This is a genomic window from Cryptosporangium japonicum, from assembly GCF_039524755.1.
GTDB lineage: Bacteria > Actinomycetota > Actinomycetes > Mycobacteriales > Cryptosporangiaceae > Cryptosporangium > Cryptosporangium japonicum.
Genome location: NZ_BAAAGX010000007.1, coordinates 50,566 through 149,146 on the forward strand (window position 1 = coordinate 50,566; position 98,581 = coordinate 149,146).

The following is a 98,581-nucleotide window of genomic DNA, read 5'->3' on the forward strand; positions in this document are numbered from 1 at the left end:
GTCGGCCGCCAGGCCCGCCGGGGCTTCAGCCGCGGTGATGGGTCGGCCGCCGTCCGCCGGGCCGCCGGGGACGTCAGCGGCCTCGGGGTCGGCGGGCCGAGGCGGTGTCACCGACGCGCGGTCGCGCGCGGCCCGGAGCAGGAGGGCGGCCAGTCCGCCGGTCCAGAGCGTGACGGCCAGGGTCTCGAGCGCGGACGAGGCGATCGCGGTGCGGTGGTCGGCGGTGGAGACCGCGGACTCGACGAACGACGGGGGCAGCACACCCAGCACCGCGACGAGCAACGCACCCGCCGGGGCACGGCGGCACAGCGCGGTGGCGACGAGCGCGGCCACGACCGTGCACAGGCCGGCCTGACCGGCGGCGGTGCGGAACCCCAGGTTGCCGAGCGCCTCGGCGCCGAGGACACCGCTGACCGGCACGCCCCGGATGTCGGAGAGCGTGAACAACCAGATCGCGACCGCGGCGACCGTCCACACCCCGGCGGCGACACCGGCGATGCGCCGGTGGAACCCGACCACGGCCGGGCCGCCGGCCGGCGACGGGCTCCACAGCACCGCCGCGAGCAGGTTGCCGACGACGAGCGCGGCGGCGAACTGGGCCACCACCTCGGTGAGCGGAAGGCCCCAGCCGGTGAGGGCACCGGGGTCGGGCAGGCCGGGGCTCACCGAGCGCCCGGCACCGCCCCCGTACGCGAGCCCGGCCAGCGCGACCAGCAACGCGACCGCACCCGCCTGCGCGACGAGCTGACCCGCCTGCCGGGGCGTCGGCACCACCTCGACCGGCCCGGCCCGCCGCACCCGCCGGACCGGACGCGGTCCCCCGCCGCGCCGCTCCCCGTCGTCGAGGGCGTCGTCCGACTCACCCTCCTCGACGATGTCGTCGGCCGGTTCCCCGCCACCGGAGCCCGAGCCCGCGCGGAGCCCGGCGGACTCGGCGGCGGCCGACGAACCGGCGCCGTCGCCGGGCACACCGTCCGCAGACGGAGCGTCGTCGGCCGGAGCGTCGTGGGCCGGGGCGTCGCCCAGCGAGCCGTCGCCGGACGGGCCGTGCTCCGCGCGGACGTCGCCGCGAAGGGCGCCGTCAGGCCGGGTGTCGTCGGGCGGGGTGTCGGTGGTCGGCTCCTCGGGGAGAACGGACGAGCGGCGAGGTGTGGCGTGCCCCATGCTTCCTCTACGGTCCCGGATCGTTCGGCGTTCAATGTCGGGACGGAGCTTAGGTGAGCAGCCCGGCCCGGCGGGCCAGGGCGGCGGCTTCGGTGCGGCCGGCGGCGCCGAGCTTCGCCATCAGGTTCGAGACGTGCACGCTGACCGTCTTGTCGCTGATGTACAGGGAGCGCCCGATCTGCCGGTTCGTCCGGCCCAGCGCGAGGAGTTCGAGCACCTGCTGTTCGCGCGGGGTCAGTTCGGTGTCGCGACGCTCGGCCGCGGGACGGTCCCCGGCCGGGCCGGCGAGCGCCGCCAGCTCCCGGAGCAGCGGCTCGGCTCCCAGCTCGCGGGCCGTGGCCCGGGCCGCCTCGGCCTCGGTGCGCGCGCCCGCCGGGTCGCCGGTGGCCAGCAGCGCGGCCGCCAGCCGCGCCCGGGACCGCGCGCTCTCGTACCGGTGCCCGTAGCCGAACGCCTCCACCGACCGCCGCCACGCCCCCACCAGCTCCTCGGCCGACGGCGCCTCCACCGAGAGAGCCTCCACCGACACCGCCTCCCCACCCGCCGAGGGCCCGCCGTCGACCGAGGATCCACCGTCGGCGGACGATGCACCACCAGCCGGAGCACCGCCGGCCGGAGACACACCGCCGGCCGAAGACGCGTCGGCCGTAGATGCACCGCCGGCCGAAGACGCGTCGGCCGGAGCACCGCCGACCGGAGCACCGTCGTCGGCCGGGTCGGACGCGGCGGCCCAGCGCAGGCGGGCCCATTCGGCGGTGACGCGCGCGACCCACGCCGCGCTCTCCGGCCCGAGCGGCCCACCCCCGGGCGGCGGGGCCCAGCGCAGGTGCGGCCCGTCGCCGTCGCGGACGGTCAACGCGGTGGGTACGAGGCCACCGCGGGCCTGGACGTGCTCCGCGACCCGGCCGACCATGCCCACCAGCTCCGCGCCCCGCCGCACGGCCGCGGCCCGCTCGGCCGCACCGGACCGGGCCACCGAGCTCGCGAGCGCGCCGAGCGCCAGCGCGTGCAGCCGGAACCGGGCGTCGAACCAGCGGCCGCCCCACTGCCGGGAGATCGTGTCGATGATCTCGTCGTGCGTCGCCAGCGCGGCCCGGACGTCACCGCGGTCGGCGTGCGCGTCCAGCAGGGCGGCGCCGCCGATGATGCCGAGCATCCCGTCGCGCCGCCACCAGGGCCGGTTGGACTCGGCCAGGCGCACCCCGTCGGCCGAGCCGCGCCCGGCGTGCACGGTGAGGCTCGCCGCGACCAGCCCGGCCCGGGCCAGCGCCGGGGCCTCCGGGTACGCCGCGGCGGTCGAGAGCGCGTCGTCCCAGCGGCCCAGGACGTAGTCGGCCTGGATCATCATCGGCAGCGCGTCGGCACCGTAGGTGGCCCACGGGCGGCCGATCTCGCGGGCCACCGCGGCGGTCTCCCGGAAGCTCTCCCGCGCGTCCTGCAGGCGGCCCTGTTCGTAGCGGAAGATCGCCAGGCTGTAGAGCGAGCGCAGCGTCGCGTTCGGGTCACCGGAGGCGCGGGCCTGCACGATGCTGTCGCGCAGCAGCCGCTCGGCGGCGGCCGGGTCGGCACGCCAGCGTTCGATGCGCGCCCGGGTGGTGGCGGCGTCGGCCTCGACGTTGGTGATGCCGACGCGGACGGCGAGCGCGCGGGCCTCGTCGCTGTAGGCGATGGCCTCGTCGATGGTGTTCACGTTGCCGGCGAGCGCGCGGGCCAGCGCGGCCAGCGCACGGGCCCGGAGCGCGGTGGGTGGGTCCTCGGGGAGCAGCTCGAGGGCCTGACGGGCCAGGCCCTCGACGTCGTGCGAGGTGTCGAACGCGACGGTGTGCTCGCTGAGCTCGATCAGCAGCGCGGCCCGGACATCGGGCGCGGCACCGGCGGGCAGGCGGCCGAGCGCCTCCTCGATCATGTGCACGGCCCGGAACGGGTACCCGGCGTGCGACGCGGCGCTGGCGGCCTTGCGGGGCAGCTCGACGACGGTGCGCGGATCCTCGACCAGGGGCGCCAGCTCCTGCACCGACTCGTAGAGGCGCATCGCCTCACCGGGCGCGGCGACCCGCATCGCCTCGTCGCCGGCGCGGATGCCGGCGTCGAACGCGGTGGCCAGGTCACCGGCCTCACGGGCGTGCCGGGCCAGGTCGGCGTCGGTGCCCGGTACCTCCAGGCTGGCGATGACCTCGGCGAACTGCGCGTGGTGGCGGCGCCGCTCGCCGGGGAGCAGGTCGTCGTAGACGGCCTCGGCCAGCAACGCGTGCCGGAACGCGTACTTGTCGCCGGGGCGCAGGTCGAGCACGTGCGCGTCGGCGGCCTCGCGCAGCGCGGCGTTGAGCGCGGCGCTGCTCAGCCCGGCGACGCGGACCAGCCGGTCGTGGTGGATCTTCAGGCCGGCGACCGCGATCAGCTGCAGCACGTGCCGGGTGTCGGCGGAGAGCCGCTCGAGCCGGATGAGCAGCAGATCGGCCAGGTCACGCGGGATCATGACCGACGGCGAGGGGCTGACGACGAGCTCGGCGATCAGCTGTTCGGCGAAGAACGCGTTGCCCTGGGCGCGGTCGAGGACGTCGTCGAGCGCCGCGTCGTCCAGCTCGGCGGCGGACCCCTCGGCGAGGCCACGGACCAGCGCGGCGGCGTCGGCCCGCTCCAACGGCCGCAGCGCGACCCGCAGGAGGCCGGGCAGCCGCCCCCACTCGAGCACGACCGTGCGCAGCGGGTGCCTGCGGTGCAGGTCGTCGGAGCGGTAGGAGGCGACCGGCACCACCGGGGAGCCGGGTTCGCCGGAGAGCCGGGTGAGCAGGAACCCGAACAGCTCGCGGGTGGCGCCGTCGGCCCAGTGGAGGTCTTCCAGGACGAGTAACACCCGCCGGTCGGCGGCCAGCTCGAACAGCGCGCCGAGCACGGCCTCGTAGAGCACCGCCGGGTCGAGCCGGCCCTCGTCGCCGTCGGAGCCGACCATGCGGTGTTGCGGCAGCAGGCGGGCCAGCGGCGGGTACCGGACACGGAGCCGTTCGACGGTGTCGGGTTCGTCCCGCGCGAGCCGCCCGAAGGCTTCGCTGATCGGCAGGAAGGGAACCGCGTCACCCCCGAAGCTGACGCAGTGCCCCACCAGGACCAGCGCGCCCTCGGCGTCGGCCGCGCGGACGAACTCCCGCAGCAGGCGGGTCTTTCCGATACCGGCCTCGCCCGACACGACCGCGGCGCCGGCCCCGCCGGCCGCCGAGCCGTCGAGCAGCCCCCGTAGCGTCGCCAGTTCGGCGTCGCGGCCGACCAGTGGCGCCGGCTCCGCACTCGTCATGAACGCATTGTCGCTAACGGGTCCGACAGAATTTCCGGGAACCGCCAGCAACGCGCTGTCCATCAGTCGGGAGCCGACGCCGTCCATCAGTCGGGAGCCGTCGGTTGCAGCCGGTGCCGGGCGAACAGGAGGGTGAACACACCGGCCCGGTGGCGCCGCGGACGCTCCTCGACGTCGATGCGGGGGGCGCCGGTGCCGAGGCGCTCACGGGTGTAGTCGTACTGGGCCTTCATGAAGTCTTCGGTGAGGGAGAACATGCACCTTACGGTGCTCGGCTAAGGGGGGTCCGGGCATCGCTACTTTGCCTTAGTGCGGCGCCGGACGGGGCCTTAGAGGGCCTCGAAGTACCCCTCACCGATGAACGACGTGATCGCGGCGATCCGGTCGCCGTCGAAGTCGAAGACGTTCACCGACCAGGGCCGATACGGGCCGGAGGGGGTGTCGGCGAGGTAGGAGGCGACCGCCGGGCCGCCGTTGGCCCACGTCGGTGCGTGCCGCCAGGAGCCGCAGCGGGCCATCGGCACCGCGGCCGCGAACGCGCCGACCGCCGCGCGCCCGGCGTACCAGTGCGGCAGCGGCGGCATCGACCAGGTGACGTCGGCGGTGAGCAGGGCCACGAACGCGTCGGCGTCGCCCCGCTCGAGCGCGCCGGCGAAGCCGTCGACGGTGCGGCGCAGCCGGGCGTCGTCGGCCGGGCGGGCCGCCGGCAGCGGGGTGCGGGCCCGGGCCCGCTGCAGCGCGCTGTTCACCGACGCCACCGTGGTGTCCATCATGGTGGCGATCTCGGCCACCGTGAACCCGAGCACGTCGAAGAGCAGCAGCGCGGCCCGCTGGTTGCCCGGCAGGTGCTGGCAGGCCGCGACGAACGCCAGCCGCACGGCCTCGCGCTGCTCGGCGGCGCCGTCCGGCCCGGGGAACGGGGTCAGCCACGCCACGTCGGTCGCCGGGGTGTCGGTGGTGATCGGGTGGTCGGCCGCCGGGCCCAGGTCGACCGGCAGCACCCGGCGGGCGCGGTGCGCCAGCGCGTCCAGGCACACCCGGGTGGCCACGGTGTAGAGCCAGGTCCGCAGCGAGCTGCGCCGCTCGAACCGGGCCAGGCCACGCCAGGCCCGCACGAGCACGTCCTGCAGGGCGTCGTCGGCGTCGTGCACCGAGCCGAGCATGCGGTAGCAGTGCGCGCGCAGCTCCGGTTGCAGCGGGCGCACCAGGCGCCCGAAGGCCGCCTCGTCGCCCGCCAGGGCCGGGGCCAGGTCGTCGTCGGGAAAAACTTCCGCCACGAGCGATGAGTCTGCCCGACGAACCCGGTCTCCCTCTCGGAACACCTACGAGGAGGACCCATGCTGGACGTACCCGGAGCCCGCCTGCACTACGAGCTGCGCGGGAGCGGGCCGCTGATCGTGCTGGCCGGCGCCCCGATGGACGCCACCGCGTTCGAGCCGGTCGCCGAGCTGCTCGCCGCCGACCACACCGTGCTCACCACCGACCCGCGGGGCATCAACCGCAGCACGGTCGACGACCCCACCCGCGACTCGACGCCCGAGGACCGCGCCGACGACCTGGCCCGGCTGATCGCGCACGCCGACGCCGGGCCGGCGGTCGCGTTCGGGTCCAGCGGCGGCGCGGTGAGCGTGCTCGCGCTCGCGCAGCGTCACCCCGACGCCGTGCGCACGGTGATCGCGCACGAGCCGCCGCTGATCGAGCTGCTCGACGACCGGGCGACGCTGCGCGCGAACACCGAGGACATGATCACCACCTACCTGGGCGGCGATCCCCGCGGCGCCTGGGTGAAGTTCCTGGCCAACGCGAACATCGCGATGCCCGGCGAGGTGTTCGAGATGATCTTCGGCGGCCCGCGCGAAGGCCAGGAGGCCGCCGACGAGCACTACGGGTTCGCCCGCATGCTGCGCGGAACGACGTACTGGACGCCCGACCTGACCGCGCTGCGGGCGGCGCGGGTCCGGATCGGCGTCGGCGAGGAGTCCGCCGGGCAGCTCTGCGACCGCACGTCGCGCGCGCTGGCCGCCGGACTCGGCACGACCCCGGTGCTGTTCCCCGGTGACCACACCGGGTTCATCGACCACCCGAAGGAGTTCGCCGCGCTGATCAGCGCTCGGGGCTGAGTTCACCCGGGAAGTCGCCGGCGCGGCCGAGGAGTGCGGGGACCTGGGCTCCCAACTCGTGCTCGATCAGGGCGGCCGCGTCGACGACTCCCGACAGCGTGAGGCCGGACGCGATGCCGGAGCGGCGCAGCGCGTAGGTGAGGTCCTCGGTGGCGATGTTGCCGGTCGCGTTCGGGGCGAACGGGCAGCCGCCGATGCCGCCGGCGCTGGCGTCCAGGGCCGCCGCGCCGTGCTCGACCGCGGTCAGCGCGTTCGCGTAGCCGGTGTTGCGTGTGTTGTGGAAGTGGAACCGCAGCGGCAGGTCGGTGACGCCGCGGGTGGCCTCGACGAGGCGCACCACGTCGGCGGGCACGCCGACGCCGATCGTGTCGGCCAGCGCGATCTCGTCGGCGCCGGCGTCGGCGCAGTCGCGCACCAGGCCCGCGACCGTCGCCGGGGCCACCTCGCCCTCGAACGGGCACCCGAAGCTCGCGCCGATCGTGGCGGTGACGCCGAGCCCGGCGGCGCGGGCCCGGCCGCTGACCGCGGCGAACGAGCGCACCGCCTCGGCGACGCTCATGCCCTGGTTGCGCCGGCTGAACGTCTCGCTGGCCACCAGCACGACGTTGACCTCGTCGACCCCGGCGGCCAGGGCCCGGTCCAGGCCGCGCTCGTTGAGGACGAGCCCGATGTAGCGGACGCCGGGCGCGCGCGGCACGCCGGCCATCACGGCCTCCGCGTCCGCCATCTGGGGCACCCGCTTCGGGTGCACGAAGCTGGTGGCCTCGATCCGCCGCGCGCCGGCGGCGATCAGCGCCTCGATGTAGGCGATCTTGGCGGCCGTCGGCACCAGCGCGCTCTCGTTCTGCAGGCCGTCACGCGGTCCGACCTCAACGATCTCCACCATGCGTCAGTGTTTAGCATCGACGTCGAATGTATGCAATGCGCGAGAAACAGCCGCTCAACCCCTTGAAAGACCGGGATCCAATCCACTACATGTATGCAATCGGCGAACGGAAGGCCTTCCGATGACGGCAGCCAGCGATCGCGCGGCCGACGAGCTGCGCACCCGCATCCTGGGCGGGGAGTACCGGCCCGGCGAGCGCCTGGGCGAGACCGAACTCGCCGCGACGCTCGGCGTGAGCCGCACCCCGGTCCGCGAGGCGCTGCGCCGGCTGGCGGCCGACGGGCTGGTCGAGATCACCACGAACAAGGGCGCCCGCGTCGTCGAGCACCCGCACGCCGACCTGGACGCGATCTTCGCGATCCGCGCCCACGTCGAGGGCATCGCCGCACGCACCGCCGCCGAGCGGGTCTCCGACGCCGACCTCGACCGTCTCGACGAGATCGCGACCGAGCTGACCCGCTGCTCGGACGCCGGTCTCATCGAGGAGGTGTACCGGCTCAACTCGCAGTTCCACGGCCTGATCAACGGCCTCTCCGAGAGCACGGTGCTGACCAGCACGGTCAACCAGCTCATCCACGCGTCGGTGCTGTTCCGCACCCTGCACGCGTTCGACGAGGACGCCCGCCGCCGCAGCTGTGCCCACCACCACGAGATCGTCGCCGCGCTGCGTGCCCGCGACGGCGCCTGGGCCGAAGCCGTCATGCACGCGCACCTGTTCTCCGCGCGCGCGTCCCTGCTCGGCCCTCGTCCGCGCGGCGCGGACGAGGGATCGCGATGACCCGCGACCAGGCGCCGATCCGCGCGTCCCTACTGGGTTCGCACCCCCGCACCAAGGAGGACCCACGATGACCCGTCCGCTGCCGTTGCGTGACGTCCGCGTCGTCGAGCTGGGCCAGTTACTGGCCGGCCCGTTCTGCGGGCAACTGCTCGGTGACTTCGGCGCCGAGGTGATCAAGGTGGAGGACCCGGCCAAGGGTGACCCGATGCGTCAGTGGGGCCGGGAGAAGCCGCACGGGCGGTCGCTGTGGTGGCCGGTGGTGGCCCGCAACAAGAAGTCGGTCACCGCGAACCTGCGCTCCGGAGAGGGCCAGGACCTGCTGCGCCGCCTGATCGAGCGGTCCGACGTGCTGCTGGAGAACTTCCGGCCCGGCACCCTCGAACGCTGGGGCCTGGCCCCGGAGAAGCTCTGGGAGATCAACCCGAGGCTCGTCGTCACCCGGGTCACCGGCTACGGCCAGACCGGCCCGTACGCCGCCCGCGCCGGGTTCGGCTCGATCGGGGAGGCGATGGGTGGCATCCGGTACGTCACCGGCTCGCCCGACCAGCCGCCGTCGCGTGCGGGCATCTCGCTGGGCGACTCGCTCGCCGCGATGCACGCGGCGCTCGGCACGCTCGTCGCGCTGCACGAACGGGACAACTCCGGGCAAGGCCAGGTCGTCGACGCCGCGATCTACGAGTCGGTGCTGGGGTTGATGGAGTCGCTGCTCCCCGAGTGGCAGCAGGCCGGCTACCAGCGCGAACGAACCGGCCCGGTGCTGCCGAACGTGGCGCCGAGCAACGTCTACCCGACGCGCGACGGCGACAGCGTGCTGATCGCGGCGAACCAGGACTCGGTCTTCGGGCGGCTGGCCGCGGTGATGGGGCAGCCGGAGCTGCGCGAGAACCCCCGCTACGCCACCCACGGCGCCCGCGGCGAGCACATGGACGAGCTCGACGGGCTGATCGCCGGGTGGACCGCCGGCCACGACACCGAGGAGCTCCTCGAGGCGCTCCACGAAGGCGGTGTCCCGGCCGGGCGCATCTACAAGGCCAAGGACATGTTCGACGATCCGCACTTCGCCGCCCGCGACGCGATCGTCACCGTGCCCGACCCGAACCTCGGGCCGGTCGCGATGCAGAACGTGTTCCCGAAACTGTCGGCCTCCCCGGGCACCGTGCGTGCCACCGGACCGGAGCTCGGCCAGCACAACCAGGAGATCTACGGGGGCCTTCTCGGCCTGTCGGACGAAGAAATCTCGCGGCTCACGAGAGCCGGCACCATCTAATAGGAAGGCGCGCGGCATGCGTTACCGGTTAGGTGTGGACGTCGGGGGCACGTTCACCGACGTCCTGCTCATCGACGAAGACAGTGGCGAGTCGTTCCGCGCCAAAACCCCCTCCACCCCCTCCGACCAGTCCGTCGGTGTGCTCACCGGCATCGAGAAGGTGTGCGCCGCCGCCGGCACCACCGTCGAGGAGGTCGGCCAGGTGCTGCACGGCACCACCGTGGCCACCAACGCGATTCTCGAAGGCAAGGGCGCGACCGTCGGCCTGGTCACCACGGCCGGGTTCCGGCAGGTGCTGCAGATCGCCCGGTCGTTCGTACCGGGCGGGCTGGCCGGCTGGATCATCTGGCCCAAACCCGAGCCGCTGGCCGCGCTGGAGAACACCGTCGAGGCGATCGAGCGGATCGGCGCCGACGGGTCGATCGTCACGCCGCTGGACGAGGACGACCTGCGCGGCAAGCTGCGCACGCTGGGCGATCAGGGCATCGAGGCCCTCGCGGTGGCGCTGATCAACTCCTACGTCTGGTCCGGGCACGAGGACCGCATCGCCGCGATCGCCGCCGAGGAACTGCCGGGCATCCCGGTGTCGATCTCCTCGCAGGTGCTGCCGGAGCTGCGTGAATACGAGCGCACGATCACCACCGTCGCCAACGCCTACGTGCAGCCGCAGGTGGCGCGCTACCTGGAGAACATGAGCGGGCGGCTGAGCCGCAAGCTCTACATCCTGCGTTCCGACGGCGGCCTGGCCAGCGCGCCGGCCGCGGCCGACAACCCGGTGTCGATGCTGCTGTCCGGCCCGGCCGGCGGTGTCTCCGGCGCGGTCTGGGCGGCCACCCGGGCCGGCTACCCCGACCTGCTCACGTTCGACATGGGCGGCACGTCCACCGACGTCGCCCTGGTCGAGGCGGGCCTGCCGCGGATCGGCCGGGAGACGCAGGTCGGCGACCTGAAGGTGCGCTCGGCGTCGGTCGACGTCCGCACGGTCGGCGCCGGCGGCGGGTCGATCGCGCACGTCCCCGAGCTCACCAAGGCGCTGCGTGTCGGCCCGCAGTCGGCGGGCGCCGACCCCGGGCCCGCCGCGTACGGCAAGGGCGGCACCGAACCCACCGTCACCGACGCGAACGTCGTGCTGGGGTACCTGCCGTCCGAGCTGGCCGGTGGCGAGATCGCGCTCGACCGCGAGGCCGCGCGGGCCGCGGTGGCCCGGGTGCAGGAGGGCGTGGGCCTCGCGTCGGTCGAGGCGGCGGCCGCGGGCATCATCGACATCGTCAACGAGAACATGCTCGGCGCGCTGCGGCTGGTGTCGGTGCAGCAGGGCTACGACCCGCGTGACTTCGCGCTGGTCGCGTTCGGCGGCGCCGGGCCGCTGCACGCCAACGCGCTCGGCAAGCTCACCGGCGCGTGGCCGGTGATCATCCCGCCGTCGCCGGGGGTGCTGTGCGCCTACGGCGACGCCACCACCGGCCTGCGTGACGAGGCGGCACGCACCTACATCCGGCGCTTCTCCGAGCTCACCGACGACGAGGTGCGCGGGCTCTACGCCGAGCTGGCCGAGCAGGCGATCGCCACGCTCGAAGCCGAGGGGGTGCCCCGCGCCGACCAGACCCTGACGTACCAGGCCGACCTGCGCTACCACGGCCAGGGCTTCGAGATCACGGTCAGCGTCGACCTGGAGAACTTCAGCCTGTCGACGCTCGGCGAGGCCTTCGACGTCGAACACCAGCGGTTGTTCTCGTTCCTGCTCACCCGGAACGAGCACGAGCTGGTCAGCGCCCGCGCGGCGGCGACCGGTCCGCGTCCGCACGTGACACCGACCGACCTGGCCGACGGCGGCGAGGACCCGGCCGACGCGGTGCGCACCACCACCACGATCTACGTCGAGGGCGCCACCACCGAGGCGACCGTCTACGACCGGGCGAAGCTGCGGGCGGGCAACGTCGTTCCCGGACCGGCGATCGTCACCGAGATGGACTCGACGACGCTCGTGCTGCCCGGCCACGCCGCGACCGTGCACCCCACCGGCAGCCTGCTCATTCGTCCCGTCGCCGAGGAGGCGTGATGGCCGAGATCCTGGAAACGACCACCGAGCCGCTGGCCGCCGTCGAGGTCGACCCGGTCACGCTCGACATCATCGAGAACGCGCTGCGCAACGCCCGGTACGAGATGGACGAGGTGCTGTTCCGCACCGCGCTCTCGCCGGGCATCCGCGAGCAGCACGACGAGTTCCCGCTGATCGGCGACCCGTCCGGCCGGATGGTCGTGGGTCAGTTCGGGCTCTCGATCCCGTCGCTGCTCGAACGCTACGAGGGCACGATCGGCGAGGGCGACGTGCTGCTCACGTCCGACCCGTACTCGTGCGACGGCGCGATCAGCCACGCCAACGACTGGCTCGTCGTGATGCCGATCTACGTCCAGGGCCGGGTCGTGGGCTGGGCGTCGATGTTCGGGCACATGTCCGACGTCGGCGGCAAGACCGTCAGCTCGATGCCCACCGACGCGCACACGATCTACGAGGAGGGCGTCGTCATTCCGCCCTTCAAGCTGTACGCGGGCGGGGTGCTCAACGAGGACGCGCTGCGCATCATCCTCAACCAGGTCCGCCAGCCCGAGTGGAACCGCGCCGACCTCAACGGCATCGTCGCGGCCTGCCGGACGGCGTCCCGGCGCATCCAGGAGCTGTGCGAGCGCTTCGGCGTCGAGACCTACGTGTCGGCGCTGGACGCGCTCCTCGACCGCAACTACCAGGCGATGAAGACGCTGCTGACGACGATCTTCGCCGACGGCGAGACGATCAGCTTCGCCGACTACATCTGCGACGACGGCGTCGGCTACGGGCCGTACAAGCTGGTGCTGTCGCTGACCCGCACCGGCGACAAGGTGCTGCTCGACTTCACCGGCTCGGCGCCGCAGTCGCCGGGGCCGATCAACTACTTCATCAACGACAACCTGGCCCGGATGTTCTTCGGGATCTACATGATCACGGTGGCCGACCCGCAGATCCTCTGGAACGACGGGTTCTATCCGCTCGTCGACGTGAAGATCCCCGAAGACACGTTCTGGAAGCCGAAGCACCCGGCCGCGCTCAACGCACGCAACCACGGCATCGGGCGGATCTTCGACCTGTTCGGCGGGCTGCTCGGGCAGAAGAACCCCGACCTGCTCAACGCGGCCGGGTTCTCCTCGTCGCCGCACTTCATGTACTCCGGGCACTACGCCGACGGCGAGCGCGCCGGCGAATGGTTCCAGCTGTACTCGATCGGGTTCGGCGGCATCCCCGGGCGGCCGATCGGCGACGGGCCCGACGGTCACTCGCTCTGGCCGTCGTTCGTCAACATCCCGTGCGAGTACCTGGAGTCGTACTACCCGCTGCGCATCGAGCGCTGGGAGACCGTCGCCGACACCGGCGGCGCGGGCCTGCACCGCGGCGGCAACGGCGTCGACGTCGCGTACCGGTTCCTGCAGCCGGGCACGATCGCGATCCACGACGACCGGTGGCTCACCTACCCGTGGGGCGTGAACGGCGGCGACCCCGGGGCCCGCGGGCGCAAGTGGATCGACCGCGCCGACGGGACCCGGGAGATCCTGGCGTCGAAGGTCCACGACGTGGCGGTGAACGTCGGGGACGTGCTGCACTTCGTCACCTGGGGCGGCGGCGGCTGGGGCGACCCGCTCGCACGCTCGCCCGAACTCGTCGAGCTGGAGGTGCGTCGCGGGCTGGTGTCGGCGTCCGGCGCCGAGCGGTACGGGGTGGTGCTCGACCCGGACGGAGGGCTGGACACCGCGGCCACCGCGGAGCTGCGGGACCGGCTGCGTGCCTCCCGCCCGGAACCGGCCGTGTTCAACATGGGGCCGCCGCTCGAGGAGATCCTGGCCCGCAGCCTCGAGGAGACCGGCCTGCCCGCGCCGCGCGACCCGGCGACCGCGGTCCGTCCCTGACCCGTTCCGTGCGGCCCGGGTGCGCCCGGGCCGCACGGCCGCCCTGGAGGTGACAGTGGATCTCTCCGACGACTACGCCGGCGCCGGGTTCGGGCAGCCGCTCGACTGGGGATCGTCCCCGGCGGTGCTGGTCATCGACATGGTGCGGGCCTACTTCGAGCCCGGCGCCGAGCTGTACCTGGGGTCGCGTTCGTGCCTCGACTCCGCCGCCCGGGTCGTGGGTGCCGCCCGGGCCGCCGGGGTGCCGGTCATCCTCACCCGGGTCGCGTACGCGGCGGACGGCGTCGACGGAGGGCTGTTCTACCGCAAGGTCGGCGCGCTGCGTCACTTCGCCACCGGTGCTCCGGGCTCCCTCGGCGAGATCATGCCCGAGGTGGCGCCGGCGGACGGCGACCTGGTCGTCACCAAGCAGTACGCCAGCGCGTTCTTCGGTACCTCGCTGGCCGCCACCCTCGCCGCGCGGCGCATCGACACGCTGGTCCTGTGCGGGGTGAGCACCTCCGGGTGCGTGCGCGCCACCGCGGTCGACGCGATCTCGTCGGGCTACGTACCGATCGTGGTGGCCGACGCGGTGGGCGACCGGGATCCGCGGCCGCACGAGGCGAGCCTGTTCGACCTGGCCGCGAAGTACGCGGAGGTCTGGTCGGAGGAGAAGGTCCTGAAGCGACTGAATCAGCGTTAACATCGGGGCGCTCGCTACCAACGACGGCGGCAGGAGCGACCGTGACTTCGACGCGCACGTACGACCCGATCGACGTCAGTTCGATCGAGTTCTGGACCAGCACCGCGCCCCAGCGCGAACGCACGTTCGCCGCGCTGCGCGCGCAGCGCCCCGTCTCCTGGCATCCGATGCCCGAGAGCGGGCTGATGGACGACCCGAACGACCCCGGGTTCTGGGCGGTCGTGCGCCACGCCGACATCGTCGAGGTCAGCCGGCGCAACGACGTGTTCGTCTCCGGGCGCGGGGTGATGTTCGGCAACGTCCCCGAGGAGCTGCTGGAGGCCTCGCAGTCGTTCCTGGCGATGGACCCGCCCCGGCACACGCTGATCCGCAAGCTGGTCAGCGCGGCGTTCACCACCCGGCAGATCTCGCGGATCTCGGCCGAGATCGAACAGGACGCGCGCACGATCGTCGAGGAGCTGGTGCGCGGCGGGCCGGACGTCGACTTCGTCGAGCACTGCTCGGCCAAGCTGCCGATCCGGACGCTGGCCCGGATGATGGGCATCCCGCAGTCCGAGTGGGACTCGGTGGTGCACCACGCGAACGCGCTGGTCTCGGCGGCCGACCCGGAGTTCACCGCCGGCCGCGACCCGATCCAGGTGCTGCTCGACTCGTTGTTCGTGCTGCACCAGACCGCCTCGGAACTGGCGACGCGACGCCGCGAGCACCCGGCCGACGACCTGATGACGAACCTGACCCAGGCCGAGGTCGACGGCCAGCGCCTCACCGACGCCGAGATCGCCGCGTTCTTCGTGCTGCTGTCGGTGGCCGGCAACGACACCACCCGGCAGACGACGTCCCACGCGATGCGTGCGTTCTCGGTGTTCCCGGAGCAGCGGGCGTGGCTGCTCGAGGACTTCGAGGGACGCATCGGCGGCGCGGTCGAGGAGTTCGTGCGCTGGGCGACGCCCGTCATGACGTTCCGGCGCACCGCCGCGGTGCCGTTCGAGCTGCACGGGCAGCAGATCGACGAGGGCGACAAGGTCGTCATGTTCTACGCGTCGGGAAACAGGGACGAGTCGGTGTTCGCTCACCCCGAGCGGTTCGACCTGTCCCGCAAACCGAATCCGCACGTGGCGTTCGGCGGCGGGGGCGTGCACTACTGCCTGGGCAGCAACGTGGCCAAGGTGCAGCTGAAAGCGATCTTCCGCGAACTGTTCCGCCAGGTACCGGGTTTGGAGGCCGGCGAGCCCCAGTACGTGCCGGGCGCCTTCATCCACGCCATCCGCTCCATGCCCTGCACGTTCTGAGCCCCGACACCGCAGGTGTCAGCGGCGCGACGGTCATCGTCGGCGACGCCCCCGATTCTGGATCGGACACAGCGGACCAGGGAACGGCGGGGCGATCATGACGGTGTTGGCGTTCGGCGGGGCCGTGGTCCTGCTGGCTCTCGGGCTGCTCAGCGCGTTCACGGCGACCGCGGTGCGGTGGCCGCCCGACGCGCCGGGCCGGAAGGGGGCGATCGCGCGGCGGCTGACCGGCGCCGACGGGTCGAGCCCGGCGACGCTGTGGTGGGCCGCGGGCGAGCTCCTGCTGATGAGCGTCGGCTGCGTGTTCGTCGGGCTGGGGGCGATGCCGCGGTACGCGGACGCGATCTGGCCGAGCGTGGTCGCGCTCGTGTTCCTCGCGGTCGGGAGCGCCGCCGGTGTCGCGCTGGTGCTCCGCCGCCGGGCCCGCGCCCGATGACGACCTGGATCGCGTTCGGGGCGGCCGCGCTCTTCCTGCTGTGCGGCCTGGTGACCGCAGGGGCGGCGCTCACCCGCGGGGGTGGTGCCGCGCGCCGGTGGGTCGCGGCGCAGTGGATCCTGCTGTCGCTCGCCGCGCAGTGCTTCACGCTGGCGACCGCGCGGGACTCCTCGTACGACGCGTGGATGGCCGGCGCGTACGCGTTCCTGACCGCCACGTTCGGGGCGGCCGCGGCGGGCTTCCACGCCCACTGGGTCCAGGCGCGGAAGGCCGACGCGCGACGAAGCGGGAACTAACTCCCGGTTCGGGTGCGCACGTTCTGCGCCACAAAAGCATTCCTGTGACGAAGGCAGCGAACAGCCGATGACCGGTGGCGAGGCGCGTCGGACACCGCACGCGGTCGTGCAGGGGCGGTTTCTCCGGGAGGTTTCCGCCGTGCAGCGGGATGCCCGGGGCGGGCTGATCACGCGGGTGAAGTTCGGGGCGGACGCGACGGTGCGGGTCGTCGCCGACACCGGGTCCGCGACGCTGCCGATCACCGCGGACCGGGCGGAGATCGCCGCCGCGGTGTTCCCGGGCGGTCCCCCGCCGGGACGGGGTGAGGCGGAGGGGTTCCCGGTCACCTCGCCGCCGCGGGCCGTGCACGCGGAGATCCTGCACGATCTCGGGCTGCACGCGGACGCGCTCAGCGGCTACCTGGGCGGTGGCGTCGTCTACGACGAGGTGCGCACCGACGGACGCACCGCGACCGTCGTGACCGCTCGGGACGGGCACGGCCGCACCGTCGACCTGGAACTCCCGCTCGTGTCCGGCGACCCCGTGGTCGGGACGCCGTACACGCTCATGGAACGCCTGCACGAACGCGGGCGCTGAGCCGCGGCCGGCCGGACGCCGGGGTGGCTCGCGCGTCCGCGGACGCGCGAGCCGCATGCGTCACCCGGCGACCGCCGCCAACTCCCGGTTCGGGTGGCGGAACAGCCAGAAGCCGAGCGCGCGGGGCAGGCGGCGGGGCCTGGACTGCCCGACGTAGGGCTCCCAGACCGCTTTGAGCGGCTCGGGAACCTCACTCGCCGCCAGGTGGCGGTGGCAGGAATCGCAGGGAACGCGTTCCAGCGCTGCGTAGAGAGCCTTGGACGTGCGAGCCGCCTCGACCCGCTCGTACCATCCGCAGCAGCGCTCGGCGCGCGCTAATTCGTCGTTCTGGGCCATGGGGGGAGCTGTCCCTTCGACACCGTCGTCGATCAAATCCTGGGACGATTCTGCCCTCTCATGTGATTTCTGTCTCGGAGTTCGAGATGTAGGGGTTAGAAGCCCGGGAACGTGGCGCGCAGGGCGTCGAGATCGACGTCGGTGGCGGTCACCGACGGGCTGTGGGCCGGGTCCAGCCGGCCGTAGAGCAGCCGGAGGAACGCCTCGGCGGGCAGGGCCAGTTCGCCGGTGCGCTCGCCGCCGTCCCACGGCTCGAGGGCGACCTTCTCCCCCAGGACGAGGGCGTACTCTGCGTCGGGGTCGGTGACCGTGACGTGGATCCGGCCGGCCGGGCCCGGCTTGCCGGCGAACCCGACCAGGCCCTTGGCGTACTCGAGGACGGTGCCGACGGCCTCGGGCAGGACGGTCGCCGACGGATCGAGCATGACCTCGACGTCCCAGGTGTGCACGGCGTGCTCGGACAGCCGCATCGCGACGAAGGTGGCGAGGTCGGCCGGGCCGAACCAGAGCGGGAAGACCGCGTTCTCGCGCTGCTCGGCGGTGAGGGCCTCGACGTTCTCGACCAGGCGCGCGTCGGAGTCGAGGGCGTCGGCGGCCTGTGCGTCGGGGTCCTTGGCGTCCCAGACCGCCCAGATGGCCCGGAAGGCCTCCGGCTCGGGCGCCGGGGTCTGCTCGACGCCGGAGTCGAGGATGAGCCCGTTGATCTCGGCCCCGGAACCGAGGTGCGACAGGACCTGCGCGATCGACCACTCGGACGGGTACCCGGGGCCCCGCACCTGCTCGGGGGTGAGCGGCGCGGCCACCGTCCGGAGCCGGTCGTGGGAGGCGCGGAGGGCCGCGATGCGAGAAAGAACGTCCGTCATGCGCTCACTGTAGAACCGGGTGTGCGGTGCTCGGGGCCGACGGTGACCGGGGCGGCGCAGACAGCCCGGTCACCCGCGTCGCCACGAACGCGGCGGCCGCCGCGGCCAGCACGATCAGGCCTTCGATCACCGTGACGGTCAGCGGCCAACCGCCGGCGTGCCAGCTGATGCCGACGCACGAGCCGAACACGCTGGAACCGGCGTAGTAGCCGAACACGTAGAGGGCTCCCGCGGTCGCGGGGCGGGCGGAACCGACGACCGGGGCCCAGCCGCTCGCGGTCGAGTGCGCACCGAAGAACCCGGCGGTGAAGATCAGCAGGCCGAGGGCGACGGCCGGCAGCCACGGCGGAAGCGTGAGCAGCAGTCCCGCGCCCATCAGCGCGATCGACGCGAGCAGCACCGGGGGGCGCCCGACCCGGTCGGCGGTGCGCCCGGCCAGCGCGGACGCGGCGGTACCGGCGAGGTAGGTGAGGAACACCGCGCCGATCACGGCCTCGGAGACGTCGAACGGGGCCGCGGTGAGGCGGTAGGTGAGGAAGTTGTAGGTGGCGACGAAGCCGCCCATCAGCAGGAACGGCACGGCGAGCAGCGCGAGCAGCGCCGGGTCGCGGACCGTCGCCGGCCGGGGGCGCCCGGCGGCCGGCGTCACGGTGGCCGGTGCGGCCGGCGGCGGCAGGAGACGCCAGCCGAGCCCGGTGGCGACCAGGCCGAGCAGGCCGACGGCCGCCAGCGCCCAGCGCCAGCCCGCCGCGTCGACGACGAGCGAGGACACGAGCCGGCCGGTCACTCCCCCGACCGAGTTCCCGGCGACGTAGAGCCCCATCGCCGAGCCGAGCCCGCTCGGGTGCACCTCGGCGGCGACGTGCCCCATCGCCACGCCGACCACGGCCGCGAGCGCCGCCCCGCTCGCGGCACGCAGCCCGAGCAGCACCGGGAACGTCGGCGCGGCCGCGCACGCGAACGTCAGCGCCACCGCGGCGACGAGCCCGGCACGCATCACCCGGCGCCGGCCCAGCCGCTGTCCGAGCCAGGTCGCGGGCACGACGAGCAGCGCCAGCGTGCCGGTGGTCACCGACAGCGACAGGCTGGCCGCGGTGGCGTCGACCGCGAACCGGTCGGACAGCCGGGGCAGCAGCGGCTGGGTCGCGTACAGCAGACCGAACGCGGCGAGGCCGATCAGGGCCATGCCGAGGTTCAGCGCGCGGAACCCCGGGGTGCCGGGGAGGTGACGGGTCACGTCCTCCACCGTCCCCGGCCGCGTTCGATACGTCCAATGCATCTCTGCTGGTTGAATGATGCGGATGGAGCATGAGTTGGTGCGGCCGCTGCGTGAGTTGCTGGCGGTCGCGCGCACCGGTCACCTCACCGAGGCCGCCCGCGACCTGGGTGTCCCCCAGCCGACGCTGAGCCGCTCGCTGGCGCGGCTGTCGGCGCAGGTCGGGGCGCCGCTGCTGCGCAAGCGGGGCCGCGGGATCACGCTGAGCCGGCACGGGCGGCTGCTCGCGGCGGCCGCGGACCGGGCGGTGCGTGAGGTCGACGAGGCCGTGCGGCGCATCCGCGCGGACGTCGACCCGGAGTCGGGCCTGGTGCGGCTCGGGTTCCAGCACGTGCTCGGCGCCGACCTGGTCACCCGGACGCTGCGCGGCTTCTCCGCGGACCGCCCCCGGGTGCGGCTGCAACTGGCCGAGGGCGGCGCCGACCACCTGGTCGCCGACGTGGTGAACGGGCGGCTCGACCTGGCCCTGGTGGCGATGCTCGAGGAGGTGGAGGGGGCGTCGGTGCTGGGCACCGAGCCGCTGCGGGTGCTGCTGCCGGCCGGGCACCCGAGGGCCGGCGACGCCTCGATCGCGCTGGCGGCCCTGGCCGGTGAGCCGTTCGTCGCGATGGCGGCGGGCTACGGGATGCGGACGATCACCGACCGGCTGCTGCGCGACGAAGGGCTGGTGCCCGAGCCCGCGTGCACGTGCGAGGACCTCGCGACGGCGGCCGGGCTGGTCGCGGCCGGCCTGGGCGTGACCGTGGTACCGGCCGGGATCGCGCCACCGGGCACGGTGGAGGTGCCGCTGGCGCGGGCGGCCGAGCGGGTGGTGCAGCTGCTGTGGAGCGCGGAGAGCATCACGTCGGCACCGGTACTGGCCCTGCGCGACGCCCTCGCGCGCACCGTCCCCGCCCAGCTCGCCGAACGCGGCCCGCGCTGACCGCGCGGACCGCCGGGTGCTCCCGCGGTCAGGTCGCGATCACGACCTCGGTGCCCGCGCGGCGGATCGCGTCGACCCCGGCCGGGTCCGCGCTCGAATCGGTGACCAGCACCGACACGTCGGTGATCGGGCAGATGCCGGCGAGGTACGCGCGCCCGATCTTCGAACCGTCGGCGACCACGATCACCCGGTCCGCGCGCCGGATCATGCACGCGTTCGTGTGCGCCTCGATCTCGTCGTGCGTGGTGAGGCCGCCGCGGGCGCTGATGCCGTCCACGCCGACGACCGCGACCTGCATGTTCAGGCCCTCCAGGGCCCGGTCGGCGATCGGCCCCACCAGCTCGTAGGACTGGGTGCGCGACACCCCGCCGGTCATGATCAGCTTCAGCCGCGGCCGCAGCGCCAGCTCGGACGCGATGTTCAGCGCGTTCGTCACCACGGTGAGGTCGACGCGCTCGGCGAGCATGCGGGCCAGGATGTGCGTCGTGGTGCCGCCGGTGAGGCCCAGCGTCAGCGGGCCCCGGGGCAGCAGGTCCGCGGCCCGCCGCGCCACGACGCCCTTCGCGTCGCGGTTCTGGCCGGCCCGGTAACGCACCGGCAGCTCGTAGGCCACGTCCACCGCCACCGCCCCGCCGTGCGTGCGCGAGAGCAGCTTCTGGTCCTCGAGCACCTGCAGGTCACGGCGGATCGTCGCGGCCGACACGACGAACTCGTCGGCCAGCCGGCCGGCGTCGACCGAACCGTCGGCGGCGAGCCGTTCGAGGATGGCCGAGACCCGCTCGGCCCGGCGAAGTGACGAACGCGGCATCGGCGCTCCCGATCGAAGAAAGATCCAAACGAGCACTGAGAATAGTCCGTTTGGCGCGTAGCACTGTTCGTTCATGAGCGATCCGCGCAAAATCGCGCCATGACCGTGATCACGTTCCTCGGGGCCGGCAGCGTGGTGTTCACCCGCGAACTGCTGGCCGACCTGCTTTCCTTCGACGAGCTCCGTGGCGTCACCCTGAGCCTGCACGACATCGACCAGGAGCGCCTGGAGACCGCCGAGGCGATCGCCCGCCGCACCGCCGAGCAGCTCGGCGCGGCGCCGGAGATCCGCACCAGCCTCGACCGGCGTCGCGCGCTGGAGGGCTCGACCTACGTCATCAACGCGATCCAGGTCGGCATGCACGCCGCCACCGTGCGCGACTTCGAGATCCCCGCCAAGTACGGGCTGCGCCAGACGATCGGCGACACGCTGGGCGTCGGCGGGATCTTCCGGGCGCTGCGGACGTTCCCCGTGCTCGAGGGCATCGCCAAGGACATGCTCGAGATCTGTCCGGACGCCTGGCTGCTCAACTACACCAACCCGATGGCGATGAACATCGGCTACCTCGCGGCGGTAGCACCCGAGCTGAAGGCCGTCGGCCTCTGCCACTCGGTGTTCTGGACCGTCCACGACCTGTGCGAACTGATCGGCGTCCCGCTCGACGAGGTCGACTACACCGGTGCCGGCGTCAACCACCAGGCGTGGCTGCTGCGCTGGGAGCACCGCGGCGAGAGCCTCTACCCCCGCCTGGACGAGAAGCTGGCGTCGGACCCGGAGCTCTCGCGGCGCGTGCGGATGGACATGTACTCCCGCCTCGGCTATTTCCCCACCGAGACCAGCGAGCACTCGTCCGAGTACGTGCCCTGGTACCTGCACACCGACGCCGAGGTCGAGCGGCTGCGCATCCCGGTCGGCGACTACCTGCGGATCAGTCAGGACAACCTGGACGAGTACGCGCGCGTCCGCGACGACCTGCGCGAGGGCAAGCCCCTCGACCTGCACCGCGAGGCCACCGAGTACGCCCCGCAGGTCATCCACAGCATGGAGACCGGCGTCATCCGGCGCATCCACGGCAACGTCGCCAACCGGGGCCTGATCAGCAACCTGCCGGAGAACTACGCGGTCGAGGTGCCGTGCGTCGTCGACCGGCTCGGCGTGCGCCCGGAACGCGTCGGCGCCCTGCCCGCGCAGTGCGCCGCGGTGAACCGGCCGTTCGTCAGCGTCGGCGAGCTCACCGTGCGCGCTGCGGTGGAGGGCGACCCGCTCAAGGTGCGGCAGGCGGCGATGGTCGACCCGAACACCGCCGCTACGCTGACGCTCGACCAGATCTGGGAGTTGTGCGACGAGCTGACCGCCGCCCACGGCGACCTGATCCCCGAGCCGTTGCGCGCACTCTAGATTGCACGTTTGCGCGCGAATGCTTGTCGATGATGCTCGAATGAGCATAATCGCCGTCATGGACGCCACCGCACGTGAGATCGCCAGCCAGCCCGACGTCTGGGTACGCGGGCTGGCGCTGGCCGACGAGGCCGCGGCCGTACTCGCCCACCCCGGCGAACGGACGCTCTTCCTCGGCTGCGGCACGTCCTGGTTCGTCGCGCAGAGCCTCGCCGAGCTCCGTGAATCCGCGGGGCTCGGCGAGTCCGACGCCGTCTGCGCGTCGGAGTACGTCCCGCGCCGCCGCTACGACCGCGTCGTCGCGATCACCCGCTCCGGCACCTCCACCGAGGTGCTCGAGGCACTCCGCGCCGTCCCTACCGGCACGGAGCGGGTCGCGGTGACCGCGGTCAGCGGTGAGGCCGTCGACGACCTCGTCGACGCCCGTCTGCTGCTCGACTTCGCCGACGAGACGAGCGTCGTCCAGACGCGGTTCCCCACCACCGTGCTGGCCGCGGCCAGGGCGGCCTACGGCGAGGACCTCACCGCCGCGGTCGCGGAGGGGCGGGAGGCGCTCGCCTCGGCCCTGCCGGTCGACCCGGCGTCCGTGGACCACCTGGTGTTCCTCGGCACCGGCTGGACCGTCGGCCTGGCCCACGAGGCCGCGCTGAAGGCCCGGGAGGCCGCGCAGGCCTGGTCGGAGTCCTATCCGGCCCGCGACTACCGGCACGGGCCGGTGGCCGTCGCCGGCCCGAGGTCGCTGGTCTGGTCGTTCGGCGCGGTGCCCGGGAGCCTCGACGACGTCGCCCGCTCGGCCGGTGCGGTGGCGTACCGGGACACCCGGGACCCGCTGGCCCAGCTGCTGCTCGCGCAGCGGTTCGCGGTCGCGCTGGCCGCGCACCGCGGGCTCGATCCCGATCAACCCCGCCTGTTGACCCGTTCCGTCGTACTCGCCTGATACGTCTCACCCCGAACCCCCCTCGAGAGGTGCAGCAGATGAGGTACTCCCCCCGGTTACTCGCCGGTCTCGCCACCACGGTCGCGGCGGCGCTGGCCCTCTCGGCCTGCAGCGGCTCGTCGCCGTCGAGCAGCGGCAAGGACGCCGCCAAGGGCTACGACCCGAAGGCCACCGTCGAGATCACCTGGTGGACCGGGCAGACCACCGAGGCCGAGCAGAAGGCCGAGCAGCTCGCGGCCGAGTACCACCAGCTGCACCCCAACGTCACGGTCAAGACGTCGGCCGGCGCCACCGTCACCGACGACCTGCTGACGAAGCTCTCCGCCGGCTTCACCAGCGGCAACTACCCCGACATCTCGTACGCGTTCGGCAGCTGGGCCGGTGAGCTCGCCGAGAGCGGCCGCACGCAGGACCTGCGCGATTTCGTCAAGGAGTCGTCGTTCGGCTGGGACGAGTTCCCGGCCGCGGCGCGCGAGACCGCGACCGCCACCGACGGCACCGTCATCGGCGTCCCGGCCCTCGTCGACAACCTCGCACTGCTCTACAACAAGACCCTGTTCGACGCGGCCAAGCTGCCCTACCCCACCGACGACTGGACGTGGGAGCAGTACCGCGCGGCCGCCAAGAAGCTCAACGACCCGGCGAAGAGCATCTACGGCACCGCGTACTCGGTCTCCGGCAGCGAGGACACCACCTGGCACCTGTGGCCGCTGCTGTGGCAGAACGGCGGCAAGATCCTCGACGGCAAGAAGCCCGCGTTCAACAGCGACGCCGGCGTCAAGGCCCTGGAGACGCTGCGCGCGATGGCCGTCGACGACAAGTCGATGTACCTCGACCAGACCGACGAGAAGTACTCGCCGCTGTTCCGCAGCGGCCGGATCGGCATGATCATGTCCGGCCCGTGGGAGCTGCTCGAACTGGCCAGCAGCAAGACGAAGTACGGCGTCACGCAGCTGCCCGGCACCGACGGCGACCACCAGACCGTCTCCGGCCCCGACCTGTGGGTGCTCTACAACCACGACGACGCCAACCGCGCCGGCGCGTCACGCGACTTCGTCAAGTGGCTCACCAGCAAGGAGACCGACGCGAAGTGGAACCTGGCGATCGGTAACCTGCCGCTGCGCACCACCGAGAAGGACACCCCGGAGTACGCGAACTACGCCAAGCAGTACCCGGCCGGCCCGACGTTCGTCGACAACCTGGCGAACGCCAAGCAGGCCCGCCCGACGGTCTCCGGCTACGAGGAGATGTCACGCAACGTCGGCGACGCGATCGCGAAGGTGCTCCAGGGCAAGGCGAAACCCAAGGAAGCCCTGGACGAGGCCGCCGAGAAGTCCGCCGGCGTCCTGGAAGACAACTAGTGAGCGTCGCGACCCCACCGCGGTTCGCCGTCGGGGCGCGGAAGCCGGCTTCCGCGCCCCGCGCGCCACGCGGACGGGGTGCCCGCCGCGCGCTCACCGGCTGGGCGTTCGCCGGGCCCGCGACCGTCGTCGTGATCGGCCTGTCGATCTTCCCGGCCGTGTGGGCGTTCTTCATCAGCCGGACGAAGTGGAACGGCGTCGCACCGCCCACCGACGTCGGGTGGCGCAACTACCAGCGGCTGGCCGAGGATTCGAACGCCCTCGACGCCGCCAAGCAGTCGCTGCTGCTGACGGCGACGTTCGTTCCGCTGTCGATCCTCATCGGGCTGTTCGTGGCGGTGGCGCTCAACCGCAAGATCCGGTTCATCGGCTTCTACCGCACCTGCATCTTCGTGCCCTACGTGGCGTCGGCGGCGGCCACCGGCATCCTCGCCGGCTACGTGTTCAGCCCGCAGTTCGGCATGGTCAACGAGGCGCTGCGCTCGCTGGGGCTGCCCGCGCAGGGCTTCCTGGAGAGCCCGAGCCAGGCCCTGCTGACGATCGTCGTCATCGCGCTCTGGGGCGAGATCGGGTTCGTCGCGGTGATCTACCTGGCCGCCCTGCAGGACGTGCCGAAGGAACTCGTCGAGGCCGCGATCGTCGACGGTGCCGGCCCGTGGCGGGTGTTCCGGCACGTGACGTTGCCGCAGCTGCGCCCGGTCACGGTGTTCGCCACCGTGTGGCAGACGATCACCGCGCTGCAGCTGTTCGACCTGATCTACACCTCCACCCGCGGCGGGCCGCTGAACAGCACGCAGACCGTCGTCTACTACATCTACGAGCTCGCGTTCCAGACCCGGCGGCTCGGCTACGGCGCTGCGCTGGCCTACCTGTTGTTCGCGGTGACGCTCCTGCTCACCGTGCTCGTCGTCTGGTACGGGCGGCGCCGCGGATCGGAGGTGTTCTGATGACGTCCCCGTCGGCGAAGCGTCGCCGGTTGCCGTTCTCGCCGTGGCATCTGGTGCTGATGCCGATCGCGCTGATCTTCGTGCTGCCGCTCGTGCAGATGGTGCTGACGTCGCTCATGCCCGAAGCGCAGATCACGCAGTTCCCGCCGGACTTCCTCCCGCACGGGATCCATTTCGACGGGTACCGCACGTTGTTCGCCGAGTCGAAGATCGTGCGGTGGCTGGTCAACACCGTGGTGGTGTCGGCGATCTCGGTCCTCGCGCACCTGGTGCTGTGTTCGCTGGCCGGGTACGGGTTCGCGCGGCTGAAGTTCCCGGGGCGGGGGTTGGCGTTCCTGGGCATCATCGCCACCGTCATGATCCCGATCCAGGTGCTGATGATCCCGACGTACCTGCTGTTCGCGCGGGTCGGCATCGTGGACACGCTGGCCGCCGCGATCGTGCCGTGGCTGGCGTCGGCGTTCGGCATCTTCCTCATGCGCCAGTTCTTCCTGACGCTGCCGGTGGAGCTGGAGGAGGCGGCGCTGCTGGACGGAGCCGGTGCGCTGCGCACGTTCCTCTCGATCGTGCTGCCGCTGGCTCGCCCGGCGCTGGCCACGCTGGCCGTGTTCACGTTGCTGTCCAGCTGGAACGATCTGCTGTGGCCGCTGATCGCGATCACCGACGACACCAAGTACACGCTGCAGGTGGGGCTGGCGTCGTTCCAGGGCATGCGGCGCACCGAGTGGTCGCAGCTGATGGCCGGCAACGTCATCGCGACCCTGCCGCTGGTGCTGGCGTTCGTGTTCGCCCAGAAGCGCTTCATTGCCACGATGTCGTTCAGCGGCCTCAAAGGCTGACACCCGTGCCCGGCCCCACCGATGCGTGGGGCCGGGCGCGGATCGCGTGGGTGCGCGGGACCGAGCGTTGGTCGCGTGGGTGCGCAGGACTGCGCGCTGGTCGCGCGGGTGCGCGGGACCGAGCGCTGATCGCGTGGGTGCGCAGGACTGCCCGTTGGTCGCCCGGGTGCGCAGGACTGCGCGCTGGTCGCGGGTGCGCAGGACTGCGCGCTGATCGCCCGGATGCGCAGGACTGCGCGTGGGTCGCCCGGGTGCGTGAGGCCCGCCGCGGACCTCACGGTTACGCAGGAACGGGCTCGGAACGGCGGGTCCGGACACGGTTTCGCTAGTGCGCGGGCCAGGCGGGCAGGGCCGGACAGGCGCGCGGTCATCGCAGATGAGAGCAAGTGCGTGGGGGCGAGCAGGTGCGTGCGGCCGTCCAGCGGAGCCGCGGATGGACGGGGCCGGGCGCGGGACCCCACGGGTGCGCGGGGCCCCGCGCCGTGGTCAGGCGGGGGTGAGGGCGGCGCGGATCTCCGGGAGGGTGGCCTGGGCGGCGGTGCCGCCCGGGGCGCGGGTGCTCAGGGAGCCGGCCGCCGCGGCCCACGCCACCGCCTCGGGAAGGTCGGAGCCACCGAGGCGCGCGGCCAGGAACCCGGCGTTGAAGCTGTCCCCCGCCCCGGTCGTGTCGACGACATCCACGGCGAGGCTCGGCGCGGAGTACTCGGCGATCCCATCCGCCGCCGAGCGCCCAGCGGCTTCATCCAGCGCGGAGTCCCCAGCGGGCTCGTCCAGCGCGGACCGGCCGGGGAGCTCAAACGGCGCCGCCCGGCCGGCCGGCGCGGACTGGCCGCCGGACGCGGACGGCCCAGCCGGCGCGGACTGCCCGCCAGGCGCGGACTGCCCAGCCGGCGCGGACTGCCCGCCAGGCGCGGACTGCCCCGCCGGGGTGGCCTCGGCGTCGCCCGGGAGCTGTGAGGACGAGCGGGCCGGGGTCCAGGCGCGGCCGCCGCGGGCGCCGTCCTTGAGCACCACGGTGGTGCCCGACGCCACCAGCAGCGCCGCCGCCGAGGCCACGTCACCGGCCCCGGTGACCGCGAGCAGCTCCGCGGTGTTGGGCAGGAACACGTCGACCCCGGCGAGCAGCTCCCGCACCCCGGTCCAGCGCTCGCTCGGATCCCAGTTCGTGTCGAGCGACGTCGTCACCCCCAGCGCCCGGGCCCGCGCGAACACGCCGGCCAGCCCTTCGGCCAGCGCCGGCTGCAGGAACACCGACGCCACGTGCAGGTGCCGGGTGCGGGCGAGCACCTCGTCGGAGATGTCGGACGGCACCAGCGTCGGGATCGTGCCCGGCAGCGTGAGGATCGACCGGTCGTCGGGCCCGGACAGGATGACCGAGAGCCCGGTGGGTTCGCCGTCGGCGGGCCGGGGGTTCTCCAGCGTGACGCCCCGCTCCTCCAGCCAGGCCCGCGTGACCCGGCCGAACACGTCGTCGCCGACCCGGGCGAGCAGTGCCGTACGCAGCCCGAGCCGCGCGCACCCGGAGGCGGTGATCGCCGCGGAGCCGCCGAGCACCAGGTCGGCCGCGGTGAGCATCTGTTCGACCTGCCCGAACCGCGGCACGACGTCCCCGCGGAGCACGAGGTCGGGGTTGGCGTCGCCGACGACCAGGACATCGAGCTCAGTGTTCATTCCGCAGTCCCTAGGTGATCGTTTATGGTCGTAACAGCAGTGAGACGAGCATAGTCGCGCAGAAGCTGGAGCAGGAGTGATCCTGACCGTCACCCTCAACGCCGCCCTGGACGTCACTTACCGTGTCGAGGCGCTGGTTCCGCACACGACACACCGGGTCGCCGAGGTGAGCGAGCGCGCCGGCGGCAAGGGGCTCAACGTCGCCCGGGTGCTGCACGGGCTGGGCGAACCGGTGCTGGCCACCGGGCTGCTCGGCGGCGACACCGGTGCGCGCGTGCGCCGGCTGCTCGGCGAGGCCGGGCTCGGCGAGGCGTTCGTGCCGATCGGCGACGAGACCCGCCGCACCGTCGCGGTGGTCGACGGCGACGCGACCGGGTTCTGGGAGCCCGGTCCGGTGGTCACGCCCGGTGAGTGGGACGCGTTCCGGGCCCGGTACGCGTCGCTGCTCGGGGACGCCACGGTCGTCGTGCTCTCCGGTTCGCTCCCGCGCGGCCTGCCCGCCGACGCCTACGCGACGCTGATCGCCGCCGCCCGCGAGGCCGGCGCCCGCACCGTCCTGGACACCAGCGGTGCCCCGCTGAGCGCCGCGCTGCCGGCCCGCCCCGACGTCGTGAAACCCAACCTCCACGAGCTGCGTGAGCTCCTCGCCGACGCGCCGGCCGACGGCCGCGGCGCGGCGGGTGAGCTGGTGCGGCTGGCCGGGGCGGTGCGGGCGCTCGGCGCGGGCGCGGTGGTGGCGTCGGCCGGTGCGGACGGGCTGGTGGGCGTCACCGCGGACGGGGTCTGGCGGGTGCGCCCGCCGGAGCGGGTCGCCGGCAACCCGACCGGAGCCGGGGACGCGTCCGTCGCCGCCCTGGCCCGCGGGCTGCGTGACCGCTCCCCCTGGCCCCGGATCCTCACCGACGCGGTGGCGCTCTCCGCCGCCGCGGTCGCCGCCCCGGTCGCCGGCACCGTCGAGGCCGCCACCGCCGACCGTTTCCGCACGTCCGTCACCGTCACCGAGATCACCCAGGAGTTTCCGGCATGCTGACCCCCACCGGCGAACTGGTCGCCGCCGCCCGCGCGGCCGGTTCCGCGGTCCCGGCGTTCAACGTAATCACGATCGAGCACGCCGAGGCGATCGTCGCCGGCGCCGAGGCGGCGAACGCCCCGGTGATCCTGCAGATCAGTGAGAACGCGGTGCGTTTCCACGGCGGCCGGCTCGCTCCGATCGCCGCCGCGACCCGTGCGGTCGCCGAGGCCGCGCGGGTCGGGGTCGCGCTGCACCTCGACCACGTCGAGGACGCCGGCCTGATCGCGCAGGCCGCGGCGAACGGCTTCGGCTCGGTGATGGTCGACGCGTCCACGCTGCCCTACGAGGAGAACGTCGCCGCCACCGCGGCCGCCGTGGCCCGGCTGCACGCCGAGGGCCTGTGGGTGGAGAGCGAGCTCGGCGAGGTCGGCGGCAAGGACGGGGCGCACGCGCCGGGCGTCCGCACCGACCCGGGCGAGGCCAGGGCCTTCGTCGACGCGACCGGCGTGGACGCGCTGGCGGTCGCGGTGGGCTCGTCGCACGCGATGACCGACCGCACCGCCCGCCTCGACCACGCGCTGATCACGTCCCTGCGCGACGCCGTCGGAGTGCCCCTGGTGCTGCACGGCTCCTCCGGCGTCCCCGACGACGAGCTCACCGCCGCGGTCGCCGCCGGCATGGTGAAGGTCAACATCGGCACGGCCCTGAACACCGCCTTCACCGCCGCGGTGCGCCGCGCCCTGACCGACGAGTCGCTCGTCGACCCCCGCAGGTACATCGCCCCGGCCCGCGACGCGATGACCGCCACCGTCACCCACTTCACCACCCTCCTGTCCGGCCGCTAGGGGCCCGGCAGGGTCACGGTCACGTCCAGGCCGCCGGACCCGCGGGGGTGCAGGGTGAGGTCGGCCCGGTGGGCGTCGGCGATGGCTCGGGTGAGGGTGAGGCCCAGGCCGTGGCCGCCGTGGTGGCGGAGGCGGGGGCCGGCCAGTTGCTGGAACGGTTCGAGCAGGCGCGCCAGCTCCGACGGGGGCACGGCCGGGCCGGTGTTGCGCACGGCGAGGAACGGGCGGCCCTCGTGGACACCGGTGGTGACCTCGATCCAGCCGCGGGCGTCGTTGTGGCGCACCGCGTTGTCGACGAGGTTTCCGGCCAGGCTGCGCAGCAGCGACACGTCCCCGGTGGCGGGCGCGGGCTCCAGGCGCCGCGACACCGCCCGGTCGCCCACCGCGTCGGCCGCCACCGCGGCCAGGTCGACCGGGTCGCGGGAGAACGCGCCCGACTCGCTGCCGGCCAGCGTCAGCAGGGCGTCGATGAGGCGTTCCTGCGCTTCGCCGAGGGTCAGTACCTCGCGGCAGGCCCGGCGCAGGTCCCCGGCGGTGGCGTCCGGGTCGGCCAGCGCGACCTGGAGCAGGGTGCGCTCCGCGGTCAGCGGCGTCCGCAGCTCGTGCGAGGCGTTCGCGACGAACCGGCGCTGGGCGTCGAACGAGGCCTCGAGCCGCGCGAACAGGTCGTCGAGCACCGCGGCGAGCTCGCCGAACTCGTTGTCGCGGCCCTCCACGCCCAACCGGCGGTGCAGGTTGGACGCCGAGATGTCGCGGGCCGTGCCGGTGATCGTGCGCAGCGGGCGCAGCAGCCGCCCGGAGATGAGCCAGCCCAGCACGACGGCCACGACCACCGTGGCCGCGAGCACGACGAGCGAGGTCACCAGCGCGTCGTGGCGCACGGCCACCTCGGCGTCCGACGGCCCCACCCGCGGCGCCGCGGGCGTACCGGTCCCGGGTACGGGCACGGTGTGCGACGTGCGCAGGAACGGAATCGCCACCAGCGCCGCACCGCACCCGACGAACGCCCCGCCGTAGAGCAGCGTCAGCTGCCCGCGCAGGGTCACGGCCCGCCCACCCGGTAGCCGCCCCCGCGGACCGTGTGCACCGCCGGCGGCTCGCCCAGTTTCGTCCGCAGCCGCCTGATCGTGGTCTTGACCGCGGTGGTGAACGGGTCGGCGGCCTCGTCCCAGACGTGTTCGAGCAGTTCCTCGGCCGGCACGACCCGCCCGGCCGCGGCGAGCAGGTACTCCAGGACCGCGAACTCCTTCGGGGAGAGGTCCAGGCGCCGCCCGGCGCGGGTCACCACCCGCCGGCTCGGGTCCAGGGTCACCTCGCCGGCCGAGAGCAGCGGCGGCAGCCCGGCACCCGGCCGCCGGCCCAGCGCACGCACCCGGGCCACGAGCTCGGCGAAGTCGAACGGTTTGGGCAGGTAGTCGTCGGCGCCGAGCTCGAGGCCGTGCACCCGGTCGCGGACCGTGCCGGCGGCGGTGAGCATCAGCACCCGGCAGGCCGGGTGGGACGCGACGATCCGGCGGCACACCTCGTCGCCGTGCACCGTCGGCACGTCGCGGTCGAGCACCGCGACGTCGTAGGCGGTGACGGCCAGCCGCTCGAGCGCCTCACCCCCGTCCAGGACGACGTCGACCGCCAGCCCTTCGCGGCGCAGCCCGGTGCCCAGCGCACGGGCCAGGATCTCGAAGTCCTCCACGACCAGCACTCTCACGCCGACCACAGTGCCAGCCGCCCGGTGTCAGCCGGGTGTCAACGGCCGACACCGCCGTGACACCGCCGGCCGCGTACACCCAACGGCCATGAACATCGACGTCACCGACCTCTCCAAACGGTTCGGCCCCACCCGGGCGCTGGACGGCATGACCTTCGGCGTGCGGCCGGGACTGGTCACCGGGTTCGTCGGGCCCAACGGCGCGGGCAAGTCCACCACGATGCGCGTGATCCTGGGCCTGGACGCCCCGGACGCGGGCACCGCGCTGATCGGCGGGCGGCGTTACCGGGACCTGCGGCGGCCGCTGCGCACGCTCGGCTCGCTGCTGGACGCGGCCGCGTTCCACCCCGGCCGCAGCGCTCGTAACCACCTGCTCTGGCTCGCGCACTCGCAGGGGCTCGGCGCGGCCCGCGTCGACGAGGTGCTGGCGCTCACCGGCCTCACCGCGGTCGCCCGGAAGAAGGCCGGCGGCTACTCGCTCGGCATGCGCCAGCGTCTCGGGGTGGCCGCCGCGCTGCTCGGCGATCCGCCCACCCTTCTGCTCGACGAGCCGTTCAACGGCATGGACCCGGACGGCATCATCTGGATGCGCGGGTTCCTCCGGTCGCTGGCCGCCGAGGGGCGCGCGGTGCTGGTGTCCAGCCACCTCATGGGTGAGCTGCAGGACACCGCGGACCACCTGGTGGTGGTCGGCCGGGGGCGGGTGCTGGCGGACACCACGATGCCCGCGCTGGTGGCCGAGCACTCCTCGCTCGAACGGGCCTACCTGTCCCTCACCCGGGGCGCGGTGGAGTTCCGGTGATCCGCGCCGAGTGGACGAAGCTGCGTACCGTGCGCGGCTGGGTCGCGGCGCTGGCCGGGGGGCTGCTGCTGATCGTCGCGTTCTCCGTCGCGCCCGGGGCCGGTGGCACCTGCGACGAGACGTGCCGGCTCCCGACCGGCCCGGAGGGTCAGGAGGTCACCGACGCGTTCCGGTTCGTGCACCGCACGCTCACCGGCGACGGCTCGATCACGGCCCGGGTCACGTCGTTCACCGGGGAGCGGGACGCCGGTCCCGGCCGGAGCGAGCCGGGGCTGGTGCCGTGGGCCAAGGCCGGGCTGATCGTGAAGGACGGCGTGCGGCCCGGGTCGTCGTACGCCGCGGTGATGCTGACCGGCGCGCACGGCGTCCGGATGCAGCACGACTACGTGCACGACGTGGCCGGCCCCACCGGGCCGCGGACCCCGCGGTGGCTGCGCCTGAGCCGGGACGGGGACACGATCACCGCGGCGGTCTCGGACGACGGGAACCGCTGGCGCACGGTGGGCACCGCGACGCCGGACCTGCCGTCCACCGTGGAGGTGGGGTTGTTCGTCACGTCCCCGCAGCACGCGGAGGTCTCCACCAAGGTCTTCGGGTTGAGCGGCGCGAGCGGTGGCCCGTCCACCGCGACCGCGACGTTCGACCACGTCGGGTTCGAGGGGACGACGGCGGCGGGGTGGCGCACCCAGCAGATCGGCGGCCCGAGCGCTACCTCCGCGGTGGCGGGCACGGACGGGGCCGAGGAGCCGCGCCCGGGCCCGCCGCAGCCCGCGAGCCGGTCCTCGGCCCGCGACGGCGTGTTCACGCTGACCGGCAACGGTGACGTCGCCCCGGCGGTGTCCGGCGCGAACGGGCTGGGTTTCAGCGTCACCCGGACGCTGGCCGGCACGTTCGTGGGGCTGGTACCGCTGGTCGTCGTCGGGGCGATGCTCGTCACGGCGGAGTACCGGCGGGGGCTGCTCGCGGTGACGCTGGCCGCGACCCCGCGACGCGGCCGGGTGCTGGCGGCCAAAGCGGTGGTGATCGGTGGCGTCGCCGCCGTGCTCGGGGTGGCAGGGGCGGCGCTCGCGGTGCCGCTGGGCACCGCCGTGATGCGCGGCAACGGGCTGTACGTCAACGCCGCGCCGACGTCGACAGTGGTGCGGATGGTACTGGGCACCGGGCTGCTGCTGGCGCTGTGCGCGGTGTTCGCGCTCGCGGTCGGGACGGTCGTGCGCCGGGGCGCGGTGGCGCTCACCGCGGTGCTCGGCCTCACCGTGCTGCCGTACCTGCTGGCGATGTCGGTACTCCCGGCCCGGGTCGGCGACTGGGTGCTGGCGGTGACACCCGCGGCCGCGTTCGCCGCGCAGCAGAGCGCGGTGGAGTACTCGTTCGTCGACAACCTGTACGTGCCGTCGGCCGGGTACTTCCCGCTCCCGCCGATCGGCGGGCTGGCCGTGCTGCTGGCCTGGACCGTGGTCGCGTTCACCGCCGCGCTGGTGCTGCTCGGGCGCCGGGACGTGCGGTGACCGACGTCGTGCGGGCCGAGTGGACCAAGCTGCGGACGTCACCGGCCACGGTCTGGGCGGTGCTCGCGGTGGCGGTGGGCACCGCGGCGCTGAGCGCGCTGGCGGTGACGACGGTGCGCTGTCCCTGCGCGGGCGACCCGATGACGCTGACGCTCGTCGGCGTCCAGCTGGGTCAGGCGGTCGCGGCGGTGTTCGCGGCCGGGGTGATCGGCGGTGAGTACGCGACCGGGATGATCGGGGTGACGTTCGCCGCGACGCCCCGGCGGCCGGCCGTGCTCGCGGCGAAGGCGCTGCTGGTCAGCGGCCTGGTCGGAGGGGCGGGCGCGGTCGGCGTGGTGGCCGCGTGGGCGGCCGGGCACGCCGCGCTGGACACGGGCTTCGCGGCCCGGCCGGTGTTCGGGTCGGTGCTCTACCTGGTGCTCGTCGCGCTGCTGGGGCTCGGCGCCGCCACCCTGACGCGGAGCTCGGCGGCGGCGATCGGGCTCGTGCTGGCGCTGCTCTACGTCGCGCCGATCGTCATCGGGACGGTGGGCGATCCGGACTGGAAGCGGCACCTGCGCCAGTGGGGGCCGGCCGACGCGGGGCTGGCGATCCAGGCGAGCACCGGCCTGGACTCGCTCCCGATCCAGCCGTGGGCCGGGCTGGGCGTGCTCGGGCTGTGGGCCGGTGCGGCGCTGCTGGCCGGCGCGGTGTCGGTGTCCCGCCGGGACACCTGACACGGCGCTGCCCGTTCCGTGCCCCCGGAGGGGACGGAACGGGCAGCGTTCAGCGGGGCGGGCTCAGTGCGCGAGCACCGGCTCGGCGACGACGGCCGGTTCGGCGGCCGCGGCCGGCTCCGCGACCCGCCGCTGGAACAGCAGCGCCGCGATCACCGCGCCGGTCGCGAAGAACCCGGCGCCCCACCAGTACGCGGTGGCGTAGCTGTGCACCGCGGCCTCGGCGGCCGAGGACGCGCCGTGCGCGGCGAGGTAGTTGGCCGCGGTCGTGGCCGCGAGCGTGTTCAGCAGCGCGGTGCCGATCGAGCCGCCCACCTGCTGGGAGGTGTTGACCAGCGCGGAGGCCACGCCGGCGAAGTGCCGGTCGACGCCGAGCGTCGCGGTCTGCATCGCGGCCGGCATCGTCGAGCCCATGCCCAGGCCGAGCACGACCAGCGGCGCGAGGATGTCGGCGGCGTAGGAGGAGTCGACGTCCAGGCGGGTCAGCGCCACCATGGCGGCCGCACCGAGCCCCAGGCCGATCGGCACCAGGATCTTCGGGCCGAAGCGGGGCAGGAAGATGTTCGTGGACAGCTGCGCGGCGGTGGCCATGCCGAACACCATCGGCAGGAAGGCCAGGCCGGTGCGGATCGGCGAGTACCCGAGCGTGCCCTGCAGGTAGTACGTGACGAACAGGAACACCCCGAACATGCCGGTCGCGGCGATGAGCACGGCCAGGTAGGCGGCGCCGCGGTTGCGGTGCAGGACGATGTTCAGCGGGAGCAGCGGGTGCGCGGCCCGGCGCTGCCAGGCGACGAACGTGGCCAGCAGGGCGACGCCGAGCGCCAGCGGGCCCCAGGTCCAGAACGAGCTCCAGCCGTCGGTCTCGGCGTTGGAGAAGCCGTAGACGACCGAGAACAGCGCGCCGGAGACCAGCAGGGTGCCGGGGACGTCCAGGCGCGGGCGGGGCCCGGTGCGGACGGCCGACTCGATGAACAGGAGCGTGCCGACGAACGCGACCGCGGCGATGAACGCGTTGATGTAGAGCGTCCAGCGCCAGCTCAGCGTCTCGGTGAGCACCCCACCGGCGAGCAGGCCGATCGCGCCACCGGCGGCGGCCACCGCACCGAACACACCGAACGCGCGGGCACGCTCGCGCGGGATGGTGAACGTCGTGGTCAGCACCGCGAGCGCGGTGGGCGCGAGCAGCGCGCCGAACACACCCTGCAGGGCGCGGGCGCCCACCAGCATCTCGAAGCTCTGGGCCGCGCCACCGAGGGCGGACGCGGCGGCGAAGCCGACCAGCGCGACCAGGAACGTGCGCTTGCGGCCGATCAGGTCGGAGAGACGCCCGCCGAGCAGCAGCAGGCTGCCGAACGCGAGCGAGTAGGCCGTGATGACCCACTGACGGTTGCCGTCGGAGAAGCCCAGGTCGTTCTGCGCCGCGGGAAGCCCGATGTTCACCACGGTCATGTCCAGCACGATCATCAGCTGGGCCAGCCCGACGGTGACGAGTGCCCACCACCGCCGGGAAGAGGCCGCCCCCGTGGACGGCTCGATAGTTGTCGAGGTCATGCAACCACCATATACGGAACTGGCCAGTTTCGAAACTGGTTAGTTTCGGAACCGTCGAGTACCATGGGCGGACTACGCAGAAGGGAGCCCGGCACCAATGACGACCGCCGCGCCCGCCGTGAAGCCGGGCCGCAAGCGCGACCACACGCGCGACCCCGAGATCCTCGACGCCACGCTCGACGTGCTCGCCGAGACCGGCTACGACGGGATGACCCTCGACCAGGTCGCCACCCGCGCCAAGGCCGGCAAGGCCACGCTCTACCGTCGCTGGTCCTCCAAGTCCGACCTGGTCATCGACGCGGTGGCCTGCATGAAGAAGGAGAACCTCGCGCCCGAGGCGCTGCCCGACACCGGCACGCTGCGCGGTGACCTGCTGGCGATGATCAAGCCGCCGTCGATCCAGGACGCCGAGCGCAAGCTCAAGATCATGTCCGGCGTCGTCTCGATGATCTCCAAGCAGCCGGAGCTGCGCGAAGCGATCCAGGCCGTGATGGTCGAGCCGCGTGCCGCCGCGAACCGCTTCCTGCTCCGCCGGGCCGTCGACCGCGGCGAGATCCGCCCCGACTGCGACGTCGAGACGCTCGCGCTGGTCAGCGCGTCGATGGTGTTCTACCGGACGATGATCCAGCAGATCCCGGTCGACCGGGACTTCCTGGTGTCGGTGATCGACGAGATCCTTCTCCCCGCGGTCCGCCGCTAGCGACGCGCGGACGGGGACGCCGATGGACTATCCGCTCCCCCGCCGCCGGTTTCTCGCGCTCGTCGGCACGGCCACGTTTCTCGGGCCCGCGCTGGTCGGTGCCGACGGCGCGCTCGCCCGGGTGACCCGCCGCCGGGCCGTGCTCCCGAAGGACGTGTTCACGCTCGGCGTCGCGTCCGGTGACCCGTTACCCGACGGCGTCGTGCTCTGGACCCGGCTCGCGCCGCGCCCGCTCGAGGGCGGGGGCATGCCTCCGGTTCCGATCCCGGTGCGCTGGGAGGTCGCCGCCGACGAGCGCTTCCGCACGCTGGTGCGCACGGGCACCGCCGTGGCCCACCCCGCCACCGCCCACACGCTCCACGTCGACGCCCGGGGCCTGCGTCCGGGAGCCCAGTACTTCTACCGGTTCCGGGTCGGGGGCCAGGCCTCGCCGGTGGGCCGCACCCGCACCGCCCCCACCGGGAGGACCCGGCGCCTGCGCTTCGCGACCGCGTCGTGCCAGAACTATCAGGACGGCTACTACACCGCCCACCGCGCGCTGGCCGCCGAGGACCTGGACTTCGTCGCGTTCCTCGGCGACTACGTCTACGAGGCCGCGCCCTGGCCCGGCCGGCTGCGCGAGCACATCGGACCGGGGCAGCCCTACACCCTGGACGAGTACCGCAACCGGCACGCGCAGTACCGCACCGATCCGGATCTGGCCCGCGCGCACGCGTCCGCGCCCTGGATCGTCTCGCTTGACGACCACGACGTCGACGACAACTGGACCGGCGACGGGGCCGCGAACCCGTCGGAGCCCTCGCCGGTGCCGTTCGCCGCGCGCCGGGACGCCGCGCTCCGGGCGTACGTGGAGCACCTGCCGGTGCGGGTGGGGCCGGGGATGCGCCTGTACCGGCGGTTCCGGTTCGGCGACCTGGCCACGTTCCACGTGCTCGACACCCGGCAGTACCGCTCCGCGCACCCGACCACGGTGGCCGAGGCCGAGGAGCCGTGGCGCTCGATGACCGGCCCCGCGCAGGAACGCTGGCTGCTCGACGGGCTGGTGGACTCCGGCGCGCGGTGGAGCCTGCTGGGCAACCAGGTGCTGCTGGCCGGGAACGACAGCCGCGGCGGCCCGGCCGAGAAGTACAGCTTCGACAGCTGGGACGGCTACCGGGTGCAGCGCCGGCGGCTGCTGAACTTCCTCGGCACCGGGCTGGCCGCGAACCCGGTCGTGCTCAGCGGCGACCAGCACTGCACGTGGGTGAGCCAGCTCAACCCGGACCCGCTCGACGAGGGCTCGCCGGTGGTGGGCGCGGAGTTCTCCGGCACGTCGATCTCGTCCGGCGGCGAACCGGACGTCGAGCGGCTGCGCCGGGAGGACGACGCGACCCGCGCGGACAACCCGCAGCGCCTCTACGTCGACGCCCGGCGCGGGTACCTGGTGGGCGAGCTGACCCCGGACGCGCTGCGGGTGCGTCTGCGTGTCGTGGACAGCGTGACCGACCCGCGGGCCGAGGGCGCCCGGACGGCGGCGCGGTTCGTGGTGGAGAACGGGCGGCCCGGGGTCGCGCTCGACGGCCCACCCGACGTCCACCCCGCCGCCGGCGGCGCCCCGGCCACCTGAGCGGCCGTGCCGGCGCGCCTCTTCGCCCGGGAGCCTTGTCCGGACCCCGGGCGGCCTCGTAACGTCCCACTCGATAGCTGAACAGGATGTTCGATTATCGAGCAGGAGGCCAGGCCCATGGCGACGAAGCCGTTCGCGTCCTCTGCCGACCTCGACACGAAGGAGCAGACCCTCGAGATCCTCGCCGACGGGGTGTACGCGCTCACCGCCGACGGCGATCCGAACGTGGGGGCGATCGAGGGCGAGGACTTCCTGGTCTGCTTCGAGGCGCTCGCCACCCCGGTGGCCGCGCGCCGGTGGCTCGCCCGGCTGCGCGAACACACCGGCAAACCGGTGCGCTACCTGGTGTTGTCGCACTACCACGCGGTGCGGGTGCTCGGCGCGAGCGCGTTCGACGCCGCGGTCGTGGTCAGCTCCGAGCAGACGAACGCGTTGATCGCCGAGCGGGGGCGGCAGGACTGGGAGAGCGAGCTCGGCCGGATGCCGCGGCTGTTCGAGGAGCCGGCGTCGATCCCCGGCCTGACCCGGCCGACGCTGACGTTCCGCGACCGGCTCACGATCTCGCTCGGCGGCGACCGCGGTGAGCTGGTCCTGCAGTTCCACGGGCGCGGGCACACCGAGGGCGACATCGTCGCCTGGCTGCCCAAGCAGGAGATCGTGTTCGCCGGTGACCTCGTCGAGTCGCAGGCCGCGCTCTACACCGGCGACGCGTTCCACTTCGACTGGGCCGCGGGCACGCTCGACAACGTCAAGGCGCTGCGGGCCCGGCAGCTGGTCGGCGGGCGCGGAGCGATCGCCCGGGGCCGCGAGGCCGTCGACGCGGCGATCGAGCAGACCCGGGACTTCCTGCTCACGATGCAGCGCACGGTCGGCGACGCCCACCGCGCGGGCCGCGGGCTCCGAGCCGCGTTCGAGGCCACGCACGCCGCGCTGGCGCCGACGTACGGCCGGTGGCCGATCTTCGAGCACTGCCTCCCGTTCGACGTCCAGCGCCTCTGGGACGAGCTCGACGGCGTGGAGCGCCCGGTGATCTGGACCGCCGAGCGGGACCGGCAGGTCTGGGACGAGCTCCAGTCGTGACCGGCCGCGTGCTCGTGCTCGGCGCCGGGCCGGTCGGGCAGACCACCGCGCTGCTGCTGGCCCGGTGGGGTGTCCCGGTCACCGTGCTGGACGCGCGGCCGCGGCGGGACGCGGTGGGCAGCAAGGCGATCTGCCAGCAGCGCGACGTGCTCGACGTCTGGGACTCGGTGGGGGTCGGCCGGGCGATCGCCGAGCGTGGCGTCACCTGGACCACGGCACGCACGTTCCACCGCGACCGCGAGCTGTTCAGCACCCGGTTCGCCGACCGCGGCCGGTCGGTGTTCCCGCCGTTCGTGAACGTGTCGCAGAGCGAGACCGAGGCGGTCCTCGACGCCGCGATCGCGGCCGAGCCGCTCGTCGACGTGCGGTGGGGCCATCGGGTGACCGACATCGCGCAGAGCGCCACCGGTGTCGAGGTCAGCACGGCGCACGGCGTCCTCACGAGCAGTTTCGCGGTGGCCTGTCCGGGCGCGCGCGGGGACGACGTCCGGGCGATGCTGGGGTTGCGTTTCGACGGCGAGTCGTTCGACGACTGCTTCCTGATCTGCGACCTGCGCACCGACCTGCCGGGCGGGCGGACCGAGCGCCGCTTCTACTTCGACCCGGCGTGGAACCCCGGACGGCAGGTGCTCATCCACCCGTGCCCGGACTCGACGTACCGCGTCGACTGGCAGGTGCCGCCGGACTTCGACCTGGCCGCCGAGGAGGCGTCGGGCGGGCTGGACCGGCGGATCCGGCGGGTGATCGGCGAGCGGCCGTACGAGCTGCGGTGGCGGTCGGTGTACCGGTTCCAGTCGCGGGTCGTGGACCGGATGCGGGTCGGCCGGGTGCTGGTGGCCGGGGACGGTGCGCACCTGGTGTCGCCGTTCGGGGCGCGCGGGCTGAACTCCGGGGTGCTCGACGCGGAGAACGCGGCCTGGAAGCTCGCGTTCGTGCTGCGCGGCTGGGCGCCGGCGCACCTGCTGGAGTCCTACCACGACGAGCGGCACGCGGCGGCCCGGGAGAACCTCGAGGTCACCGCGGCGACGATGCGGTTCCTGGTGCCGGGGACGCCGGAGGAGGCGCGGTACCGGGAAGACGTGCTGGAGCGGGCGGCCGCCGACCCCGACGCCAGGGCCGCGGTGGACTCCGGGCGGCTGGCGGAGCCGTTCTGGTACGTGGACTCGCCGCTGACGACGCCCGACCCGCGCCGCCCGTTCCCGGGCCGCCCCGCGCGTGGTGACGTGCCGGTGCCGGCTCCGGGGGTGCTCGTGCCGGACTGTCCGGTGACCGGTGCGCGGCGCCTGCGCGAGCTGGCCCGGACCGGGGTGACGGTGCTGGTGGCCCCGGCGGCCGCGACGCCGGCGGTGGAGGGCCCGGTCACCGTCCACCGGATCGACGAGCTCGACCCCGGCGGGCTGCTCACCGAGGTGCTCGGCGCCCGCCCGGACGAGTACTGGGTGCTGCGCCCCGACGCGCACGTCGCCGCCGTCGTCACCACCGTCGCCGACCTGACCACCGCCCTGGGGCGGCTCTTCGCCCGTGAGGAGGCGTACGCATGAGCTTCTACCGCCAGGTGGGCAGCATCCCGCCGAAGCGTCACACCCAGCACCGCCGTCCCGACGGCGGTCTGTACTCCGAGGAACTCGTCGGCGAGGAGGGGTTCTCGTCGGACTCGTCGCTGCTCTACCACCGCGGGATCCCCTCGGCGATCGTCGACGCGCGGCCGTGGGACCTGCCCGACCAGTCGCTGACGCCGAACGCGCCGCTGGTGCCGCGTCACCTGCGGCTGCACGAGCTGAAGTTCGACGGCGCCGACGCGGTGACCGGGCGGCGGCTGGTGCTCGGCAACGCCGACGTGCGGATCTCGTACGCGGTGTCGGAGGTCGCGTCGCCGTACTACCGGAACGCGACCGGCGACGAGTGCGTGTACGTGGAGAGCGGCCGCGCCACGGTGGAGACCGTGTTCGGGGCGCTGGAGGTGGCCGCCGGCGACTACGTGATCCTGCCCCGCACCACCACCCACCGCTGGGTGCCGCACGAGCTCCTGCGCACGTACGCGATCGAGGCGTCCTCGCACATCGCGCCGCCGAAGCGGTACCGGTCGAAGTACGGGCAGTTCCTCGAGCACGCGCCGTACTGCGAGCGGGACCTGCGCGGGCCGGTGGAGCCGCTGCTGGCCGACGGCTCGGACGTCGAGATCTACGTGAAGCACCGCGGCGGCGGGACGATCCACGTCGTGCCGGACCACCCGTTCGACGTCGTCGGGTGGGACGGGTGCCTGTACCCGTACGCGTTCAACATCGCCGACTTCGAGCCGATCACCGGGCGCGTGCACCAGCCGCCGCCGGTGCACCAGGTGTTCGAGGGCGCGAACTTCGTGATCTGCAACTTCGTGCCCCGCAAGGTCGACTACCACCCGCTGGCCGTTCCGGTGCCGTACTACCACTCCAACGTCGACTCGGACGAGGTCATGTTCTACGTCGCCGGCGACTACGAGGCCCGGAAAGGCTCCGGCATCGGGGTGGGCTCGATCTCGCTGCACCCCGGCGGGCACTCGCACGGCCCGCAGCCGGGCGCGGTCGAGCGTTCGCTCGGCGTCGAGTTCTTCGACGAGACCGCGGTCATGGTCGACACGTTCCGGCCCCTGGACCTGGGCGAGGCGGGGCTGGCCGCCGACGACGGCCGGTACGCGTGGTCGTGGTCGGGCCGGGGGCCGGGCGCATGAACACGCCGCTCTTCGACGCGTTCTTCGACGACGCGGCGCTGTTCCCGCCCGGGGACGCGCCGATGGCCTCGGCCGTGCCGGCGCACACCGCGCTGCGGGCCCGGTACGGCGACCTGGTCGGGCCGTTCGTGGTGCCGGGCGCGCGCCTCGAGGAGCTGGCCGCGCTGGCGTCCGGCCCGACGTCGTTCGGCGTCTCGGTGATCGCCGCTCCGCTCGATTTGCCGGACGCGCTGGCGCGGGTGCGGGCCCACCCGGTCCTCGCGCTCGCGTCGGTCGAGGTCCCCGTGGTCGACGACGCCCGGCGGGCCGTGAGCGAGCTGGCCGGCATCGTGCCGGATGGCGTGCCGGTGGCCGTGGAGGTCCCGCGCGGCCCGGCCCGCGACGAGGTGCTGGACGCGCTGGCGTCCGCGTCGTACCGGGCCAAGGTGCGCACGGGTGGCCTGGTGGCGCCGGCGTTCCCGTCGCCCGGGGAGCTGGCCGCCACGCTGGGCGCGTGCGTGGCGCGCGGGGTCGCGTTCAAGTGCACGGCCGGCCTGCACCACGCGGTGCGCCACACCGACCCGGCGACCGGGTTCACCCACCACGGTTTCCTCAACGTGCTGGTGGCCGTGGACGCGCTGCGCGCCGGCGGGACGGCGGACGGCTGGTTGGCCGAGACCGACGCCTCGCGGCTGGTGGCGGCGGTCACGGGGTGGTCGCCGGAGCGGTCCGCGGCGGCGCGGGCGGCGTTCACCTCGTTCGGCACGTGCAGCGTGACCGAACCGATCGACGATCTGACGGCCCTCGGGCTCGTGGAAGGAACTCGTTCGTGACCTGGCTCGATCTTCCGGCCGACACTGGCTTCGGCGTGACGAACCTGCCGTACGGCGTCTTCTCCGTCGGCGGCGACCGGCCGCGCACCGGCGTCGCCATCGGGGACTTCGTCCTCGACCTGGCCGCGGCGACCGGTGACCCGGTGCACGCGACCGGGTCGCTGAACGCGTTCCTGGCCCGGGGCCCGGCCGCGTGGTCCGCGCTGCGCGACCGCCTCACCGGGTGGTTCACCGGCACCGACGACACCGTCGCCGCCCACCTGGTGCCGCGCGCGGACGTCCGGCTGCACCTGCCGTTCGCGGTGGCCGACTACGTCGACTTCTACAGCTCGCAGCACCACGCGTCGAACCTGGGGGCGCTGTTCCGGCCGGGCTCCCCGCCGCTGACGCCGAACTGGAAACACCTGCCGATCGGCTACCACGGGCGCGCGGGCACCGTGCAGGTGTCGGGCGTTCCGGTGGTGCGTCCGTCGGGGCAGCGCAAGGCGCCCGCCGACCCGGTGCCGACGTTCGGGCCGTCCGGTCGGCTGGACATCGAGGCCGAGGTGGGGTTCGTGGTCGGCGCCCCGGCGTCGGGACCGGTGGCGGTGGGCGACTTCGCCGCGCACGTGTTCGGCGTGTGCGTGGTCAACGACTGGTCGGCCCGCGATCTGCAGGCCTGGGAGTACGTCCCGCTCGGCCCGTTCCTGGGCAAGTCGTTCGCGACGTCGGTCTCCCCGTGGGTGGTGCCGCTGGCCGCGCTGGAGGCCGCGCGGGTCGACCCGCCGGCCCGCGACGTCGAGGTGCTGCCCTATCTCGACGACACCAAGGCCCGCTGGGGTCTCGATCTGCGGTTGACGGTGAGCCTGAACGGCGTGGAGGTGAGCAACCCTCCGTTCCGGCACCTGTACTGGACGGCCCCCCAGCAGCTCGCCCACCTGACCGTGAACGGCGCCACCCTGCGCACCGGGGACCTGTTTGCGTCCGGCACGGTCAGCGGCGCCGAACCGGACGAGCGCGGTTCGCTCCTCGAGCTGGCCTGGAACGGCGAGACTCCGCTCCGGCTGCCGGACGGCTCGACCCGCACGTTCCTCGAGGACGGCGACACGGTCACGATCAGCGCGACCGCACCCGCGATCGACGGCACCCGGCTGAGCCTCGGCGAGGTCACCGCGACGATCGAACCGGCCCGATGAGCGACGCCCCGGCGCACTCGCAGACCCTCGACCGGGGCGTGCGGATCCTCGAGCACCTCTCGGCGGCCGGGGCGGCGGTGCCGATCACCGAGATCGGGCAGGTGCTCGGCGTCCACCGCTCGATCAGCTACCGGCTGCTGCGCACGCTGGAGGACCACCAGCTGGTCGAGCGGGACCAGCACGGGCACTACCGGCTCGGGCTGGGCGTGGCCGTGCTCGCCCGCGGGGTGCGCTCGGACCTGCAGACCGCCGCGCTGCCCCGGCTCGACGCGCTGGTGGCGGAGTGGGGCATGACCGCGTTCCTGGTGGTCCGGGCGGGGGCGGAGGCGGTGACCGTGGTGAGCGTCGAACCGCAGGACACCGCGGCGCACGTCACCTACCGGCCCGGCACCCGCCACCCGGTCGACCGGGGCGCGCCCGGCCTGGCGCTGCTGATCGGGGAGCCGCCGTCGCCGGACGACCGCGAGGAGCTGCGTACCGCGCGCCGGGTGGGGTGGGCGGTCTCGCACGGCGAGGTCATCCGGGGCTTCCGCTCGATCGCCGCGCCCGTGCCGGGTCCCGACGGTGGGGCGGTCGGCGCCCTGGCCGTCGTCTACGTCGACGACGGGGCCGACGTCGAGCGCATCGGGGCGAGCCTCGTGCGCGCCGCGCGCCAGGTGGCCGCCGCACTCCGGTGACTCAGCACTCCGGTGGGTCAGCGCTCCGGTGGGTCAGCGCTTCCAGCCGACCGCGCCGTAGTTGCCGCACCAGGCCGAGTTCCCGTCGGCGTCGTCGGGCCAGTCCGGGCGCCACTCGACGACCCAGGTCAGCCCCGGCTCGACCAGGTCCCAGCCGGTCAGCAGCGCGGCGATCTCGTCGCGGGTGCGGATCGTCGTGGGGTTCGCGCTGTTCTGGTAGATCGCGGTGAGGCGGGCCATCTCGTCCGGCCGCTCGTCCACGGTCGCGTGGGCCAGCGCGATCGCGCTCCCGGTCGGCAGCACGTCGCGGAACGTGGCCAGAATGCCGGCCGGGTCGTCCGCGGCCGCGACGAAGTGCAGCACGGCGACGGTCAGCAGCCCGATCGGCTGGTCGAAGTCGAGCAGCTCCCGGGTGACCGGGGATTCGAGCACCTTCTCCGGCCGGCGGACGTCCGCGTGCACGATGCCGGCGCGGTCGACGTCGCTCAGGATGGATTCGCTGTACGCGACCGCGACCGGGTCCATGTCGACGTAGACGACCGTCGACTCCGGCGCCACCTCGTGGACGTTGCCCGCGGTGGGGATGCCCGAGCCCAGGTCGATGAACTGGCGCACGCCCGCGTCGACGAGGAAGCGCACGCTGCGGTGCAGGAACGCCCGGTTGGCCTGGGCCATCAGCGGCGCGTCGGGGAGCAGCTCGAGTACCTTCGCGGCGGCCTGGCGGTCGGACGCGAAGTTGTGCGACCCCCCGAGGTAGTAGTCGTACATGCGGGCCGCGGACGGCTGGTTGGGGTCGATGTGCTGCGCAGCCCAGTCCGGATCGTTCACGGGCCCTACCCCCTGAGAATCGGCGTCCCGCGATCGTAGGTCCACAAGGGTCGGTGGACGCAAGGGGGTGGTCAGGCGTGCGGGCCGCTCGTCACCGTCCCGACGGTGAGCGCCGGTTCGCCTTCGAGGACCACGCCGACGCGTGCCACCTCGTGTTCGAGCCCGGCGCGCGCGACCGGCGTCAGCTCCTCGACCGTGATCGCCAGCCGGCGCCCGGAGCGGCGCACGTGCCACACCCCGGCCACCACCCCGCCGACCAGCACCACCGGATAGTTCCCGGCCTGCGTGCGGGCCAGGGCACGCTGCCCGGCGCGGCCCGGGAACACCTGTTCACGGGGATGGCAGCCGACTTGATAGGCGTCGAAATACGGCAGTAGCCGGACGTGGTCCCCGCACGCGGGCGCGGGCGCGGTGTCGCCCGCGAGCACCCACCCCACGGTCCCCTCGACGTCGACCGGCTCCAGGTCGGCGGCCTCGAACAGCGCGGCGGCCCACGGTTTCGGCGCGGCCAGCCACTGCGCGAAATGGTCCGGGCGCGCCGGTCCGTAGGCGGCCAGGTACCAGCGCAGCACCTGCGCCAGCGCGCGGCCCTGGTCGGCCGGGACGATCCGCGGGTTGACGTAGGTGACCTTCCGCCCCCGGTTCGGCCCGAACGCGAGCACACCCCGGTGCCCGGCGACGTGCAGCACCTGGCGCCACCGCGGCCACATCCCGCCGAACGCCGGCATCGTGAGCTCGCCCGCCCACGGCCCGGTGCGCGCCACGACCGCGTCGCTCAACTCGTCGATGGTCAGTGCGTCACCGTCGAGCGCGTCGCCGATCGCGGTGACGACCTCCTGGGTCCGGGCGTCGTCGAGGCGGACGCCGTCCGGGAACCGGTTCGGGGCCGGCACCGCGGCGAGCGCGCTCGTCCAGATCGGCGCGTCGTCGGCGGCGAGCAGGTGCACGGTGCCGCGCGGACCGAACGTCTTGACGATCGTCCGGTCGCGCCACAGCGCCTCCCGGACGTCGGTGCGGGTGGCGCCGCCGACGCGCAGCCCGAGCGAGAGCTCGGCCGCCGACATCACCTGCGCGTGCACCCCGCCCATCGCCCGCGCGACCGCGGCGAACCCGGTGCCGGGCGTCGTCAGGTGGTGGCGGGACAGGCGGCGGGCATGGACCTCGGACCAGGTCAATCGCTGCATGCCTCGACGGTAGGCGTGATTCCGGTCAGGTTCCGGCCGCAATCAGCGACGGGTTCCGCATCCGTTCAGGCGTACGGACAAGGGGCGCCTCACCCACCCGGAGGACCACCTGCAACCGGGACAGCCGCCGGTCCACCGGCCTTGTTACCGTGCGGCGAATTGCCGGCGGTGACGGGGGTTTGCGCGTGATGCGCGTTTTCTGGGTAGTGCTGTTAGCCGTGGCCGTGCTCGGTGGCGCGGTGTTCACCGGCGTGCGCATCGTGGACCGCTCGGCCGCACCGGCTCCGGCGCCGTCGCCCGCGGCCCGGGCGGCGTCGGCCGCCCCGGTTCGCGGCCTCGACGTCTCCAACTGGCAGGGGAACGTCGACTGGACCGGCGTCGCCGGGCAGAGGCCGTCGTTCGCGTACATCAAGGCGACGCTCGGCACCGACTTCCGCAGCCCGAACTTCTCCCAGCAGTACAAGGGCGCGACCGGGATCGGCCTCATCCGCGGGGCATACCACTTCGGACTGCCGCTGCGCAGCGGGGGCGCCCGCCAGGCCGACTTCTTCGTCGACCACGGCGGCGGCTGGTCCCGGGACGGGCGGACGCTGCCCGGTGCGCTCGACATCGAGCACAACCCGTACGGCGACCGGGCCGGCCGCCCCGAGTACCGCAAGAACGAGTGCTACGGGCTGACGCCGGCCGCGATGCGCGGCTGGATCCGCGCGTTCCTCACCCGCTACCACCAGCGCACCGGCCGGCACGCGGTCATCTACACCACCACCAGCTGGTGGAAGGCCTGCACCGGGAACGACAGCGAGTTCGGGGCCACCAACCCGCTCTGGATCGCCCGGTACAAACCCACGGTCGGGCCGCTCCCGGCCGGCTGGGCGAAGCACACGTTCTGGCAGCACTCGTCCACCGGCCCGTTCCCGGGCGACTCGAACGTCTTCAACGGCACCGCCGCCCAGCTCAAACAACTCGCCCTGGGCTAGGCCGCGCGGTAGATCGTGAAGTTGTCGAAGCAGACCTCGATGACGTCGTCCCCGGTGTCGGGGAGGCGGACGAGGACGCCGGCCTGGACCCGCGGGCTCTCCGGGAGCGGGTTCGGGTCGCGGACGTCGACGGCCTGGGTGCCGTTGACCCAGAGCGTGAGGCGGTCGGCGCGGCAGGCCGCTTCGAGGCGGACCGGGTCGTCGCCGAGCGCGGTGGCCCGCCCGGGGGTCGTGAGCAGCTCGGTCGGGGTGCCGTCCTGCTGGCGGACGACCCGGACCGCGCCCTCGCGGGAGAGCGAGAAGAAGTAGCCGGTGCCGGTGTCCTCGTCGCCGCGGCAGCTCAGCCCGACCTCACCGGCACCGGTGGACCGGTCCGCGAGCTGGGCGGTGACGCCGACGGCGATGTCGCGCAGGGCGGTGTCGGCGCCGTCCTTCGCCGGGAACGGGGACGCGACCTGGTTCGACCGTTCCTCGCCGCGGGCGATCATCGTGTAGACGCCGCGCTCGGGGTCGTAGCCGCGGGTGGTGACCTCGGCGGGGTCGGCGGCGTCGGGGTGGTAGCGGTAGCCGTCCCAGTCGTTCTGGGCGTCGAAGGTCTGCCGGTAGAGCAGGTCGCCGGTGGCGGCGGGTGGCCGGGGCGGTGCGGCGGTGCCGCGCCCCACCCGGTCGGAGTCGTCGTCGCGCAGCAGCACCACCGCGCTGATGCCCGCGACCACGGCGATCACCACCCCGAGCGCGATCCCCGGCCACAGCACCCGTCTCCGCCGCCCGGCACCCGAGCCGCCCGACGACGGCTCCACCGATGGAGAGCCCGCCGACGAAGGCCCCGCACCGGACGCGACCGGCATCGGCGCCGTCGGAGCGTGTCCGGCGGACACGGGCGTCGGCGGGACGTACCCGCCGGACACCGGGATCGGGCCCGCCGCCGACGGCTCCGGCGTCCGCCGGGTCACCCCCGGCGGCGAACCGGACGGCACCTGCGGCCGGGGACTCAGCGCGGTCTCCGCGATCACCCGCGCGTCGAGCGCGTGGGCGTCCGTCGACGGCCCGTCGTGGCCGAGCAGCCGCAGCAGCACGTCGCTGGCGGCCGGCCGCCGCCCCGGGTCCTTGTCGAGGCACGCCGACAGCACCGGCACCAGCGACGGCGGCACCCCGCCCAGGTCCGGCGGGTCGGACAGGATGCGCCGCAGCACGGCCGGCACCGAGTCGTTCCCGAACAGGTGCCCGCCGGTCGCGGCGTACACGACCGTCGACGCCCAGCTGAACACGTCGCTCGCCGGGCCGACCGTCTCGCCGCCGATCTGCTCCGGCGACATGTACGAGATGCTCCCGAGCACGCCACTGGCCGCGGTGACCGTCGCGTCCTGCGACCGGGCGATGCCGAAGTCGATCACCCGCGGCCCGTCCGGTCCGAGCAGGACGTTGTGCGGCTTGAAGTCCCGGTGTACCACCCCGGCGCGGTGGATCGCGACCAGCGCGGTGACCGTGCCGACCGCGAGCCGGTGCAGCGCTCCCCCGGTGCGGGGCCCCTCGGCGGCGACCGCCGAGGCCAGCGACGGCCCCGGGACGAACTCGCTGACGATGTACGGCGGGTCGCCGCCCAGGTCGGCGTCGAGCACCTCGGCGATGCAGAACGACGAGACCTGCCGGGCGAGGTCGACCTCCCCGCCGAACCGCCGCCGCGCCGACGTGTCGGCGACCAGCTCGGCCTTGAGGACCTTCACCGCCACCCGGGCGTCGTCGCCGGTCACCCCGAGGTACACCGCGCCCTGCCCGCCCTCCCCCAGCCGGCCGACGAGGCGGTAGGGCCCGAGTCTCTCCGGGTCGCCGGCGCGTAACGGTGAAGCCACGGATCCCCCCGGAGCAGCTGGAAGCCCCCGTTGTCTAGCACGCGGCGACAACACCGCGCATCAGGCGGCGGGTCTAGGCGCGCGGCGCGTACCGGCCGTTCTCGCCGGAACGGTGGGAGTCCATCCGCACCGCGAGCACCGCGAGGTAGAGCTCGACCAGCGCCCGGGTGCTGGTGAGCCGCCGTCCGGTCAGCGCCTCGATGCGGTGGGCGCGCTTGAGGACGGTGTTGCGGTGGCAGTACAGCTTGCGCGCGGCCCCGGCGAACGACCCGTCGGCCTCGACGAGGGCCTCCAGCGTGGACAGGTACATCTCGCGCTCGCCGGCACGCACGGTGAGCAACCCGCCGAGCGTGTGGCGCACCAGCACGTCCGCGACGTCGGGGACGCCGGCGACCAGGGTGTGCGGCAGCCGGTCGGTGACGCGGGCGATGCCCTGGAAGGCCGTGGGCAGCGTGCGCAGCGTCAGCAGGGCGAGCCGGTGGGCGGTGGCCACCTCGTCGAAGCCGTCGATCAGCGGGGACACCGTGACGGCGCCGGGCAGGCACGTCGTCAGCGTTTCGGTGGCGCGGGGCAGGTCGTCGGCCGCGGACAGGGACAGCAGCCCGACGTCACGCGCGCCCTGGGTGACCCACGCGGACGTGAAACCGGCGGCGCGCAGGGCCGTCTCCGGGCTGCCCGACCCGACCGTGGAGACCACGACGACACGCGGGCCGCGCACCGGGACGCCGAGCACCTCACCGGCCTCCTCCCCGGCCGACGCCGACGCCGGCGGGCGGTCGAGCAGCGCGGACAGCACGAGTTCGCGGCGCCGCCTGGTGGTGCGCTGCAGACGGCTCTGTTCCTCGCGGTAGGCCTTGGTCACCAGCGTCGAGACGCGGTCGAGCGCGTCCCAGACGACGACCGCCTCGTCGAGCAGCCGCCGGACGCAGTCGTCGCCGGCGCGGGCGGCCTCGCCGACCAGGCCCTGCCAGATCACCCGGGCGCAGAGCCGGAAGCTGTGCAGCAGCCACTCCACCGGCAGGCCCTCCTGCGCGCACCGCCGCCCGGTCTCCTGGAGCGAGGTCCGCTCGCCCTCGCCGGCGAGTTGGCGCAGCATCTGCTCGACGCTGACCGCGCAGTCGGGAACCACGCCGGGATAGTCGGGCAGGGCCGCGTGGACGTGCTGGGACACCTCCGCGGTGAGGGTACGCAGGCGCCGGGTGCGCAGCCGGACCGCGAGCGCGGACACGCTCGGACCGACCGGCTCCGCTGCCATACCGGCGGAGGCTACGCGTGCCGACCGGCGCGGCCCAGGCCGGTGAATCACTGAGCGAAACGACGAGTGTGCACTCCGCACACCAAGTGCGTGACAAATCAGTGCTGTTGCCACCGATTGGGGCTCATTCGACCTGGTAGGGGGCCGTTCGCACACACACTCACGACCGTGACGCTGACCGTCGACAACCTCCAGGTCGCCTACGGCGGCGCGGTCCGGGCCCTGCGGGGCGTGAGCCTCACCGTGCCCGACGGCGGCATCGTCGCCGTGCTCGGCAGCAACGGGGCCGGGAAGAGCACGCTGCTGCGCGCGGTCTCGGGCACGCTGCGCCGCCTCGGCGGCCGGATCGAGTCCGGCACGATCCGCTTCGACGGGGACGACCTGACCCGGCGCGACCCCGCGAGCATCGTCCGGCGCGGCATCGCCCACGTACCCGAGGGGCGCCGGATCTTCGGGCGCCTCACCGTCGACGAGAACCTCCGCGCCGGTGGCCTCGGCAACCGCGACCGGGCGGCGAAGGCCGCCGCCCGCGACCGCATCCACGACCTGTTCCCGGTGCTCGCCGAGCGGCGCGCGCAGCGCGGCGCGCTGCTCTCCGGCGGCGAGCAGCAGATGCTCGCGATCGGACGCGCGCTGATGGCGGCCCCGAGACTGCTGCTGCTCGACGAGCCGTCGCTCGGCCTGGCGCCCCGCATCATCGGTCAGATCGGCGAGATCGTCACCGAGATCAACCGGCAGGGCACCGCGGTGCTGCTGATCGAGCAGAACGCGACGATGGCGCTGCGGGTGGCGTCCGAGGCGCACGTGCTGGACGTGGGGAAGGTGTCGCTCTCCGGGGCGGCCGACGACCTGGCCGACAACGACGACGTGCGCCGCCTGTACCTCGGGCACTCCGCGCAACGGCCGGAGGTCACCGCACCGAGAACCCTGTCGCGGTGGTCGGAATGAACGACCCGGTGGAGATCGACGGCATCAGCGTCCGGTTCGGGGCGGTCTCGGCGCTCGCGGACGTGTCGTTCACGGTGGAGCCGGGCACCATCCACGCGGTCATCGGCCCGAACGGCGCCGGCAAGTCGACGCTGTTCAACGTACTCACCGGCGTGTACCGGGCCGCCGCCGGCGAGGTGCGCTTCGGGGCCGCCCGCCTGGACACGATGCGTCCGTTCCAGATCGCCGGGGTCGGCGTCGCCCGCACGTTCCAGAACATCGCGCTCTCGGCGCGGCAGTCGGTCGCGGACAACCTCATGCTCGGCCGGCACCACCTGACCCGCACCGGTGTCGTCGCCGGGGGGCTCGGCCTCCCGCGGGCCCGACGCGAACACGCGAGGCACGCCGCGCGCGTCGCCGAGATCGCCGAGTTCCTCGACCTCGGCGACCAGCTGCACACCCCGGTCGGGATCCTGCCCTACGGCGACCAGAAACGCGTCGAGGCGGCCCGGGCCCTGTGCGCCGAGCCGCGCCTGCTGCTGCTCGACGAACCGGTCGCGGGCATGAACGCCGACGAGACCCGGCGGATGGCCGAGGCGATCGCCCAGATCCGCTCCGCGCTCGACATCACGATCATCCTGGTCGAGCACGACATGGGGATGGTGATGTCGCTGGCCGACCGGGTCACCGTGCTCGACTTCGGCCGCCGCATCGCCGACGGCACACCCGCGGAGGTCCAACGAGACCCCGACGTGATCAAGGCGTACCTGGGGGCGGCATGACCCAATTCCTGTCCCTGCTGCTCAACGGCGTCTCGCTCGGCGCGATGTACGCGTTGATCGCGCTGGGCTTCGTGATCATCTTCAAGGCCAGCGGCGTGGTGAACTTCGCGCACGGCTCGTTCCTGCTGCTCGGCGCGTACACGATCGTGCGGCTCTCGGACCCGCTCGGGTTCTGGCTCGGCGCGCTGGCCGGGGTGGCGCTCACCGCGGCCGTCGCGGTCCTGATCGAGCGGTTGCTGATCAACCGGCTGCGCGGCACCACCGACATCGCGCTCGCGGTCGTCACGATCGGCGTCGACATCATCCTGCTCACCGACCTGACCCGCCGGATCGGCTCGGACATCCTCAACGTGCCGCACCCCTGGGGCGGCGACGTGGTGCGGCTCGGCGACGTCGGCATCAGCACGAACCGCGCGCTGGCGATCGGCGTGGCCGCGATCCTGATCGGCGGGTTCTTCGCCGCGTTCAAGTACTCCGACTGGGGGGTGGCGATGCGTGCGGTCGCCGAGGACGGGGACGCGGCCGCGCTGATGGGCATCCGGCAGGGCCGGGTCTCGGCGATCGCCTGGCTGGTCGCCGGCGCGCTCGCCGCCGTCGCCGCGCTGTTCCTGGTCGGCGCACCGACGCCGGGGGTGAGCCCGGCGGTGTACACGGTGGCGCTGGGCGCGTTCCCGGCCGCGATCCTCGGCGGTCTGGACTCCACCGGTGGCGCGCTGGCCGGTGGGCTGCTGATCGGGATCGCCGAGGCGCTGGCCGCCGGCTACCAGGACCAGCTGCTGTTCCTGGGCCGCGGGTTCGGCCCGGTGGTGCCGTACCTGGTGATGATCGTCGTGCTCCTGGTCCGCCCGTCGGGCCTGTTCGGCACCCGGGAGCTGACCCGTGTCTAGGGCCCTGCGGTGGGTGCTGCCGGCGATCGTGCTGGTGATCGCGCCGTTCTACGTCGAGGAGTTCTGGCTGCGGACCGGGTTCGCGATCTGCGGTGCGGTCGTCGGCGCGATCGGGTTGAACCTGCTGCTGGGCACGGCCGGGCAGCTCTCGCTCGCGCACTCGTTCTTCCTGGCCGTGGGCGCGATCAGCTACACGTTCCTCGCCGGCACCGGCGGCGACGAGGTGTCCGGCCTCGGCTGGCCGCCGCTGCTCGCCGCGGTGACCGGCGTCGTGCTGGCCGGGGTGGCGGGCCTGGCGTTCAGCCCGATCGCGGCCCGGCTGCGCGGGATCTACCTCGGCGTGGCGTCGCTGGCGCTGGTCTTCGTCGGCCAGCACGTCCTGAACAGCTGGACGTCGGTGACCGGCGGGTTCAACGGCCGCGCGGTGCCGGACTTCGCGCTGTTCGGGTTCTCGTTCGCCGACACCCCGCGGCTGGTGCTGCTGGGCGTGCCGTTCCGCGAGTCCGAGCGGCTCTGGTACCTGGGGTTGCTCCTCGCCACGCTCGCGTTCCTGTTCGCCCGCAACCTCGTGCGCTCCCGGCCCGGCCTCGCGCTGCAGGCCGTCCGCGACAGCGAGCTCGCCGCGTCGGTGATGGGCGTGAACGTGCAGCGCTACAAAGCCGGCGCGTTCCTGGTCAGCTCGGCCTACGGCGGGCTGGCCGGAGTGATGTACGCGCTGTCGATCGGCAGCATCGCGCCGGAGTCGTTCGGGTTGTTCGTCTCCATCCAGTACCTGGCGATGGTCGTCCTCGGCGGCCTCGGGTCGCTGGGCGGTGCGGTCGCCGGAGCGGTGTTCGTCACCGCGCTCCCGCTCGTCCTGCAACGCTATTCCGACGCGTTGCCGCTGGTCAGCGGGGCCGGCGGCGGTGGTCTGGCGGCGGGCGAGGCGGCCCGCTACCTCTACGGCCTCGCGATCGTGCTCGTCGTCCTGTTCCAGCCCGCGGGCCTCGCGGGTTTTGCCGGGTTACTCCGCCGGACCACGCCGCAAAGGGGAACCATCGATGAAGATGCTGACCAGAGTGGCCGCCGCCACCGTCGCCCTCGCGTTGCTGGCCGCGGGGTGCAGCAGTAAAGCCGAATCGGGGTCCGACGGCGGCTCCGGCGACGTCGCCACCGACGTCGGGGTCGAGGGCACCACGATCACGCTCGGCGTGCTCACCGACCTGACCGGGGTGTTCGCCGCGCTGGGCAAGGACATCACCAACGGCAACACGCTGTACTGGAAGTCCGCGAAGGTGTGCGACAAGTACAGCGTCAAGCTCGACGTCCAGGACACCGGATACGTGCCGCAGCAGGGTGTGCAGCTCTACAGCTCGATCAAGTCCGACGTGCTGGCGATGCAGCAGACGATCGGGTCCCCGATCAACGCGGCGCTGGCCCAGGACTACGAGGCCGACAAGATCGTCAACTTCCCGTCGGCCTGGGGCGAGAAGCTCACCGACATCCCCGGCACCGGCGTGCTCGGCCCGACCTACGACGTCGAGATGTCCAACGCCTACGACTACGCGTTCGAGAAGGGCCTGCTCAAGGACGGCGACACCGTCGGGCACATCTACTTCGAGGGTGAGTACGGCGAGACCGGCCTGGAGGGCACGACCTACGTCGCGAAGCAGAAGAAGCTGACGGTCGTCGAGGCGCAGATCAAGGCCACCGACCAGGACATGAGCGCCCAGGTGACGCAGCTCAAGGCCCGGGGCGTCGACGCGATCGTGCTGACCGTCGCGCCGGCCCAGACCACGTCGGTGGCCGCGGCCGCGCAGGCGCAGGGCCTGGACGTCCCGATCCTGGGCAGCAACCCGGTGTTCGCGCCCGGCCTGCTGCAGGGCCCGACCGCGGCCTGGCTGAAGTCGCACCTGTACGTCTCCGCGCCGGTCTCCACGTTCGAGAAGCACGAGGACCTGTACGACAAGTACACCGCGGCGTTCCCGGACGCGAAGAACCCCAGCGGCGGCGTGATCCTCGGTTACGGCATGTCGGAGATCATGAAGCAGGTGCTCGACACCGCCTGCGCGGACGGTGACCTGACCCGCGCCGGGGTCCTGAAGGCGTTCCAGGGTCTGAAGAACATCGACACCGGCGGCCTGATCGTGCCGATCGAGTCGTTCACGCTGCACCGCTCGCCGAGCCTGCAGAGCTACATCTACCAGCCGGCCGACGTGCCCGGCGGCGCGAAGGTGGTCCAGGACGCGTTCGAGGGCCAGTTCGCGCCCGGGCTCGCGGAAAGCTAGTCCGCGACGACGCGGAACGTCTCCAGGTCGGGGTCGGACGCGTCCGGGACGGTCATGCCCGCGGCCTTGCCCGCCCGCAGGTACTCCACGACGGCGGCGTTGAACCGCTCGCCCGGCAGTACCGCGGGCACGCCGGGCGGGTACGGGCTGACCATCTCGGCCGCGATCCGGCCCACCGGGTCCTTCACCTGCTCGGTGCGGGCGAAGAACGCGTCGCGCGGGCTCATCGCCTGCTTGAGGTTCAGGTCCTCGAGCGGCGGGACGACCGGGGCGGGCCGGTCGGGCTCCGGCGGGTCGTTCGCGAGCGTCGCGAAGCCGCGGTACAGGCGCTCGAACGCGGCGTCGTCGTCGGCGTAGCTCAGCGAGCACACCACCCGGCGGGAGTCGCCGAGCTGCAGCGTCAACTTCTGCTCCTCCTCGAACCACTGCCGGACCTGGTACCCGGTGAGACCGAGCTCCCCAACGTCGACCGAGAGCTTGAGGGGGTCCCACTCGGCGACGCTGTCGTGCCCGATGATGCTCTCCCCGAGCACCGACAGGCGCGGCAGCGCGGCCACCCGCTCCCGCAGCGCCGCGACCCGGTCGAGCGCCCGCCCGATCAGCTCCTCGCCCTCGGCCACCAGGTGCCTGCGGAAACCGTCGATCGATCCGTAGAGCAGCGCCGACGGGCTGGTGGTGGTGATCAGGTCCAGACGCAGCCGCAGGTCGACCGGGTCGACGAGGTCACCGCCGAGCAGCAGGATCGACGCCTGGCACAGCCCGCCGCCGGCCTTGTGCAGGCTCTGCACGACGATGTCGGCGCCGGCGCGCACGGCGGCGGTCGGCGGCTCGGGGTGGAACGGGAAGTGCGCGCCCCAGGCCTCGTCGACCAGCAGCGGGATGCCCCGGGCGTGGCAGGCGGCGGCGATGTTGCGCACGTCGGCGCCGGTGCCGTACTCGGTCGGGGTGATCGCGAGCACCGCGCCGATGTCGGGCTCACGCTCGAGCGCCTCGATGACGTCGGCGGCCGACGCCGGTCACGGTGAGCATCGCGACGTGGATCGAGATGCTGGATCCGCAGGTCGTGAACACCGCGTCGCGGGCGCCGACGGCCGCGGCGTACAGCTGTTCGGCGTCCGACGCGTGTTTCTTGGCGGTGATGACGTCGGCGGCGAAGACGTCCCGCGACAGCACCGCGGCGGTGCGGTCGTCGACCCCGGCGCCGAGGCGGTCGCCGGGCAGCGCGAACGAGTACATTCCCGCCTCGCGGAACTCCTCGATCGCGTCCAGCACGGGTGCGCGTTCCTGTCCCATGTCGGGCGGCTACCCCGGTCGGGGGGCCGGAAACACTTACCCTGGTTGCCGACGAATGCTCCCGCCTGGAGGCCGTCGTGACCGAACGCCAGCTCACCGTCATCGCGCAACTGGTGGACCGAACCGCCCGTTTCGAGCTCGACGGCGAGCTCGATCACCGCACCGCGCCGGTGCTGCTCGACGCGCTCGCCTGGCTGCGTCCCGGGCTCGCCGACACCCTCGTGCTGGACTGCCGGGAGCTGACGTTCGTCGACGCGCGCGGGTTGAGCACGATGATCCGGGCGCGGACCGCCGCCGCCCGGTCGGGCACGGTGCTCGTGCTGACCAACCCGTCGGTGCTGCTCTCCCGCATGCTGCTGGTCACCGGCCTGGTCGACGTGCTGCCGGTCGTCGACCCGGTGCGCCTGCGGCGCCGCTGAGACGTTTCCTCCGGCCGATCCCGGGAAGCCCGCCCCGACCGGCGATCCGATCCGAGGAGGGCCCCATGACCCAGCCCGCGTTACGGCGCCCCACCTGGCGGCGGGTCGGGCTCACCGGGCTCGCGCTCTGGGTGGCCACGGTGGCGGTCACGGTGGGCACCGCCAACACCAACCTGATCCCCACCGTGGTGCTGCTGGGCAGCTTCCTGGTGCCGGTGACGTTCGTGGTCTGGGCCGGGCAGCACACCGACACCGGCGAGCTCACCCCGGCGCTGCTGTTCTCGACGTTCGTCGTCGGCGGCGTGATCGGCGTCCTCGGCGCGTCCGTGCTCGAGTCGTTCCTGCTGCGCCCCTCGTGGTGGCTGTTCCTGGGCGTCGGCGTGATCGAGGAGACCGTCAAGCTGCTCGCGCTGGCGTTCGTGACCCGCCGGCTGGCGCACAAGTCGGTGCGAGACGGGATGATCCTCGGCGCCTCGGTCGGGTTCGGTTTCGCGGCGTTCGAGTCCGCCGGGTACGCGCTGACCGCGCTGTTCACCACCGAAGGGCTGTCGCTGGCCGCGCTGGTCAAGACCGAGCTGCTCCGCGGGCTGCTCGCGCCGGTCGGGCACGGCCTGTGGACGGCGATCCTCGGCGGCGTGCTGTTCCGCGCCAGCTCCCGCCACCGGTTCACGGTGACCGGCCGGCTGCTGGCCGCGCTCGTCGGTGTCTCGCTGCTGCACGGCCTGTGGGACGCGATGCACAGCATCGCGGTGCGCGGCACGCTCGTCCTCACCGGCGGTGAGCGCTACACGCCGACGGCCGAGGGCTGGCTGGTGCGGCCCAGCGCCGAGCAGGCCGCGCTGATGCCGGTGCTGGAGTGGGCGGGGCTGGCGCTGATCGCGCTGGTCGGCGTCGGCTGGCTGATCATCGAGTGGCGATCGGCCCGCCGGGACGCGCCGCCCCGCCTGAGCTGGCACGTCCCGCTCCGCGGCGCCGCCGGCTGACTGTCCTGGTTGGGGGGAATTGCCGCGTCGCCCTTGCGGAGACGCGCGTTCCGAGGTCCGATGGTGTGGTGGACGAAATGTCCGGCCACATCGACCGGCGGGATCCGGTCACGGTCCTCGCCCTGTCGGGCCCCCTACGGCTCCTCGACGTCCCGGTCGTGCGCGGCCTGCTGCTCAAGTGCCTCGCCGAGTGCCCGGCCGGGGTGGTCGTCGATCTCTCGGCGCTCACCGTCGTGCAGCCGGTCGTGCTGATGGTGTTCCCCGCGGTGCTCAACCGGGCCGCCACCTGGCCGGCGGTGCCGGTGGTGCTGGCCGCCCCGAGCGAGGCGACCCTCGCCGCGCTGCACCGCTCGTCGGTGACGCGGACCGTGCCGGTGCGGGCCACGCTGGACGAGGCCGTCGAGGCCGCCCGCACCGGCTCCGCGCCCCTCGGCCGGCTCCGCATCCACCTGCGGCCGACCGACGCGGCCGCCGCCGAGGCCCGGCGCTTCATGCGTGACGCCTGCGCCGCCTGGAGCCTGGAGGGTGTCGTCGACGAGGCCACCGTGATCGTCACCGAGCTGGTCGACAACGCCGCCAGGCACGCGCGCACCGAGCTCGTCGTCACGCTCGCCTACCGGGGCATCTACCTGAACATCGCGGTGTCCGACGGCGCCCCGGAGCCCGCACGCAAACGCACCGACGCGAGCGCACCCGGCTACTCGCTGCCGGGCAAGGGGCTGCGCCTGGTCGACGCGTTCGCGACCGCCTGGGGCACGCTGCCCACCGAGGACGGCAAAACGACCTGGGCCACGGTCCGCGTCGGCTGACCCGGCCCACCCACCGTCCGGAGAGGAGCGCCCGTGCGCCCACCCGGCCCGTTGCTCGCGTCGGGGCGCTGGAGTGACGTCTACGCGCTCGACGCCCACCGGGTGCTGCGCCGCCGCCGCGAGCGGGCCGGGCACCCGGACCGGGAGGCCGACGTCATGCGGCTGGCCCGCGACGGCGGGGTGCCGGTGCCCGCGGTACTGGACGTCGACGGCGCCGACATGGTGCTCGAACGCATCCACGGGCCGACGATGCTGGCGGACCTCCGGCGCCGCCCCTGGCACGCGGCCCGGCACGTGCGCACGCTCGTCGACCTGCACGAGCGTGTGCACGCGGTGACCGCGCCGGGCTCCCTGCGGGCGATCGGCGCGCCCGGTGACCGCCTGCTGCACCTGGACCTGCACCCGGCGAACGTCCTCCTGGCCGGCACCGGGCCGGTGCTCGTCGACTGGGAGGGCGCCGCCCGGGGCGCCGCCGCGACCGACCTCGCCCAGACCTACGTGCTGCTGCTGACCGCCGCGTTCCCCGCCGGGGCGTGGGCGTGGCCGCGGCCGGTGGAGCGCGCCGGGCAGGGACGCCTCGCCCGGCGGTTCCGGGCCGCCGCCGGCGCGGACGCGCTGGACGCCGAGCTCCCGGCCGTCGCCGCCCGTCGCCTCGACGACCCGGCGGTGGGGCCCGGGGAGGCCCGGCGCCTCCGCCGGGCCGGGGCGGTGAGGCGGTGAGGGGCGGTCAGGCGGTGAGGGGCGGTCAGGCGGTGAGGGCCTTGGCCAGGTCGTCGCGGAACGCGCGCTCGGACGGGGTGACGGTCTCGCCGCCGATGCCGAGGACACCCCCGCTGGAGGCGGCGCCGACGACCGACTCGGCCACCTCCACCAGCCAGTGCCGGTAGGTCTCCGCGTCGGCCGGCGCGGCCTTCGCGGCCAGCAGCGCGTTCGCCTCGGCGGCCCGGCCGACCACGTCACGCGCGTACGCGGCCGGGTCGCCCGGCTCGATCACCGGGGCCTCCTCGCCCAGCTCCGGGTCCCCCACCTCGGCGACGATCTCGTTCGCGATCGCCGACACCAGCGTGCTCGCCGACGCCCTGGCGTCCGCGATGACGTCCAGGCCGGCGGCCGACTCGGCGCGGGTCTTGCGCGTGCTGTCCGGACTGGCGGCGCTCGCGGCGACGAGCACCGACTGGGGAAGACCGACGAGCAGCCCCCACTCGGGGTCGGTGAAGCCCAGCGTCGCGTACAGCGGCAGTTCGGTCACGGAGCACTCCTCGTCACTCGGGTTACAGCTGACCCGTACCCACCCGGATTCTGTCGCACCCCCCTGCGAGGCTGTCGACCGTGATCGTGACCTTCGACGCCGAGCTCTGGATCTGGGAAGCCCGGCGCGACGAGAGCTGGACGTTCGTCAGCCTCCCGGACGACGCCGCCGACGACATCCGGGAACTCACCGCCGGCCTGGCGCGGGGGTTCGGCTCGGTCCGGGTGCGTGCCCGCATCGGCCCGAGCACGTGGACGACGTCGATCTTCCCCGACCGCAAACGCGGCACCTACGTCCTGCCGGTCAAGCGGGCGATCCGCGCCGCCCGGTCGCTGGAGGCCGGCGACACCACCACCGTGGAGGTGGAGCTCATCGATCGGTGACGATCGGGGTGTTCTGCGCCGCGGCCAGCCACCAGTCCCCATCGCGCTCGATCAGCACGTACAGCGCCATCTCGGAGAATCCGCCCTCCGCGACGGCCCGGCGGCGGATCTGGGCGACGATCACGCCGGGCGCGGGCGCCCGCACGGCCACCACCTCGAACCGGGACGCCGGTGCCCCGACGGGCGGCGCGTCCGGATCCACCGCGTCGCGGGCACCGGCCATCAGCCGGCGGTGGATCGTGTTGAGCGGCGCGAACCCCGCGAGCGTCGCCCCGTACGGGCTGCCCCAGAGCACGTCGTCGGCGAACGCGCGGTCGTAGGCGTCGGCGTCGAACGTGTCCCCGGCTTCCTGCAGCTCGGCGGCGAAACGACGCACGACGTCCTCGGCGGAGTCCTGGGCGGCGGGGTGGTGCAGTGTCGGTCGCATAGGGAGCGACGGTAGGAGGTAAACCTCGGTTGAGGTCAAGGCGGCGGATTCCCGCTACCGTGCTTCAGCGACGAAGGGACACACCGTGGCGCGCTTAACGGATCCAGGTGCCCCACCGGGCCACCGCCGGCCGATGGACCGCAACCGCGTGATCGTCATCGCGGTCGTCCTCGTCGTCGGCCTGTTCGCGATCTGGGCCATCACTACCGGCGCGATCCGGTTCTTCGGCTCGGACGACGAGAACCCCACGACCACACCGTCGCGCGGCTCGGCGCAGCCGACGGTCGGCTCCACCGCGCCGGCCGTCGACGGTGATCTGCAGTTCCGCCTCGTCGGCGTGCGATCGGCCGGCCCGCGCGAACTCACCGTCACGGTCGCGGTCACCAACCGCACGTCCGCGTTCGTCTCGTTCTACGGGGAGTCACAGCAGGTGGTCAGCACGGAATCACGGACGGCCCACGGCGCGGTGTCGCTGACGTCGCTGGAACCGAAGGAGTCGACGAACGTCACGCTGCGGTTCGCGCTCCCGGAGAAGTTCACCGCGGCCGAACTCGACCTGCACGCCGCCCCGGCCTCCGCCGGCACCCGCATCCGGCTGGGCTGACCGGCATGCGGCTGGAGAAGCTCACGCCCGCCAACTACGAGGCCGCGTTCGACCTGCGGGTCCGCCCCGACCAGGAGGACCTGGTCGCGCCGGTGGTGAAGTCGGTCGCGGAGGCGTACCTCTACCCGGACAACGCCTGGCCGCGGCTGATCTACGACGGCGACCGGCTCGTCGGTTTCCTGATGGCGTTCCTCGACATCCCGTGGAACCCCGAGGCCGACCCGGACGACCGCCGCTCCGGGCTGTGGCGGCTGAACATCGCCGCCGACGCCCAGGGCCGCGGCTACGGCCGGTTCGCGGTCGACGCGGTCTGCGCCGAGATCCGCGCGCGCGGCGGGTCGCTGGTCTACGTCACCTGGGAGCCCCGCGCCGGCGGGCCGGAACCCTTCTATCTCAAGCTCGGGTTCCGGCCCACCGGCGAACAGGCCGACGGCGAGACCGTCGCGGTGAAGGACCTCAGCGCCCCGTCGTGAGCACCATCCGGTACCGCGCCCGGCCGGCCATCATCCGGTCGTACGCGGCGCCGGCCTGCTCCAGCGGCACCGTCTCGGTCACCGGGCGCACACCGGCCAGGCGCGCGAACCGCAGGGTCTCCTCGACGTCCCGCGCGGTGCCCGACGGGTGCCCGTGCACGGTCCGGCTCGCCGGCACCAGCTGGAACGGGCTCACCCGCACCGGCTCCGGGTCCACCCCGACGACGACCAGCTCGCCGCGGGGCCGCAGTCCGTCGACCGTGGCGCTCATCGCGTCGGAGCTGTTCACGGTGGAGAGCACGACCGCGGCCCCGCCCAGCCGGGTGAGCGCGGCGGCCACGTCGGTGGTCGTGCTGTCGACGTAGTGGTGCGCGCCGAACCGGGCGGCCGGCTCGGCGTGAGCGGCACCCCGGGCGATCGCCACGGTCTCGAACCCCATCCGCGCGGCGAACTGCACCCCGAGATGCCCCAGCCCTCCCAGGCCGAGCACCGCGACCAGGTCACCGGGCCGGGCGGCGCTGTGCCGCAGCCCGTTGAACGTCGCGACGCCGGCGCATCCCATCGGCGCCGCCTCGACCGCGCTGATCCCGTCGGGGATCCGGGCGAGCGCCGAGGACGGCACCACCAGCGCGTCCGCGAACCCGCCCGGGTAGGCCCAGCCCGGAACCTGGATCCGGGCGCAATGGATGAAATCGCCGCCGCGGCACGCGGTGCAGCGTCCGCAGTGACCGCCGAACCAGCCGACCGCGACCCGGTCGCCGGGCGCCCAGTCCTCGACGTCGTCCCCGACGACGTCGATGCGCCCGGCGACCTCGTGGCCGGGGACCAGCGGGAACGACACCGGATAGCCGCCGCCGACGAACGCCGAGTCGGTGCGGCAGACCCCGCACGCCTCGACCGTGACCCGGACCTGGCCGCGGCCCGGCTCCGGTAGTTCCCGCTCGACGACGCGGAACGCGCCGCCGACCTCGGCGACCTGGGCAGTACGCATTTCTGACGACCTCTCCTCGGTGGTGGACACCTCGATTCCAGCCGGGAACAGCCGCCTCCGGAGGGCCCGGACCGGCCCGCCGCTGCCTAGGAACGCCGGACCCAGGTTCGCCCCACCGCCCGCCCCGCCACCCGGGAATACTGGGCACGTGGTGCACAACGCCGAACTGCGCGAGTTCCTCCGCTCCCGCCGGGCCCGTCTCACCCCCGAGACCGGCGGGTTCTCCGCGACCGGCGCCGGGCGCCGGGTGCCGGGGCTGCGGCGCGAGGAACTCGCCGCGCTCGCCGGCGTCAGCGTCGACTACTACGTCCGCCTCGAACAGGGCCGCAACCTCAACCCGTCCGACGCCGTGCTCGACGCGATCGCCCGCGCGCTCCGCCTCGACGACGCCGAACGCGCCCACCTCTTCGACCTGGCCCGGCCCCCGGCGGCACGCCGGCGCCGGCCGGCGCGCCGCGCCCAGCACGTCTCGGTGGCCACCCTCCAGCTCCTCGAGACGCTCGACGTGACCGCGAGCCCCGCGCTCGTGCTGGGGCGCCGGATGGACGTCCTCGCGGTCAACCGCACCGGCCGCGCGCTGGTCACCGACTTCCCGGCGCTGCCGGCCCGGGAACGCAACTACGCCCGGTTCGTCTTCCTCGACGGCACCGCCCGCGACCTGCACCCCGACTGGGAGTCCGTCGCCGCCGACACCGTCGCCGCGCTGCGCGTCGACGCCGGCAAGTACCCCGACGACCCCGACCTGTCCGCGCTCGTCGGTGAGCTGTCGGTCAAGGACGAGCAGTTCCGGCGCTGGTGGGCCGACCACGACGTGCTGGTCCGCACCACCGGCACCAAGCGCTACCACCACCCGGTCGTCGGTGAGCTCACGCTCACCTACCAGGCCCTCGGCCTGCCCGAGGACGACCAGACGCTGTTCGTCTACACCGCGCCGGCCGGCAGCCCGGCCCAGACCGCGTTGCGCCTGCTCGCGCAGTGGAGCGCTACGACGGGAACACCCGCGGCACGTCCCGCTCGGTGAACTCCGGGCGACGCTTCTCGCGGAACGCGCGCACGCCCTCCTTGCCGTCGCCGACGCTGGTCCAGAACATCGCCAGCGAGTCGGTGAGGTGCGCCTCCAGCGGGTGCGGCTGCGCCACGTTGCGGTAGATGAGCTTGCGGGTCAGCGCGGTGCCCACCCGCGACCGGTCGGTGGTGAACTTCGCCGCCAGCGCGTACGCGGTCGGCAGCAGCTCCTCCGGCGGCACCACGCTGCGCACCAGGCCACCCTCGTGAGCCTCGGCCGCGGTGAGGATGTCGGCCGAGTACGTCCACTCCAGCGCCCGGCTGATGCCGACCAGCCGCGGCAGGAACCAGGAGCTCGCCGCCTCCGGCACGATGCCGAGCCGGCCGAACACGAACCCGATCCGGGCCTTCTCCGACGCGATGCGGACGTCCATCGGCAGCGTCATCGTCGCGCCGATCCCCACCGCGGGCCCGTTGATCGCCGCGATCACCGGTTTCGGGCAGTCGAAGATCGCCAGCGTGACCCGCCCACCGGTGTCGCGCACCCCCCGCACGATCTCCGGGTCGTCGAGGCGCTCGCGCAGCTCCTCGGGGGTCGGGCGCAGCGTCTCGTCGAGGCCGAACACGTTGCCCTCGGCCGAGAGGTCCATCCCCGCGCAGAACGCCCGCCCGCTGCCGGTGACCACGATCGCCGCCACGTCGTCGTCGGTGCCGGCCCGGCCGAACGCGTCGACGAGTTCCTCGGCCATCGTGACGGTGAACGCGTTGAGACTGTCGGGGCGGTGCAGCGTCAGCGTGAGGATGCCGTCGGACACGTCGTAGCGCAGCGTTTCGTAGACCATGTCCGGATCCCAACACGGTGGGGAAATCGATGGACCAGCGGGTCCACACTGATCCCATGGACCATCGGCGGCGCGTCACGCTCAGCAAACGGATGTCGCTCGCGCTGCGGCACGAGCCGGGCCGCTTCGGCCTGACGCTCGACCCGGCCGGCTGGGTCGCCGTCGACGAATTTCTGGCCGCGCTGCGCATCGACCGCGCCGACTTCGACACGGTCGTGGCCCTCGACGACAAACACCGTTTCGCGGTCGCCGACGGCCGGGTGCGGGCGAACCAGGGACACTCGGTGACGGTCGAGCTCGGTTACGCCCCGGCGCGCCCCCCGGCCGTGCTCTACCACGGCACCAGCGCCACCGCGCTGGAGTCGATCCGCGCCACCGGGCTGCACCGCGGGACGCGTCACCACGTCCACCTCTCGCCGGACGAGGCCACCGCGCACCGGGTCGGCTCGCGGCGTCGGGGCGCGGTCACGATCCTGACCGTGGACGCTGCCGCGATGGCGCGCGACGGGCACGTGTTCTACCGCTCGGAGAACGGGGTGTGGCTCGTCGACGCGGTGCCGCAGCGATATCTCGGCGAACCGTCCGGTTTCGGGGCGTCCGAGCCTTCCTCGACCTCGGTGCGCTGAATGTCCGGGCTGGTCAGATGCTTGTATGGGCTTGTTATTGCGTACTAGGGCGCAGTATGCAACTTGCAAATGAGACGGATCCCGTCTCACAAGTCCCTCGCTACGGACGAACAGTTGGTTCCTGTTAGCCGTCCGGTCATCCTCCGGAAGCAGGACGTCCAGGTCCGCCGAAAACACCAGACGTCGCGCTACGCACTCCCATAACTTCGCCCTGTGGCCAGCCCTCTGCCGCCGTACCCGCTACCGAGCCCGCACCAGCCGCTGTGCGTCGAAGGTCACTCCGAACAAATCACCTTCGACGGCACCTGGATCACGATCCAGCGCCGCGGTGAACCGGTGCGCCCGAGCGATCGCCGCGCCCACGTGCAGGACATCACGGCGATCGACGTCCGCCCCTCGCGGTTCACCAGCGGGCAGTTCCGGGTCGAGATCACCAGCTCCGACGGGCGGCGCGCCCGGGCCGAACTCGCGGTCGCGTTCCGTAACGGCCGGGCGGACGACTTCTACCGGCTGGGCGCCACGCTGGAGGCCGCACGCACCGGGATGCTCGCTCCCCCGCCGCCCCCACCCCCGGCCGCCGCGCCCGACCCCGGCGACGAGCTGCGCCGGCTCTGGCAGCTGGTGCAGGTGGGCCAGATGAGCAAGGAAGAGTTCGAGGAAGCCAAGCGGCGCCTGTTCACCTGAGGCGTCTGGGTCTAACGTCCCTTTTGTGGACGTCAGGGTCACCGATCGCCGCGTGGTCGCCACGCTCGCGGACGCCGTCTTCCTGGCGCTCGTCCACCGGGCGTTCGGCGCGGCCGACGCGCACCCCCGGACGGGGTTGGAGTTCGTGCAGCTCTCGCCCCGGTTCGGCGTGGCCTGGCTGGTGGTGGCCGTCCTCTATTACGTGCTGATGGAGGCCTACCTGGGTCGCACGCTCGGCAAGATGCTGATGCGCATCCAGGTCGTCGACGAGGTCACCGGGCGGCCGCCGGGGCTGCTGAAAGCGGTGGTGCGCACCGCGGCGCGCGTCGTCGACGGCGGATGCGGGTATCTCGTCGCACTGGTGGTGGTAGTGAACTCGCAGCGGCGGCGGCGGATCGGCGACATGCTGGCCCACACGCTCGTCGTCGGCCGACCCTGAGGAGTCCGGTGTCCAAGGTTCTTCGCGTGGCCGGGCAGGCCGCGCTCGGCGCGGTGCTGCTCACCGCGGGTACGGCCCACCTGACCGCGCTGCGCGAGGAGTTCCAGGCGCAGGTGCCGAGCTGGTTCCCGGCCGATCCCGACACGGTCGTGCTGGCGTCGGGGGTCGTGGAGCTCGCGCTGGGCACGGCGCTGGTGACGACGTGGACGCAGCCGGCCCGGCGCCGGTTGGGCTGGCTCGTCGCCGGGTTCTTCGTCGCGGTGTTTCCCGGCAACATCGCGCAGCTGGTGGAGCACAAGGACGCGTTCGGCCTGGACACCGACACCAAGCGCGCCGTGCGCCTGCTCGGCCAGCCGGCGTTGATCGCCTGGGCCCTGGCGTCCACGAGGAAACTCCGGGACCCGCGGACGCCTTAATCCGCGAGCCGGCGGCCGGCCAGGTGTTCCAGGTACGCCGCGCCGAGCAGCTCGCCGTCCACCGGGCCGAAGTGCGCGAGCGCGTCGCGGTAGAGGTCGGTGACCGCACCGGCGACGACGTACGGCGATCCGGCGGCCGCGGCGGCCGACCGCACTGCGTCCAGCTCCTCGACGACGCGGTCGAGGCCGAACGAGCGCAGCCCGTCCCCGGCGAGGAGAGCCGGGAGGTAGTCCCGGAGGAAGTCGCTCGACGCGGGACCGTCGCCCAGCAGCTCGCCGAGCACCCCCGGCGCCAGCCCGGCCCGCTGCCCGAGCAGCAACACCTCGGTCACCGCGGCGGCCTGGGTGAACCAGAGCACGTTCACCAGCAGCTTGGTGAGGTAGCCGGTGCCGGGCTCGCCGCAGTGGTGGATCCGGTCGGCGAACGCGCCGAGCAGCGCGCGGTGCCGGTCCAGCACCTCGGCCCGGCCGCCCACGTAGAGCGTGAGGGCGGCGTCGGACGCGGCGGCCGGGCCGCCACCCAGGGGGGCGTCGAGGACCTCGACGCCGCGGGCCCGCGCCGCACCGGCCAGCTCCCGGCCCAGGTCGGGTGCGGTGCTGGTGAGGTCGATCCAGGTGACACCGGGCCCGATCGCGTCGAGCAGGCCGGGCATCGACGCCCGCAGCTCCGGGTTGCCGGGCAGGGCGGTGAACACGACGTCGACGCCCCGCGTCACGTCGTCGGGCGCCCAGCGCGCGCCGGCGTCCCGGACGGCCGGCGCCACCTCGGGCCGCCGGTCGGACACCCGGACATCGTGCCCGGCCCGGACCAGCGCCCGGACGATCGGCAGCCCCATCCGCCCGGCGCCGACCAGCGCGAGGCGACCTATTGCGCGACCTCGCGCTCGACCGCGCTGACCAGCCGGGTGTCGTCGGGGGTGAGGCTGGGCGCGAACCGCCCCACGACCGCGCCGCTGCGCGAGAGCAGGAACTTCTCGAAGTTCCAGAGCACCTCGGGGTCCTCGGTGGTGGGCAGGCCGTACCCCGCGAGCTTGGCCCGGTGCGTCGCCTTGTCGCCCTCGGCCTCGGCGATCGCGGCCGTGAGCTGCCGGTACAGCGGGTGCTTGGCCTCGCCGGTGACCGCGATCTTGGAGAACATCGGGAACTGGACGCCGAACGTGCTGGTGCAGAACTCGGCGATCTCGGAGTCGGTGCCCGGTTCCTGACCGGCGAAGTCGTTCGCCGGGAACCCGAGCACCGCGAAGCCCTGGTCGCGGTACTGCTCGTGCAGCTTCTCCAGGCCCTCGTACTGCGGGGTGAGGCCGCACTTCGAGGCGACGTTGACGATGAGCAGCACCTGGCCGTCGAACGCGGCGAGGCTGGTCTCCTCGCCGGTGATCGTGCGCAGCGGAATGTCCGAGATCGCGGTCATACCGGCTTCCCCTCCCGTACCGATTGGTACCGAAACCCTAACCGTAACGAGGATCGCCGACACCGGTGGTGTGGGTCACACGCTAGGGTGAGCGTCCTATCGCGAGAGACCGGGAGGGCCGCGATGACCGGCGACCGCATCGACACCACCGTCGTCCACGCCGCGCGCCGGTACGACTACTGGCTCGGCGGGCGGGACAACTTCGCCGTCGACCGCGAGTCGGGCGACCAGATCGCCGCGCTCTACCCGTGGACGCCGATGTGGGCGCGGGAGAACCGCGCGTTCCTCGGGCGGGCGGTGGAGTACCTGGCCGGTGAGGCCGGCATCCGCCAGTTCCTCGACGTCGGCACCGGGTTACCCACCGCGAACAACGTGCACGAGGTCGCGCAGCGGGTCGCCCCGGAGTCGCGCGTGCTCTACGTCGACAACGACCCGCTGGTGATGGCTCACGCGCGGGCCCTGCTCGGCGGCTCGGCGCCGGGCCGCACCCAGTTCCTCGAATCCGACTTCCTCCGCCCCGACGACATCCTGTCGGCGGCGTCGCGGGGAAGCGTGCTGGACCTCGGCGAGCCGGTCGCGCTGATGCTCGTCGCGCTCGTGCACCTGATCCCCGACGCGCAGGACCCGCTCGCCGCCGCCCGGACGCTGCTCGACGCGCTGCCGAGCGGCAGTTACCTGGTGATGAGCCACGGCACCGCCGATTTCATGACCGCGGACGCGCTCGCCGACGTGCCGGAGTTCCAGCGGCTGGCCACGTTCCAGATGCGGACCGACGCCGAGATCCGGCCGTTCTTCGAGGGCACCGAGCTGGTGGACCCGGGCCTGGTGTGCATCACCGACTGGCGCTCGCCGTTGCCGGAGGCCGACCGACCGGACCCCTCGCACGTCGGGTGTTACGGCGCGGTGGGCCGGAAGGAATAATTCGCGGCGGCGCGTCCATCTAGCTTCTATGACTGACAAGCCGGTACTTCAGCCAGGACCCGACCACCCGATCACGGTCACGCCGAACCACAACCGGGTCGTCGTGACGGTGGCCGGAAAGGTCGTCGCCGACACCCGCAACGCGCTCACGCTGCAGGAATCGAACTATCCGCCGGTGCAGTACGTGCCGCTGGCCGACGTCGACCAGTCGCTGCTCGAGCGCAGCTCGTACGAGTCGTACTGCCCGTACAAGGGCGACGCGAGCTACTACTCGATCCCGCTCGGCGGGGAGAAGGCCACCGACGCGGTCTGGGAGTACGCCGAGCCCTACGGCCCGGTCGCCGCGATCAAGGGCCACGTGGCGTTCTGGGACGGCCGCGTCGACTCGATCGACGTCGAGGCCGAGGGCCAGCGCGCCTGAGCCGTTCACCGGCCGCGCCCAGTTCTCCCCCGGGCGCGGCTAGAACAACGTCATCGACTCGACCGGCTCGGGCTCGACCGGTGGGGGTTCGGGGAGCGCGTCGAGCGCCGGCACCTCGGCCCGCACGGCGGTGTGAAAACGGCGGGCCAGCGCGAGCGACTCGACGTTGTCGGGCGTGTGCACGAACACGGTCGGTGACCGGCCCTCACGCAGCCACGCCGCGACCCGGGCCACCCACGGCCGCCACCCCTCGGCCGTGCGGGCCGGGTCGTCCCGGCCGAGGTAGCGCACGATCGGCCGGTCGGTGAGCGCGGCCTCGCGTTTCGCGACCCGCGGCTTCTTCGTCCAGGCGTCGCGTTCGGCGTCGCTGGTGGGCGGGGTGGCGAAGAACGCGGTGGTGTCGAACGGCACCCACTCGGTGCCGGACGCCCGCAACACGGCCTCGAGTTCGCGCGCGGCGTGCGCGTCGTCGAAGAACGCCGGGTGGCGCACCTCGACCGCGTAGCGGAACGACGGCGGCAGGCGGCGCAGGAACCGGGCGAGCGCGGGCACGTCGGCCGGGGCGAATGCGCCCGGCAACTGCACCCAGAGCGCGTGGGCGCGAGCGCCGAGCGGCTCCATCGCGTCGAGGAACGCCCGGACGTCCTTCTCGACGCCCTGGAAACGGCCCTCGTGCGTGACGGTGCGCGGGAACTTCGGGAGGACCCGGAAATCCTCGTCGGTCTGGGCCGCCCAGCCGGCCACGGTGGCCGCGGAGGGCGTCGCGTAGAAGGTGGTGTTGCCCTCCACCGCGTCGCACCACCGCGCGTAGGCGCGCAGCCGCTCCGCGGACGGCAGCGCGTGGTTCGGCCAGGCCTTGTGCGTCCACTGCGCGCACCCCACCGCCAGCCGCACCCCGACTCCCTCCGCCGCCGACCGTGCGGCCACCCTACGCGCCCCCACCGACATCCACCGCCCGCGCCCGCTCACGCCCGCCCGGAGGCGCTCACCCCGCACGGAGGCTCACCCCGGCCCGGAGACGCTCACCCGGCCCGGAGACGCTCACCCCGGCCCGGAGACGATCACTCCGACGCCCTCGGCCAGACCAGGGCCAGCTGGCTGACGTCGGCGGACGGGTGGCCGGCGCGGTCGGAGACCGTGGCCGTGACCACGGCGCGCCCGCCCCGCGCGCTCGGTGAGAACTGGCTGAACAGCTGCCAGTCGTCGGCCCGCCCGTCGCCGGTGAACGTCAGCGCGTGGTCGAGCGAGACCGCGTTCCACTCCGCGGCGAGCGAGCGTTCGTGCCCCACCGGGACACCGTGGCGGGCCACGACCGTCGCCATCAGCATCAGGTCGCTGGCGTAGGCGGTCGCGGCGCGGTGCAGCAGCGGATCGGGCGGTAGCGCGTCGCACCGCATCCAGACGTGCACCCGGCCGTCCTCGCCGGTGCCGGCGACGCGGACGTCGACCGCGGTGAACCCGTCCCAGAGTGCGCCGAGGCCACCGTCGTCGACGGCGAGCCCGGCCAGCGGCGTGCTCGTGTCCGGCCCGGCGACGACCGCCGGCGCGGCCGCGTGCCGCACGCCGTCCGGTACGTCGGCCGCCGCCGTCACCCAGGAGCGGCACAACTCGCGTCCGTCCTGGTGGACGCCGACCTCGAGCACCGAGACCCGGCGCCCGGTACGCAGCGGCTCCACCTGGAGCGTCACCGGGTGGCCGATGCGACCGGCACGCAGGAACGTGGTGCGGACCGTGTGCACGGCCCGGTCGGCGGGCAGCGTCCGCCCGGCCGCGACGACCGACTGGCCGACGAGCCGGCCGCCGAACGGCTGCGGCAACGGCATCCCGTCGCTCTCGCCCCGGTACCGGCCCTCCCCGATCGCCTCGACGTCGAGCAGCGCCGCCAGCGACGTCATCCGGCCCCCGGCTCCACGCTCCGCGCCGGCGCACCGGGCCCGGCGGCGGCCGGTCGCTTCTTCGGCGGGAGCGGGAAGAAGCCGCTGGTACGCGCCACGTAATCCTCGAAGGCCGCGCCGCGGTGGCGGCGCATGCGCCGCTCCAGCAGCGCCTTGCCGCTGAACCGGAGCAGCAGCACCGTCATGACGATCGGTGAGACCACGGTGAGCAGACCGGCCGGGTGCCCGAGCGCCAGCAGCCAGAGCCCGAACCAGACGACGGTGTCCCCGAAGTAGTTCGGGTGCCGGGTCCAGGCCCAGAGACCGCGGTCCATGATCCGGCCCGCGTTGGCCGGGTCCTTCTTGAACCGGGCCAGCTGCGCGTCCCCGACCGCCTCGAACAGGAATCCGACCGTCCAGACCGCGATGCCCAGCCCGCCGAGCACGCCCAGCGACGCGGACTGGTACATCGCCAGCTGCACCGGGATCGACACGACGAGCAGCAGCACGCCCTGCAACCCGTAGATCTTGCGGATCAGGAACCCGACCAGCGATCCGGTGCGGTGACGCATCAGCGCGGTGTAGCGCTTGTCCTCGCCGTGGCCCCGGTTGCGGTTGCCGATGTAGACGCCCAGCCGCAGCCCCCAGATCGCGGTCAGCGCGAGCACGACGCCACGGCGCAGGTCGTCGCCGGAGCCGGTCGAGGCGAGGTAGCTGACCACGGCCATCAGCACGAACCCGGGGCCCCAGAAGATGTCGATGATCGACTGGTTGCGGATGCGGATCGCCACCGCCATCAGCACACCGAAATACACCAGCGCGGCGACGACGCAGAGCGCGACGTTCAGCGCGAACCCGGACCAGTTCACGGCCGAAGCTCCTTCGCGAAGTCCTGGAACGCGGCCTGCGCCTCGGGATAGGTGTGCCGGTCACCGGCGCGGCTCGCGGCCAGCGCGGCGGCGAGGCCGACCCCGTCGGCGGGGAAGCGCACGGTGCCGCCCTCGACGGCGTCGGCGACCCGGATGCCACCCGCGGCGGCCACGATCACCTCGCCGTTGACCTCCGACGCCGGATCCAGCAGGGCGCTGACCAGGGGCGCGACCGCCTCGGCGCGCATCAGGCCGGCGTAGCGCGGGTCCATGCCCGACGCGGTCATCTGCGTGGTGGCGTACGGCAGCACCACGTTCGTGTGGACGCCCCGCCGCGCGCCCTCGACGGCGGCGGTGCGACCGAGCGCGATGACCGCGCCCTTGCTGGCCGCGTAGGCCGAGACCGTCGGCTCGCCGTGGAGGCCCGCGGTGGACGCGACCAGCACGATCCGGCCGCCGCCGTGCTTGCGCATCACCGCGGAGGCCGCGGCGGTGACCAGCACGGTGCCGACCACGTTGACGTCCAGCACGGTGCGGAGGTTCTCCGGCGTGGTGCTGTGCAGCATCTGCGGGCCGCTGACCGCGGCGCTGGTGACCAGGCCGTCGAGGCGGCCCCACCGCTCGAGCGCGGTCGCGACCAGGCGGTCCGCGGTGGCCGGGTCCTCGACCGCGCCGTGGTCGGCGACGGCGTCTCCCCCGGCGGCGCGGATCTCGGCGACGACGTGGTCGGCCGGCCCGCGCCCGGCGTCGTCGACGACGCGGTTGCGGTTGTTGACCACGACCTTCGCCCCGCGCGCCGCGGCGTCGAGCGCGAACGCCCGGCCCAGCCCCTTCCCGGCGCCGGTGACGATCACGACGCGGCCGTCGAGCGCGCTCACGCGGCGAGCCGCTCGATCAGCACGGCGACGCCGAGCCCGGCGGCGCCGGAGACCGCGGCGACGCCGTAGCGGCCGCCGCGGTCCTCGAGCGCCTCCACGCAGCTGCCGACGAGGATCGCGCCGGTGGCGCCGAACGCGTGGCCCATGGCCATCGTGCCTCCATTGGGGTTGAGCCGGTCCGGCCCGGCGTCCAGGTCGCGCCGGAAACGCAGGCAGAGCGCGGAGAACGCCTCGGCGAACTCGAACACGTCGACGTCGGCCGGGGTCAGGCCGGCCCGGGCGAGCACGGCCTCGACCGCGCTCTGCCCGGCGGTGAGCATGACGACCGGGTTCACCGCGGTGGTGGCGGCGCCGACGATCCGGGCGCGGGGCCGCAGGCCGGTGCGCCGGGCCGCGTCGGCGTCGCCGAGCAGCAGCAGCGCGGCCGCGTCGGCCATCGCCGGTGAGGTGCCCACCGTGTGCAGGTGGTCGATGTGGTCGACCCCGTCGTAGGCGCCGAGCGCGATCGCGTCCTGGCCGTCCTTCCCGAGCCCGGCGAACGCCGGCGGCAACGCGGCCAGCCCGTCGAGCGTCGTGCCCGGCCGGACCAGTTCGTCGTGGTCGAGGCCGGCCACCGGCACCAGGGACCGGGCGAACGCGCCACCGGCCCGGGCCGCGGCGGCCTTCTGCTGGGTCTCGACGCCGTACGCGTCGAGTTCCGCGCGGGTGAACTTCTCGATCGTGGCGTTCAGGTCGGCGGCGATGCCCATGTGCACCGAACCGATCCGGCGGACGGTCTCGGCGTCGGTCCAGAGCGGGCCCCGGTCGGCGAACATCGGCACCCGGGAGACGCTCTCGACGCCGCCGGCCACGGCCAGCCGCAGGTCACCGGCGCGGATCCGGGCCGCGGTCTGGCCCACCGCGTCGATGCCCGACGCACAGAACCGGTTGAGCGTTCCGCCCGGCACCCGGTCGCCCCAGCCGGCCAGCAGCGTCGCGGTGCGGGCCAGGTCGGCGCCCTGCTCGTCGACCTGGGACGCGCAGCCGAGGACGACGTCCTCGACCTGCCCGGTGTCCAGGCCGGTGCGCCGGGCCAGCTCCCGCTGCAGCCCGACGACGAGGTCCACCGCCGGGACGTCGTGCAACGACCCCTTGGCCGACGCTCTGCCCCGCGGGGTCCGGACGTAGTCGAGAACGAACGTCATCGATGTCTCCTCATCGCCGAGGAAAATTCACGCTTCAACAGCGGGAGATACTCTGCTAGTTGTAGCTTAGACGCAAGAGCGGCAGCAGCGGACGCGAAGGAGCGGACCAATGAGCATCTGGGTTCTCGGCGGCTACCAGAGCGACTTCGCCCGAAACCTCACCCGCGAGGGCGCGGACCTCGCCGACCTGACCCGCGAGGTCGTCGACGGCACCCTCGAGGCCGCGAACCTCCCCGGCGGCGAGATCGGCGTCGTGCACGTCGGCAATGCTTTCGGTGAGCTCTTCGCGATGCAGGGCCACCTCGGCGCGATGCCGGCCACGGTCCGCGACGACCTCTGGGAGACCCCGGCCTCCCGGCACGAAGCGGCCTGCGCGTCGGGCTCGATCGCGGCGCTGGCGGCCATGGCCGACCTGAACGCCGGCCACTACGACACCGCGCTGGTCGTCGGCGTCGAGCTGGAGAAGACGGTCCCGGGTGACACCGCGGCCCAGTACCTCGGCACCGCGGCCTGGACCGGCCACGAGGGCGAGGGCGTGAAGTTCATGTGGCCGCACATGTTCAGCCTGGTCGCCGACGAGTACGCGAACCGGTACGGGCTGGACGAGCAGCACCTGCGCGCGATCGCCGAGCTCAACTTCGCCAACGCGCGCCGCAACCCGAACGCGCAGACCCGCGGCTGGGACGTCCCGCCGCTCACCGCGGACGACCGGGCCAACCCGACGGTCGAGGGCCGGGTGCGCCGGTTCGACTGCAGCCAGATCACCGACGGCGGCGCGGGCGTCGTGCTGGTCACCGACGACTACCTGCGGCGCCACCCCCACCTGCGGCCGTGGGCGCGGATCCTGGGCTGGGGCCACCGCACGGTCGGCCTGTCGATGCGGCCGAAGTTCGACCGGTCCGCCGACGATCCGTACGTGCTGCCCCACCTGCGCCGGGCCGTCGGCGACGCGTTCGGGCGGGCCCGGATCACGCTCGAGCACCTCGACGGCCTGGAGACCCACGACTGCTTCACCCCCAGCGAGTACCTCGCGATCGACCACATCGGGCTCACCGGTCCCGGCGAGTCGTGGAAGGCCGTCGAGAACGGCGACATCGCGATCGGCGGCCGGCTGCCGATCAACCCCAGCGGCGGGCTGATCGGCGGCGGTCACCCGGTGGGCGCCTCGGGCGTGCGGATGCTGCTCGACGCGACCAAACAGGTCTCCGGCCGGGCCGGCGACTACCAGGTCGAAGGCGCCAAGACCTTCGGCACGCTCAACTTCGGCGGGAGCACGGCCACCACGGTCAGCCTCGTCGTGGGATCAGGAGAGATGGCATGAGCGTCGAGATCGTGGGCCGGATGCTGTCCACGCTCCCCGGGGACGACGACCACCCGTACCGCACCGGTCCGTGGCGTCCGCAGACCACCGAGTGGAGCGCGGACGACCTCGAGGTCGTCGAGGGCGAGGTGCCCGCCGACCTGGACGGCGTCTACCTGCGCAACACCGAGAACCCGCTGCACCCGTCGGTGAAGAACTACCACCCGTTCGACGGCGACGGCATGGTGCACGTCGTCGGCTTCCGGGACGGCAGGACGTTCTACCGCAACCGGTTCGTGCGCACCGACGGGCTGCTCGCCGAGAACGAGGCCGGCGAGGCGCTCTGGGCCGGCGTGTCGGAGAACCCGGCGCTCTCCCGCCGCGACGACGGCTGGGGCGCACGCGGACGCATGAAGGACGCGTCGAGCACCGACGTCATCGTGCACCGCGGCACCGCGCTGACCAGCTTCTACCAGTGCGGCGACCTGTACCGCGTCGACCCGTACAGCGGCCAGACGCGCGGCAAGGAGGACTGGGGCGGCCGGTTCCCGTATCAGTGGGGCGTGTCGGCCCACCCCAAGGTCGACGACCGCACCGGCGAGCTGCTGTTCTTCAACTACAGCAAGGAGGCGCCGTACATGCACTACGGCGTCGTCGACGCGGACAACGCGCTGGTGCACTACGTCGACGTGCCGCTGCCCGGCCCGCGGCTGCCGCACGACATGGCGTTCACCGAGAACTACGCGATCCTCAACGACCTCCCGCTGTTCTGGGACCCGGCCGCGCTGGAGCGGGGCGTGCACGCGCCGCGCTGGCACCGGGACGTGCCGGCCCGGTTCGCGGTGATCCCGCGTCGCGGCGGGACCGATCAGATCCGGTGGTTCGAGGCCGAGTCCACGTACGTCCTGCACTTCACGAACGCCTACGAGGACGGCGACGAGATCGTGCTCGACGGCTTCTTCCAAGGCGACCCGGAGCCGGCCGACAACGGCATGGGCGACAAGTGGCAGCGCGCGTTCCGGTTCCTGGCGCTGGACCGGATGCAGTCCCGCCTGCACCGCTGGCGGCTGAACCTGGTCACCGGCGCCGTCCGCGAGGAACAGCGCTCGGACCGGGTGACCGAGTTCGGCATGATCAACGGCGAGCACGCCGGCCGCGACTACCGGTACGTCTGGGCCGCCACCGGCAAACCGGCCTGGTTCCTCTTCGACGGCCTGGTCCGCCACGACCTGAAGACCGGCGCCGAGGAGCACCTGTCGTTCGGCGACGGCGTCTACGGCAGCGAGACCGCGATGGCGCCCCGCGTCGGCGGCTCCGGCGAGGACGACGGGTACCTGGTCACGCTCACCACCGACATGAACGCCGACGCGTCGTACTGCGTGGTGCTCGACGCCGCACGCATCGCCGACGGGCCGGTCTGCAAGCTCAAGCTGCCGGAGCGGATCTCCAGCGGCACCCACTCGACGTGGGCCGCCGGTTCCGAGCTGCGTCGCTGGCAGGATGCAGACACCGCCGCGGCGGCGGTCGGCCTGTAACCCCACCGAAGGACACCCTGATGAGCGACGAGCAGCCCACCGAACTCGAGCCCGGCGGCCCCAACGCCGTCGGCAAGATGCTCGGCCTGCTCGGCGACGAGTGGACGCTGCTGCTGATCCAGCAGGCGCTGCTGGGCGTCACCCGCTACGGGCAGTTCAAGGCCGCGATGCCGATCAGCAACGCGGTGCTCACCGCCCGGCTCAACCTCCTCACCCGGGAGGGGCTGCTCGAGCGCAACGTCTACCAGTCCAACCCGCTGCGCGCGGAGTACCTCACCACACCGCGCAGCCGGTCGCTCTGGCCGTTCATGCTCGCGATCTGGGACTGGGAGCGGAAGTGGGTACCGGGGCACGACCTGCCGCGGATGGTGCACACCGTCTGCGAACGGGAGTTCGCCCCGGTCCTGTCCTGCGCGTCGTGCGGCAAACCCGCGGCCGCGCGCGAGATCGCCGCGGAGTGGGGGCCGTCGGGCAACTGGGCCCGCTCGGTGCCGGAGGCCTCCACCCGCCGGCGCTGGGACTCCGAACAGGTCAGCGGCGCCGCCGGGCTGTTCCCCGACACGATGACGATCCTCGGCAACCGGTGGGCGTCCGCGCTGATCGGGGCCGCGTTCCGGGGCATCACCCGGTTCACCGACTTCGAGAAGGCCCTGTCCGCGCCGCCGACGCTCGTCGCCGACCGGCTCCGGGCGTTCGTCGCGATCGACGTGCTGGCCGCGACCCAGAACGACAAGCGGCCCGACTGGGCCGAATACCACCTCACCGAGAAAGGTCGGGCGTTCTTCCCGGTCGTGGCCACCGCCCTGCAGTGGAGCCAGCGCTGGTTCCGCTCCCCCGAGGGCCCGGCGCTGCTGGAGACCCACACCACCTGCGGTGCCGAGTTCGACCCGCAGTTCCGCTGCGACCAGTGCAGCACCGTCGTGCACCGACGTGACGTCCGGATCGTTTGACTCAACGCTTCAAAGGAGAGGCATGAGCAGTCCCTCCAACCCCGTCGCCGATGCCGTCGCGAACGCCGAGAGCCTCGCCGACCTTCTCCGCACCACCGCCCGGTCGACCCCCGACGCGCCCGCCGTCGTCGGCGACGGCCGCAACGTCACCCACGGCGAGCTGGACCGGCGCTCCAACGCGCTGGCCTCCGGCCTGATCGACGCCGGTCTGGCGCCCGGCGACCGGGTCGCGTACCTGGCCCGCAACGCCACCGAGTACTGGGAACTGTTCTTCGCCGCCGCGAAGGCCGGGCTGGTCGTCGTGCCGATGAACTTCCGGCTGGCCGCGCCGGAGGTGGAGTGGATCCTCGACGACGTGACCCCGGCCGCGCTGCTGGTCGAGGAACACCTGGTGCCCCTGGTGCCGGCGTCGTTCGCCGGGCTCCGGCTGGTGCTTGGCTCCACCTACGAGGAGTTCGTGGCCGCCGCACCGGCCGACGACCCGCACCGCGACTCCACCGGCGACGACCTGTTCAGCATCATGTACTCCTCCGGCACCACCGGCCGCCCGAAAGGCGTCATGACGACGGTCGCCGGGTTCCTCTGGGCGGTCGGCGCGTTCGGCACCCAGTTCGACGTGTCGTCGGCCTCGGTCAGCCTCGTCCCGACGCCCTACTACCACATCGCGGCCGGCGGCTGGTCGCTCATCGCGCTCGCCGCGGGCGGCCGGATCGTCCAGTTCACCGAGGTCACCCCGGCCGGGCTGATCACCTCGATCGTCGGGCACCGGGCCACCCACGTGATCATGGTGCCCACCGTGATGCAGCTGTTCATCTCCTCGCCGGAGGCGTCGGCGGCGGACTACTCGAGCGTCGAGTGGGTCGTCTACGGCGGCTCGCCGATCTCCGAGTCGGTGATGGTGGGCGCGCAGACGGTGTTCGGGGCGAAGCTCGCGCAGAGCTACGGGCTCACCGAGACGATCGGCGTGACGACGATCCTGGGCGCCGACGACCACGTGGTCGGGGCCGGGTCGACGTTGCGCTCGGCGGGGCGGGCCGTGCCCGGCGTCGACGTGGCGGTGGTCGACCCGGTGACGGGTGAGCCGGTGCCGGCCGGCACCACCGGTGAGGTCGTGACCCGCGGCCCGGCCGTCACCCCGGGCTACTGGAAGCGCGGCGAGGCCGGAGCGTACTTTCCCGGCGGCTGGTTCCGCACCGGGGACGCCGGCTACCTGGACGAGGACGGCTACCTGTTCCTCGCCGACCGGATCAAGGACATGATCAGCTCGGGCGGCGAGAACGTGTACCCGGCCGAGGTCGAGAACGCGATCATGGCGCACCCCGACGTGCTCGAGGTGGCGGTGATCGGGGTGCCGTCCGAGCGGTGGGGCGAGACGCCGCTCGCGGTGGTGGTGCCGCGGGCCGGGGCCGCGGTCGACGGCGCGGCGATCATCGCGCACTGCCGGGAACGGCTGGCGCACTACAAGTGCCCGACGTCGGTGGAGGTCGTGGCCGACCTCCCGCGCAACCCGTCCGGGAAGCTGCTCAAACGGCAGCTGCGCGAACCGTACTGGGCCGGACGCGAGAGGGCGATCTCATGACTTTCCCCATTCTCCGGCAGGTCGTGCTGGGCGCGTCCGACGCCGAGGTGACCGGCAAACAGCTCCGGGAGACGTTCGGGCTGGCGCCCGGGTTCGCCGACCCGCTGCTCGACGACATCGGCCTGGCCGACGAGACGATCCGGGTCGGGAGCGAAGCCCACCTGGAGGTCGTCGCCCCGCTGCGCGACGACGTGTCGCTCGCGAACTGGCTGCGCAAGGGCGGCGGTGGCGGCGGATACGCGGTGTCGATCCAGGTGCCGCTGGTGCAGCCGTTCGTGGACCGCGCCCTCGCCGACGGCGTCCGCCTCGCCGCCGACCTGGAGGCCTACGGCCGCCGGATCGTGCAGCTGCACCCGCGGGACATGGGGCTGCTCGTGGAGCTGGACGAGATCGGAGACCCGTCGGCCTGGTTCTGGGACGACATCCCGGTCGTCGAGCCGCCGGCCCCGGTGATCGACGACGTCCGCGGGGTGACGCTGCACTCGCCCGACCCGGCTGCCCAGGCCCGCCGCTGGGGCGCGGTGTTCGACGCCGACGTCACCGGCGGGCAGCTGCGGCTCGGCACCCGGACCGTGCGGTTCGCCGAGGGGCCGCGCACGATGCTGGCCGCCGTCGAGCTGCGCGCGCCCGGCCCGGCACCGGAGCCGGTGGAGATCAACGGGGTCCGCTTCACGGTCAGCTGAGCAGGCGGGCGCGCAGCGCCGCGAGCTCGGCGTCGGGAAGCCCGTTGTCGCGCAGGAAATCCGGCATCCGGAGCCCGGCGACGGTGGACGCGAGCGACGCCTCGACCGTGGTGCCGTGCTCGGCGAGCAGCCGGCGGACCCGGCCCAGCACGTCGGGATGGCCGAGCGCGGCGTACCGCTCGGCCATCCGCTCGAACGTCATCAGGTAGTCGTCCGCGATCTCGTCCGGGGTGGCGCCGGCCAGCGCGAGCAGCACCAGCGTCACCAGCCCGGTGCGGTCCTTGCCCCCGCGCAGTGGATCACCACCCCACCGGGCGCCGCGGTCGCGACCGCCCGGACGGCCGCGACCACCGGCTCCGGGTGCTCGGCCAGCATCGCCGGGTAGTACAGCGGCGAGGCCAGGTTGTCGATCGCCACCCAGTGGTCGTGGAACGGCGTCCCGATCGGCTCCAGCGGCACCCGCACGGTGGTGATGCCCGCCGGCCGGGGCGCGACGTCCGGGTCGCACTCCTCGGCGGAACGCAGGTCGACGACCGTCCGGACGCCGTGGTCCCAGGCCGCCGCCCAGCCCGCGGCGCTCAGCGTGGTCGGCGCCTCCATGCGGACGACCGCCCGGGGCCGCACCCGCCCCAGCCCACCGAGGTCACGAACGTTGACACACCCGTCCCACGACAGCTCCCGGCTCATGGGTCCAGGTTAGGGCGGCACCGCACGCCGGGAACGCGCCACTGAGGACACGGTGCCCTGATCCTCCGGGTGGACGGGGGGATCCCTCGACGGCGCCCGCTATCGTTCCCGCGGGAGGGACGATGGACGGAATCACCGCTCTGGTCAGCGATTACGGCTACCTGGGCCTGGCCGTGCTGGTGCTGGTCGAGGGCTTCGCGATCCCGGCTCCCGGGCAGACCGCGGTCGTGCTGGCCGCGGGCCTGGCGGGAACCGGGAAGCTGAACGTCGTCGGCGTGGGCCTGGTCGCGTTCGCCGCGGCCGTGATCGGCGACAACATCGGCTACTGGATCGGCCGGAAGGGCGGCCGGCCGCTGATCCTGCGGTTCGGCCGGTACGTGCGCCTCACCGAGACGCGCCTCGAACGCGTGGAGGCGTTCCTGTCGCGGCGCGGGTCGGTGGTCGTGACGATCGCGCGGTTCGTCGACGGAATGCGCCAGCTCGGCGGCCTGGTGGCCGGGGCCACCGGCATGCCGTGGCGGCGCTACGCCACGTTCGAGGCGCTCGGCGCCGCGCTCTGGGCCGGCACCTGGACGACCGCCGGCTACCTGGTCGGCGGCCATCTCTCCGAGGTCGAGGCCACGCTGCGCCGCTACCAGTGGTACGTCGGAGCGCTCGTGGTCGTGCTCGTCGCGGGCTGGTTCGTGCTACGCCGACGCCGCCGCCATGCGCTCGCCGGCCCAGGTGTCGAACGAGGTGACGGGGATTCCTAGCGCGCGGGCGAACTCGGGGCGCGCGGGCTGCCCGGCCTCGTTCAGGAGCTCGTGCGACAACCCGGCGTACGGCGGCATCCCGGCGTCCAGCGCCTCGGCCTCGGTCAGGTCCGGCGCGGTGAACGGCACACCCACCGCGCGGGAGAGCACCGCGGCGATCTCGGTCATCGACCGGTAGTCGCCGGCCAGTTCCAGCTCGACGCCGTGGAAGCGCGGCGGGTCGGCGACCGCGGCGGCGACCGTCGCCCCGATGTCGTCGACGGCCACCAGCGACAGGTGGGTGGTCGGCCGCAGCACGGTCGCGATGCCGCCCTCGACGCCGCGCGGCAGCAGGTAGCGCGCCGAGGGCAGGAAGTTCTCCATGAAGAACGCCGGCTTGACCAGCGTCCAGTACCGGAACCCGGCGTCGCGCACCCGGTTCTCGATGCCGGTCTTGGCGGCGTAGTACGGCTCCATCGGGGCCCACCGGCCGGTCTCGTAGCCGGGTGCGCTCGCCAGCCGGTCCGATCCGGACACCGAGGTGTGCACGAACTGCGCGACGTCGGCGGCCCTGGCGGCCCCGATCAGGTTCGTGGCCTGCCGCAGTTCGCCGTCGAAGTCGTAGGCGCCGTCCTTGACCTCGGCCATCTGGATCGAGAACACCGCGCGGACGCCGTCCACCGCGGCGGTCAGCGAGGCTCGGTCGCGCAGGTCGCCGATCACCGGTTCGGCGCCGAGCGCGGCGACGGCGTCGGCCTTCGCCGGGTCGCGCACCAGCGCACGCACACCGACGCCGGCCGCGAGCAGCGCACGGGCGGTCGCGCCGCCCTGCTGTCCGGTCGCGCCGACGACAAGAACGGGAGCGGACATCGCGCTCCTCCTTCGGATCCCGTAAACGGCGGGGCCCGCCGTTTCTCTGTGGCTAAGATACGGCGGGGTCCGCCACTTAGCAACCGAGAGGAGTGCCGGTGCGAGCCGACGCCCGACGCAACTACGCGCTGCTCCTGGACGTGGCCGCGCGTGCCGTCGCCGAGCAGGGTGCCGACGCGTCGCTGGAGCAGATCGCCCGCACCGCCGGGGTCGGGTCCGGCACCGTCCGGCGGCACTTCCCGACCCGGCACGCCCTGCTCGAGGCGGTCTTCCGCACCCGGATCGACGCGCTGGACGTGCGGGCGCGCGAGCTGGCCGACCGGCCCGATCCCCGCGCCGCGCTGATCGACTGGCTCGACGCCGTGCTGGCGTTCGCCGCCACCACCCGGGGCGTGGCCGAGGCCCTCAACCGCGATCACGTCGCCGACCCGGGCGAACCCCACGAGCACTGCGCCACGGCGCGGCTCACCCGGGCCGGTGACCCGCTGGTGCGCCGGGCCGCGGCCACGCTGACGCCCGGGGTGACGATCGCCGACCTGCTCACGCTCGTCACCGGCATCGCGCTGGCCACCGAGCACCACCCGGACCGCGCCGCCGAGTCCCGCCGCCTGCTGCACCTCACGATCACCGGCGTGAGCCCCGACTGACCGCCCCGACCGGCCGCGTCCGGCGAACTCGGCGCGGCCGCGGGTGGCCGAGCCGCCGACTGTCGATCACCGGTGACCGGGAGATCCTCGACGCCGCCGGCGACCTGCTCGCCGAGCTCCTGATACGGAAAAGATAGGCGCCGGCTCGTAGGTTGAGAGCATGCGTGTACTCCTCGTCGAGGACGAGCCCTACCTGGCCGAGGCGATCCGCGACGGGCTGCGGCTGGCGGCGATCGCGGCCGACGTGGCCGGTGACGGCGACACCGCGCTGGCGCTGCTCGGCGTCAACCAGTACGACATCGCCGTCCTCGACCGCGACGTGCCCGGCCCGTCCGGTGACGAGATCGCCGAGCACATCGTCTCCTCGGGCCGCGACACGCCGATCCTGATGCTCACCGCGGCCGACCGCCTCGACGACAAGACGTCGGGCTTCGCGCTCGGCGCCGACGACTACCTCACCAAGCCGTTCGAGCTACGCGAACTGGTGCTGCGGCTGCGCGCGCTCGACCGGCGCCGCGCGTACCGCCGTCCGCCGGTGCGTGAGCTCGCGGGCGTGCGCCTGGACCCGTTCCGGCGCGAGGTCTACCGCGACGGCCGCTACGTCGCGCTCACCCGCAAACAGTTCGCGGTCCTCGAGGTGCTGCTGGCCGCCGAGGGTGGCGTCGTCAGCGCCGAGCACCTGCTCGAACGGGCCTGGGACGAGAACGCCGACCCGTTCACCAACGCGGTGCGCATCACGGTCTCGGCGCTGCGCAAGCGGCTCGGCGAGCCGTGGGTGATCGCCACCGTGCCGGGCGTCGGTTACCGCATCGATGGCTAGGAGACCCGGGTTGAGCGTCCGGATGAAGCTCACGCTCAGCTACGCCGGCTTCCTGATGGTCGCGGGGGTCCTGCTGCTCGGCGCGGTGTGGGTGTTCTTGCTGCGCTACGTTCCCGACCCGCCGGGCCACCGGCCCCTGATGGGCCCCACCCGCTACGCCCTGCAGGTCGCGTTCTTTCCCCGCGCCGCCCAGGTGATGGTGTTCCTGCTGGTCTTCGGGCTGATCGGCGGCTGGATCCTGGCCGGGCGGATGCTCGCCCCGCTGGCCCGGATCACCGCCGCGACCCGCCGGGCGGCGAGCGGGTCGCTGTCGCACCGGATCGAGCTGGAGGGCCGCTCGGACGAGTTCCGCGAACTCGCCGACAGCTTCGACGCGATGCTCGCCCGGATCGAGGCCGACGTCGCCGAGCAGCAGCGGTTCGCCGCCAACGCGTCCCACGAACTGCGGACCCCGCTGGCGATCATGCAGACCCTCCTCGACGTCGCCCGCAGCGATCCCGGGCGCCGCGCCGGTGAGCTCGACGACCGTCTCCGCGCCGTCAACGGCCGGGCGATCGAGCTCACCGAGGCGTTGCTGCTGCTCAGCCGCACCGACCAGCGCGTGTTCACCCGCGAGGCGGTCGACCTGTCGCTGCTCGCCGAGGAGGCGGGCGAGACGCTCCTGCCGCTGGCCGAGAAGAACGGGGTGCGCGTGGTGACGACCGGGGACGTCACCCCCACCCTCGGCTCGCCCGCGCTCCTGCTGCAGCTCACGACGAACCTGCTGCACAACGCGATCGTGCACAACCGGCCCGCGGACGGCACCGTGCTGGTGCGCACCGCCGTCGACGGCGGGTCCGTCGTGCTCACCGTGGAGAACACCGGCGACGTCCTCGGCCGGCAGCTGGTCGCCACGCTCACCGAGCGGTTCACCCGCGGTACCGCGCGCGTGCACACCGACCAGGCCGGCGCCGGTCTCGGGCTGGCCATCGTGAAGAGCATCGTGCGGGCCCACGACGGGACGCTCCGGCTCGACCCACGCGACGGCGGCGGCCTGCGCGTCACGGTCCGGCTACCCCGCGACCGACCGTGATCGGGAAGTCGAAATAGGTCTCCGGATACGGTTCGTCGACCAGCGTGTAGTGCCACCACTCGCTCTCGTAGGCGCGGAAACCGCAGGCCTCCATGATCGAGCGCAGGATCAGGCGGTTGGTCGTCTCGGGCGCCGCGATCCCGGCCGCTCCGTGGTGGGAGACCACGTCCATCAGGTCGTGGTCGCCGCCCATCGCGGCGAGGTCCCCGCCGACCCGGTGGAACAGCGTCAGGTCGACGGTGCTCCCACGGCTGTGCCCGGACCGGGCGGCCACGTACCCCTGGGTGAACATGTCCGCGCGGTCGATGTTCGGGTAGTGCCGCTGCTTCGTCCGGCCGTCCTCCGGCTTCTCCGACCAGCGCCGGAACGCGTCGACCGCGCGCTGGGGCCGGTAGCCGTCCCAGAGCAGGAGCCCGAACCCGGACGACTCGGCCTCCACCCGGGCGCGGTCCAGCGCCTCGCACAGCGCGGTGGTGCCGACGATGCGGTTGGCCAGGTACCCGTCCAGCGGCCGGCCGGTGAAGTTGTCCCAGGTGGCGTACTTGGCGTCCCAGCGGATGCCGGGCACGAACTCGTCGACGAACACGAACCGGTTGCTCATCGGGCCAGCGCCAGCGTGATCAGCCGGTCCAGCACGGCCGGCAGCGGTAACCCCGCGGCGGCCATCATGCGTGGGTAGCGGCTGTACGAGGTGAGCCCGGGCAGCGTGTTGACCTCGTTGAGCACGACCGTGCCGGCGTCGGTCAGGAACAGGTCGACGCGGGCCAGGCCCCGGCAGCCGAGCGCGCGGTACACGGTGGTCGCGGTCCGCCGGACCAGCGCACGGGACACGTCGGAGAGGTCGGCGGGGACGACGAACGTCGCGTTCTCGGACCCGGTCTCCGGTGTCTCTTCCTGGTGGATCCGGAAGAACCCGTGCGAGAGCGCGACCCGGTCCAGCTCGCCGACGATCAGGTCGGGGTCGTCGCCCAGCACCGCGCACCCGACCTCGCGACCGGCGACGGCCGCCTCGACCAGCACCTTGCTGTCGAACCGCCGGGCCGCACGCACCGCGTCGGGCAGCTCGTCGGGGTGCTCGATCTTGCTGACGCCGAACGACGACCCGGACCGGGCCGGCTTCACGAACAGCGGCCAGGTGAGCCCGTCGAGCTTCTCGTCGTCGGTGAGCACCCGGAACTCCGGCGTGCCGATCCCGGCGGCGCGGGCGACGGTGTACGCGAGCGACTTGTCCATGGCGAGCGCGGAGCTCGGCACGTCGCAGCCGACGTACGGGATGCCGGAGAGCTCCAGCAGGCCCTGCACCGCGCCGTCCTCGCCGAACCGGCCGTGCAGCACCGGCAGCACCACGTCCAGCCGCACCGGGCCGCGCCCGTCGACGAGCAGTCCGTGGTCGCCGCGGTCCGGGGAGAGCACGGCCTTCGCCCCGTCGTCCGCGTCCGGCCCGTCGCACCACCGCCAGCCGCCCTCCGGGGTGATCCGGACCCAGACCGGCTCGTACTTCGCCGGGTCGAGGTGTTTCGCGACCTCCCGCGCGGACTTGACCGACACGGCGTGCTCCTCCGAGGCACCTCCGAAGAGGATTCCGACCTTCACTGTTCCCCGCTTCCGAAGTTCCGGCAGTTGACCAGGGTGTTCTCGACGACGTCACGCAGACCGTGGTCGGTGTAGTAGGCGGTGTGCGGGCTGACGATGACGTTCGGCCGCTCCTGCAGGCGCAGCAGCGCCTTGTGCCCGATCGGGTCGTTCCGCCGGTCGGTGGAGAAGATGCCGTCCTCCCCGTCGACGACGTCCAGTGCGGCGCCGGCGACCCGGCCGCTCTCCAGCGCGGCGAGCAGCGCCTCGGTGTCGAGCAGCGCGCCGCGGGCCGTGTTGACCAGGACCACGCCCGGTTTGCAGCGTTCGAGCCGGGTCCGGTCGAGCAGGTGGCGGGTCGCGGCGGTGAGCGGCACGTGCAGCGTCACGACGTCGCTCGCGCGCAGCAGCTCGTCGAGCGGCACCGAGTCCGCCGCGGCCACGTCGTGGACGAGGATCCGGCCGCCGAAGCCGGCCAGCCGGGTGATCACCGCCGACCCGATGCGCCCGGCGCCGACCACGCCGACCGTGAGGTCACGCAGCTCCCGCCCGCGCGCCTCGTTCAGCCGGTAGTCGTGGACCTCGGCACGCAGCACCGTCGACTTGGCGTCGCGCAGGGCCATCAACATCAGCATCACGGTGTAGTCGGCCACGCTGCCGGGCGAGTAGGCCACCGTCCCGACCGTGATCCCGACCCGCTGGGCGAACCCGGTGTCGATGTGGTCGACCCCGACGCTGCGGGTCGAGACGTAGCCGACGCCGGCGCGGCTCAACGCCGCCAGCACCGGCCCGGTCAGCCGCGTCCGGTGACCGACGCTGACGCACCGGCTCCCGGCGGCCAGCCCGCTGTTCTCCGCGGCGACCGGCGCCTCGATGACGACCGGCTCCATCCCGTACCGGGGCGCCGCCGCCCGGAACGCCGCGGCCTCGTCCGGCCCGCACCCGTAAATCGCGATTCGGCTCATGCGGGCAGTCAAGCCAGCGCGGCGTTGCGACCGGGTATGCGCTTCCGGATACCCCCGCGATAGGGGCCGTGGTTCAGCGGGGGATCGCGGCCCGGACGGCCGGCGGGGCGTCGGCGCGCAGGCGGTCGTCGGGGGTGGCGCCGAGGGCGTTGTTCACGGTGGAGAAGGCCAGCCGCAGCGCGACGAAGACGGTCATCGCGAAGATCTCCGCGTCCGGGAAACCGGCCTCGCGCAGCTCGTCGACGTCGGTGGCCGTGGTGGCGTGGGGGGCGCGGGCCACGCGGCGGGCCCAGCGGGCCATCGCCTGGTCGGCGGCCGGCAGGCCGGAGTCGTCGCCGGAGAGCACCGCGCCGGCCACGTCGTCGCCCGCGACGCCGGCCAGACGGGAACCCCAGGCCAGCGAGCAGTACGGGTCGCCGAACGCCGACGCGGTCGCCGAGACCAGGATCGCGCGGCGGCGGAAGTCCAGCGACGTGCCCGCGGTGACCTGGCCCAGCAGGGCGAACAGGCCGCGTTCGGCCGCCGGGTCGTGGGCCCACAGGCGCGTCGTGTTCATCACGTAGCCGAGGTCGGCCTCGTCCTCGGCGAAGAGCGCGTCGCTCTCCGCCGAGGCGGTCGGGTCGGTGAGGTAGCCGGTCATGCTCCGATCGTCGCAACGATCAGCGCCCGGCGCCTCCGTACCGGCTACGGAGGGACGTCTTCAGTACCTTTCCGCTGGCGGTCAGCGGAAGAGCGTCGACGACCACCACGTCGGACGGGCACTTGTAGTGCGCCATGCGCTCGCGGGCCCAGGCGATCAGCTCCGCGGCGTCGACGGTGCGCCCGGCGGCGGGGACGACGACCGCCAGCGGCGTCTCGCCCCACCGGGACGACGGCACGCCCACCACCGCGACGTGCGCGACCGACGGATGTCCGGTCAGGACGCTCTCCACCTCGGCCGGGTACACGTTCTCGCCGCCGGAGACGATCATGTCCTTGAGGCGGTCGTGCAGGTAGAGGTAGCCGTCCTCGTCGAACGAGCCGCCGTCGCCGGTACGCAGCCAGCCGTCCGGCGTGATCGCGGCCTCGGTCGCGGCCGGGTTGCGCCAGTAGCGGCGCATCACGTGACCGCCGCCGATGAGCACCTCGCCGCGGACGCCGGGCGGCACGTCCACCAGCGTGGCCGGGTCGACGATCCGCACCGGGACGTTCGGCATCGGCTGCCCGACCGAACGCAGCTTGCGCGCCTCGCGGTGGTCGGCCGGGCTCAGCATCGTGACGCCGCCGGTGGACTCGGTGAGCCCGTAGGACTGCAGGAACTTGCAGCCGAACACCGCGGTCGCCTCGCGCAGCACCGGTTCCGGCATCGGCGAGGCACCGTAGACCAGGTACTTCAGCGCGCTCCAGTCGCCGGTGCGCACCTCGGGGAGGGTCAGCAGGAACTGGATCACGGTGGGCACCGCGACCGCGTGCGAGACGCGGTACTCCTGCAGGATCGTGCAGAGGTCGGCCGGCGAGGTGGGGTTGCGCAGCAGGAGCTCCGCGCCGTTGATCGCCGCGACCAGGGCCAGACCCAGGCCGGAGACGTGGAAGAACGGCACCGGCGCCAGGGCCACCGACGTGGTGTCCAGCTCCAGCAGGTAGTGCATGGCCGCGACGGCCTGGCCGAGGTTCGCGCCGGTCAGCTCGATGCCCTTGGGGTGACCGGTGGTGCCCGACGTGTAGAACATCAGCGCGGTCTCGCCGGGGTCCCGCGCGTACCCCGGGTCGACGTCGGACGCCGCCGCGACCCAGGCGTCGTAGCCGTCCGGGCCGGCGAGCGTCACGACCAGGCCGACCCCGGCGTCGCGCGCGGTGGCCGCCAGGTGCTCGTGGCCGTGACCGAGCACGATCGCGGCCGGTTCGGCGTCGCCCAGGATGTACTCGACCTCCGGCGGGGCCAGCCGGAAGTTCAGCGCGGTCGGGATCGCACCGGCCTTGCTCGCGCCGTAGAGCGTCGCGAGGAACTGCGCGGAGTTCTCCCCCAGGTACGCGACCCGGTCGCCGGGCCCGACGCCGGCGTCGATCAGCGCGTTGGCCACCCGGCTGGCGTCGCGGTCCAGTTCCGCGTACGTCGTGGTCGCGGTGGCGGTACGCACGGCCGACGCCGCGGGCGTCGCCGCCGCCCGCCGCCGCGGAATGTCCTCGAGCCGCTCGATCCGGGTGCCGTCGGCGTGCAGCGCGTAGTGCGGGTCGGCGTACTCGGCCGGCGTGGGCAGCAGCACCACGGTCATCGCGCCCCCTCCGCGTGGACCGGCCGCGCGGCCCTGGTCGCGTCGTACGCCCCGAACACCGGAGCGGCGAAGATCCCCGGGGGCGCCGCGACCACGTGCTCGATCGCGCGCAACGCGGGGCCGGCGGTGACGTACTGGGCGGCGGTCGTGCGCACGCCCTCCTCGGAGGGTTCGACCAGGTTGAGGGTCATGATGATCTCCGGCTTGCCCTCGAGGTGGATGCGCCAGTGGTCACGCCCGGCGTACTCGGGCCGGTCCGGTTCGCAGGTCCAGATGATCGCGAGCGTCAGGAACGGTTCCCCGCCGACGAGCGCGTGCCACCGCCACTCGGTGGTGCCGACCGTGCCGGCCGCGATCGGCCCGGCCGCGACCGTGAGGTCACGCGACGCCGGCACGATGCGGTGGTCGGGCACGATGTCGTCGACCACCACGCCCAGCCGCTCGCACACGAACGCGATCGTCTCCCGGTACAGCAGCCCGTAGAGCGTCGGCAGCGGCCCGGAGCCGTCCAGCGACGCCGGGTCCGACCCCATCCCCATCACCGTGAACAGGAAGTCGGGGTCGGGCATCGAGCGCGCGTCGAGCACCTCGTCGATCGTGATCCGGTCCAGCGTGACGCTGGCTCCGGTGAGCGCCAGCGTGAGCCGCTCCCCGATCACGCCGGGGCTGATGCCGACGCCGTAGAGCGTGCTGCCGCCGGCCCGGCACGCGTCGAGGAAGAGCTGTTCGCGGGCCGAGCCGTGGGCCCGGGGGAAGTGCTGACCGGCGGTCGTGACGACGTTGATGCCGGCCTCGAGCAGGCGCACCAGGTCCGCGTCGTGTTTCTCGTACGGGATCTGCAGCCGCGGCGCGTGCACGACGACGTCGGGCGCGGCGGCGATCACGTCGGCGACGTCGCGGGTGGCCGACACCCCGGTGTGCGGCCGCCGCGCGATGTCCCCGGCGTCGCGCCCGACCTTCCTCCCGCCGTAGACCAGCAGCGCCACCAGCTCCAGGTCGGGCCGGTCGAGGATGCCCCGCAGGATCGTCTTGCCGACCGCACCGGTGGCCCACTGGGCCACCCGGATCGTCACTTGCCGGTCCGCAGCTCGGCGGCGTACAGCAGCTTGCCCAGGCTCTTCTCGTAGCGCACCGGGTCGCGGGCCAGGCGCGCCCGCGACTCGACCGCGAGCGTGTCGGTGTCGCACGTCCACTCGCCGCGGGTCATCGCGGCCAGCCCGGTGCGGGCGATCTCCCGCGGGTTCTCCTTCGTGCCCTCCACGTGCGCGGCCATCCGCGTGTCGACCGATCCGACGATCAGCGACGTCACCGTGATGCCGTACCGCTCCAGCTCGGCCCGCGCGATGCCGCCGAGGTTGAGCGCGGCGGCCTTCGACGGTGAGTACCCGCCCATGAACGCGGTCGGGGCGATCGCCGCCACCGACAGCACGTTGACGAACGAGCCGTGCCCGGCCCGGGCCAGCACCGGCGCGAACGCCCTGGTCATCCGCAGCACGCCGAAGTAGTTGACCTCCATCTCGGCGCGGGCGGCGTCGAGGTCGCCGGCCTCGACGAGCCGGTTGCCGGTGAAGAGCCCGGCGTTGTTGACGACGATCGTCGCGTTCCCGCAGGTCCGCGCGGCGGCCTCCACGTCGGCGTCCGAGGTCACGTCGAGCCGGACCGGCGTGGTGCCCTCCGGGGCGGTGGCGGGATCGCGGACGCCCGCGTAGACCGTGGCCGCGCCCTGGGCCAGCGCCTCCTGCACGAACGCGAGCCCGATCCCCCGGTTCGCGCCGGTGACGACGACGTTCGCGCCGGCGACCGGGACCCCACGAAGAACGCTCATGCCCGGCTCCCCTGGTACAGCACGTCGGTCGGGTACTTCTCGCTGCGCGACAGGGCCTCGACGTCGCCGAGCAGGCCGAACACCCAGCCCTCGGACGGCTCCATGTCGTGGTTCCAGTCCCAGCGCAGCGCGCGGTGCCGGATGCCCCAGCGGCCGTCGACCCGCTCCAGGTCGTCGATCATTCGCGCCGAGGTCAGCGTGTCGCCGATGCGGCCGTCCGGGCGCCGGACGCGCGCGAACGCCAGCACGTACGACTCGGCGCGTGCCGTGTCGCCGTCCACGTCGACCAGGACGTTCGTCAGCGCGTGCGTGCTGACGGCCTTGGGGTGGGTGATCGTGCGTTCCACCGAGGCGACGTAGTCGCTCGCCGGGCCGGCGAACAGCCCGCCGTGGTCCTCGGTGGCGCCCGGCAGATAGCAGGCGGCGAGGGTGGCGACGTCACCCCGGTCGATCGCCCGGAGGTAGCGAACGAGCAGGTCATGGATGTCCTGCTTCGCCACCAGAGTGTCCAGCGCAGTGGGATCCACGGGCGGCCTCCGCATCGTTGACGAGTAGCTCTGTTTCCTGTAGTAATCCGTATCACACCGTTAACTGAAGTGTCACCAGGGAGGCGCCTTGCTGCAGGTCAACGAGGTGGCCATTCACTTCGGAGGGGTGCGGGCGCTCGACGGGGTCACGTTCGAGGTCGAGCCCGGCCAGATCCTGGGGCTGATCGGCCCGAACGGCGCCGGCAAGACCACGCTGTTCAACTGCATCACCCGCATCTACCGGCCGACGGCGGGCACGATCCGCTTCGACGGCCGGGACCTGCTCACCACCCCGCCGCACCGGCTCGCCGGCACCGGCATCACCCGCACGTTCCAGAACCTCGCGCTGTTCGGCACCCTGACCGTCTTCGAGAACACGCTCGCCGGCGGGCTGGCGCGCAGCCGCACGGGCGCCCGGGCCCGCGCGTGGGAGATCCTCGAGCGGCTCGACCTGGTCGACGTGGCCGGGCGGCCCGCCGCCGGGCTGCCGTTCGGCACGCTCAAGCGGGTCGAGCTGGCCCGCGCGCTGATGGCCGGGCCGCGCCTGGTGCTGCTCGACGAACCGGCCGGTGGGCTCACCCACAGCGAGGTGAACGAACTCGGCCGCCTCCTGGTCTCGCTGCGCGACGAGTACGGGTTCGCCGCGCTGCTCGTCGAGCACCACATGGGCCTGGTCCTCGGCATCAGCGACCACGTCGTCGCGCTCGACTTCGGCCAGAAGATCTACGACGGCACCCCCGCCGGCGTCCGCGAGGACGACGCCGTGGTCGCCGCCTACCTGGGCCGCGCCAAGTCCGGCGCCCGCCCGGAAACCACGGAATCCGACGCACGGCCGGAAGCCGCTGAATCCGACGCGCGGCCGGAAGCCACGGAGGCCGCGCGATGAGCCTGCTCGAAGTCACGGACCTCACCGCCGGGTACGGCGGGCGGGACGTGCTGCACGGCATCTCGATGACCGTCGAGAAGGGCGACGTGGTCGTCGTCCTGGGCGCCAACGGCGCCGGGAAGACCACGACGATGCGTGCGCTCGCGGGCCTGATCGGCCGCCGCGGCTCGGTCACCGTCGACGGCCGGCCGCTCGGCCGCCGCCCCGACGAGATCGTGCGCCAGGGCATCAGCCTGGTCCCCCAGGGCCGCGGCACCCTCGACATCTCGGTGCTCGACAACCTGCGTGTCGGCGCCGCCGTCCGGAAGGACCAGAAGGGGATCGCCGCCGACATCGACCGCTGGTGCGAGGTCTTCCCGGTGCTGGCCCGCCGCGCCCACCAGAAAGCCGGCACGCTCTCCGGCGGCGAACAGCAGATGCTCGCGGTGGCCAGGGCCCTGATGAGCCGCCCCACGCTGCTGCTCTGCGACGAACCGAGCCTCGGCCTCGCCCCGATCGTCGTGCAGGAACTGTTCGCCACCCTGGCCGAGATCAACCGCACCGACGGCACCGCGCTGCTGATCGTCGAGCAGAACGCCGAACTCGCGATGGACATCGCGAACACCGTCTACCTGCTGGAAGTGGGCACCATCGCCGCTGAAGGCCCCGTCGAGCGCTTCCGCGAGGACGACACCGTCCGCGGCGCCTACCTCGGTTATTAGGAGCACCCCGTGGAGCTCTTCGTCGAACGTCTCCTGGCCGGCCTCACCAACGGGTCGGTCTACGCCCTGCTCGCGCTCGCGCTGGTCGTGGTCTACCGGGCCACCGGCACGCTCAACTTCGCGCAGGGTGAGCTCGCGCTGTTCACCACGTTCGTCGCCTGGTGGCTGACGACGCTGGACGCACCGGTGTGGATCGCGATCGTCGCCGCACTGATCGTCGGGTTCGTGCTCGGCGCCGCGATCGAGCGGTTACTGATCCGGCCGGTGCAGCGCAAGAACGACATGGCCGTGCTGATCGTCGCCCTGGGGCTGTTCACCGGGCTGAACTCGCTCGCCGGTCTGCTGTGGAACTCCGAGACCAAGATCATGCCGAGCCCGTTCCCGAACGGCCTCGAGGACTACGTCAGCGTCGGCGGCGCCCGCCTCTACGGTGACGCGCTGGGCGTCTGGGGTGCGCTGATCGTCCTGGTCGTGCTGATGACGCTGCTGTTCCGGCGCACCCGCATCGGCCTGCACATGCGTGCGGTGGCCGCCAACCCCGAGTCGGCCGCGCTGGCCGGCGTGCGCACCAGCCGCATCCTGATGATCGGCTGGGGCCTGTCCGGCGCGATCGGCGCGCTGGCCGGTGTGCTGGTCACACCGCTGGCGCCCGAGCAGCTCGGCCTCACCACGATGTTCCACATCTTCATCGCCGCCTCGGCCGCGGCCCTGTTCGGCGGGCTCGACAGCCTCCAGGGCGCGGTGGTCGGCGGCATCACGATCGGCGTGCTCGAAGCCATGCTCTCGGGCTACGTCTCGTTCATCGGCGGCGAGCTCCAGCAGACCTCCGCGCTGCTGATCATCGTCGCGATCCTGTTCATCCGCCCGAACGGCCTGTTCGGCACGGCCCGGACGGTGCGCGTATGACCACGACTCTGCCGGCTCCGGCGAAGACCCGCCCGGCCGCCGCGACGACCCGGTTCACGATCGTCGAGGGCTCCTGGGAGCACCGCGGCCTCCGCGCCGCCGGGATCGTCGTGGCCGCCCTCGCGCTGCTCGCCGCGTCCCAGCTGACCAGCTTCCGCGTCGGCCAGTTCACCTCGGTGTTCATCATGGCGATCGCGATCATCGGCCTGAACCTGGTCACCGGGTACACCGGGCTGCTCTCGATCGGGCACTCGGCGTTCTTCGGGCTCGGCGCCTACACCACCGGGGTGCTGATCGTGCAGCTCGAATTCGCGCCGCTGGCGACGATCCCGATCGCGATGCTGCTGACGTTCGTGCTCGGGCTGCTGGTCGGGTTGCCGTCACTGCGCATCCACGGCCTGTACCTGGCGCTGGTCACGCTGGCCGTCGCGGTGGCGTTCCCGGAGATCGTGCGCCGGCTGGAGGGCCTGACCGGCGGCGCGGCCGGCATGGTCGTGCGCTCCCGGTATCTGGCCCCGCCGGAGTGGACCGGGCTGGTCCGCGCCCAGCGCGGCATCTGGATGTTCTGGCTGTCGGCGTTCGTGCTGGTCCTCGTGATGCTGTTCGCCCGCGGGCTGATCCGCAGCCGGTTCGGGCTGATGATGCGCACGGTCCGCGACCACGAGATCGCGGCCGCGGCCAGCGGCGTCGGCGTCGCCCGCACGAAGATCCTGGTGTTCGGCGTCTCCGGCGCGATCACCGGCCTGGCCGGCGCGCTGTTCACGATGTACATCGGGGCGCTCTCCCCCGACGGCTCCTTCACGCTGCTGAAGTCGATCGAGCTGGTCACCGGGCTGGTGCTCGGCGGCGTCGCCACCCAGTTCGGGCCGCTGATCGGCGCGTTCGCCGTCGTCTTCCTGCCGTACTACACCTCCTCGTTCACGACCGGGCCCCTCTCCGGCGTCCTGTTCGGCGCCGTGCTGATCGCCCTGTGCTTCCTGATGCCGGAGGGCATCGCCGGTCGCCTCGGGCTGCTGATCCGCACGGTCGTGACCGTGCTCCCACCCGACCATCCCGCCCTCCGCGAACGCTGACTTCCGCCTCGGCCCCCTCCCGCCGAGGCGCGCAACGACCCACCCCGGAAGGAAACGCAATGAAGCGCAGACTCCTCATTCCCCTGGTCGTCGCCACCGTGGCGCTCTCCGCCTGCGGCAGCAACAGCGGCTCCGAGGACGACACCGCCACCGGCTCGTCGAGCGCCTTCGACGTCGAGAACTGCGCCGACCCGGACGCCGCCACGAAGAAGATCACCGAGACGCTCAAGGTCGGCTGGTCGGCCGCCACGTCCGGGCCGCTGGCCGACGCGGTCGGCAACGTCATCGAGGGCATGGAGGCCCGCTTCGCGGTGGCCAACGCGGCCGGCGGCATCGACGGCGTGAAACTGCAGGTCGTCGTGAAGGACGACGCGTTCAACCCGGAGCGGGCCCGCACCAACGTCGGTGAGCTGATCGAGAAGGACAAGGTCGACGTGCTCGACACGTTCGGCTCCGGCCAGCTCGACGCGATGAGCGACGCCCAGAACGACGCCTGCGTGCCGCTGCTGTTCGCGCAGGCCAGCGTGCCGGCCTACCGCGACGCGACGAAGTTCCCGTGGACCACCGAGTACCTGCCGTCGGCCGAGGTCGAGATGAAGGTCGTCGTCGAGGGGCTGAAGGCCAAGTACCCGCAGGGCGCGAAGGTCGCGCTGGCCGCCAACCAGACCGAGTCCGGTCAGGGCTACGCCAACGGGTTCAAGAAGGCGATCGAGGGCACGAACTTCACGATCGCCAAGGAAGCGCCGCTGACCGACCCGAACACCGCCGCGTCGGCGTTGAAGGCGTCGGCCGCGCCGATCCTGGTCAACGCCGGGGTCACCACCGACTGCCTCGCGCTGACCCAGGCCATCGGCCGCGTCGGCTGGAAGCCCGAGACCGTCATCCAGCCCTCGAACTGCGCCGACGGGGCGACGCTCTACGCACCGGCCGGTGCCGCCGCCGACCAGCAGCAGATCCTCAAGTGGCTCAAGGACCCGTCCGACCAGGCGTTCGCGTCCGACGCGGCCGTGCAGGAGTACCTGAAGCAGTCGGCGGCCAACGGCGCCGACTCCCCGACCAACAGCTACACGGTCAACGGCTGGGCGATCGGCGACCTGATGGTCGACGTGTTCACCAACGCCGCGAAGTCGAAGGACGGCCTGTCGCGGGCGTCGATCATGCAGGCCGCGCGCAACCAGAGCTACCAGCCGCCGATGTTCATCGACGGCATCACGTTCACGATGACGCCGGAGAAGTCGCTCGGCATCCAGGCGTTCCAGCCCTACACCTGGCAGGCCGGCGCCAAGCGGTTCACGTCGGCCGGTGACGTCATCGACATCTCGGACGGCCAGTGAGCCGGGGCCTGCACCCGGCCGCCACGGTCGCCGACTACCAGGCCCGGGGCTGGTGGAGCGACGAGACCGTCGACCAGCTGTTCCGCGACCGGGTGGCCGAGCGCGGTGAGCACCTGGCGATCGTCGACCCGGCGAACCGGGCCGCGCTGCTCGGCGGCGAACCGCGGCGACTGACCTGGTCCGAGCTGGACGGTGAGGTGACCTGGCTGGCGGCCCGGCTGCTCGAGCTCGGGCTGCGCCGCGGCGACGTCCTCGGCGTCCAGCTGCCGAACACGGTGGAGCTGGCCGAGGTGTACCTCGCGGCCTGGACGGTCGGGGTGATCGTCTCGCCGCTGCCGATGCAGTACCGCGAGCGCGAGATCGCCGAGATGGCGGCGCAGGCGTCGTTCCGGGCCTACGTGACGGTGGCGACGTTCGGCGGCCGGTCACCGGCCGCCGAGGTCGCCTCCGTCCGCGACCGGCTCCCGGCCCTCGAGCACGTGATGACGTTCGGTCTGGCCGGTGAGGGCGCCGCGTGGGTACCGGCGGCGG

The 98,581-nt window shown here is 73.3% G+C and carries 101 protein-coding genes and 3 pseudogenes; 64 read left to right on the forward strand and 40 right to left on the reverse strand.

Translation table 11 applies throughout. The features are described from left to right. The 4 genes and pseudogenes from ABD437_RS08650 to ABD437_RS08665 all read right to left on the reverse strand — a co-directional run. Window positions 1-1,164, reverse strand: a pseudogene (locus ABD437_RS08650) (hypothetical protein); the annotation flags it as partial. A 49-nt stretch (window positions 1,165-1,213) separates the two neighbouring features. Beyond that, window positions 1,214-4,453 carry a helix-turn-helix transcriptional regulator gene (locus ABD437_RS08655; RefSeq protein ID WP_344648231.1) on the reverse strand — a complete coding sequence of 1,080 codons (3,240 nt, stop codon included), beginning with the start codon at window positions 4,451-4,453 and terminating at the stop codon, window positions 1,214-1,216. A gap of 86 nt (window positions 4,454-4,539) precedes the next feature. Continuing rightward, entirely contained in the window at window positions 4,540-4,710 is a 171-nt protein-coding gene (locus tag ABD437_RS08660) for a hypothetical protein (protein WP_344648232.1), read from the reverse strand. 72 nt (window positions 4,711-4,782) lie between these two features. Further along, window positions 4,783-5,730 (reverse strand): RNA polymerase subunit sigma-70, encoded by a 948-nt coding sequence (locus tag ABD437_RS08665; protein ID WP_344648233.1) that lies wholly within the window; start codon window positions 5,728-5,730, stop codon window positions 4,783-4,785. 60 nt (window positions 5,731-5,790) lie between these two features. Here ABD437_RS08665 and ABD437_RS08670 point away from each other — a divergent pair, with 60 nt between their 5' ends. Further along, on the forward strand, window positions 5,791-6,573 hold the full coding sequence (locus ABD437_RS08670) for an alpha/beta fold hydrolase (protein ID WP_344648234.1): 783 nt from the start codon (window positions 5,791-5,793) through the stop codon (window positions 6,571-6,573). Here ABD437_RS08670 and ABD437_RS08675 read toward each other — a convergent pair. After that, window positions 6,557-7,459 (reverse strand): hydroxymethylglutaryl-CoA lyase, encoded by a 903-nt coding sequence (locus ABD437_RS08675; RefSeq protein WP_344648235.1) that lies wholly within the window; start codon window positions 7,457-7,459, stop codon window positions 6,557-6,559. The two genes, ABD437_RS08670 and ABD437_RS08675, sit on opposite strands and share 17 nt — an antisense overlap. Before the next feature lie 121 nt (window positions 7,460-7,580). Between ABD437_RS08675 and ABD437_RS08680 the strand changes: the two genes are divergently transcribed. The 9 genes from ABD437_RS08680 to ABD437_RS08720 all read left to right on the forward strand — a co-directional run bounded on the left by ABD437_RS08680 (window position 7,581) and on the right by ABD437_RS08720 (window position 16,720). Then, window positions 7,581-8,237: a GntR family transcriptional regulator gene (locus ABD437_RS08680; protein ID WP_344648236.1), complete on the forward strand. Its 657-nt coding sequence runs from the start codon at window positions 7,581-7,583 to the stop codon at window positions 8,235-8,237. 67 nt (window positions 8,238-8,304) lie between these two features. Next, window positions 8,305-9,504, forward strand: a complete 1,200-nt coding sequence (locus tag ABD437_RS08685) for a CaiB/BaiF CoA transferase family protein (RefSeq protein ID WP_344648237.1) — start codon at window positions 8,305-8,307, stop codon at window positions 9,502-9,504. A gap of 16 nt (window positions 9,505-9,520) precedes the next feature. Beyond that, window positions 9,521-11,563, forward strand: coding sequence for a hydantoinase/oxoprolinase family protein (locus ABD437_RS08690; protein ID WP_344648238.1), 2,043 nt, complete (start codon window positions 9,521-9,523; stop codon window positions 11,561-11,563). Further along, window positions 11,563-13,440, forward strand: a complete 1,878-nt coding sequence (locus ABD437_RS08695; protein WP_344648239.1) for a hydantoinase B/oxoprolinase family protein — start codon at window positions 11,563-11,565, stop codon at window positions 13,438-13,440. Before ABD437_RS08690 ends, ABD437_RS08695 begins: the two co-directional genes overlap by 1 nt. Window positions 13,441-13,495: 55 nt before the next feature. After that, the gene (locus ABD437_RS08700; protein ID WP_344648240.1) at window positions 13,496-14,122 is read left to right on the forward strand and encodes an isochorismatase family protein; all 627 of its coding nucleotides are present in this window, start codon (window positions 13,496-13,498) and stop codon (window positions 14,120-14,122) included. A 41-nt stretch (window positions 14,123-14,163) separates the two neighbouring features. Beyond that, window positions 14,164-15,411: a cytochrome P450 gene (locus tag ABD437_RS08705; RefSeq protein ID WP_344648241.1), complete on the forward strand. Its 1,248-nt coding sequence runs from the start codon at window positions 14,164-14,166 to the stop codon at window positions 15,409-15,411. 97 nt (window positions 15,412-15,508) lie between these two features. Continuing rightward, window positions 15,509-15,847 (forward strand): hypothetical protein, encoded by a 339-nt coding sequence (locus ABD437_RS08710; protein ID WP_344648242.1) that lies wholly within the window; start codon window positions 15,509-15,511, stop codon window positions 15,845-15,847. Further along, the gene (locus ABD437_RS08715; protein WP_344648243.1) at window positions 15,844-16,143 is read left to right on the forward strand and encodes a hypothetical protein; all 300 of its coding nucleotides are present in this window, start codon (window positions 15,844-15,846) and stop codon (window positions 16,141-16,143) included. The genes ABD437_RS08710 and ABD437_RS08715 overlap by 4 nt, the downstream gene beginning before the upstream one ends. 139 nt (window positions 16,144-16,282) lie before the next feature. Further along, window positions 16,283-16,720, forward strand: coding sequence for a hypothetical protein (locus ABD437_RS08720; protein ID WP_344648244.1), 438 nt, complete (start codon window positions 16,283-16,285; stop codon window positions 16,718-16,720). 60 nt (window positions 16,721-16,780) lie between these two features. On the opposite strand, the gene ABD437_RS08725 is transcribed toward ABD437_RS08720, so the two are convergent. The 3 genes from ABD437_RS08725 to ABD437_RS08735 all read right to left on the reverse strand — a co-directional run bounded on the left by ABD437_RS08725 (window position 16,781) and on the right by ABD437_RS08735 (window position 19,156). Continuing rightward, a complete protein-coding gene (locus ABD437_RS08725) occupies window positions 16,781-17,056 on the reverse strand; it encodes a hypothetical protein (protein ID WP_344648245.1) in 276 nt (91 codons plus the stop codon). 95 nt (window positions 17,057-17,151) lie between these two features. Continuing rightward, complete coding sequence (locus ABD437_RS08730; protein ID WP_344648246.1) at window positions 17,152-17,919, reverse strand: maleylpyruvate isomerase N-terminal domain-containing protein; 768 nt, start codon at window positions 17,917-17,919, stop codon at window positions 17,152-17,154. A 4-nt stretch (window positions 17,920-17,923) separates the two neighbouring features. After that, window positions 17,924-19,156 (reverse strand): MFS transporter, encoded by a 1,233-nt coding sequence (locus ABD437_RS08735; protein WP_344648247.1) that lies wholly within the window; start codon window positions 19,154-19,156, stop codon window positions 17,924-17,926. A 64-nt stretch (window positions 19,157-19,220) separates the two neighbouring features. On the opposite strand from ABD437_RS08735, the gene ABD437_RS08740 reads away from it, so the two are divergent. Further along, window positions 19,221-20,117 (forward strand): LysR family transcriptional regulator, encoded by an 897-nt coding sequence (locus ABD437_RS08740; protein WP_344648248.1) that lies wholly within the window; start codon window positions 19,221-19,223, stop codon window positions 20,115-20,117. A gap of 28 nt (window positions 20,118-20,145) precedes the next feature. On the opposite strand, the gene ABD437_RS08745 is transcribed toward ABD437_RS08740, so the two are convergent. Continuing rightward, on the reverse strand, window positions 20,146-20,925 hold the full coding sequence (locus ABD437_RS08745; protein WP_344648249.1) for a DeoR/GlpR family DNA-binding transcription regulator: 780 nt from the start codon (window positions 20,923-20,925) through the stop codon (window positions 20,146-20,148). Window positions 20,926-21,024: 99 nt separating this feature from the next. Between ABD437_RS08745 and melA the strand changes: the two genes are divergently transcribed. From melA to ABD437_RS08770, 5 genes are read left to right on the forward strand one after another with little or no spacing between them, the layout of a single operon-like run. Further along, complete coding sequence (melA, locus tag ABD437_RS08750; protein ID WP_344648250.1) at window positions 21,025-22,323, forward strand: alpha-glucosidase/alpha-galactosidase; 1,299 nt, start codon at window positions 21,025-21,027, stop codon at window positions 22,321-22,323. A 58-nt stretch (window positions 22,324-22,381) separates the two neighbouring features. Further along, window positions 22,382-23,260: an SIS domain-containing protein gene (locus ABD437_RS08755; protein WP_425558129.1), complete on the forward strand. Its 879-nt coding sequence runs from the start codon at window positions 22,382-22,384 to the stop codon at window positions 23,258-23,260. 38 nt (window positions 23,261-23,298) lie between these two features. Beyond that, window positions 23,299-24,621, forward strand: a complete 1,323-nt coding sequence (locus ABD437_RS08760; RefSeq protein ID WP_344648252.1) for an ABC transporter substrate-binding protein — start codon at window positions 23,299-23,301, stop codon at window positions 24,619-24,621. After that, a complete protein-coding gene (locus tag ABD437_RS08765; protein WP_344648253.1) occupies window positions 24,621-25,568 on the forward strand; it encodes a carbohydrate ABC transporter permease in 948 nt (315 codons plus the stop codon). The genes ABD437_RS08760 and ABD437_RS08765 overlap by 1 nt, the downstream gene beginning before the upstream one ends. Beyond that, window positions 25,568-26,407: a carbohydrate ABC transporter permease gene (locus tag ABD437_RS08770; protein ID WP_344648254.1), complete on the forward strand. Its 840-nt coding sequence runs from the start codon at window positions 25,568-25,570 to the stop codon at window positions 26,405-26,407. Before ABD437_RS08765 ends, ABD437_RS08770 begins: the two co-directional genes overlap by 1 nt. A gap of 486 nt (window positions 26,408-26,893) precedes the next feature. Here ABD437_RS08770 and ABD437_RS08775 read toward each other — a convergent pair whose 3' ends face one another. Beyond that, window positions 26,894-28,078 carry a carbohydrate kinase family protein gene (locus tag ABD437_RS08775; RefSeq protein ID WP_344648255.1) on the reverse strand — a complete coding sequence of 395 codons (1,185 nt, stop codon included), beginning with the start codon at window positions 28,076-28,078 and terminating at the stop codon, window positions 26,894-26,896. A gap of 76 nt (window positions 28,079-28,154) precedes the next feature. On the opposite strand from ABD437_RS08775, the gene ABD437_RS08780 reads away from it, so the two are divergent. Both ABD437_RS08780 and ABD437_RS08785 read left to right on the forward strand, forming a co-directional pair. Continuing rightward, entirely contained in the window at window positions 28,155-29,108 is a 954-nt protein-coding gene (locus ABD437_RS08780; RefSeq protein WP_344648256.1) for a 1-phosphofructokinase family hexose kinase, read from the forward strand. After that, window positions 29,102-29,935, forward strand: coding sequence for a class II fructose-bisphosphate aldolase (locus tag ABD437_RS08785; RefSeq protein WP_344648257.1), 834 nt, complete (start codon window positions 29,102-29,104; stop codon window positions 29,933-29,935). Before ABD437_RS08780 ends, ABD437_RS08785 begins: the two co-directional genes overlap by 7 nt. Here the strand turns inward: ABD437_RS08785 and ABD437_RS08790 are convergent. Beyond that, a complete protein-coding gene (locus ABD437_RS08790) occupies window positions 29,932-30,981 on the reverse strand; it encodes a sensor histidine kinase (protein ID WP_344648258.1) in 1,050 nt (349 codons plus the stop codon). The two genes, ABD437_RS08785 and ABD437_RS08790, sit on opposite strands and share 4 nt — an antisense overlap. Beyond that, complete coding sequence (locus ABD437_RS08795) at window positions 30,978-31,640, reverse strand: response regulator transcription factor (RefSeq protein WP_344648259.1); 663 nt, start codon at window positions 31,638-31,640, stop codon at window positions 30,978-30,980. Before ABD437_RS08795 ends, ABD437_RS08790 begins: the two co-directional genes overlap by 4 nt. A gap of 88 nt (window positions 31,641-31,728) precedes the next feature. Between ABD437_RS08795 and ABD437_RS08800 the strand changes: the two are divergent. From ABD437_RS08800 to ABD437_RS08810, 3 genes and pseudogenes are all read left to right on the forward strand, one after another. Continuing rightward, window positions 31,729-32,388 (forward strand): annotated as a pseudogene (locus ABD437_RS08800) (ABC transporter ATP-binding protein); the annotation flags it as partial. A 50-nt stretch (window positions 32,389-32,438) separates the two neighbouring features. Continuing rightward, complete coding sequence (locus ABD437_RS08805; protein ID WP_344648261.1) at window positions 32,439-33,950, forward strand: ABC transporter permease subunit; 1,512 nt, start codon at window positions 32,439-32,441, stop codon at window positions 33,948-33,950. Then, window positions 33,947-34,666, forward strand: coding sequence for an ABC transporter permease (locus ABD437_RS08810; protein ID WP_344648262.1), 720 nt, complete (start codon window positions 33,947-33,949; stop codon window positions 34,664-34,666). The genes ABD437_RS08805 and ABD437_RS08810 overlap by 4 nt, the downstream gene beginning before the upstream one ends. Before the next feature lie 63 nt (window positions 34,667-34,729). On the opposite strand, the gene ABD437_RS08815 is transcribed toward ABD437_RS08810, so the two are convergent. Next, window positions 34,730-36,220 (reverse strand): MFS transporter, encoded by a 1,491-nt coding sequence (locus ABD437_RS08815; protein ID WP_344648263.1) that lies wholly within the window; start codon window positions 36,218-36,220, stop codon window positions 34,730-34,732. Between the two features lie 97 nt (window positions 36,221-36,317). On the opposite strand from ABD437_RS08815, the gene ABD437_RS08820 reads away from it, so the two are divergent. From ABD437_RS08820 to ABD437_RS08855, 8 genes are all read left to right on the forward strand, one after another. Beyond that, window positions 36,318-36,920, forward strand: a complete 603-nt coding sequence (locus ABD437_RS08820) for a TetR/AcrR family transcriptional regulator (protein ID WP_344648264.1) — start codon at window positions 36,318-36,320, stop codon at window positions 36,918-36,920. 22 nt (window positions 36,921-36,942) lie between these two features. Continuing rightward, window positions 36,943-38,526 carry an alkaline phosphatase D family protein gene (locus ABD437_RS08825; RefSeq protein ID WP_344648265.1) on the forward strand — a complete coding sequence of 528 codons (1,584 nt, stop codon included), beginning with the start codon at window positions 36,943-36,945 and terminating at the stop codon, window positions 38,524-38,526. Between the two features lie 117 nt (window positions 38,527-38,643). Beyond that, window positions 38,644-39,606 (forward strand): MBL fold metallo-hydrolase, encoded by a 963-nt coding sequence (locus ABD437_RS08830; protein WP_344648266.1) that lies wholly within the window; start codon window positions 38,644-38,646, stop codon window positions 39,604-39,606. Then, a complete protein-coding gene (locus ABD437_RS08835; protein WP_344648267.1) occupies window positions 39,603-41,147 on the forward strand; it encodes an FAD-dependent monooxygenase in 1,545 nt (514 codons plus the stop codon). Before ABD437_RS08830 ends, ABD437_RS08835 begins: the two co-directional genes overlap by 4 nt. After that, on the forward strand, window positions 41,144-42,313 hold the full coding sequence (locus ABD437_RS08840) for a homogentisate 1,2-dioxygenase (protein WP_344648268.1): 1,170 nt from the start codon (window positions 41,144-41,146) through the stop codon (window positions 42,311-42,313). Before ABD437_RS08835 ends, ABD437_RS08840 begins: the two co-directional genes overlap by 4 nt. Further along, entirely contained in the window at window positions 42,310-43,125 is an 816-nt protein-coding gene (locus tag ABD437_RS08845; RefSeq protein WP_344648269.1) for a hypothetical protein, read from the forward strand. The genes ABD437_RS08840 and ABD437_RS08845 overlap by 4 nt, the downstream gene beginning before the upstream one ends. Next, window positions 43,122-44,300, forward strand: a complete 1,179-nt coding sequence (gene fahA, locus ABD437_RS08850) for a fumarylacetoacetase (protein ID WP_344648270.1) — start codon at window positions 43,122-43,124, stop codon at window positions 44,298-44,300. The genes ABD437_RS08845 and fahA overlap by 4 nt, the downstream gene beginning before the upstream one ends. Beyond that, the gene (locus ABD437_RS08855) at window positions 44,297-44,977 is read left to right on the forward strand and encodes an IclR family transcriptional regulator (protein ID WP_344648271.1); all 681 of its coding nucleotides are present in this window, start codon (window positions 44,297-44,299) and stop codon (window positions 44,975-44,977) included. Before fahA ends, ABD437_RS08855 begins: the two co-directional genes overlap by 4 nt. Window positions 44,978-45,010: 33 nt before the next feature. Here the strand turns inward: ABD437_RS08855 and ABD437_RS08860 are convergent, their stop codons facing one another. Then, complete coding sequence (locus tag ABD437_RS08860) at window positions 45,011-45,805, reverse strand: SAM-dependent methyltransferase (protein ID WP_344648272.1); 795 nt, start codon at window positions 45,803-45,805, stop codon at window positions 45,011-45,013. A 71-nt stretch (window positions 45,806-45,876) separates the two neighbouring features. Continuing rightward, the gene (locus ABD437_RS08865; protein ID WP_344648273.1) at window positions 45,877-46,989 is read right to left on the reverse strand and encodes a winged helix DNA-binding domain-containing protein; all 1,113 of its coding nucleotides are present in this window, start codon (window positions 46,987-46,989) and stop codon (window positions 45,877-45,879) included. A gap of 188 nt (window positions 46,990-47,177) precedes the next feature. On the opposite strand from ABD437_RS08865, the gene ABD437_RS08870 reads away from it, so the two are divergent. After that, window positions 47,178-47,966: a lysozyme gene (locus tag ABD437_RS08870; RefSeq protein ID WP_425558130.1), complete on the forward strand. Its 789-nt coding sequence runs from the start codon at window positions 47,178-47,180 to the stop codon at window positions 47,964-47,966. Here ABD437_RS08870 and ABD437_RS08875 read toward each other — a convergent pair. Continuing rightward, window positions 47,963-49,816 (reverse strand): serine/threonine protein kinase, encoded by a 1,854-nt coding sequence (locus tag ABD437_RS08875; RefSeq protein WP_344648275.1) that lies wholly within the window; start codon window positions 49,814-49,816, stop codon window positions 47,963-47,965. The two genes, ABD437_RS08870 and ABD437_RS08875, sit on opposite strands and share 4 nt — an antisense overlap. A gap of 73 nt (window positions 49,817-49,889) precedes the next feature. After that, window positions 49,890-51,071, reverse strand: coding sequence for an RsbRD N-terminal domain-containing protein (locus ABD437_RS08880; RefSeq protein ID WP_344648276.1), 1,182 nt, complete (start codon window positions 51,069-51,071; stop codon window positions 49,890-49,892). 168 nt (window positions 51,072-51,239) lie between these two features. On the opposite strand from ABD437_RS08880, the gene ABD437_RS08885 reads away from it, so the two are divergent. From ABD437_RS08885 to ABD437_RS08905, 5 genes are read left to right on the forward strand one after another with little or no spacing between them, the layout of a single operon-like run. Continuing rightward, complete coding sequence (locus tag ABD437_RS08885; RefSeq protein ID WP_344648277.1) at window positions 51,240-52,019, forward strand: ABC transporter ATP-binding protein; 780 nt, start codon at window positions 51,240-51,242, stop codon at window positions 52,017-52,019. Further along, entirely contained in the window at window positions 52,016-52,780 is a 765-nt protein-coding gene (locus ABD437_RS08890; protein ID WP_344648278.1) for an ABC transporter ATP-binding protein, read from the forward strand. Before ABD437_RS08885 ends, ABD437_RS08890 begins: the two co-directional genes overlap by 4 nt. Next, window positions 52,777-53,667, forward strand: coding sequence for a branched-chain amino acid ABC transporter permease (locus ABD437_RS08895; RefSeq protein ID WP_344648279.1), 891 nt, complete (start codon window positions 52,777-52,779; stop codon window positions 53,665-53,667). The genes ABD437_RS08890 and ABD437_RS08895 overlap by 4 nt, the downstream gene beginning before the upstream one ends. Further along, a complete protein-coding gene (locus ABD437_RS08900) occupies window positions 53,660-54,778 on the forward strand; it encodes a branched-chain amino acid ABC transporter permease (RefSeq protein WP_344648280.1) in 1,119 nt (372 codons plus the stop codon). Before ABD437_RS08895 ends, ABD437_RS08900 begins: the two co-directional genes overlap by 8 nt. Continuing rightward, the gene (locus ABD437_RS08905; protein WP_344648281.1) at window positions 54,714-55,934 is read left to right on the forward strand and encodes an ABC transporter substrate-binding protein; all 1,221 of its coding nucleotides are present in this window, start codon (window positions 54,714-54,716) and stop codon (window positions 55,932-55,934) included. Before ABD437_RS08900 ends, ABD437_RS08905 begins: the two co-directional genes overlap by 65 nt. Here ABD437_RS08905 and ABD437_RS08910 read toward each other — a convergent pair. Further along, a complete protein-coding gene (locus ABD437_RS08910) occupies window positions 55,931-56,893 on the reverse strand; it encodes an aminotransferase class I/II-fold pyridoxal phosphate-dependent enzyme (protein WP_344648282.1) in 963 nt (320 codons plus the stop codon). The genes ABD437_RS08905 and ABD437_RS08910 overlap by 4 nt on opposite strands. Before the next feature lie 16 nt (window positions 56,894-56,909). Continuing rightward, entirely contained in the window at window positions 56,910-57,227 is a 318-nt protein-coding gene (locus ABD437_RS08915; RefSeq protein WP_344648283.1) for a PLP-dependent aminotransferase family protein, read from the reverse strand. Window positions 57,228-57,304: 77 nt separating this feature from the next. Between ABD437_RS08915 and ABD437_RS08920 the strand changes: the two genes are divergently transcribed. From ABD437_RS08920 to ABD437_RS08935, 4 genes are all read left to right on the forward strand, one after another. Then, on the forward strand, window positions 57,305-57,646 hold the full coding sequence (locus ABD437_RS08920) for an STAS domain-containing protein (protein ID WP_344648284.1): 342 nt from the start codon (window positions 57,305-57,307) through the stop codon (window positions 57,644-57,646). Between the two features lie 65 nt (window positions 57,647-57,711). Beyond that, on the forward strand, window positions 57,712-58,629 hold the full coding sequence (locus ABD437_RS08925) for a PrsW family intramembrane metalloprotease (RefSeq protein ID WP_344648285.1): 918 nt from the start codon (window positions 57,712-57,714) through the stop codon (window positions 58,627-58,629). A 77-nt stretch (window positions 58,630-58,706) separates the two neighbouring features. Next, window positions 58,707-59,438 carry an STAS domain-containing protein gene (locus tag ABD437_RS08930; protein ID WP_344648286.1) on the forward strand — a complete coding sequence of 244 codons (732 nt, stop codon included), beginning with the start codon at window positions 58,707-58,709 and terminating at the stop codon, window positions 59,436-59,438. A gap of 33 nt (window positions 59,439-59,471) precedes the next feature. Beyond that, on the forward strand, window positions 59,472-60,158 hold the full coding sequence (locus tag ABD437_RS08935) for a BUD32 family EKC/KEOPS complex subunit (protein WP_344648287.1): 687 nt from the start codon (window positions 59,472-59,474) through the stop codon (window positions 60,156-60,158). 25 nt (window positions 60,159-60,183) lie between these two features. Here ABD437_RS08935 and ABD437_RS08940 read toward each other — a convergent pair whose 3' ends face one another. After that, window positions 60,184-60,687, reverse strand: coding sequence for a hypothetical protein (locus ABD437_RS08940; RefSeq protein ID WP_344648288.1), 504 nt, complete (start codon window positions 60,685-60,687; stop codon window positions 60,184-60,186). 80 nt (window positions 60,688-60,767) lie between these two features. On the opposite strand from ABD437_RS08940, the gene ABD437_RS08945 reads away from it, so the two are divergent. Then, entirely contained in the window at window positions 60,768-61,070 is a 303-nt protein-coding gene (locus ABD437_RS08945) for a DUF1905 domain-containing protein (protein WP_344648289.1), read from the forward strand. Here ABD437_RS08945 and ABD437_RS08950 read toward each other — a convergent pair. Continuing rightward, complete coding sequence (locus ABD437_RS08950; RefSeq protein ID WP_344648290.1) at window positions 61,057-61,497, reverse strand: DUF4440 domain-containing protein; 441 nt, start codon at window positions 61,495-61,497, stop codon at window positions 61,057-61,059. The genes ABD437_RS08945 and ABD437_RS08950 overlap by 14 nt on opposite strands. A gap of 133 nt (window positions 61,498-61,630) precedes the next feature. Here ABD437_RS08950 and ABD437_RS08955 point away from each other — a divergent pair, with 133 nt between their 5' ends. Further along, the gene (locus tag ABD437_RS08955) at window positions 61,631-62,101 is read left to right on the forward strand and encodes a hypothetical protein (RefSeq protein WP_344648291.1); all 471 of its coding nucleotides are present in this window, start codon (window positions 61,631-61,633) and stop codon (window positions 62,099-62,101) included. A 5-nt stretch (window positions 62,102-62,106) separates the two neighbouring features. Further along, window positions 62,107-62,574 carry a GNAT family N-acetyltransferase gene (locus ABD437_RS08960; RefSeq protein WP_344648292.1) on the forward strand — a complete coding sequence of 156 codons (468 nt, stop codon included), beginning with the start codon at window positions 62,107-62,109 and terminating at the stop codon, window positions 62,572-62,574. Here ABD437_RS08960 and ABD437_RS08965 read toward each other — a convergent pair. Next, window positions 62,558-63,565: an alcohol dehydrogenase catalytic domain-containing protein gene (locus ABD437_RS08965; RefSeq protein WP_344648293.1), complete on the reverse strand. Its 1,008-nt coding sequence runs from the start codon at window positions 63,563-63,565 to the stop codon at window positions 62,558-62,560. The genes ABD437_RS08960 and ABD437_RS08965 overlap by 17 nt on opposite strands. 148 nt (window positions 63,566-63,713) lie before the next feature. Here ABD437_RS08965 and ABD437_RS08970 point away from each other — a divergent pair, with 148 nt between their 5' ends. Then, window positions 63,714-64,586, forward strand: a complete 873-nt coding sequence (locus ABD437_RS08970) for a helix-turn-helix domain-containing protein (RefSeq protein ID WP_344648294.1) — start codon at window positions 63,714-63,716, stop codon at window positions 64,584-64,586. On the opposite strand, the gene ABD437_RS08975 is transcribed toward ABD437_RS08970, so the two are convergent. Then, window positions 64,549-65,412, reverse strand: a complete 864-nt coding sequence (locus tag ABD437_RS08975) for a crotonase/enoyl-CoA hydratase family protein (RefSeq protein ID WP_344648295.1) — start codon at window positions 65,410-65,412, stop codon at window positions 64,549-64,551. The two genes, ABD437_RS08970 and ABD437_RS08975, sit on opposite strands and share 38 nt — an antisense overlap. A 56-nt stretch (window positions 65,413-65,468) precedes the next feature. Here ABD437_RS08975 and ABD437_RS08980 point away from each other — a divergent pair, with 56 nt between their 5' ends. The 4 genes from ABD437_RS08980 to ABD437_RS08995 all read left to right on the forward strand — a co-directional run bounded on the left by ABD437_RS08980 (window position 65,469) and on the right by ABD437_RS08995 (window position 67,577). Beyond that, window positions 65,469-66,038, forward strand: a complete 570-nt coding sequence (locus ABD437_RS08980; RefSeq protein WP_344648296.1) for an RNA 2'-phosphotransferase — start codon at window positions 65,469-65,471, stop codon at window positions 66,036-66,038. A 213-nt stretch (window positions 66,039-66,251) separates the two neighbouring features. Further along, on the forward strand, window positions 66,252-66,722 hold the full coding sequence (locus ABD437_RS08985; protein WP_344648297.1) for a hypothetical protein: 471 nt from the start codon (window positions 66,252-66,254) through the stop codon (window positions 66,720-66,722). A 25-nt stretch (window positions 66,723-66,747) separates the two neighbouring features. Further along, window positions 66,748-67,161 carry an RDD family protein gene (locus tag ABD437_RS08990; RefSeq protein WP_344648298.1) on the forward strand — a complete coding sequence of 138 codons (414 nt, stop codon included), beginning with the start codon at window positions 66,748-66,750 and terminating at the stop codon, window positions 67,159-67,161. A gap of 8 nt (window positions 67,162-67,169) precedes the next feature. Next, on the forward strand, window positions 67,170-67,577 hold the full coding sequence (locus ABD437_RS08995) for a DoxX family protein (RefSeq protein ID WP_344648299.1): 408 nt from the start codon (window positions 67,170-67,172) through the stop codon (window positions 67,575-67,577). Here ABD437_RS08995 and ABD437_RS09000 read toward each other — a convergent pair. Both ABD437_RS09000 and ABD437_RS09005 read right to left on the reverse strand, forming a co-directional pair. After that, window positions 67,574-68,446, reverse strand: coding sequence for an NAD(P)-dependent oxidoreductase (locus tag ABD437_RS09000; protein ID WP_344648553.1), 873 nt, complete (start codon window positions 68,444-68,446; stop codon window positions 67,574-67,576). The two genes, ABD437_RS08995 and ABD437_RS09000, sit on opposite strands and share 4 nt — an antisense overlap. Next, complete coding sequence (locus tag ABD437_RS09005) at window positions 68,443-68,988, reverse strand: glutathione peroxidase (RefSeq protein WP_344648300.1); 546 nt, start codon at window positions 68,986-68,988, stop codon at window positions 68,443-68,445. The genes ABD437_RS09000 and ABD437_RS09005 overlap by 4 nt, the downstream gene beginning before the upstream one ends. 123 nt (window positions 68,989-69,111) lie before the next feature. Here ABD437_RS09005 and ABD437_RS09010 point away from each other — a divergent pair, with 123 nt between their 5' ends. Both ABD437_RS09010 and ABD437_RS09015 read left to right on the forward strand, forming a co-directional pair. After that, window positions 69,112-69,909 (forward strand): SAM-dependent methyltransferase, encoded by a 798-nt coding sequence (locus tag ABD437_RS09010; protein ID WP_344648301.1) that lies wholly within the window; start codon window positions 69,112-69,114, stop codon window positions 69,907-69,909. Between the two features lie 28 nt (window positions 69,910-69,937). After that, window positions 69,938-70,330 carry a DUF427 domain-containing protein gene (locus ABD437_RS09015; RefSeq protein ID WP_344648302.1) on the forward strand — a complete coding sequence of 131 codons (393 nt, stop codon included), beginning with the start codon at window positions 69,938-69,940 and terminating at the stop codon, window positions 70,328-70,330. A gap of 39 nt (window positions 70,331-70,369) precedes the next feature. On the opposite strand, the gene ABD437_RS09020 is transcribed toward ABD437_RS09015, so the two are convergent. The 5 genes from ABD437_RS09020 to ABD437_RS09040 form a co-directional block, all read right to left on the reverse strand. Beyond that, window positions 70,370-71,224 (reverse strand): DUF72 domain-containing protein, encoded by an 855-nt coding sequence (locus ABD437_RS09020; RefSeq protein WP_344648303.1) that lies wholly within the window; start codon window positions 71,222-71,224, stop codon window positions 70,370-70,372. 167 nt (window positions 71,225-71,391) lie between these two features. After that, window positions 71,392-72,225: an acyl-CoA thioesterase gene (locus ABD437_RS09025; protein ID WP_344648304.1), complete on the reverse strand. Its 834-nt coding sequence runs from the start codon at window positions 72,223-72,225 to the stop codon at window positions 71,392-71,394. Then, a complete protein-coding gene (locus tag ABD437_RS09030) occupies window positions 72,222-73,073 on the reverse strand; it encodes a DUF1295 domain-containing protein (RefSeq protein ID WP_344648305.1) in 852 nt (283 codons plus the stop codon). The genes ABD437_RS09025 and ABD437_RS09030 overlap by 4 nt, the downstream gene beginning before the upstream one ends. After that, entirely contained in the window at window positions 73,070-73,951 is an 882-nt protein-coding gene (locus tag ABD437_RS09035) for an SDR family NAD(P)-dependent oxidoreductase (RefSeq protein WP_344648306.1), read from the reverse strand. The genes ABD437_RS09030 and ABD437_RS09035 overlap by 4 nt, the downstream gene beginning before the upstream one ends. Then, a complete protein-coding gene (locus ABD437_RS09040) occupies window positions 73,948-75,135 on the reverse strand; it encodes an acetyl-CoA C-acyltransferase (protein ID WP_344648307.1) in 1,188 nt (395 codons plus the stop codon). The genes ABD437_RS09035 and ABD437_RS09040 overlap by 4 nt, the downstream gene beginning before the upstream one ends. A 109-nt stretch (window positions 75,136-75,244) precedes the next feature. On the opposite strand from ABD437_RS09040, the gene ABD437_RS09045 reads away from it, so the two are divergent. Genes ABD437_RS09045 through ABD437_RS09065 form a run of 5 tightly spaced genes read left to right on the forward strand, consistent with a single transcriptional unit; the run spans window position 75,245 to window position 81,182 of the window. After that, a complete protein-coding gene (locus ABD437_RS09045; protein ID WP_344648308.1) occupies window positions 75,245-76,456 on the forward strand; it encodes an acetyl-CoA acetyltransferase in 1,212 nt (403 codons plus the stop codon). After that, complete coding sequence (locus tag ABD437_RS09050; protein ID WP_344648309.1) at window positions 76,453-77,970, forward strand: carotenoid oxygenase family protein; 1,518 nt, start codon at window positions 76,453-76,455, stop codon at window positions 77,968-77,970. The genes ABD437_RS09045 and ABD437_RS09050 overlap by 4 nt, the downstream gene beginning before the upstream one ends. A 20-nt stretch (window positions 77,971-77,990) precedes the next feature. Continuing rightward, window positions 77,991-78,920, forward strand: a complete 930-nt coding sequence (locus ABD437_RS09055) for a winged helix-turn-helix transcriptional regulator (protein ID WP_344648310.1) — start codon at window positions 77,991-77,993, stop codon at window positions 78,918-78,920. Between the two features lie 22 nt (window positions 78,921-78,942). Continuing rightward, window positions 78,943-80,499: a long-chain-fatty-acid--CoA ligase gene (locus tag ABD437_RS09060; protein ID WP_344648311.1), complete on the forward strand. Its 1,557-nt coding sequence runs from the start codon at window positions 78,943-78,945 to the stop codon at window positions 80,497-80,499. Next, entirely contained in the window at window positions 80,496-81,182 is a 687-nt protein-coding gene (locus ABD437_RS09065; protein WP_344648312.1) for a VOC family protein, read from the forward strand. Before ABD437_RS09060 ends, ABD437_RS09065 begins: the two co-directional genes overlap by 4 nt. Here the strand turns inward: ABD437_RS09065 and ABD437_RS09070 are convergent. After that, window positions 81,175-81,869 (reverse strand): annotated as a pseudogene (locus tag ABD437_RS09070) (tyrosine-protein phosphatase). The gene ABD437_RS09065 and the pseudogene ABD437_RS09070 overlap by 8 nt on opposite strands. A 122-nt stretch (window positions 81,870-81,991) precedes the next feature. On the opposite strand from ABD437_RS09070, the gene ABD437_RS09075 reads away from it, so the two are divergent. Then, a complete protein-coding gene (locus ABD437_RS09075) occupies window positions 81,992-82,621 on the forward strand; it encodes a DedA family protein (RefSeq protein WP_344648313.1) in 630 nt (209 codons plus the stop codon). Here the strand turns inward: ABD437_RS09075 and ABD437_RS09080 are convergent. Further along, window positions 82,556-83,470, reverse strand: coding sequence for an NmrA/HSCARG family protein (locus tag ABD437_RS09080; protein ID WP_344648314.1), 915 nt, complete (start codon window positions 83,468-83,470; stop codon window positions 82,556-82,558). The genes ABD437_RS09075 and ABD437_RS09080 overlap by 66 nt on opposite strands. Before the next feature lie 98 nt (window positions 83,471-83,568). On the opposite strand from ABD437_RS09080, the gene ABD437_RS09085 reads away from it, so the two are divergent. From ABD437_RS09085 to ABD437_RS09095, 3 genes are all read left to right on the forward strand, one after another. Continuing rightward, window positions 83,569-84,117: a TetR/AcrR family transcriptional regulator gene (locus tag ABD437_RS09085; protein ID WP_425558124.1), complete on the forward strand. Its 549-nt coding sequence runs from the start codon at window positions 83,569-83,571 to the stop codon at window positions 84,115-84,117. Window positions 84,118-84,277: 160 nt separating this feature from the next. Next, window positions 84,278-84,937 carry a response regulator transcription factor gene (locus ABD437_RS09090; RefSeq protein ID WP_344648316.1) on the forward strand — a complete coding sequence of 220 codons (660 nt, stop codon included), beginning with the start codon at window positions 84,278-84,280 and terminating at the stop codon, window positions 84,935-84,937. Continuing rightward, a complete protein-coding gene (locus ABD437_RS09095; RefSeq protein ID WP_344648317.1) occupies window positions 84,930-86,009 on the forward strand; it encodes a sensor histidine kinase in 1,080 nt (359 codons plus the stop codon). The genes ABD437_RS09090 and ABD437_RS09095 overlap by 8 nt, the downstream gene beginning before the upstream one ends. Here the strand turns inward: ABD437_RS09095 and vanX are convergent. The 8 genes from vanX to ABD437_RS09135 form a co-directional block, all read right to left on the reverse strand. Further along, a complete protein-coding gene (gene vanX / locus ABD437_RS09100) occupies window positions 85,978-86,610 on the reverse strand; it encodes a D-Ala-D-Ala dipeptidase VanX (RefSeq protein WP_344648318.1) in 633 nt (210 codons plus the stop codon). The genes ABD437_RS09095 and vanX overlap by 32 nt on opposite strands. Next, window positions 86,607-87,629, reverse strand: coding sequence for a D-alanine--D-alanine ligase family protein (locus ABD437_RS09105; RefSeq protein WP_425558131.1), 1,023 nt, complete (start codon window positions 87,627-87,629; stop codon window positions 86,607-86,609). Before ABD437_RS09105 ends, vanX begins: the two co-directional genes overlap by 4 nt. Further along, window positions 87,599-88,546 (reverse strand): NAD(P)-dependent oxidoreductase, encoded by a 948-nt coding sequence (locus ABD437_RS09110; RefSeq protein WP_344648320.1) that lies wholly within the window; start codon window positions 88,544-88,546, stop codon window positions 87,599-87,601. Before ABD437_RS09110 ends, ABD437_RS09105 begins: the two co-directional genes overlap by 31 nt. Window positions 88,547-88,619: 73 nt before the next feature. Next, window positions 88,620-89,186: a carboxymuconolactone decarboxylase family protein gene (locus tag ABD437_RS09115; protein WP_344648321.1), complete on the reverse strand. Its 567-nt coding sequence runs from the start codon at window positions 89,184-89,186 to the stop codon at window positions 88,620-88,622. 19 nt (window positions 89,187-89,205) lie between these two features. Further along, a complete protein-coding gene (locus ABD437_RS09120) occupies window positions 89,206-90,798 on the reverse strand; it encodes a long-chain-fatty-acid--CoA ligase (protein ID WP_344648322.1) in 1,593 nt (530 codons plus the stop codon). Next, window positions 90,795-91,871, reverse strand: coding sequence for an NAD(P)H-dependent amine dehydrogenase family protein (locus ABD437_RS09125; RefSeq protein ID WP_344648323.1), 1,077 nt, complete (start codon window positions 91,869-91,871; stop codon window positions 90,795-90,797). Before ABD437_RS09125 ends, ABD437_RS09120 begins: the two co-directional genes overlap by 4 nt. After that, window positions 91,868-92,623, reverse strand: coding sequence for an SDR family oxidoreductase (locus ABD437_RS09130; protein ID WP_344648324.1), 756 nt, complete (start codon window positions 92,621-92,623; stop codon window positions 91,868-91,870). Before ABD437_RS09130 ends, ABD437_RS09125 begins: the two co-directional genes overlap by 4 nt. After that, the gene (locus ABD437_RS09135) at window positions 92,620-93,150 is read right to left on the reverse strand and encodes a nuclear transport factor 2 family protein (protein WP_344648325.1); all 531 of its coding nucleotides are present in this window, start codon (window positions 93,148-93,150) and stop codon (window positions 92,620-92,622) included. The genes ABD437_RS09130 and ABD437_RS09135 overlap by 4 nt, the downstream gene beginning before the upstream one ends. Window positions 93,151-93,238: 88 nt before the next feature. Between ABD437_RS09135 and ABD437_RS09140 the strand changes: the two genes are divergently transcribed. The 6 genes from ABD437_RS09140 to ABD437_RS09165 all read left to right on the forward strand — a co-directional run. Further along, window positions 93,239-94,036, forward strand: coding sequence for an ABC transporter ATP-binding protein (locus tag ABD437_RS09140; RefSeq protein ID WP_344648326.1), 798 nt, complete (start codon window positions 93,239-93,241; stop codon window positions 94,034-94,036). Further along, window positions 94,033-94,737 (forward strand): ABC transporter ATP-binding protein, encoded by a 705-nt coding sequence (locus ABD437_RS09145; RefSeq protein ID WP_344648327.1) that lies wholly within the window; start codon window positions 94,033-94,035, stop codon window positions 94,735-94,737. Before ABD437_RS09140 ends, ABD437_RS09145 begins: the two co-directional genes overlap by 4 nt. 9 nt (window positions 94,738-94,746) lie before the next feature. Further along, a complete protein-coding gene (locus ABD437_RS09150) occupies window positions 94,747-95,643 on the forward strand; it encodes a branched-chain amino acid ABC transporter permease (RefSeq protein WP_344648328.1) in 897 nt (298 codons plus the stop codon). Further along, on the forward strand, window positions 95,640-96,716 hold the full coding sequence (locus tag ABD437_RS09155; RefSeq protein WP_344648329.1) for a branched-chain amino acid ABC transporter permease: 1,077 nt from the start codon (window positions 95,640-95,642) through the stop codon (window positions 96,714-96,716). The genes ABD437_RS09150 and ABD437_RS09155 overlap by 4 nt, the downstream gene beginning before the upstream one ends. Window positions 96,717-96,775: 59 nt before the next feature. Continuing rightward, window positions 96,776-98,050, forward strand: a complete 1,275-nt coding sequence (locus ABD437_RS09160; protein WP_344648330.1) for an ABC transporter substrate-binding protein — start codon at window positions 96,776-96,778, stop codon at window positions 98,048-98,050. Next, on the forward strand, window positions 98,047-98,581 hold a 535-nt coding region (locus tag ABD437_RS09165; RefSeq protein ID WP_344648331.1), incomplete at its 3' end, for an AMP-binding protein. The genes ABD437_RS09160 and ABD437_RS09165, both read left to right, overlap by 4 nt.

Coding starts and splice junctions, on each gene's coding strand:
- ABD437_RS08710 (WP_344648242.1), top strand. CDS start 15,509: ATGACGGTGTTGGCGTTCGGCGGGGCCGTGGTCCTGCTGGCTCTCGGG.
- ABD437_RS09115 (WP_344648321.1), bottom strand. CDS start 89,186: ATGACCGGCTACCTCACCGACCCGACCGCCTCGGCGGAGAGCGACGCG.
- ABD437_RS08660 (WP_344648232.1), bottom strand. CDS start 4,710: ATGTTCTCCCTCACCGAAGACTTCATGAAGGCCCAGTACGACTACACC.
- vanX (WP_344648318.1), bottom strand. CDS start 86,610: ATGAGCAACCGGTTCGTGTTCGTCGACGAGTTCGTGCCCGGCATCCGC.
- ABD437_RS08925 (WP_344648285.1), top strand. CDS start 57,712: ATGACCCAGCCCGCGTTACGGCGCCCCACCTGGCGGCGGGTCGGGCTC.
- ABD437_RS09025 (WP_344648304.1), bottom strand. CDS start 72,225: ATGACGTCGCTGGCGGCGCTGCTCGACGTCGAGGCGATCGGGGAGGGC.
- ABD437_RS09160 (WP_344648330.1), top strand. CDS start 96,776: ATGAAGCGCAGACTCCTCATTCCCCTGGTCGTCGCCACCGTGGCGCTC.
- ABD437_RS08880 (WP_344648276.1), bottom strand. CDS start 51,071: ATGGCAGCGGAGCCGGTCGGTCCGAGCGTGTCCGCGCTCGCGGTCCGG.
- ABD437_RS09015 (WP_344648302.1), top strand. CDS start 69,938: ATGACTGACAAGCCGGTACTTCAGCCAGGACCCGACCACCCGATCACG.
- ABD437_RS09110 (WP_344648320.1), bottom strand. CDS start 88,546: ATGAGCCGAATCGCGATTTACGGGTGCGGGCCGGACGAGGCCGCGGCG.
- ABD437_RS09145 (WP_344648327.1), top strand. CDS start 94,033: ATGAGCCTGCTCGAAGTCACGGACCTCACCGCCGGGTACGGCGGGCGG.
- ABD437_RS08715 (WP_344648243.1), top strand. CDS start 15,844: ATGACGACCTGGATCGCGTTCGGGGCGGCCGCGCTCTTCCTGCTGTGC.
- ABD437_RS08685 (WP_344648237.1), top strand. CDS start 8,305: ATGACCCGTCCGCTGCCGTTGCGTGACGTCCGCGTCGTCGAGCTGGGC.
- ABD437_RS08950 (WP_344648290.1), bottom strand. CDS start 61,497: ATGCGACCGACACTGCACCACCCCGCCGCCCAGGACTCCGCCGAGGAC.
- ABD437_RS08655 (WP_344648231.1), bottom strand. CDS start 4,453: ATGACGAGTGCGGAGCCGGCGCCACTGGTCGGCCGCGACGCCGAACTG.
- ABD437_RS08755 (WP_425558129.1), top strand. CDS start 22,382: ATGGACGCCACCGCACGTGAGATCGCCAGCCAGCCCGACGTCTGGGTA.
- ABD437_RS08745 (WP_344648249.1), bottom strand. CDS start 20,925: ATGCCGCGTTCGTCACTTCGCCGGGCCGAGCGGGTCTCGGCCATCCTC.
- ABD437_RS08975 (WP_344648295.1), bottom strand. CDS start 65,412: ATGGTCTACGAAACGCTGCGCTACGACGTGTCCGACGGCATCCTCACG.
- ABD437_RS08830 (WP_344648266.1), top strand. CDS start 38,644: ATGGCGACGAAGCCGTTCGCGTCCTCTGCCGACCTCGACACGAAGGAG.
- ABD437_RS08760 (WP_344648252.1), top strand. CDS start 23,299: ATGAGGTACTCCCCCCGGTTACTCGCCGGTCTCGCCACCACGGTCGCG.
- ABD437_RS09130 (WP_344648324.1), bottom strand. CDS start 92,623: ATGAGCGTTCTTCGTGGGGTCCCGGTCGCCGGCGCGAACGTCGTCGTC.
- melA (WP_344648250.1), top strand. CDS start 21,025: ATGACCGTGATCACGTTCCTCGGGGCCGGCAGCGTGGTGTTCACCCGC.
- ABD437_RS08965 (WP_344648293.1), bottom strand. CDS start 63,565: ATGCGTACTGCCCAGGTCGCCGAGGTCGGCGGCGCGTTCCGCGTCGTC.
- ABD437_RS08775 (WP_344648255.1), bottom strand. CDS start 28,078: ATGAACACTGAGCTCGATGTCCTGGTCGTCGGCGACGCCAACCCCGAC.
- ABD437_RS09155 (WP_344648329.1), top strand. CDS start 95,640: ATGACCACGACTCTGCCGGCTCCGGCGAAGACCCGCCCGGCCGCCGCG.
- ABD437_RS09090 (WP_344648316.1), top strand. CDS start 84,278: ATGCGTGTACTCCTCGTCGAGGACGAGCCCTACCTGGCCGAGGCGATC.
- ABD437_RS08865 (WP_344648273.1), bottom strand. CDS start 46,989: ATGCAGCGATTGACCTGGTCCGAGGTCCATGCCCGCCGCCTGTCCCGC.
- ABD437_RS08905 (WP_344648281.1), top strand. CDS start 54,714: ATGCTGACCAGAGTGGCCGCCGCCACCGTCGCCCTCGCGTTGCTGGCC.
- ABD437_RS08820 (WP_344648264.1), top strand. CDS start 36,318: ATGACGACCGCCGCGCCCGCCGTGAAGCCGGGCCGCAAGCGCGACCAC.
- ABD437_RS08895 (WP_344648279.1), top strand. CDS start 52,777: ATGACCCAATTCCTGTCCCTGCTGCTCAACGGCGTCTCGCTCGGCGCG.
- ABD437_RS09010 (WP_344648301.1), top strand. CDS start 69,112: ATGACCGGCGACCGCATCGACACCACCGTCGTCCACGCCGCGCGCCGG.
- ABD437_RS08740 (WP_344648248.1), top strand. CDS start 19,221: ATGGAGCATGAGTTGGTGCGGCCGCTGCGTGAGTTGCTGGCGGTCGCG.
- ABD437_RS08855 (WP_344648271.1), top strand. CDS start 44,297: ATGAGCGACGCCCCGGCGCACTCGCAGACCCTCGACCGGGGCGTGCGG.
- ABD437_RS09005 (WP_344648300.1), bottom strand. CDS start 68,988: ATGACCGCGATCTCGGACATTCCGCTGCGCACGATCACCGGCGAGGAG.
- ABD437_RS08695 (WP_344648239.1), top strand. CDS start 11,563: ATGGCCGAGATCCTGGAAACGACCACCGAGCCGCTGGCCGCCGTCGAG.
- ABD437_RS08670 (WP_344648234.1), top strand. CDS start 5,791: ATGCTGGACGTACCCGGAGCCCGCCTGCACTACGAGCTGCGCGGGAGC.
- ABD437_RS09050 (WP_344648309.1), top strand. CDS start 76,453: ATGAGCGTCGAGATCGTGGGCCGGATGCTGTCCACGCTCCCCGGGGAC.
- ABD437_RS08675 (WP_344648235.1), bottom strand. CDS start 7,459: ATGGTGGAGATCGTTGAGGTCGGACCGCGTGACGGCCTGCAGAACGAG.
- ABD437_RS09055 (WP_344648310.1), top strand. CDS start 77,991: ATGAGCGACGAGCAGCCCACCGAACTCGAGCCCGGCGGCCCCAACGCC.
- ABD437_RS08690 (WP_344648238.1), top strand. CDS start 9,521: ATGCGTTACCGGTTAGGTGTGGACGTCGGGGGCACGTTCACCGACGTC.
- ABD437_RS09080 (WP_344648314.1), bottom strand. CDS start 83,470: ATGTCCGCTCCCGTTCTTGTCGTCGGCGCGACCGGACAGCAGGGCGGC.
- ABD437_RS08770 (WP_344648254.1), top strand. CDS start 25,568: ATGACGTCCCCGTCGGCGAAGCGTCGCCGGTTGCCGTTCTCGCCGTGG.
- ABD437_RS08725 (WP_344648245.1), bottom strand. CDS start 17,056: ATGGCCCAGAACGACGAATTAGCGCGCGCCGAGCGCTGCTGCGGATGG.
- ABD437_RS08730 (WP_344648246.1), bottom strand. CDS start 17,919: ATGACGGACGTTCTTTCTCGCATCGCGGCCCTCCGCGCCTCCCACGAC.
- ABD437_RS08840 (WP_344648268.1), top strand. CDS start 41,144: ATGAGCTTCTACCGCCAGGTGGGCAGCATCCCGCCGAAGCGTCACACC.
- ABD437_RS09040 (WP_344648307.1), bottom strand. CDS start 75,135: ATGACGTTCGTTCTCGACTACGTCCGGACCCCGCGGGGCAGAGCGTCG.
- ABD437_RS08680 (WP_344648236.1), top strand. CDS start 7,581: ATGACGGCAGCCAGCGATCGCGCGGCCGACGAGCTGCGCACCCGCATC.
- ABD437_RS08845 (WP_344648269.1), top strand. CDS start 42,310: ATGAACACGCCGCTCTTCGACGCGTTCTTCGACGACGCGGCGCTGTTC.
- ABD437_RS08890 (WP_344648278.1), top strand. CDS start 52,016: ATGAACGACCCGGTGGAGATCGACGGCATCAGCGTCCGGTTCGGGGCG.
- ABD437_RS09045 (WP_344648308.1), top strand. CDS start 75,245: ATGAGCATCTGGGTTCTCGGCGGCTACCAGAGCGACTTCGCCCGAAAC.
- ABD437_RS08915 (WP_344648283.1), bottom strand. CDS start 57,227: ATGGGACAGGAACGCGCACCCGTGCTGGACGCGATCGAGGAGTTCCGC.
- ABD437_RS09095 (WP_344648317.1), top strand. CDS start 84,930: ATGGCTAGGAGACCCGGGTTGAGCGTCCGGATGAAGCTCACGCTCAGC.
- ABD437_RS08825 (WP_344648265.1), top strand. CDS start 36,943: ATGGACTATCCGCTCCCCCGCCGCCGGTTTCTCGCGCTCGTCGGCACG.
- ABD437_RS08930 (WP_344648286.1), top strand. CDS start 58,707: ATGTCCGGCCACATCGACCGGCGGGATCCGGTCACGGTCCTCGCCCTG.
- ABD437_RS09120 (WP_344648322.1), bottom strand. CDS start 90,798: ATGACCGTGGTGCTGCTGCCCACGCCGGCCGAGTACGCCGACCCGCAC.
- ABD437_RS08955 (WP_344648291.1), top strand. CDS start 61,631: ATGGACCGCAACCGCGTGATCGTCATCGCGGTCGTCCTCGTCGTCGGC.
- ABD437_RS08870 (WP_425558130.1), top strand. CDS start 47,178: ATGCGCGTTTTCTGGGTAGTGCTGTTAGCCGTGGCCGTGCTCGGTGGC.
- ABD437_RS08960 (WP_344648292.1), top strand. CDS start 62,107: ATGCGGCTGGAGAAGCTCACGCCCGCCAACTACGAGGCCGCGTTCGAC.
- ABD437_RS09065 (WP_344648312.1), top strand. CDS start 80,496: ATGACTTTCCCCATTCTCCGGCAGGTCGTGCTGGGCGCGTCCGACGCC.
- ABD437_RS08980 (WP_344648296.1), top strand. CDS start 65,469: ATGGACCATCGGCGGCGCGTCACGCTCAGCAAACGGATGTCGCTCGCG.
- ABD437_RS09060 (WP_344648311.1), top strand. CDS start 78,943: ATGAGCAGTCCCTCCAACCCCGTCGCCGATGCCGTCGCGAACGCCGAG.
- ABD437_RS09075 (WP_344648313.1), top strand. CDS start 81,992: ATGGACGGAATCACCGCTCTGGTCAGCGATTACGGCTACCTGGGCCTG.
- ABD437_RS08785 (WP_344648257.1), top strand. CDS start 29,102: ATGCTGACCCCCACCGGCGAACTGGTCGCCGCCGCCCGCGCGGCCGGT.
- ABD437_RS08815 (WP_344648263.1), bottom strand. CDS start 36,220: ATGACCTCGACAACTATCGAGCCGTCCACGGGGGCGGCCTCTTCCCGG.